At 72.0% G+C, this 113,191-nt stretch carries 103 protein-coding genes and 5 pseudogenes (1 of these 108 cut by a window edge); 68 read left to right on the top strand and 40 right to left on the bottom strand.

All coding sequences use genetic code 11. The annotated features are described in order from the left end of the window. Both aceB and ACFW6B_RS21390 read right to left on the bottom strand, forming a co-directional pair. Positions 1-1,263, bottom strand: partial view of a malate synthase A gene (aceB, locus tag ACFW6B_RS21395; protein ID WP_386598060.1) — the 5' portion only. The gene continues 372 nt to the left of window position 1, outside the view; 1,263 of the gene's 1,635 nt are visible here — the first part of the coding sequence; its start codon is at positions 1,261-1,263; the stop codon falls past the left edge of the window. 319 nt (positions 1,264-1,582) lie between these two features. Continuing rightward, on the bottom strand, positions 1,583-2,182 hold the full coding sequence (locus ACFW6B_RS21390; protein ID WP_386598058.1) for an NTP transferase domain-containing protein: 600 nt from the start codon (positions 2,180-2,182) through the stop codon (positions 1,583-1,585). A 212-nt stretch (positions 2,183-2,394) separates the two neighbouring features. Here ACFW6B_RS21390 and ACFW6B_RS21385 point away from each other — a divergent pair, with 212 nt between their 5' ends. Next, entirely contained in the window at positions 2,395-2,718 is a 324-nt protein-coding gene (locus ACFW6B_RS21385; RefSeq protein WP_386598057.1) for a DUF5955 family protein, read from the top strand. Between the two features lie 87 nt (positions 2,719-2,805). On the opposite strand, the gene ACFW6B_RS21380 is transcribed toward ACFW6B_RS21385, so the two are convergent. Next, complete coding sequence (locus ACFW6B_RS21380; protein WP_386598056.1) at positions 2,806-3,609, bottom strand: IclR family transcriptional regulator; 804 nt, start codon at positions 3,607-3,609, stop codon at positions 2,806-2,808. Between the two features lie 356 nt (positions 3,610-3,965). On the opposite strand from ACFW6B_RS21380, the gene allB reads away from it, so the two are divergent. Together allB and alc are read left to right on the top strand one after the other, a co-directional pair. After that, complete coding sequence (allB, locus tag ACFW6B_RS21375; RefSeq protein WP_386598055.1) at positions 3,966-5,306, top strand: allantoinase AllB; 1,341 nt, start codon at positions 3,966-3,968, stop codon at positions 5,304-5,306. A gap of 50 nt (positions 5,307-5,356) precedes the next feature. Beyond that, entirely contained in the window at positions 5,357-6,472 is a 1,116-nt protein-coding gene (alc, locus tag ACFW6B_RS21370) for an allantoicase (protein ID WP_386598054.1), read from the top strand. A gap of 272 nt (positions 6,473-6,744) precedes the next feature. Here alc and ACFW6B_RS21365 read toward each other — a convergent pair whose 3' ends face one another. After that, positions 6,745-7,494, bottom strand: coding sequence for a 3-oxoacyl-ACP reductase family protein (locus tag ACFW6B_RS21365; protein WP_386598052.1), 750 nt, complete (start codon positions 7,492-7,494; stop codon positions 6,745-6,747). A 66-nt stretch (positions 7,495-7,560) separates the two neighbouring features. Beyond that, the gene (locus ACFW6B_RS21360) at positions 7,561-7,980 is read right to left on the bottom strand and encodes a winged helix-turn-helix transcriptional regulator (RefSeq protein ID WP_386598051.1); all 420 of its coding nucleotides are present in this window, start codon (positions 7,978-7,980) and stop codon (positions 7,561-7,563) included. Between the two features lie 113 nt (positions 7,981-8,093). On the opposite strand from ACFW6B_RS21360, the gene ACFW6B_RS21355 reads away from it, so the two are divergent. Further along, entirely contained in the window at positions 8,094-8,924 is an 831-nt protein-coding gene (locus ACFW6B_RS21355) for an NmrA family NAD(P)-binding protein (protein WP_386598050.1), read from the top strand. Here ACFW6B_RS21355 and ACFW6B_RS21350 read toward each other — a convergent pair. Next, positions 8,906-9,358, bottom strand: coding sequence for a MerR family transcriptional regulator (locus ACFW6B_RS21350; RefSeq protein WP_386598049.1), 453 nt, complete (start codon positions 9,356-9,358; stop codon positions 8,906-8,908). The two genes, ACFW6B_RS21355 and ACFW6B_RS21350, sit on opposite strands and share 19 nt — an antisense overlap. A 94-nt stretch (positions 9,359-9,452) precedes the next feature. Here ACFW6B_RS21350 and ACFW6B_RS21345 point away from each other — a divergent pair, with 94 nt between their 5' ends. Then, positions 9,453-10,280, top strand: coding sequence for an oxidoreductase (locus ACFW6B_RS21345; protein ID WP_386598048.1), 828 nt, complete (start codon positions 9,453-9,455; stop codon positions 10,278-10,280). Between the two features lie 150 nt (positions 10,281-10,430). Here the strand turns inward: ACFW6B_RS21345 and ACFW6B_RS21340 are convergent, their stop codons facing one another. Further along, positions 10,431-10,787 carry a hypothetical protein gene (locus tag ACFW6B_RS21340; RefSeq protein WP_386598047.1) on the bottom strand — a complete coding sequence of 119 codons (357 nt, stop codon included), beginning with the start codon at positions 10,785-10,787 and terminating at the stop codon, positions 10,431-10,433. 76 nt (positions 10,788-10,863) lie between these two features. Beyond that, positions 10,864-11,517, bottom strand: a complete 654-nt coding sequence (locus tag ACFW6B_RS21335) for a TetR/AcrR family transcriptional regulator (protein WP_386598046.1) — start codon at positions 11,515-11,517, stop codon at positions 10,864-10,866. A gap of 46 nt (positions 11,518-11,563) precedes the next feature. Here ACFW6B_RS21335 and ACFW6B_RS21330 point away from each other — a divergent pair, with 46 nt between their 5' ends. The 5 genes from ACFW6B_RS21330 to ACFW6B_RS21310 all read left to right on the top strand — a co-directional run bounded on the left by ACFW6B_RS21330 (position 11,564) and on the right by ACFW6B_RS21310 (position 16,480). Further along, entirely contained in the window at positions 11,564-12,928 is a 1,365-nt protein-coding gene (locus ACFW6B_RS21330) for an alpha/beta hydrolase (protein WP_386598045.1), read from the top strand. 328 nt (positions 12,929-13,256) lie between these two features. Beyond that, positions 13,257-14,099, top strand: a complete 843-nt coding sequence (locus tag ACFW6B_RS21325; protein WP_386598044.1) for a calcium-binding protein — start codon at positions 13,257-13,259, stop codon at positions 14,097-14,099. Positions 14,100-14,297: 198 nt separating this feature from the next. Beyond that, positions 14,298-15,113, top strand: a complete 816-nt coding sequence (locus ACFW6B_RS21320; RefSeq protein WP_386598043.1) for an AIM24 family protein — start codon at positions 14,298-14,300, stop codon at positions 15,111-15,113. A 164-nt stretch (positions 15,114-15,277) separates the two neighbouring features. Continuing rightward, positions 15,278-15,886: a dihydrofolate reductase family protein gene (locus ACFW6B_RS21315; RefSeq protein ID WP_386598042.1), complete on the top strand. Its 609-nt coding sequence runs from the start codon at positions 15,278-15,280 to the stop codon at positions 15,884-15,886. 201 nt (positions 15,887-16,087) lie between these two features. Next, positions 16,088-16,480, top strand: a complete 393-nt coding sequence (locus ACFW6B_RS21310; protein ID WP_386598041.1) for a ribonuclease domain-containing protein — start codon at positions 16,088-16,090, stop codon at positions 16,478-16,480. Between the two features lie 28 nt (positions 16,481-16,508). Here the strand turns inward: ACFW6B_RS21310 and ACFW6B_RS21305 are convergent, their stop codons facing one another. Then, entirely contained in the window at positions 16,509-16,715 is a 207-nt protein-coding gene (locus ACFW6B_RS21305; protein WP_386598040.1) for a hypothetical protein, read from the bottom strand. Between the two features lie 216 nt (positions 16,716-16,931). On the opposite strand from ACFW6B_RS21305, the gene ACFW6B_RS21300 reads away from it, so the two are divergent. The 4 genes from ACFW6B_RS21300 (at position 16,932) to ACFW6B_RS21285 (ending at position 21,030) form a co-directional block, all read left to right on the top strand. Beyond that, entirely contained in the window at positions 16,932-18,167 is a 1,236-nt protein-coding gene (locus ACFW6B_RS21300) for a histidine kinase (RefSeq protein ID WP_386598090.1), read from the top strand. A gap of 447 nt (positions 18,168-18,614) precedes the next feature. Continuing rightward, positions 18,615-19,286, top strand: coding sequence for a response regulator (locus tag ACFW6B_RS21295; protein WP_386598039.1), 672 nt, complete (start codon positions 18,615-18,617; stop codon positions 19,284-19,286). Between the two features lie 42 nt (positions 19,287-19,328). Further along, positions 19,329-20,504 (top strand): cytochrome P450, encoded by a 1,176-nt coding sequence (locus tag ACFW6B_RS21290; RefSeq protein ID WP_386598038.1) that lies wholly within the window; start codon positions 19,329-19,331, stop codon positions 20,502-20,504. A gap of 31 nt (positions 20,505-20,535) precedes the next feature. Beyond that, on the top strand, positions 20,536-21,030 hold the full coding sequence (locus tag ACFW6B_RS21285; protein ID WP_386598037.1) for a hypothetical protein: 495 nt from the start codon (positions 20,536-20,538) through the stop codon (positions 21,028-21,030). 33 nt (positions 21,031-21,063) lie between these two features. On the opposite strand, the gene ACFW6B_RS21280 is transcribed toward ACFW6B_RS21285, so the two are convergent. After that, a complete protein-coding gene (locus tag ACFW6B_RS21280; RefSeq protein ID WP_386598036.1) occupies positions 21,064-22,077 on the bottom strand; it encodes a Gfo/Idh/MocA family oxidoreductase in 1,014 nt (337 codons plus the stop codon). Positions 22,078-22,205: 128 nt separating this feature from the next. On the opposite strand from ACFW6B_RS21280, the gene ACFW6B_RS21275 reads away from it, so the two are divergent. The 4 genes from ACFW6B_RS21275 (at position 22,206) to ACFW6B_RS21260 (ending at position 28,193) form a co-directional block, all read left to right on the top strand. Then, positions 22,206-22,943 carry a GntR family transcriptional regulator gene (locus ACFW6B_RS21275; RefSeq protein WP_386598089.1) on the top strand — a complete coding sequence of 246 codons (738 nt, stop codon included), beginning with the start codon at positions 22,206-22,208 and terminating at the stop codon, positions 22,941-22,943. Between the two features lie 388 nt (positions 22,944-23,331). Then, positions 23,332-24,519 (top strand): ROK family glucokinase, encoded by a 1,188-nt coding sequence (locus ACFW6B_RS21270; RefSeq protein ID WP_386598035.1) that lies wholly within the window; start codon positions 23,332-23,334, stop codon positions 24,517-24,519. Further along, entirely contained in the window at positions 24,516-25,097 is a 582-nt protein-coding gene (locus ACFW6B_RS21265; protein WP_386598034.1) for a sugar kinase, read from the top strand. The genes ACFW6B_RS21270 and ACFW6B_RS21265 overlap by 4 nt, the downstream gene beginning before the upstream one ends. Before the next feature lie 120 nt (positions 25,098-25,217). After that, a complete protein-coding gene (locus tag ACFW6B_RS21260; RefSeq protein WP_386598033.1) occupies positions 25,218-28,193 on the top strand; it encodes an SNF2-related protein in 2,976 nt (991 codons plus the stop codon). Between the two features lie 29 nt (positions 28,194-28,222). On the opposite strand, the gene ACFW6B_RS21255 is transcribed toward ACFW6B_RS21260, so the two are convergent. Beyond that, complete coding sequence (locus tag ACFW6B_RS21255) at positions 28,223-28,453, bottom strand: hypothetical protein (RefSeq protein ID WP_386598032.1); 231 nt, start codon at positions 28,451-28,453, stop codon at positions 28,223-28,225. 51 nt (positions 28,454-28,504) lie between these two features. Between ACFW6B_RS21255 and ACFW6B_RS21250 the strand changes: the two genes are divergently transcribed. The 11 genes and pseudogenes from ACFW6B_RS21250 to ACFW6B_RS21200 form a co-directional block, all read left to right on the top strand. Then, a complete protein-coding gene (locus tag ACFW6B_RS21250; RefSeq protein WP_386598031.1) occupies positions 28,505-30,532 on the top strand; it encodes an SWIM zinc finger family protein in 2,028 nt (675 codons plus the stop codon). Positions 30,533-30,996: 464 nt separating this feature from the next. Further along, positions 30,997-34,671 (top strand): S8 family serine peptidase, encoded by a 3,675-nt coding sequence (locus ACFW6B_RS21245; RefSeq protein ID WP_386598030.1) that lies wholly within the window; start codon positions 30,997-30,999, stop codon positions 34,669-34,671. Between the two features lie 29 nt (positions 34,672-34,700). Beyond that, positions 34,701-35,312 carry a hypothetical protein gene (locus ACFW6B_RS21240; RefSeq protein ID WP_386598029.1) on the top strand — a complete coding sequence of 204 codons (612 nt, stop codon included), beginning with the start codon at positions 34,701-34,703 and terminating at the stop codon, positions 35,310-35,312. A 103-nt stretch (positions 35,313-35,415) separates the two neighbouring features. Next, entirely contained in the window at positions 35,416-36,447 is a 1,032-nt protein-coding gene (locus ACFW6B_RS21235; RefSeq protein ID WP_386598028.1) for a helix-turn-helix domain-containing protein, read from the top strand. 154 nt (positions 36,448-36,601) lie between these two features. After that, a complete protein-coding gene (locus ACFW6B_RS21230) occupies positions 36,602-37,618 on the top strand; it encodes a helix-turn-helix domain-containing protein (protein WP_386598027.1) in 1,017 nt (338 codons plus the stop codon). Between the two features lie 228 nt (positions 37,619-37,846). Next, entirely contained in the window at positions 37,847-41,233 is a 3,387-nt protein-coding gene (locus tag ACFW6B_RS21225; RefSeq protein ID WP_386598026.1) for a S8 family serine peptidase, read from the top strand. Between the two features lie 257 nt (positions 41,234-41,490). Continuing rightward, on the top strand, positions 41,491-42,786 hold the full coding sequence (locus ACFW6B_RS21220; RefSeq protein ID WP_386598024.1) for an alpha/beta fold hydrolase: 1,296 nt from the start codon (positions 41,491-41,493) through the stop codon (positions 42,784-42,786). Between the two features lie 72 nt (positions 42,787-42,858). Further along, the gene (locus ACFW6B_RS21215; RefSeq protein WP_386598023.1) at positions 42,859-43,494 is read left to right on the top strand and encodes an MBL fold metallo-hydrolase; all 636 of its coding nucleotides are present in this window, start codon (positions 42,859-42,861) and stop codon (positions 43,492-43,494) included. 128 nt (positions 43,495-43,622) lie between these two features. After that, positions 43,623-44,402 carry an exodeoxyribonuclease III gene (locus tag ACFW6B_RS21210; protein WP_386598022.1) on the top strand — a complete coding sequence of 260 codons (780 nt, stop codon included), beginning with the start codon at positions 43,623-43,625 and terminating at the stop codon, positions 44,400-44,402. A 274-nt stretch (positions 44,403-44,676) separates the two neighbouring features. Next, positions 44,677-45,117 carry a DUF6278 family protein gene (locus tag ACFW6B_RS21205; RefSeq protein WP_386598021.1) on the top strand — a complete coding sequence of 147 codons (441 nt, stop codon included), beginning with the start codon at positions 44,677-44,679 and terminating at the stop codon, positions 45,115-45,117. A gap of 114 nt (positions 45,118-45,231) precedes the next feature. Continuing rightward, positions 45,232-45,429 (top strand): annotated as a pseudogene (locus tag ACFW6B_RS21200) (amino acid ABC transporter permease); the annotation flags it as partial. A gap of 75 nt (positions 45,430-45,504) precedes the next feature. On the opposite strand, the gene ACFW6B_RS21195 reads toward ACFW6B_RS21200, so the two are convergent. Both ACFW6B_RS21195 and ACFW6B_RS21190 read right to left on the bottom strand, forming a co-directional pair. After that, positions 45,505-47,079 (bottom strand): alpha/beta fold hydrolase, encoded by a 1,575-nt coding sequence (locus ACFW6B_RS21195; protein ID WP_386598019.1) that lies wholly within the window; start codon positions 47,077-47,079, stop codon positions 45,505-45,507. 180 nt (positions 47,080-47,259) lie between these two features. Then, positions 47,260-48,078 carry a hypothetical protein gene (locus ACFW6B_RS21190; protein ID WP_386598018.1) on the bottom strand — a complete coding sequence of 273 codons (819 nt, stop codon included), beginning with the start codon at positions 48,076-48,078 and terminating at the stop codon, positions 47,260-47,262. Positions 48,079-48,181: 103 nt separating this feature from the next. On the opposite strand from ACFW6B_RS21190, the gene ggt reads away from it, so the two are divergent. Next, positions 48,182-49,999 (top strand): gamma-glutamyltransferase, encoded by a 1,818-nt coding sequence (gene ggt, locus ACFW6B_RS21185; RefSeq protein WP_386598017.1) that lies wholly within the window; start codon positions 48,182-48,184, stop codon positions 49,997-49,999. A 106-nt stretch (positions 50,000-50,105) separates the two neighbouring features. Here the strand turns inward: ggt and map are convergent, their stop codons facing one another. Then, positions 50,106-50,873, bottom strand: a complete 768-nt coding sequence (gene map / locus ACFW6B_RS21180; protein ID WP_386598016.1) for a type I methionyl aminopeptidase — start codon at positions 50,871-50,873, stop codon at positions 50,106-50,108. Between the two features lie 32 nt (positions 50,874-50,905). Between map and ACFW6B_RS21175 the strand changes: the two genes are divergently transcribed. The 11 genes from ACFW6B_RS21175 to ACFW6B_RS21125 all read left to right on the top strand — a co-directional run bounded on the left by ACFW6B_RS21175 (position 50,906) and on the right by ACFW6B_RS21125 (position 65,516). Next, on the top strand, positions 50,906-51,160 hold the full coding sequence (locus ACFW6B_RS21175) for a helix-turn-helix domain-containing protein (protein ID WP_386598015.1): 255 nt from the start codon (positions 50,906-50,908) through the stop codon (positions 51,158-51,160). A gap of 125 nt (positions 51,161-51,285) precedes the next feature. Next, the gene (locus tag ACFW6B_RS21170; protein ID WP_386598014.1) at positions 51,286-52,209 is read left to right on the top strand and encodes an aminoglycoside phosphotransferase family protein; all 924 of its coding nucleotides are present in this window, start codon (positions 51,286-51,288) and stop codon (positions 52,207-52,209) included. Between the two features lie 17 nt (positions 52,210-52,226). Continuing rightward, a complete protein-coding gene (locus ACFW6B_RS21165) occupies positions 52,227-53,420 on the top strand; it encodes a barstar family protein (RefSeq protein WP_386598013.1) in 1,194 nt (397 codons plus the stop codon). Between the two features lie 248 nt (positions 53,421-53,668). Then, the gene (locus ACFW6B_RS21160) at positions 53,669-55,753 is read left to right on the top strand and encodes a hypothetical protein (protein WP_386598012.1); all 2,085 of its coding nucleotides are present in this window, start codon (positions 53,669-53,671) and stop codon (positions 55,751-55,753) included. Between the two features lie 523 nt (positions 55,754-56,276). After that, on the top strand, positions 56,277-57,119 hold the full coding sequence (locus ACFW6B_RS21155) for a nitrilase-related carbon-nitrogen hydrolase (RefSeq protein ID WP_386598011.1): 843 nt from the start codon (positions 56,277-56,279) through the stop codon (positions 57,117-57,119). Continuing rightward, a complete protein-coding gene (locus ACFW6B_RS21150; RefSeq protein WP_386598010.1) occupies positions 57,116-58,399 on the top strand; it encodes an aspartate aminotransferase family protein in 1,284 nt (427 codons plus the stop codon). Before ACFW6B_RS21155 ends, ACFW6B_RS21150 begins: the two co-directional genes overlap by 4 nt. Before the next feature lie 173 nt (positions 58,400-58,572). After that, positions 58,573-60,162, top strand: a complete 1,590-nt coding sequence (locus ACFW6B_RS21145) for a PucR family transcriptional regulator (protein ID WP_386598009.1) — start codon at positions 58,573-58,575, stop codon at positions 60,160-60,162. Positions 60,163-60,355: 193 nt separating this feature from the next. Further along, positions 60,356-61,198 carry a nitrilase-related carbon-nitrogen hydrolase gene (locus ACFW6B_RS21140; protein WP_386598007.1) on the top strand — a complete coding sequence of 281 codons (843 nt, stop codon included), beginning with the start codon at positions 60,356-60,358 and terminating at the stop codon, positions 61,196-61,198. A 223-nt stretch (positions 61,199-61,421) separates the two neighbouring features. Beyond that, positions 61,422-62,822: a dihydropyrimidinase gene (gene hydA, locus ACFW6B_RS21135; protein ID WP_386598006.1), complete on the top strand. Its 1,401-nt coding sequence runs from the start codon at positions 61,422-61,424 to the stop codon at positions 62,820-62,822. A gap of 18 nt (positions 62,823-62,840) precedes the next feature. Then, positions 62,841-63,863, top strand: a complete 1,023-nt coding sequence (locus tag ACFW6B_RS21130; RefSeq protein WP_386598005.1) for a TIGR03842 family LLM class F420-dependent oxidoreductase — start codon at positions 62,841-62,843, stop codon at positions 63,861-63,863. A gap of 126 nt (positions 63,864-63,989) precedes the next feature. Next, positions 63,990-65,516, top strand: coding sequence for an NCS1 family nucleobase:cation symporter-1 (locus ACFW6B_RS21125; protein ID WP_386598004.1), 1,527 nt, complete (start codon positions 63,990-63,992; stop codon positions 65,514-65,516). A gap of 31 nt (positions 65,517-65,547) precedes the next feature. Here ACFW6B_RS21125 and ACFW6B_RS21120 read toward each other — a convergent pair whose 3' ends face one another. After that, on the bottom strand, positions 65,548-66,216 hold the full coding sequence (locus tag ACFW6B_RS21120; RefSeq protein ID WP_386598002.1) for a hypothetical protein: 669 nt from the start codon (positions 66,214-66,216) through the stop codon (positions 65,548-65,550). 403 nt (positions 66,217-66,619) lie between these two features. Here ACFW6B_RS21120 and ACFW6B_RS21115 point away from each other — a divergent pair, with 403 nt between their 5' ends. The 5 genes from ACFW6B_RS21115 to ACFW6B_RS21095 all read left to right on the top strand — a co-directional run bounded on the left by ACFW6B_RS21115 (position 66,620) and on the right by ACFW6B_RS21095 (position 72,435). Then, on the top strand, positions 66,620-67,417 hold the full coding sequence (locus ACFW6B_RS21115) for a DUF4232 domain-containing protein (protein ID WP_386598001.1): 798 nt from the start codon (positions 66,620-66,622) through the stop codon (positions 67,415-67,417). 82 nt (positions 67,418-67,499) lie between these two features. Beyond that, positions 67,500-69,320 (top strand): gamma-glutamyltransferase family protein, encoded by a 1,821-nt coding sequence (locus tag ACFW6B_RS21110; protein WP_386598000.1) that lies wholly within the window; start codon positions 67,500-67,502, stop codon positions 69,318-69,320. Between the two features lie 184 nt (positions 69,321-69,504). Further along, entirely contained in the window at positions 69,505-70,371 is an 867-nt protein-coding gene (locus ACFW6B_RS21105; RefSeq protein WP_386597999.1) for an inositol monophosphatase family protein, read from the top strand. Between the two features lie 151 nt (positions 70,372-70,522). Then, positions 70,523-71,932, top strand: a complete 1,410-nt coding sequence (locus tag ACFW6B_RS21100; protein WP_386597997.1) for a phytoene desaturase family protein — start codon at positions 70,523-70,525, stop codon at positions 71,930-71,932. Further along, complete coding sequence (locus ACFW6B_RS21095) at positions 71,929-72,435, top strand: O-acetyl-ADP-ribose deacetylase (protein WP_386597996.1); 507 nt, start codon at positions 71,929-71,931, stop codon at positions 72,433-72,435. Before ACFW6B_RS21100 ends, ACFW6B_RS21095 begins: the two co-directional genes overlap by 4 nt. 8 nt (positions 72,436-72,443) lie before the next feature. Here the strand turns inward: ACFW6B_RS21095 and ACFW6B_RS21090 are convergent, their stop codons facing one another. Both ACFW6B_RS21090 and ACFW6B_RS21085 read right to left on the bottom strand, forming a co-directional pair. Continuing rightward, positions 72,444-73,373, bottom strand: coding sequence for an endonuclease/exonuclease/phosphatase family protein (locus ACFW6B_RS21090; protein WP_386597995.1), 930 nt, complete (start codon positions 73,371-73,373; stop codon positions 72,444-72,446). Between the two features lie 6 nt (positions 73,374-73,379). Beyond that, a complete protein-coding gene (locus ACFW6B_RS21085) occupies positions 73,380-73,763 on the bottom strand; it encodes a BlaI/MecI/CopY family transcriptional regulator (RefSeq protein ID WP_386597994.1) in 384 nt (127 codons plus the stop codon). A gap of 418 nt (positions 73,764-74,181) precedes the next feature. Between ACFW6B_RS21085 and ACFW6B_RS21080 the strand changes: the two genes are divergently transcribed. The 11 genes and pseudogenes from ACFW6B_RS21080 to ACFW6B_RS21030 all read left to right on the top strand — a co-directional run bounded on the left by ACFW6B_RS21080 (position 74,182) and on the right by ACFW6B_RS21030 (position 84,932). Further along, the gene (locus ACFW6B_RS21080) at positions 74,182-75,141 is read left to right on the top strand and encodes a YbhN family protein (RefSeq protein WP_386597993.1); all 960 of its coding nucleotides are present in this window, start codon (positions 74,182-74,184) and stop codon (positions 75,139-75,141) included. Between the two features lie 185 nt (positions 75,142-75,326). Continuing rightward, complete coding sequence (locus tag ACFW6B_RS21075) at positions 75,327-75,722, top strand: BlaI/MecI/CopY family transcriptional regulator (RefSeq protein WP_386598088.1); 396 nt, start codon at positions 75,327-75,329, stop codon at positions 75,720-75,722. After that, positions 75,719-76,648, top strand: coding sequence for a M48 family metalloprotease (locus tag ACFW6B_RS21070; RefSeq protein ID WP_386597992.1), 930 nt, complete (start codon positions 75,719-75,721; stop codon positions 76,646-76,648). The genes ACFW6B_RS21075 and ACFW6B_RS21070 overlap by 4 nt, the downstream gene beginning before the upstream one ends. Positions 76,649-76,825: 177 nt before the next feature. After that, positions 76,826-78,319: pseudogene (locus ACFW6B_RS21065) on the top strand (AlkA N-terminal domain-containing protein); the annotation flags it as partial. A gap of 149 nt (positions 78,320-78,468) precedes the next feature. Further along, on the top strand, positions 78,469-78,954 hold the full coding sequence (locus ACFW6B_RS21060) for a methylated-DNA--[protein]-cysteine S-methyltransferase (RefSeq protein ID WP_386597991.1): 486 nt from the start codon (positions 78,469-78,471) through the stop codon (positions 78,952-78,954). 104 nt (positions 78,955-79,058) lie between these two features. After that, positions 79,059-80,321, top strand: a complete 1,263-nt coding sequence (locus ACFW6B_RS21055) for a glycosyltransferase family 4 protein (RefSeq protein WP_386597990.1) — start codon at positions 79,059-79,061, stop codon at positions 80,319-80,321. An 8-nt stretch (positions 80,322-80,329) separates the two neighbouring features. Further along, positions 80,330-81,157, top strand: a complete 828-nt coding sequence (locus tag ACFW6B_RS21050) for a hypothetical protein (RefSeq protein WP_386597989.1) — start codon at positions 80,330-80,332, stop codon at positions 81,155-81,157. 102 nt (positions 81,158-81,259) lie between these two features. Then, positions 81,260-81,889, top strand: coding sequence for a hypothetical protein (locus ACFW6B_RS21045; RefSeq protein WP_386597987.1), 630 nt, complete (start codon positions 81,260-81,262; stop codon positions 81,887-81,889). Positions 81,890-81,999: 110 nt separating this feature from the next. Then, on the top strand, positions 82,000-82,281 hold the full coding sequence (locus tag ACFW6B_RS21040; protein ID WP_386597986.1) for a ferredoxin: 282 nt from the start codon (positions 82,000-82,002) through the stop codon (positions 82,279-82,281). Continuing rightward, complete coding sequence (locus ACFW6B_RS21035; protein ID WP_386597985.1) at positions 82,241-83,662, top strand: NAD(P)/FAD-dependent oxidoreductase; 1,422 nt, start codon at positions 82,241-82,243, stop codon at positions 83,660-83,662. Before ACFW6B_RS21040 ends, ACFW6B_RS21035 begins: the two co-directional genes overlap by 41 nt. A gap of 31 nt (positions 83,663-83,693) precedes the next feature. After that, positions 83,694-84,932, top strand: a complete 1,239-nt coding sequence (locus ACFW6B_RS21030; protein WP_386597984.1) for a cytochrome P450 — start codon at positions 83,694-83,696, stop codon at positions 84,930-84,932. Positions 84,933-84,964: 32 nt separating this feature from the next. Here the strand turns inward: ACFW6B_RS21030 and ACFW6B_RS21025 are convergent, their stop codons facing one another. Continuing rightward, entirely contained in the window at positions 84,965-85,714 is a 750-nt protein-coding gene (locus ACFW6B_RS21025; protein ID WP_386597983.1) for an NAD-dependent deacetylase, read from the bottom strand. A gap of 65 nt (positions 85,715-85,779) precedes the next feature. Continuing rightward, positions 85,780-86,640 (bottom strand): hypothetical protein, encoded by an 861-nt coding sequence (locus tag ACFW6B_RS21020; protein WP_386597982.1) that lies wholly within the window; start codon positions 86,638-86,640, stop codon positions 85,780-85,782. Between the two features lie 59 nt (positions 86,641-86,699). Here ACFW6B_RS21020 and ACFW6B_RS21015 point away from each other — a divergent pair, with 59 nt between their 5' ends. Beyond that, positions 86,700-87,152 carry a hypothetical protein gene (locus ACFW6B_RS21015; protein ID WP_386597981.1) on the top strand — a complete coding sequence of 151 codons (453 nt, stop codon included), beginning with the start codon at positions 86,700-86,702 and terminating at the stop codon, positions 87,150-87,152. Between the two features lie 11 nt (positions 87,153-87,163). Here ACFW6B_RS21015 and ACFW6B_RS21010 read toward each other — a convergent pair whose 3' ends face one another. The 4 genes from ACFW6B_RS21010 to ACFW6B_RS20995 form a co-directional block, all read right to left on the bottom strand. Beyond that, positions 87,164-87,847 carry a DUF4389 domain-containing protein gene (locus ACFW6B_RS21010; RefSeq protein ID WP_386597980.1) on the bottom strand — a complete coding sequence of 228 codons (684 nt, stop codon included), beginning with the start codon at positions 87,845-87,847 and terminating at the stop codon, positions 87,164-87,166. A gap of 588 nt (positions 87,848-88,435) precedes the next feature. Beyond that, positions 88,436-89,455 (bottom strand): NADPH:quinone reductase, encoded by a 1,020-nt coding sequence (locus ACFW6B_RS21005; protein WP_386597978.1) that lies wholly within the window; start codon positions 89,453-89,455, stop codon positions 88,436-88,438. Between the two features lie 98 nt (positions 89,456-89,553). Further along, a complete protein-coding gene (locus ACFW6B_RS21000) occupies positions 89,554-90,447 on the bottom strand; it encodes an aldo/keto reductase (RefSeq protein WP_386597977.1) in 894 nt (297 codons plus the stop codon). Beyond that, on the bottom strand, positions 90,444-91,001 hold the full coding sequence (locus tag ACFW6B_RS20995) for a TetR/AcrR family transcriptional regulator (RefSeq protein WP_386597976.1): 558 nt from the start codon (positions 90,999-91,001) through the stop codon (positions 90,444-90,446). Before ACFW6B_RS20995 ends, ACFW6B_RS21000 begins: the two co-directional genes overlap by 4 nt. Before the next feature lie 317 nt (positions 91,002-91,318). On the opposite strand from ACFW6B_RS20995, the gene ACFW6B_RS20990 reads away from it, so the two are divergent. The 3 genes from ACFW6B_RS20990 (at position 91,319) to ACFW6B_RS20980 (ending at position 93,480) form a co-directional block, all read left to right on the top strand. Beyond that, on the top strand, positions 91,319-91,735 hold the full coding sequence (locus ACFW6B_RS20990) for a hypothetical protein (RefSeq protein ID WP_386597975.1): 417 nt from the start codon (positions 91,319-91,321) through the stop codon (positions 91,733-91,735). Positions 91,736-92,179: 444 nt separating this feature from the next. Further along, on the top strand, positions 92,180-92,464 hold the full coding sequence (locus tag ACFW6B_RS20985; protein WP_386597974.1) for a hypothetical protein: 285 nt from the start codon (positions 92,180-92,182) through the stop codon (positions 92,462-92,464). Positions 92,465-92,679: 215 nt separating this feature from the next. Then, the gene (locus tag ACFW6B_RS20980) at positions 92,680-93,480 is read left to right on the top strand and encodes an alpha/beta fold hydrolase (RefSeq protein ID WP_386597973.1); all 801 of its coding nucleotides are present in this window, start codon (positions 92,680-92,682) and stop codon (positions 93,478-93,480) included. Positions 93,481-93,700: 220 nt separating this feature from the next. On the opposite strand, the gene ACFW6B_RS20975 is transcribed toward ACFW6B_RS20980, so the two are convergent. The 7 genes from ACFW6B_RS20975 to ACFW6B_RS20945 all read right to left on the bottom strand — a co-directional run bounded on the left by ACFW6B_RS20975 (position 93,701) and on the right by ACFW6B_RS20945 (position 98,127). Further along, entirely contained in the window at positions 93,701-94,321 is a 621-nt protein-coding gene (locus ACFW6B_RS20975; RefSeq protein ID WP_386597972.1) for a hypothetical protein, read from the bottom strand. A gap of 281 nt (positions 94,322-94,602) precedes the next feature. Further along, positions 94,603-95,196, bottom strand: coding sequence for a DUF4291 domain-containing protein (locus ACFW6B_RS20970; RefSeq protein ID WP_386597971.1), 594 nt, complete (start codon positions 95,194-95,196; stop codon positions 94,603-94,605). Positions 95,197-95,454: 258 nt separating this feature from the next. Continuing rightward, positions 95,455-96,570, bottom strand: coding sequence for a WD40 repeat domain-containing protein (locus tag ACFW6B_RS20965; RefSeq protein WP_386597970.1), 1,116 nt, complete (start codon positions 96,568-96,570; stop codon positions 95,455-95,457). Positions 96,571-96,706: 136 nt separating this feature from the next. Beyond that, the gene (locus ACFW6B_RS20960) at positions 96,707-97,042 is read right to left on the bottom strand and encodes a YnfA family protein (protein ID WP_386597969.1); all 336 of its coding nucleotides are present in this window, start codon (positions 97,040-97,042) and stop codon (positions 96,707-96,709) included. A gap of 11 nt (positions 97,043-97,053) precedes the next feature. Continuing rightward, positions 97,054-97,368, bottom strand: coding sequence for a hypothetical protein (locus tag ACFW6B_RS20955; protein ID WP_386597967.1), 315 nt, complete (start codon positions 97,366-97,368; stop codon positions 97,054-97,056). Next, positions 97,349-97,795: a MerR family transcriptional regulator gene (locus tag ACFW6B_RS20950; protein ID WP_386597966.1), complete on the bottom strand. Its 447-nt coding sequence runs from the start codon at positions 97,793-97,795 to the stop codon at positions 97,349-97,351. The genes ACFW6B_RS20955 and ACFW6B_RS20950 overlap by 20 nt, the downstream gene beginning before the upstream one ends. Further along, on the bottom strand, positions 97,792-98,127 hold the full coding sequence (locus ACFW6B_RS20945; RefSeq protein ID WP_386597965.1) for a hypothetical protein: 336 nt from the start codon (positions 98,125-98,127) through the stop codon (positions 97,792-97,794). Before ACFW6B_RS20945 ends, ACFW6B_RS20950 begins: the two co-directional genes overlap by 4 nt. A 426-nt stretch (positions 98,128-98,553) precedes the next feature. On the opposite strand from ACFW6B_RS20945, the gene ACFW6B_RS20940 reads away from it, so the two are divergent. After that, the gene (locus ACFW6B_RS20940) at positions 98,554-99,291 is read left to right on the top strand and encodes a hypothetical protein (RefSeq protein ID WP_386597964.1); all 738 of its coding nucleotides are present in this window, start codon (positions 98,554-98,556) and stop codon (positions 99,289-99,291) included. Between the two features lie 45 nt (positions 99,292-99,336). On the opposite strand, the pseudogene ACFW6B_RS20935 reads toward ACFW6B_RS20940, so the two are convergent. The 4 genes and pseudogenes from ACFW6B_RS20935 to ACFW6B_RS20920 form a co-directional block, all read right to left on the bottom strand. Beyond that, positions 99,337-99,608 (bottom strand): annotated as a pseudogene (locus ACFW6B_RS20935) (transposase); the annotation flags it as partial. Between the two features lie 17 nt (positions 99,609-99,625). After that, positions 99,626-100,714, bottom strand: a complete 1,089-nt coding sequence (locus tag ACFW6B_RS20930; RefSeq protein WP_386597963.1) for an IS110 family transposase — start codon at positions 100,712-100,714, stop codon at positions 99,626-99,628. Between the two features lie 222 nt (positions 100,715-100,936). Beyond that, a pseudogene (locus tag ACFW6B_RS20925) lies at positions 100,937-101,191 on the bottom strand (DDE endonuclease); the annotation flags it as partial. Next, positions 101,188-101,634, bottom strand: a complete 447-nt coding sequence (locus ACFW6B_RS20920; RefSeq protein ID WP_386597962.1) for a winged helix-turn-helix domain-containing protein — start codon at positions 101,632-101,634, stop codon at positions 101,188-101,190. The gene ACFW6B_RS20920 and the pseudogene ACFW6B_RS20925, both read right to left, overlap by 4 nt. Between ACFW6B_RS20920 and ACFW6B_RS20915 the strand changes: the two genes are divergently transcribed. Next, positions 101,526-101,774, top strand: a complete 249-nt coding sequence (locus ACFW6B_RS20915; protein WP_386598093.1) for a hypothetical protein — start codon at positions 101,526-101,528, stop codon at positions 101,772-101,774. The genes ACFW6B_RS20920 and ACFW6B_RS20915 overlap by 109 nt on opposite strands. Here the strand turns inward: ACFW6B_RS20915 and ACFW6B_RS20910 are convergent. The 3 genes and pseudogenes from ACFW6B_RS20910 to ACFW6B_RS20900 all read right to left on the bottom strand — a co-directional run bounded on the left by ACFW6B_RS20910 (position 101,746) and on the right by ACFW6B_RS20900 (position 103,548). Then, positions 101,746-102,312, bottom strand: a complete 567-nt coding sequence (locus ACFW6B_RS20910) for a GNAT family N-acetyltransferase (RefSeq protein WP_386597961.1) — start codon at positions 102,310-102,312, stop codon at positions 101,746-101,748. The genes ACFW6B_RS20915 and ACFW6B_RS20910 overlap by 29 nt on opposite strands. A gap of 97 nt (positions 102,313-102,409) precedes the next feature. After that, a pseudogene (locus ACFW6B_RS20905) lies at positions 102,410-103,203 on the bottom strand (transposase family protein). 87 nt (positions 103,204-103,290) lie between these two features. Beyond that, positions 103,291-103,548, bottom strand: a complete 258-nt coding sequence (locus ACFW6B_RS20900; RefSeq protein ID WP_386597960.1) for a helix-turn-helix domain-containing protein — start codon at positions 103,546-103,548, stop codon at positions 103,291-103,293. A gap of 183 nt (positions 103,549-103,731) precedes the next feature. Between ACFW6B_RS20900 and ACFW6B_RS20895 the strand changes: the two genes are divergently transcribed. After that, positions 103,732-103,884, top strand: a complete 153-nt coding sequence (locus tag ACFW6B_RS20895) for a hypothetical protein (protein ID WP_386597959.1) — start codon at positions 103,732-103,734, stop codon at positions 103,882-103,884. Between the two features lie 279 nt (positions 103,885-104,163). Beyond that, a complete protein-coding gene (locus ACFW6B_RS20890) occupies positions 104,164-104,733 on the top strand; it encodes a DUF4232 domain-containing protein (RefSeq protein ID WP_386597958.1) in 570 nt (189 codons plus the stop codon). A 996-nt stretch (positions 104,734-105,729) separates the two neighbouring features. Here ACFW6B_RS20890 and ACFW6B_RS20885 read toward each other — a convergent pair. After that, complete coding sequence (locus ACFW6B_RS20885) at positions 105,730-106,125, bottom strand: hypothetical protein (RefSeq protein WP_386597956.1); 396 nt, start codon at positions 106,123-106,125, stop codon at positions 105,730-105,732. An 805-nt stretch (positions 106,126-106,930) separates the two neighbouring features. On the opposite strand from ACFW6B_RS20885, the gene ACFW6B_RS20880 reads away from it, so the two are divergent. After that, the gene (locus tag ACFW6B_RS20880; protein WP_386597955.1) at positions 106,931-108,235 is read left to right on the top strand and encodes a chloride channel protein; all 1,305 of its coding nucleotides are present in this window, start codon (positions 106,931-106,933) and stop codon (positions 108,233-108,235) included. Here ACFW6B_RS20880 and ACFW6B_RS20875 read toward each other — a convergent pair. Together ACFW6B_RS20875 and ACFW6B_RS20870 are read right to left on the bottom strand one after the other, a co-directional pair. After that, complete coding sequence (locus tag ACFW6B_RS20875; protein WP_386597954.1) at positions 108,186-110,003, bottom strand: glycoside hydrolase family 15 protein; 1,818 nt, start codon at positions 110,001-110,003, stop codon at positions 108,186-108,188. The two genes, ACFW6B_RS20880 and ACFW6B_RS20875, sit on opposite strands and share 50 nt — an antisense overlap. Before the next feature lie 59 nt (positions 110,004-110,062). Beyond that, positions 110,063-111,481: a DUF2252 domain-containing protein gene (locus ACFW6B_RS20870; protein ID WP_386597953.1), complete on the bottom strand. Its 1,419-nt coding sequence runs from the start codon at positions 111,479-111,481 to the stop codon at positions 110,063-110,065. A gap of 388 nt (positions 111,482-111,869) precedes the next feature. Between ACFW6B_RS20870 and ACFW6B_RS20865 the strand changes: the two genes are divergently transcribed. Beyond that, a complete protein-coding gene (locus ACFW6B_RS20865) occupies positions 111,870-112,514 on the top strand; it encodes a GAP family protein (protein ID WP_386597952.1) in 645 nt (214 codons plus the stop codon). 206 nt (positions 112,515-112,720) lie between these two features. Beyond that, positions 112,721-113,140, top strand: a complete 420-nt coding sequence (locus ACFW6B_RS20860; RefSeq protein ID WP_386598087.1) for a DUF6325 family protein — start codon at positions 112,721-112,723, stop codon at positions 113,138-113,140. Positions 113,141-113,191: the final 51 nt, after the last annotated feature.

The raw sequence follows: 113,191 nt of genomic DNA, 5'->3' as shown, positions 1-113,191 counted from the left end.
CGTCGGCCGCGCGTCGAGCGAGTCGACGGCGATGAGGTCACCGGCCGCGACCGACACGTCCTCGCGCAGCCGGTCCTTCTGGTGCGGCCGGTCGCCGAGGACGGCGTCGAAGGAGGCCATCGCGATCGGGACGAGGTCGGGGTGGGCCACCCACGAGCCGTCGAAGCCGTCGGCCGCCTCACGGTCCTTGTCCGCCTTCACCTTCTCGAAGGCCACCCTGTTGACCTCCTCGTCGCGCCGCGAGGGGATGAACGCGGCCATGCCGCCGATCGCGTGAGCGCCGCGCCGGTGGCAGGTGCGGACGAGGAGTTCGGTGTACGCCCGCATGAACGGGGCCGTCATCGTCACCGCGTTGCGGTCCGGCAGGACGAACTTGGTACCGCCGTCACGGAAGTTCTTGACGATGGAGAAGAGGTAGTCCCAGCGGCCAGCGTTCAACCCGGAGGCGTGGTCACGGAGTTCGTAGAGGATCTCGTCCATCTCGTACGCGGCTGTGATCGTCTCGATCAGCACGGTCGCGCGGACCGTGCCCCGCGGGATCCCGAGGTGGTCCTGCGCGAAGACGAACACGTCGTTCCACAGGCGGGCTTCGAGGTGGGACTCGGTCTTCGGCAGGTAGAAGTAAGGGCCCTTGCCGAGGTCGAGCAGCCGTCGCGCGTTGTGGAAGAAGTAGAGGCCGAAGTCGACGAGCGCGCCCGGCACGGGCGTGCCGTCGGCGGCGACGAGGTGACGCTCGTTCAGATGCCAGCCGCGCGGCCGCATCACGACGGTCGCGAGCCCTGCTTCGGGCCCGAGGGCGTACGACTTGCCGGAGGCCGGGTCGGTGAAGTCGATGTTCCGGGTGTACGCGTCGATCAGGTTGAGCTGACCGAGGACGACGTTCTCCCAGGTCGGTGCCGAGGCGTCCTCGAAGTCCGCGAGCCAGACCCGGGCACCGGAGTTGAGGGCGTTGACCGTCATCTTGCGGTCGGTGGGGCCGGTGATCTCGACCCGGCGGTCCTCGAGCGCGGCCGGAGCGGGGGCCACCCGCCAGGAGTCGTCCTCGCGGATCGCGGCGGTCTCCGGGAGGAAGTCGAGCGTGGAGACGCGGGCGATCTCGGCACGGCGCTCCGCGCGGCGGGCGAGGAGCTCGTCACGCCGGGGCGTGAACCGCCGGTGCAGCTCGGCCACGAAGGCGAGGGCCGCCTCGGTCAGGACCTCCTCCTGCCGGGGCAGGGGCTCGGCGTCGACGACGACCGGCGGGGACGGCGCTGGTGCGGACATGGGCTGTCACTCCTTCAGCGAGCTGTGTGCGGGCGGGGCACGGCGAACCGCGTACGGGCCTGCGGGCGCGCCGCATGCCGGTCGGACGAGCGAACCACGGACGGCGTCACCGCGCCTGGCATCCGGTGCCGTGCCGCGCGCGAACCGGGCCGGGAGCCCCCGGGACGGCGAGGCGCTTCTGGGCAGTGGATACTAATTTCCTCATGGTGGAAGTTCAATGGTTTGTTGATGTCGAGGACCGCCGGACCGGCGGAAGACCGCTGGAAGAGTGGCGGAAGGCCGGTGGAGGTCCGGCGGGAGGTCGCGCTCGGTGCCGCGTTCATTCGAGGTGGACCAGGTCGGCCTCCGTGTCGATGTCGTAGGCCCGCGCCACGTCCCCGCACTCCACGAGGACGACCGCGTCGTCGTGGGCCCTCAGATAGGCGCGCGCCCCCCGGTCACCGGTGGCGGACGCCGCGATCCCGGCCCAGTGACCGGCCCCGAAGAGCACCGGATGACCGCGCTCACCGTCGTACGCCGCCGCGGCCAGCGTCAGCGGGGAGGCGTACGCGGCCAGCACCCGGGCCACCGCCTCCCGGCCGATCCCCGGCTGGTCGACCAGCGACACCAGTGCGGCCCGCGCCCCCGAATCCGCCAGGGAGCCGAGCCCTGCCCGCAGCGAGGAGCCCATGCCCTCCTCCCAGAGCGGGTTGTCCACGAGGGCGCATCCGGTCAGCGACGCGCGGTCCCGCACGGCATCGGCTCCGGCGCCGAGGACGACATGGACGCGGGCACAGCCGCCCGCCCGGAGCTCCGCCACCGCGTGTTCGACGAGGGGCCGCCCCCGGTGGGGCAGCAGCGCCTTGGGGCGGCCCCCGAGACGCCGTCCGCCTCCGGCCGCCAGCAACAGCCCCGCCACCTCGCCCTTGTTCTCCGCCATGCCCCCTGCATACCCGACCGGGCGCGAGCGTGCCCCGGAACCCGGGCCGTCACCGCGGGGGCCCCGGACCGAATTTCGGTCCGCGCGGTGGCGCCCGGCGCACCAGGTGGCGTTTACTGACCCGCGTCCCTCGGCGCCTGACCACCGCCACGGGGCACTGGAGCCGATACGAGCAGGGCGGACGCGCGGCGGCGTGCGCGAGGGGGAGAGCTGTGTTGCGGAGCTTGGGGCAGAGACCGGTGACGGGCAGCGACGAGGATCCGAGGGTGGCGGAGTTGCGTACCGCCGTCGCCCGGCTGCGCCGTGAACTCGCCGTGCATCCGGTCGAGTTCCCCGACCGGGGGATCGCCGAGGACGAACTCGCGTCCCTCGCCGCGATGGCCGCCGGGGGCGCCCCGGAGGTTCCCCGGCTGCGCCGCTCGCTCCTTCTGGTCGCGGGCGCGATCGGCTCGGTGAGCGCCCTCGCGACCCGCCTCGCGGACGTCCGCAGCGCGGTCGAACTCTTCGGGGAGCCCCCGCACCGAACCCGGCGGTGACCGCCGCCGGGGCCGCGCCCGCGGCGGGACGGCTCCTCCGTCCGGGGCCGCGCCCGCGGCGGGGCGGCCTTTCCGCCCGGAGCCGCGTCAGCCGGTGCCCTGGCCCGAGTCGGCCAGGACCTCCGACAGTTCCGCCGCGACCTGGTGGAGCACCGGCACGATCTTCTCGGTGGCGGCCTCGGTGACCCGGCCGGCCGGGCCGGAGATCGAGATCGCGGCGGCGGTCGGGGAGTCGGGCACGAGGACGGCCAGGCAGCGGACGCCGATCTCCTGCTCGTTGTCGTCGACCGCGTAACCGGTCCTGCGCACCTCGTCGAGGGCGGCGAGGAAGCCGTCCGGCGTGGTGATCGTCTTCTCCGTCGCGGCGGGCATGCCCGTACGGGCGAGCAGCGCGCGCACCTCGTCGTCCGGGGCGCCGGACAGCAGCGCCTTGCCGACGCCCGTGGAGTGCGGCAGCACCCGGCGCCCCACCTCGGTGAACATGCGCATCGAGTGCTTCGACGGCACCTGGGCGACGTAGACGACCTCGTCCCCGTCGAGCAGGGCCATGTTCGCGGTCTCGCCGGTCTCCTCCACCAGACGCGCCAGGGAGGGGCGGGCCCAGGTGCCGAGCAGCCGGGAGGCGGATTCGCCGAGACGGATCAGACGGGGACCGAGCGCGTACCGACGGTTGGCCTGCTGCCGTACGTACCCGCAGGCCACGAGGGTGCGCATCAGCCGGTGGATGGTGGGCAGCGGCAGCCCGCTGCTCGCGGAGAGCTCGCTCAGGCCGACCTCGCCCCCGGCGTCCGCCATGCGCTCCAGCAGATCGAAGGCGCGCTCGAGGGACTGGACGCCGCCACTGGGAGCGGACGATCTGGCGTCGGTGGTGCTGGCGCTGGACGGCGGCACGGCGGCGGTCCTTTCGGGGCGCGGTTCGAGCGGGGGAGACCGAGGACTCTCGAAGGGGTGGTGACGGGTGGCGGGCGGGCAGAGACGCAGCCTACCCGGCGGTCGATCGGCCTCCGGGCAGGATGACACCGCATTCCGTTCAGCGGAATCAAGGCTCCGCAATACGGAAGGCGTGCCGGTCGGGTGCGCCGGAGACGGGCGCCGGAGACGGACGTCGGCCGGGGTGGCGGAGGGTGGGGAACGTGCCCTTGACGGGGTGGGGACCGGAGTGAAGACTTCTTCAACAGAAAGTTGAATTCCGTTACGCGGAAGCGACCCGGCGGCAACGGGAATCGACGGCGGAGAGAGGGGTCCGGGTGTCCGATGCCGAACTGGTGCTGCGCTCGACGCGCGTCATCACTCCCGAGGGGACGCGCGCCGCGTCGGTCGCGGTCGCGGCGGGGAAGATCACGGCCGTGCTGCCGTACGACGCGGCGGTACCGCCCGGAGCCCGGTTCGAGGACTTCGGCGACGACGCCCTGCTGCCCGGCCTCGTCGACACCCACGTCCACGTGAACGACCCCGGCCGCACCGAGTGGGAGGGGTTCTGGACCGCGACCCGTGCCGCGGCCGCCGGCGGCATCACCACCCTGATCGACATGCCGCTCAACTCCCTCCCGCCGACGACGACGGTGGACAACCTCCGTACGAAGCGGGACGTCGCACGTTCCAAGGCGCACGTCGACGTCGGCTTCTGGGGCGGCGCGCTGCCCGGCAACGTCGAGGACCTGCGACCCCTGCACGACGCCGGAGTCTTCGGGTTCAAGGCCTTCCTGTCGCCGTCCGGGGTCGAGGAGTTCCCCGAGCTGGACCAGGACCAACTGGCCAGGTCCCTAAGGGAGATCGCCGGTTTCGGCGGCCTGCTGATCGTGCACGCCGAGGACCCGGGCCGCTTGGCCGCCGCCCCGCAGAAGGGCGGCCGCAAGTACGCCGACTTCCTCGCCTCGCGCCCCCGGGGCGCCGAGGACACCGCCATCGGGAGCGTCATCGCGCAGGCCGAGCGCCTCGACGCGCGGGTGCACGTGCTGCACCTGTCGTCGAGCGACGCGCTCCCGCTGATCGCCGCCGCCAAGGCGGACGGCGTCCGGCTCACGGTCGAGACGTGCCCGCACTACCTCACCCTGACGGCGGAGGAAGTCCCGGACGGCGCCAGCGAGTTCAAGTGCTGCCCGCCCATCCGCGAGGCCGCCAACCAGGACCTCCTGTGGCAGGCGCTGGCCGACGGCACCATCGACTGCGTGGTCACCGACCACTCGCCGTCGACCGCCGACCTCAAGACGGACGACTTCGCGACCGCGTGGGGCGGCATCTCCGGCCTCCAGCTGAGCCTGTCCGCCGTGTGGACCGAGGCCCGCGGTCGCGGTCACGGTCTGGAGGACGTGGTGCGCTGGATGTCCTCCGGCACGGCCCGGCTGGTCGGCCTGGACCACCGCAAGGGGGCCGTCGCGGCGGGCCACGACGCCGACTTCGCGGTGTTCGACCCCGACGCCACCTTCACCGTCGACCCCACCGCGCTCCAGCACCGCAACCGGGTGACGGCCTACGCGGGCAGGACCCTGAGCGGTGTCGTGAAGTCGACGTGGCTGCGCGGCGAACGCATCGCCGCGGACGGCGGGTTCACCGAACCGACGGGTCGCCTGCTGACCCGGACGACCTGATCCGCCCCCTCACCGCGTCGGCCGACTCCCGAAAGGAACCCCTGATCACCGTGACGGCGACCCAGAGCTTCACCGGAGACGCGAACCCCTACCGGGGCGGCGACCCTTACGCGGACTACCGCACCGCGGACTTCCCCTTCACCCGGTACGCCGACCTGGCGGACCGGCGGCTGGGGGCGGGTGTCGTCGCCGCCAACGACGAGTTCTTCGCCCAGCGCGAGAACCTCCTCGTGCCCGGGGCCGCCGAGTTCGACCCCGAGCGCTTCGGCCACAAGGGCAAGATCATGGACGGCTGGGAGACCCGGAGGCGCCGCGGCGCCTCCGCCGAGCACCCGTGGCCGGCCGCCGAGGACCACGACTGGGCCCTGGTGCGCCTCGGCGCCCCCGGTGTGATCCGCGGGATCGTCGTCGACACGGCCCACTTCCGCGGCAACTACCCGCAGGCGGTGTCGGTCGAGGGCGCCTCGGTGCCCGGTTCGCCCTCGCCCGAGGAACTGCTCGCGGACGGGGTGAAGTGGACCACCCTCGTACCGCGCACCCCGGTCGGCGGCCACGCGGCCAACGGCTTCGCCGTCTCCGTGGAACAGCGCTTCACGCACCTGCGCGTCAACCAGCACCCCGACGGGGGCATCGCACGGCTGCGGGTGCACGGCGAGGTCGTGCCCGACCCCCGCTGGCTGTCCGCCCTCGGCACCTTCGACGTGGTCGCCCTGGAGAACGGCGGACAGGTCGAGGACGCCTCCGACCTCTTCTACTCTCCCGCCACCAACACCATCCGGCCGGGCCGCTCGCGCAAGATGGACGACGGCTGGGAGACCCGCCGGCGACGCGACACCGGCCACGACTGGATCCGCTACCGGCTTCTCGCCCGGTCCGAGGTCCGCGCCGTAGAGATCGACACGGCGTACCTGAAGGGCAACAGCGCCGGATGGGCCTCGGTGTCGGTGAGGGACGGCGACGCGGGGGAGTGGACGGAGATCCTGCCCCGCACCCGCCTCCAGCCCGACACCTGCCACCGCTTCGTCCTTTCCGCACCCGCCGTCGGTACGCACGCGCGCGTGGACGTCTTCCCGGACGGAGGCATCTCCCGACTGCGCCTCTTCGGCTCCCTGACGGAGGAGGGGGCGTCACGGCTGACGGCGCGGCACCAGGAACTGGGCGGCTGAACCGTTCCTCGGTCCGTCCGGTCCGTTCCTCGGCCCGTCCGTTCCTCGCCCGGCCCGTCCGTTCCTCGCCCGGCCTGTCCGGTTCGTGCCCGGCCTGTCTGGTTCCGTGGTCGGTCCGTCCGGTTCCGTGGCCGGTCCGGTGCGTTCCTGGCGCGACCCGGGCGGGGGCCGCCCCGTAGCGGCCCCCGCGATGCCGTCACCGCCCGCCCTGCGCGGTCGGTCCCCCCGCGTGTGTCACCGTCCGTCCCACGCGGTCGGCTCCCCGCCTGTCGTCACGCCGCGTGGCCGCCGTCCACCGCGAACTCCGCCCCCGTCACGTACCCCGCCTCGCTCCCCGCCAGGTACGCGACGATCGACGCGACCTCCTCGGCGGCGCCGAAGCGGCCCACGGCGGTCAACGCGCTCTGGCCCGGAGCGTACGGGCCGTCGGCCGGGTTCATGTCCGTGTCGACGGGGCCGGGATGGACGAGGTTGGCGGTGATCCCGCGGTCGCCCAGTTCCCGCGCCAGCGCCTTGGTCAGACCGATCAGCGCCGACTTGCTCATCGCGTAGAGCGTTCCTCCGGGACCGGCGACCCGCTGCGCCATGCAACTGCCGATCGTGACGATCCGTCCGCCGTCGCCGAGGTGCGGCGCGGCCGACTGCGAGGCCAGGAAGACCCCCCGTACGTTCACGTCGAGCACCCGGTCCACGTCCGCCAGGGTCAGGGACTCCAGCGGACCGAGGACACCTACCCCGGCGTTGTTGACGAGGACGTCGAGCCGCCCGAGCTCCGCGACGACCCGGCCGGCCACCGCGCCCGCCTCCGCCGCGTCGGCGGAGTCCGCGCACAGGGCGAGCCCCCTGCGCCCCAGTGCCTCGACGCCTCGTACCACCTCCTCCGCGGCCTCCTTGCCGCTCACATAGGTGACGGCCACGTCCGCGCCCTCGCGGGCCAGACGCAGCGCCGTGGCGGCCCCGATGCCCCGGCTGCCGCCGGTCACGAGAGCCACCTTGCCGTTCATGTTCTTCCGAGAAGTCATGCCTCCATCCCACCCGCCGCGGGACACCGGCGCTGGCGGCGAACGGACGTCGAACTCGCCCGCTCGTCAGCGGATTCCGTGGCCGGGGTGGGTCCGGTCGTACGCGTTTCGCGCCTCGGCGATGACGTCACGATGGGCGAGCGACCAGTCGGCAAGTGCCTTGATCATGTGGGTCAGTTCGGCTCCGGTCCGGGTCAGGCGGTAGTCGACCTGGGCCGGGACGGTCGGGTAGACGGTGCGCAGCACGAGGCCGTCGCGTTCGAGCCTGCGGACGGTGAGGGTGAGCATGCGCTGGGAGATGCCTTCGACGGCGCGCTGCAGTTCGCGGAACCGCCGCGTCCCGCCCGCGAGTTCGACGACCACGAGCACCGACCACGTGTCGCCGATGCGGTCCAGGACATCGCGGATGCCGCAGTCGGGGTGGTCCTCACGGCCACAGGGGTCGAGGTCTGCGGGGGCGGTTACCCCGGTGTGCGTGAGTGACATCGAACTGCCTTCTTGTGGCCGGCGGACGCGCGATCAAGGATCAAGCGTAGTTACCGACGAGAACCACGACCGAGAACCACTACTGAGAACCACGACGGAAGGCTTCGACCGGCATGATCCTGGTGACGGGAGCGAGCGGGAACCTCGGCTCGGCCGTACTCGCGGCGCTGCGCGCAGGCGGCGCCGCCGCGACGGGCGGCAGCCGCACGCCCGGTGAGGGGATGCGGCACCTCGACTTCGACGACCGCGCGGGCCTCGACCTCACCGGGGTGTCGACCCTGGTGCTGGTCTCCGCCGGTTACGCCGAGGACGACCGCGTCCTCGCCCGGCACACGGCGGTCCTGGACGCCGCCGTCCGCGACGGCGTCGGCCACGTCGTCTACACGAGCCTGACCACGGCCGGCGACCATCTCGGTTTCGCCCTGGCGCACCGCGCCACCGAGCGCCTGGTGCGGGCGAGCGGACTGCCGTGGACGATCCTGCGCAACGGTCTGTACGCCGAACTCTTCGGCGGGCTGCTGACATGGTCGGGCGACGGTGTGGAGTCCGCGTTCGCGGACGGCGCCCTGGCCGCGGTCGCGCGGGAGGACCTCGCCGACGCCGCGGCGTCGGTCGCGGCGAATCCGGCCCGGCACGACGGGCGGGTCCACGACCTCGTCGGTACGCCGGTCACGGCGGACCAGGTCGCCGGCCGGCTCGGCGTCCCGCACCGCACCATCGGGCTGGGCGAGTACCGGCGCAGGCTCCTCGACGAGACGCCGGGACTCCTGCCGTTCCAGCCGCCCATGCTCGCCTCGATCGCCACGGGCGTCCGGCACGGCTTCCTGGACGGCACCGCTCCCGACCTCACGGACATCCTCGGCCGCCCGGCCCGCGACCCCCTGGCCGTGGCCGTCGCGGCGGCGTCCGCCGCACGGCCGGACGATCACGTGCCCTCGGGCTGAGGACACTCCTGGTGGTCGCCGGTCCGGGGGGTGTCCGGGCGGGACGGGTTCCAGAGCCGGTCGGCCTCACCGCGGCCGACATGCTCCTCGTAGATCCGCACCTTGTACCGCATCACCTCCAGGGCTTCCCGCAACTCCCTTATCCGGGAATCCACATGGGCTTCGTGTCGGCGCAACAGCTCCAGCCGGTCGTGTTCGTTGCCCGGCCCCTGGCGGACCAGCTCGATGTACTGTCGGATCGTCGCCAGCGACATGCCGGACGAGCGCAGCTTGGTGCAGATCGCCAGCCACTCCAGGTCTTCCTCGTGGTAGACGCGACGGCCGTTGGACAAACGGCGCACCGGGTTGGCGAACAGGCCCTCCCGCTCGTAGAACCGCAGCGCGTGAACGCTCAGCCCGCTGCGCTGCGCCACCTCACCGATGCTCAGGTCCACAAGTGACTCCCGTCACACGGCTGTTGATCTAGACATGACTCTAGCTTCTAACGTCGAGCCGTTGGCCAGTCGGGCGATCGGAATGTGGGAGAACATGAGCGTTTGGTTTGTCACCGGTGCGTCGCGCGGGCTCGGCGCGGAGGTCACCCGTGAGGCGCTGCGCCGGGGGCACGGTGTCATCGCCACGGCGAGGGACGCGTCGGCGGTGATCGAGGCGTACCCGGAGAAGCCGGACGGGTTGCTGGCGGTGGACGCGGACGTGACCGAACCGGAGCAGCTGACGGCCGCGGTGGAAGCCGGACTGGCGGAGTTCGGCCGGATCGACGTCGTGGTCAACAACGCCGGTTACGGCCTCGTCGGCGCGATCGAGGAGACCTCCGACAAGGCCGCCCGGGACCTGTTCGACGTCAACGTGTTCGGCGTGCTCAACACGTTGCGGGCGACCCTGCCGACGCTGCGTGCCCAGCGGTCCGGGCACGTCCTGAACATCGGCTCCGTGGGGGGCTTCGCCACCGCTCCGGCGGTGGGCCTGTACGGCGCGTCGAAGTTCGCCCTCGAGGGCATCTCCGAGGCGCTGCACGGTGAACTCGCCCCGCTCGGCGTCCGCGTCACCGTCGTCGAACCGGGCGGCTTCCGCACCGACTTCCTCGGCGGCTCCAGCCTCCGGGTCGAACCGGCCTCCATCGCCGACTACACCGTCGGCGCGGGCCCGGTGCGCGAGGCACTGGCCGCCAACGACGGCCGCCAGCCGGGCGACCCGGCGAAGGGGGCCAAAGCCATAGTCGACGTCACGGAGGTCGAAGAACCGCCGCTGCGCCTGCAGTTGGGCGCGGACGCGGTCGAGCGCGTCGAGGCGAAACTGGACCTGGTACGACGCGAACTCGACCGGTGGCGCCAGGTGTCCCTCTCCACCGCCGTCTGAGCGATCGCCCGCTTCCCGGCCGCCGTTCGAACGCGGCTCCCCGACCGGGTGATCTCCCGGTGGCCGGGACCGCGGCCCAGGGCCTCTCGGCGTTCCCGGGCCGCGGTCCCGGCCGTGCCGGCCCGGTGGGCGGCGCCCGCGCGTCGGACGTCAGCCGGTGAACGCCTCGCCGACCACCGGGTACGCGTACCGGAGGGCACCGCAGAGGACGGCGAGCCCCATGGGCGTCAGGACGGCCGCCATGACGCGCATGCCCAGGGACGCGGGGGCCACGGCCCGGGAGGGGCCCTCCGGGTCGTAAACGATCTCGATCGGCCTTCCGTGGCCGGTGGTCGTGCGGAAGCGGCTGCCCCTGTGGGTGTCCGTGTAGCGGTGCGTCCTCACCCGGCCGGTGTCGTGCGGGAACCGCCCGTCCACCGTGACCCGTTCGATCGCCGTGAGCGGTGTGGCCGGTTCCTCTCCCGCCCGTTCCGGCAATGCCTTGTTGTGAACCAGTCGCACCGCCACGCCACCGCCTCGCGGGACGAGATGAGGTGTCGTCATACCGGCCCCCGGCGGCCGTTCCCCGCGGTGTCCTGACCCGTCATCCTGCCCCCGTCTCCTGGATCGGGGCGGATCCTGGATCCGCCGACCTGGAATCGCGAAGCCTGCGGAACACGGCGGGAGTTGTCCATCCGCGCAGTGTGGCGTGGACGGACGACCTGAAGGCGGCCTGTGCCGTGGGGGCGTCCAGCGCACCGGCCAGTTCAAGGGTCACGAGCCCGTGCAGGGTCACCCAGAGCGAAAGGGCGATCGACGTCACCGGGCCGTCGAGGACCGACTCCGCCACGGCCCGGTCGATCGCCGCGACGAGTGGCCGTACGGGGTCGCTCGTACCGACCGCTCCTGACGGCTCGAAGGACTGCACTCCGCCGAACAGCACCGAGTACAGGTGGCTGTGGTCGCGCCCCCACCGCCGGTACGCCACGGCCAGCGCGTAGATGTCGGCAAGGGGGTCGTCGGAGGCGGGCACCGCCGCCACGACCCGGAAAAGGCTGGTGACGGCCGTGCCGCGGACCGCTTCGATCAGCCCGTCCTTGCCGCCGAACAGCGAGTACACCGCCGCTGTCGATGCCCCGGCGGACGCCGCCACGGCCCGGACGGTGACCGACTCCCGCGGCCGGGTGGCGAGCAACTCGGTCGCGCACTCCACGAGCCGCTCTTTGACGGTCTCGTCGTTCGTTCTGGGCCTGCCCATGACGAGAAGCCTACCTTCTTTGGTAACGTCGTTTCAAAACAGTGTTATGAAACTTCGGAGGCCCGCCTTGCCCGCCTTGTCAAAGTTCGTCATACGTCTCGTCGGCCTCGCCGGCCGCTTACTCCTGGCCCTGGTGGCCGTCACGGCGCTGGTCGTCGCCTTCCTCGTCCTGCTCGTCCTCACGGACGGGGCGGGATCAGGGCTCGGAGCATGGCTCACGGCCTCCGGGGCCGGGGTCGCGGCCGCACTGTGGCGGAGCCGGCGGCGCACCCGGGCGGCCCGGATCGTTCCGTTCCTGCCGGTGATCGTCGCGGCGGCCCTGACCGCGTCGGTCTGTGTCCCGACCGCACCCACGGCCCGGCGGTACCCGCCGACCCTGCCGTTCGTGACCACGCAGCACTGGAACCTGACCACGGGCAGCCGTGTCGCGGTGTACCACTACCCGCCCGCGAAGGCCGTCCCCCGCCGTCCCGTCCCGCTCGTCTACCTCAACGGTGGACCGGTGCGCGGCATCTCGCTGCTCGACCACCGGTTCCTGCGGCTCCTGGCGCACCAGGGCTACGACGTCTACGCCTACGAGCAGGCCGGCGGCGGACGGAGCGGCCTGCTCCCCATGGACCAGTACACGATCTCCAGGTCGGTCCGCGACCTCGCCGCCTTCCTCGACCGTCTGGGCGGACGCGGGGCCGACGTCCTCGGGTTCTCGTCGGGCGCCGTCGTGCTCACCCGGGCCCTGGCCGACCCCGGCACCGCCGCGCGCCTGCGCCGGGCGATCATCGCCGAACCCGGTCCGATGGACGGTCCCACGGCGCGGAGCGCCGGGCACAAGGGCCGGAAAACCGCCCGCGGCCTCGCGCCGGTGCCGACAGGGCCGCGATCGACGCACGTCCCCCGGTACGCCGTGGCGTTCGGCCTCATGCGACTCGGACTCCTCACCCCCGGCACCGGGCTGATCGGACAGGCGGAAGGCGACAACGCCTTCACGGCCGCGGACCTCGGCGGTGACACCGCGTCCGCCTACTGCGCGCGCGACGCGCACCGCATCCCCTCCGAGGACACGGCGCGGAACTTCTCCTTCAGCCCCGCCGCCAGCCTCCGCGTCCAGCAGTCGGTCAGGGACTCGCCCTCCGTCGCGGCGCAGCTGAGGCGGTCCCGGGTCCCCGCGATGCTGATGATCGCCGAATGCTCCTCCCAGGTCCGCCGATGGGCGACCGACATCCTCGCCAATGACCCCGCCGTCCGGCGCACGCAGTACATGCCCGGTGTCGGGCACCACATGTGGAACGGCCTGGACGACAACGACGACCGGGCCGCCGCCGTCATCACCGCGTTCCTCCAGGACGAGCCGGCGCCCTTGCCCGACTTCCCGGCCCGCGAGGACGTACCCGCCTTCCTGCGCGACCGCAGGTGACATTCGCCGGAGACGGCGCCGAGTTCGCGGGAGAACGAAGAAAAGGCTCCCTCTCGGTTTCTACCGGGTTAATAGCAGGGAAATCGAGATGCCTGTGAGAACTGAGGGGAATTCCGCTACAACCCCTGCCCGGTGTGTGGTGTCCAAGCGTGTGGAAAAGAAACCGAACCCCGTACGCGGGTGCGGGCCCACGGCTCGATCACCAACCGCCGTGACGACGGCGGAAGCGGTGAAGACGCATGCGCCCGCGCCTTTTCTCCACCGGATCCGATCGCCTCTCCTTCGACCGGTCCCGGTCGTCACCGATTTCCCGAAAGGCTGTTTCCACATGCGCACGTTAAGGACCACCGCCTCCACCGCCTCTCTTGCTCTCGCCCTCGGCGCGGGCGTGCTCGCGGCGTCCACCGCCCAGGCGGTCACGGCGAACCCGGCCTCTCTCAGCCGCACCACGTGGGGCCAATTCCGGTACGACGCCGCCGCCGGGCAGATCAACGACCTGAGGGTGACCGCGAAGACGGTCGACGTCGGCTCCGAGGACTACTACGTCGTCCTCATCACCTTCCGCGACAAGTACGACATCGCCCTCTCCACGGACCAGTGCCGCTATCCGTCGGCGGCCGACCACAAAATCGTCGAGTGCACGAAGACGGTCGGCGTGGGCGGCACCAACGACACGGATTACTTCGACGCCCACCTCGGTGACGGCAACGACACCGCGACGCTCACCGGCCCCACGCTGAACTCGGTCTACGGCGGCAAGGGCAACGACGTCCTCAAGGGCAATTCCGGCTCCAAGCCGTACGGGGAGGACGGCAACGACCGCATCGACGGGGGCGGCGGCGTCTACGGCGAGGGCTCGTCCGGCGGCGCGGGCAACGACACGCTCACCAACTGCGCCGTCGCGTGCCACGGAGGTTCCGGCAACGACACTCTCGTCGGCACCGCCTCGGGACAGCTCTCCGGCGGCCTGTTCGGGGACGACGGCAACGACGTCATCCACGCCGGGGCCGGCGCCGACCTCGTCCACGGCGGCAAGGGTGACGACAAGCTGTACGGCGACAGCGGCAACGACAAGATCTACGGCAACAGCGGCAACGACCTGCTGCACGGCGGCACGGGCACGGACACGCTGTCCGGCGGCCCGGGCACCGACAGGGTCTACCAGAACTAGAACTAGAACTAGAACGGGAGCGAGAGCGGGAACGGGAACGCAGAACTTGTAACGCGGGCCCGCCGGGGGGCGGGCGTGGGGGCTCACCGTCGTCCTCGCGCCCGCTCCCAGGGTCTTCCTCGGGCTGCCCCCGGTGTTCCGGACGCCCGTCACCCGGCCGGCCGGAACTCTTCGCTCCGTCTCCCGCGTTCTCACGACGTGACCCTTCAGCAAGAAATCGTCGGCAACGCCATGCAGATGGCGGTCGTCAACCTGCGCCTCGGCCAGACCGTGTACTGCGAGGCGGGGAAGTTCCTCTTCAAGACCACCAACGTGACCATGGAGACGCGGCTCTCCGGGCCGTCGGGCGGCGGTGGCGGGGGACAGCAGGGCGGCGGGGGTGGCATGGGCGGCATGCTGCGCCAGGCCGTGGGGACCGCCATGCAGGCGGGCCAGCGCGCCCTCGCGGGCGAGTCGCTGGCGTTCCAGTACTTCACGTCGACGGGCGGCGAGGGCACCGTCGGTTTCGCGGGCGTGCTGCCCGGCGAGATGCGCGCCCTGGAACTCGACGGCTCGCGGGCGTGGTTCGCCGAGAAGGACGCCTTCGTGGCCGCGGAGTCGACCGTGCAGTTCGGCATCGCCTTCCAGGGCGGCCGGACCGGGCGCAGCGGCGGCGAGGGTTTCGTCCTGGAGAAGTTCACCGGCCACGGCACGGTGATCATCGCGGGCGCGGGCAACTTCATCGACCTGAACCCGGCCGACTTCGGCGGCCGCATCGAGGTCGACACGGGCTGTGTGGTCGCCTTCGAGGAGGGCATCCAGTACGGCGTCCAGCGCATCGGCGGTCTCAACCGGCAGGGCCTGATGAACGCGGTCTTCGGCGGCGAGGGCCTGTCGCTGGCCACCCTGGAGGGCAACGGACGGGTGATCCTCCAGTCCCTCACCATCGAGAGTCTGGCCAACGCCCTGAGAAAGGCCCAGGGCGGCGACAAGCAGGGGCCGACGGGCGGGCTGTTCTCGACCGGCGCGGGGTGAGCGCCAGGCCCGCGCGGGGCGCGCCCTCGGCCGGTCCGGACCGGGCGGGGCGCGGGAGCGGTGGAAGGACGCGGGGAGTTTTCGCCCGGAACCGATGAGTTGCGGGTGCGGGTGGGGTCTGCCCTGATGGCAGCAGACCCCACCGCAAGGAAGCAGGCACCGCCATGGGCAAGCTCACCCTCACCGCGTTCGTCAGCATCGACGGAGTCCACCAGGCGCCGGGCGGCCCCGGGGAGGACCCCAGCGGAGGCTTCGACCAGGGCGGCTGGAGCGTTCCCTTCGGCGACGACGACTTCGGGAACTTCGTCGTCGACAACTTCTCCCGCGTGGACGCGTTCCTGCTGGGCAGGCGCACGTACGACATCTTCGCGGGGTACTGGCCGAAGATGACCGACCCGGCGGACCCGATCGCCTCCAAGCTGAACGCGCTGCCCAAGTACGTCGTCTCCTCGACCCTCACGGAGCCCGCCTGGGAGGGCACGACCGTGATCACCGGAGACCTCGGCGAAGAGGTCGCCGCCCTCAAGGAGCGCACCGAGGGCGAGCTCCAGATCCACGGCAGCGCCGTCCTCGCCCAGTCCCTGTTCGCCCTCGGTCTGATCGACACCCTGCACCTGATGACCTTCCCCGTCGTGCTCGGCGCCGGCCGCCGCCTGTTCGCCGACGGCGCCGCCCCCACCGCGTTCCGGCGCACCGGCGGCACGATCACCGGCACGGGCGTCGCGATCAACACGTACGAGCGCGAGGGCCGGCCCACGTACGGCAGCTACTAGGGCGGCGGCGGCAGGCGACGGCGTCCGGCGACTGCCGGTACCGCGGCAGATGGCAGGAACGCGAGCGGTCGGCCGCCGGTCTTCGAGGGCCGGCGGCCGACCGCGCGCGGCGGGTCAACCGCCGGAGAATTCCTCGGAGCCGGTCGAAGAAATCGGCGCACTTGACATTGACATGTCATCTACGCGCGTCATTCTGGATGCATGAGATTCCCCCCACGAACCACCCGTATCGGGGCCCTCGTGGCCCTCGTGTCCGCTCTGCTCGTCGGCGGCACCACCGCGGCTCCGGCCAACGCGGCGGCGACCGCCGTCGGCAGCATCTGTTACAGCGCGCTGCCTTCCCAGGCGTACGACACGCTGGACCTGATCGACTCGGGAGGCCCCTTCCCGTACTCGCAGGACGGGGCGGTCTTCCAGAACCGGGAGGGTGTCCTGCCCGCCCAGTCGACGGGGTACTACCACGAGTACACGGTCAAGACGCCCGGCTCCTCCACGCGGGGTGCCCGTCGCATCGTGACCGGCAAGAAGACCCTCGAGGACTACTACACCGCCGACCACTACGTCACGTTCAGGCTGATCAACTTCGGCTGCTGATCCGGGCCGCCGGGCGTCCGGCCCGCGATCAGCCGGACTTCCCGCTCTGCGCGGCCGCGAACAGCGCGAGCGCCAGTACGACGAGCGCGGCGCTCGCGTAGAGCTCGTGACCGTCGAGGAAACCGAGCCGCCGCACGAGCCCCCACCCGTGCAGTCGGCCGGTGACCTCCTGGACCAGACCGATGACGCCCTGAACGAGGGCGACGAAACCGAGTACCTCCAGCACCTGCTTCATGCGACGACCCTCGCCCCGCGGACCCCCCGGGCACATCGGCCGCGGGGCGAGGCGTGTCCGACCGAAGTCGCGGAGCGCCGGCCCCTGCCGGACGAAAGTCTGAAGCGCGCCGACTTCGGTCGCCGACAGGGCCCGCGGAGAGGCGGCGGCGGGTTCGGGTGCGTAGATTCGGCCACCGTGAGTGGTGACAATCCGGCGCCCGAGCGGCGTGACGTCATGGCACCGGTCCCGGCCGCCCGGCGCTGGCTGCTGCCGTCCGCCGTGGCCGCGGACCTCGACCCCGACGCCGAGCGCACCGGGCCCTTCGGGCGGCCCCGGCGCACCGTGCGCGACTGGATCGTCGACTTCGGCTGCTTCCTGCTGGCCGTCGCCATCGGACTCGCGGCCGCGAGCAGCGTCGACGACGATCCGAACATCCCGCACGGTCTCGCCGTCGCCGACCAGCTGATCGGCGTGCTCGCCTGCGCCGCGGTCTGGCTCCGCAGACGCTGGCCGCTGGGACTGGCCGTCGCCATGATCCCCGTCGGCCTGGTCTCCAACACGGCCGCCGGCGCCGGGCTCGTCGCCCTCTTCACCCTCGCCGTGCACCGGCCCTTCCGGTACGTGGCCTGGGTCGCCGGCGTCCAGCTCGCGCTGCTTCCGGCGTTCTTCTGGCTGCGGCCCGACCCCGAGCTGCCGTACCTCGCCGCCCTCGCCGTCACCGCGCTGCTCACCTCCGCGGTGGTCGGCTGGGGGATGCTCGTACGGGCCAAACGCCAGCTCATGCTGAGTCTGCGGGACCGTGCGCGGCGGGCCGAGAACGAGGCGGCGCTGCGGGCCGAGCATGCGCAGCGGCTCGCCCGGGAGGCGATCGCCCGCGAGATGCACGACGTGCTCGCGCACCGGCTCACGCTGCTGAGCGTGCACGCGGGAGCGCTGGAGTTCCGGCCCGACGCGCCGCGGGACGAGGTCGCCCGGGCCGCGGGGGTGATCCGCGAGAGCGCGCACGAGGCACTGCAGGACCTGCGCGAGATCATCGGGGTGCTGCGGGCCGGGGACTCCGACGAGGCGGGGCGGCCGCAGCCGACGCTGGCGGCGCTCGACGGGCTGGTCGCCGAGTCGCGCTCCGCCGGCGCGAAGATCGTCCTCGACAACCGGGTCGCCGACCCGGGCGCCGTGCCCGCGTCCGTGGGCCGCACCGCGTACCGCATCGCCCAGGAGGGGCTGACGAACGCGCGCAAGCACGCGCCGGGGGCGGAGGTCACGGTGACGGTGCGGGGTGCCGCCGGTTCCGGGCTGACCGTGACCGTCGCCAATCCCGCGCCGTCGGGGCCGGTGCCGAAGGTGCCGGGGTCCGGGCAGGGGTTGATCGGGCTGACGGAGCGGGCGTCGTTGGCGGGTGGGCGGTTTGAGCACGGGGTGGTGGGGGGTGGGGGGTTTCGGATTCGGGCCTGGTTGCCGTGGGGGGCGTAGCCGCTCGTGCCGACGGTCGCGGGTCTCGGCCGGTGGGTGGATCGATACCGGTCCGGTGGGTGGATTGGCACCGGTCCGGTGGGTGGATCAGCACCGGCCCGGGGGTGGATCAGCACCGGCCCGGGGGTAGGTCGGCACCGGTCCGGGGGTGGGTCGGGGCCGTGCCGGTACATCCGCCCGCATCCGAACGGATCCCCCCGGCGCCGCACAGCACAGGCGGGTTCCGATCCGTCCGGCCTGCGGGCATCTGATGTACCGGCACGTCCCCTCCCGCGCGCGGCCGGCTGCGGGTGTGTCGTGGTGGCCGTCCCGTTCAGCCCCGGCCGGGGAAAATTTCAGCCCCTCCGGCGTTTGAGGAGCGGGGGTCCGGGGGCGGCGCCCCCGGGTTCGGGTCGGGTAGGGGCGGAGGGGGCGAAACAACGCTTGGGGAGCTGATTGGGTGGGGGCATGACTGGGATTCGGCTGGTGCTCGTGGACGACGATCCGTTGGTGAGGGCGGGACTGGCCCTCATGATGGGGGGCGCCGAGGACGTCGAGATCGTCGGCGAGGCCGCCGACGGCAGCGAGGTGGAGGAACTCGTCGACCGCACCCGGCCCGACGTCGTCCTGATGGACATCAGGATGCCCGGTGTCGACGGACTGACCGCCACCGAGCGGTTGCGCGGGCGGGAGGAGGCGCCCCAGGTCGTCGTCCTGACGACCTTCCACGCCGACGAGCAGGTGTTGCGGGCGCTGCGCGCGGGCGCCGCCGGGTTCGTCCTCAAGGACACACCGCCCGCGGAGATCCTGTCGGCGGTACGCCGGGTCGCGGCCGGGGACCCGGTGCTGTCGCCCACCGTCACCCGCCAGTTGATGGAGCACGCCGCGGGCTCCACCCTCGACACCCGCAGGGCCGGGGCCCGCTCCCGGATGGCCGTCCTGAACGAGCGTGAGCGCGAGGTCGCCGTCGAGGTCGGCCGGGGCAGGCCGAACGCGGAGATCGCCGCCGGACTGTTCATGAGCGTCGCCACGGTCAAGACCCACGTCTCCCGCATCCTGGCCAAGCTGGACCTCAACAACCGCGTGCAGATCGCGCTGCTGGCGTACGACGCGGGGCTGCTGGAGGAGGACGGGCACTGACCGGGACTCCCGCGCGTTGGAGGGGTGACGGGAGGGAGAGTCGTGATCGATCTGGGGGAGTACGGAGCGCGGTTCACCGAGGACCCGCACCCGGTCTACGCCGAGTTACGCGCGCTCGGCCCCGTGCACCGGGTGCGGCTGCCGGCGCCGGACTCGGCGCACGAGACCTGGCTCGTCGTGGGGTACGAGGAGGCGCGGGCCGCGCTCGCCGACCCGCGGCTGGCCAAGGACGCGGGCGCCCTGGGGTTGGTTTTCTACGACCAGGACCTGATAGGCCAGCACATGCTGCTCGCCGATCCGCCGCAGCACACCCGGCTGCGGACGCTGATAGCGGGCGAGTTCACCGGACGGCGGGTCGCGGCGCTGCGCCCGCGGATCCAGGAGATCACCGACGAGCTGCTCGACGCGATGCTTCCGCGCGGGCACGCGGACCTCGTCGAGTCCTTCGCCTATCCCCTCCCGCTGACCGTCATCTGCGAGCTGCTCGGGGTGCCCGAGCCGGACCGGACCGCCTTCCGCGCACTGTCCACGGAGGTGGTCGCTCCCACCGACGCCGAGAGCGCGCAGAAGGCGTTCGCCCAACTCGCCGAGTACCTGGACGAACTCATCGAGGACAAGCGGTGCGCGGGTCCCACCGGCGACCTGCTCAGCGGTCTCATCCGCACCACGGCCGAGGACGGCGACCGGCTCTCGGCGCGGGAGCTTCGCGGCATGGCGTTCCTGCTCCTCGTCGCCGGACACGAGACGACGGTCAACCTCATATCCGGCGCGGTCCGGGCCCTGCTCGGTCATCCCGACCAACTCGCCGCCGTCCGCGCCGACATGACGCTCCTCGACGCCACCGTCGAGGAGACGCTGCGCCACGACGGCCCGGTGGAGAACGCGACCTTCCGCTACGCCGCCGAGCCGCTGGACATCGGTGGCACGGCGATCGCGGCGGGGGAGGAGGTGATGATCGGTCTCACCGCGGCCGACCGTGACGCGGTGCGCTATCCGGAGCCCGACCGCTTCGACCTCCGGCGCGAGACCCGCGGCCATCTCGCCTTCGGGCACGGCATCCATTACTGTCTGGGCGCGCCGCTGGCCCGGCTCGAAGCCCGGGTGGCCCTCCGTTCCCTGCTGGAGCGGTGCCCGGACCTGGCGCTCGACGGACCGCCGAGCGGCTGGCTGCCCGGCATGCTGATGAGAGGCGTGCGCCGCATGCCGGTGCGCTGGTGAGCGGCCCGGTGCCGTGTGAGGAGCGTTGCCCGTGCTGCGTACGGCGGAGATCACCGCGGAGCTGTCCGGTCTCGAGGACCCGCACCATCGGTTCTACTGGCGCCCCCGACTGGAGTTCAGCGTCGACTGCTTCATCTGCGAGCGGACGGGACGGACCACGCTGTTCGAGCACGAGGCCGAGCGGGCGCTGTGCTCCGGCAGCCGCAGCGGATTCCAGCGCCACCACACCGCGGGCAGGATCGCGGCGTTCGACACCACGAGCGGCCGGGAACGCGAGGCGGTCCGGGCGCTGGTCGACTTCTGGTGGGCGCCCTTCACCGACACCCGGGACGGCCGGGAGGCCGCCGCGCCCACCAGCCGGCCCTGGGTGCGGCTGCACTTCGGCTACATGTGCCCCGAGGCCGACGAGTCCGGGGCCGGCAGCATCCAGACCAACCTGGTGCGGCCGTACCACCCGACGTGCAAGCACTGCGACCGGCGGCTCGGCGTCGACGGCGAGACGCCCTCCGTGCGGCTCCTGACATGAGGCACTGACCCACGGCCGCGTTCCCGCGCACGGTCAGAGCCTGCCGCCCGGGATCTCCGCCGGTGAGACCGGGCGGCGCTCGCGGCGGGACAGCTCGCAGGCCTCGGCGATCCGCAGCGCCTCCAGCGCCTCGCGGCCGTCGCAGGGGTTGGGGCGCTCGCCGCGGACCACCTCGACGAACGCGGCGAGCTCCGCCTCGTACGCGGGGCCGAAGCGTTCCAGGAAGCCCGTCCACGGCTTGTCCGCGGGCGGCGGCCCGGCCGGTTCGGTCGAGGCGATCGGCGTACGGTCGTCGAGGCCGACGGCGATCTGGTCCAGCTCGCCGGAGAGTTCCATGCGGACGTCGTACCCCGCGCCGTTCACGCGGGTGGCCGTGGCCGTCGCGAGCATGCCGTCGTCGAAGGTGAGGACGGCGGCGCCGGTGTCGATGTCGTTCGCCTCGCGGAACATCGCGGGCCCGGCGTCGGAACCGGTCGCGTACACCTGGACGACCTCGCGGCCGCTGACCCAGCGCAGCATGTCGAAGTCGTGGATCAGGCAGTCGCGGTAGAGGCCGCCGGACAGCGGGAGATAGCCGGCCGGGGGCGGCGACTGGTCCGACGTCATCGCGCGCACGGTGTGCAGCCGGCCGAGCCGGCCCGAGCGCACCGCCTCGCGGGCGGTCGTGTAGCCCACGTCGAAGCGGCGCTGGAAGCCCATCTGGAGAACCGTTCCGGCGGCGTCGACCTCGGCGAGCGCGGCCAGCGTTCCCGCCAGGTCGAGGGCGATGGGCTTCTCGCAGAAGACGGGGAGCCCGGAGCGGGCCGCCCGGCCGATCAGCTCGGCGTGGGCCGAGGTGGCGGCCGTGATGACCATCGCGTCCACGCCCCAGGTGAAGATCTCGTTCACGGTGGGCGCCGCCGTCGCGCCCAGCCGGTCCGCCAGCCGCTGGGCCCGTACGGGATCCGCGTCCGTGACGATCAGGGAGCCACCGACCTCCCGGTGACGGCTGAGAGTGGTCGCGTGAAATGTACCTATACGACCTGCTCCGATGAGTCCGATGCGCATGGGAACAACCTGGTGGGCGACCCGTGACGCTGTCAATGGTTTGTCCGGACAATCGAACTTCACAACTTCCCGTCAACATCTCCCGGAGCTACGCTCGATCCGTGGCCAAACCAGATGTGGATCCGACCGTGTCGCTCCAGCTCGGCGTCGACCGCACCAGTCCGGTCCCGTTGTACTTCCAGCTGTCGCAGCAGCTGGAGGCCGCCATCGAACACGGAGCGCTGACCCCGGGCAGCCTGCTCGGCAACGAGATCGAGCTCGCCGCGCGCCTCGGTCTGTCCCGCCCCACGGTCCGCCAGGCCATCCAGTCCCTCGTGGACAAGGGACTGCTCGTACGGCGCCGGGGTGTCGGCACCCAGGTCGTGCACAGCCAGGTCAAACGCCCCATGGAACTCAGCAGCCTCTACGACGACCTGGAGGCGGCCGGCCAGCGCCCCGCGACCCAGGTGCTCGTCAACACCGTCGAACCGGCGTCCACCGAGGTCGCGGCCGCCCTCGGGGTGGCCGAGGGCGGCGAGGTCCACCGTGTCGAACGGCTGCGGCTCGCGCACGGTGAGCCGATGGCGTACCTCTGCAACTTCCTGCCCCCCGAGCTGCTGGAGCTCGACAGCGACAGGATGGAGGCCACCGGCCTGTACCGGCTGATGCGCGGGGCCGGCATCACCCTCCACAGTGCCCGGCAGTCCGTCGGCGCCCGCGCGGCCAGCGCGGACGAGGGGGAGCGGCTGGGCGAGCCGGCCGGGGCCCCCGTGCTCACCATGCGGCGCACCACCTTCGACGACACTGGCCGCGCCGTCGAGTTCGGCTCCCACATCTACCGCGCCTCGCGCTACTCCTTCGAGTTCCAGCTCCTCGTACGGTCCTGACGCAAGACGGCCCCGGCGCGCGACGGCCCTGGCGTACGACGGCCGGGAGAAGGCGTGGACGCGGCGCGGGGCGGGCGCGGTCCCCGAGGCATCGCTTGTGCGGCCGTCGTGTGGCCGCGACATGGGACGCGGACCGGGTGTTGCGTTTGTCACCCATTGATCCGCATCGCGCCTCCTTTGTGGGTGATCGTTTCCTCCAGCCGAAGTGCGCCACCATGCCGGACGGCCTGTGGCACGAGCCGGGGAGCCGTGCCCTGCGAGGGGTGCGGCGGCGCGTCCGGACGGCCGCGCGGGCCGTCCGGGACAGGTCACAGAAGGCCCACAGGTCACATGTGTCACCGCGCCTCCACGGTGCGGCCCCGGTGCGGCGTAGGGCAGAATCGGCGCGATGAGCACCTACCGCGACCTCGCGCTGCCCCGAGCTCTCGGCTCCGCTCGTGCGGGGGGCACCCCCATCGGCTCCGCGCGGGCCACCGTCCTGCGGACCGTGGGCACACGCGAGCGCCGTTCCCACCTGACGGCTCCCCGCGTCCCCACCGTCGGCATCGACATCGGCGGCACGAAGGTGATGGCGGGCGTGGTGGACGCCGACGGCAACATCCTGGAGAAGGTCCGTGCGGAGACGCCGGACAAGTCCAAGAGCCCCAAGGTCGTCGAGGACACCATCGTCGAACTGGTGCTGGACCTCTCCGACCGGCACGACGTGCACGCCGTCGGCATCGGGGCGGCCGGCTGGGTCGACGCCGAACGCAACCGCATCCTGTTCGCCCCCCACCTGTCCTGGCGCAACGAGCCGCTGCGCGACCGGCTCGCCGGACGGCTCGCGGTGCCCGTCCTGGTCGACAACGACGCCAACGCCGCCGCATGGGCCGAGTGGCGCTTCGGCGCCGGGCGCGGCGAGGACCACCTCGTGATGATCACGCTCGGCACCGGCATCGGGGGCGCGATCCTGGAGGACGGCCAGGTTAAGCGGGGCAAGTTCGGGGTCGCCGGGGAGTTCGGCCACATGCAGGTCGTGCCCGGGGGCCACCGCTGCCCGTGCGGGAACCGCGGCTGCTGGGAGCAGTACAGCTCGGGCAACGCACTCGTCCGCGAGGCCCGCGAACTCGCCGCGGCCGACTCCCCGGTGGCGTTCGGGATCATCGAGCACGTCAAGGGCAACGTCGGCGACATCACCGGCCCGATGATCACCGAGCTGGCCCGCGAGGGCGACGCCATGTGCGTCGAACTCCTCCAGGACATCGGCCAGTGGCTCGGCGTCGGCATCGCCAACCTGGCCGCCGCCCTGGACCCCTCCTGCTTCGTCATCGGCGGCGGGGTGAGCGCGGCCGACGACCTGCTGATCGGTCCCGCCCGCGACGCCTTCCGCCGGCACCTCACGGGCCGCGGCTACCGCCCCGAGGCACGCATCGCGCGCGCCCAGCTCGGCCCCGAGGCAGGCATGGTCGGGGCCGCCGACCTCGCGCGGCTCGTCGCCCGCCGTTTCCGGCGCGCCAAGCGGCGCCGCGTGGAACGCTACGAGCGGTACGAGCGTTATGCCGGGACCCGCCGTACGACCGGGCAGGAGTCACGGTGACCGCTTCACTCCCTCGTCAGGCGACGTCCCCGGACGAGCCGCAGCGGCCGCCCGAGGACCCGCGCCACAAGTTCCGCCGCCGCGCGCTGACCCTGTTGATCATCGTGCTGCTCATCGGCGTGCCGGCCGGCTACCTGGTGATCTCCGCCGACCAGAGCCGCAGCAGCGGCAAGGACAAGGAGGAGAAGTACTCGGCGACCGGTCTGACGGCGGGCTGGCCCGCGCGCGTTCAGCGCCGCCTCTACCAGGTGCCCATCCCCGGCAAGTCGACCGACGTCGCGTACTACGAGACGAACAACTGGAAGACCAGCCGGCTGTACGTCCAGTTCGGCACCACCCAGGCGGGTCTCGACGCGTTCCTCAAGAGCGTCGGCACCAGCCGCGCCGCGCTGAAGAAGGACCACATCACCATCAGCGACCGCAACCAGAAGGTCGTCGGGTGGGAGTTCACGGGCCCCGGCCCCTGGTGGGGACTCGTCCACAAGCAGAAGGACCCCGCGCCCACCCAGGACATCGTCGTGAACGGCTCCGAGACGGACCATCCCATGGTGTACGTCGTCTCGCGCACGATCCCCTAGCCCGCCGCCGTCCGCCGTCCGCCGCCGCGTCCCGCCATGGCCGTGGGAGCCGGTTGTCAGACCCCGCCCGTAGAGTCGAGGACAACTGATTCGACCGACGGGCGGGAGGTGACCGGGCGTATGCGGGACGGGGCGGAAGCGGTGACGGCGCGGGTGCCTTCCGCGGGCGCGCCTTCGGCACGGGCGCGTTCCGGGTCCGCGGCGGATCCCGGGACGCGGGAGCTCACGCGGCCCCCGGCGCCCTCCGCGCGGCTCGCCGCCGTCTTCCTGCCCGCGCCGCTGCCCCGCGAAGGCCGCGTCGCGTTCTGGGACCCGCAGGGTGAATCCCCGCCCACCGAGGACGACAGCCCGAGGAGGGGAGAGCACCCCGACGGGGTGACGCCGCCCGCACCCGGCACGCGAGCGTCCGCGCGCGAGCACACCGAACTGACGGTCGTACGGCCGCACGGCCCGGGCGTCCGCAGGAGCACCGTCCCCGCGGTGACCCTCTCCGTCGGCGAAGCCCTCCCCCTGCTGGCCGGGGCGCGGCGCGACCCCTCGGCCCATCCCGCCACCGTCTGCTGGGGCGCCGCGGCCCTGCACGCGCTGCGCCTCGTCGCCCGCGGACGCCTGCTGCCGGGGCTCACCGCCGACGGCGTCGACGCTTGGCGCGCGGGCCCCCTCGACCCGGAGGACATCGCCCATCTGAGGTCGGTCGCCGAGGCCCTCCCGTACGAGGGACACGCCGTCCCCCTGCCCGGCGGGGGACCGGTCCGGCTGCCCGAGCCGGAAGCACTGATGCGGTCCTTCCTGGACGCGGTCGCCGACACCCTGCCCCGCACCCCCGCCGCGCCCCACACCTGCGGCAGGCCCTTCGCGGCCCGCGAGCCGCAGCGGCTGACCGGCGCGCACGACTGGGCCGCCGAGGTCGCCGCCGGCATGGACGCGGGCGTACGGATCTCGCTGCGCCTGGACCTGTCCGCCCACCAGCTCTTCGACGACGGCGAGGGAGCGCGGCGCGCGGGCGCCGCCGTCGTCCAGGTGCACAGCCTCGCCGACCCCACGCTCGTCGTCGACGCGGCCGCCCTGTGGGCGGGGGAGGCCGGCACGGCGTTCGGACCCCGCGCCCGTGTCGACGCCGCCCTCGCCGTCCGTCGCGCCGCCCGGGTCTGGCCGCCCCTGGACCGCCTGTCCGAACAGGACGTGCCCGACGTGCTCGCCCTCTCCGAGGAAGAGCTGTCGGACCTGCTCGGCGTCGTCGCCACCCGGCTCGGCGCCGCCGGTGTCGCCGTGCACTGGCCCCGGGACCTGGCGCACGACCTGAGCGCCGCCGCGGTGGTGCGGCCGGCCCCCGGATCGGCGACCGACGGGACCGGGTTCTTCGAGAGCGGGGAACTCCTCCAGTTCCGTTGGCAGCTGGCCCTCGGCGGAGATCCGCTCAGCGAGGCCGAGATGGACGCGCTGGCCGAGGCCCACCGGCCGGTCGTCCGGCTGCGCGACCAGTGGGTCCTGGTCGACCCCGCCCTCGTCCGCAAGGCCCGCAAGCGCGAACTGGGCCTGCTCGACCCGGTGGACGCCCTCTCCGTCGCGCTCACCGGAACCGCCGAGGTCGACGGCGAGACCGTCGAGGCGGTGCCGGTCGGGGCCCTCGCCACGCTGCGCGACCGCCTCACCGCGGGCGTGCCCCCCGTCGAGCCCCCGCCCGGCCTTGACGCCCGTCTGCGGGACTACCAGCTCCGCGGCCTCGCCTGGCTGGACCTGATGACCTCCCTCGGCCTCGGCGGCTGCCTCGCCGACGACATGGGTCTCGGCAAGACCGTCACCCTCATCGCGCTGCACCTGAGGCGGGCCCGCAGCGAGCCGACGCTGGTGGTCTGCCCCGCCTCGCTCCTCGGCAACTGGCAGCGGGAGATCACCCGTTTCGCGCCCGGCGTCCCCGTGCGCCGGTTCCACGGCCCCGACCGCACCCTCGACGGTCTCGACGGCGGCTTCGTCCTCACCACGTACGGCACGATGCGGTCGGCCGCCGCCCACCTCGCCGACCAGCGCTGGGGCATGGTCGTCGCGGACGAGGCACAGCATGTCAAGAACCCCTACTCGGCGACGGCGAAGGCCCTGCGGACGATCCCGGCGCCCGCGCGCGTCGCGCTCACCGGCACACCCGTGGAGAACAACCTCTCCGAGCTGTGGGCCCTGCTGGACTGGACGACCCCGGGCCTGCTCGGCCCCCTGAAGTCCTTCCGCGCCCGGCACGCGCGCGCCGTGGAGAACGGGGAGGACGAGGAGGCCGTGGCCCGGCTCGCGCGGCTGATCCGCCCGTTCCTGCTCCGCCGCAAGAAGTCCGACCCCGGCATCGTCCCCGAACTTCCGCCGAAGACGGAGACGGACCACCCCGTCCCGCTGACCCGCGAACAGGCGTCCCTCTACGAGGCGGTGGTCCGTGAGTCCATGCTGGCGATCGAGACCGCCGACGGCATCGCCCGCCGCGGACTGGTCCTCAAACTGCTGACCTCCCTCAAGCAGATCTGCGACCACCCGGCCCTGTTCCTCAAGGAGGACACACGGGCGGCCGTGCGGGGCACCTCCGCCCGTTCGGGCAAACTGGCCCTGCTCGACGAGCTGTTGGACACCCTGCTCGCCGAGGACGGCTCGGCGCTCGTCTTCACGCAGTACGTCGGCATGGCCCGCCTCATCACGGCCCATCTGACCGCCCGCGCGGTCCCGGTGGAACTGCTGCACGGCGGTACGCCGGTCGCCGACCGCGAACACATGGTGGACCGCTTCCAGAGCGGGGCGACCCCCGTCCTGGTGCTGTCGCTCAAGGCGGCCGGCACCGGTCTGAACCTCACCCGCGCGGGCCATGTCGTCCACTTCGACCGCTGGTGGAACCCCGCGGTCGAGGAGCAGGCCACCGACCGCGCCTACCGCATAGGCCAGACCCAGCCCGTCCAGGTGCACCGGCTCATCACCGAGGGCACGGTCGAGGACCGGATCGCCGAGATGCTCGAAGCGAAGCGGGCCCTCGCCGACGCGATCCTCGGCTCCGGCGAGGCGTCCCTGACGGAACTGACCGACCGCGAGCTGTCGGACCTCGTCTCGCTTCGGAGGCCGACATGAACGGGACCGGGGGAGAGGAACCCCGCGTGTCAGAGGAGGAGCTTCCCGTGTCCGAGGCCGGAGCCGGTGAGCCGGCCGACGGTGCCGGTTCGCACCGGCCCGCCATGGGAGACCGCCCCGCCGACGCGGCCCGTCGGGCCCTGCGCGCCGCGCGGAGGGCCATGGCGGCCGACGATCACTCGGGTGCGGGTGCGGGTGCGGGTGCGGGTGCGGGTGCGGGTTCCGGTGAGGGCACGGGTGCAGGTGCTGGTGCCGCTCATGCGGGTGTCGGTGTCGGTGTCGGGCGTGAGGTGGCGGTCGGTACGGAGTCCGTGTCGTCCACGCCTTCCGACGAGGCCGCGCGCTCCGTGGTCTCCGCCTCGTCCTCGGCTTCCGCGACGGCCTCCTCGCAGCAGGAGTCCGGGGTGCTCCCGATGGGGGCCGCGTCGCGGGCGCGGCCGGGTGACGCGGCCCGGGAGGCCCTGCGGAGGACGACGACGGGCGACGCGGCGCTTCCGGTGCCGGGGAAGTCAGCCGCCTCCGGCCGTTCCGGTGCGCGGACCCCGGGAGGGGCCCGCCCCGGTGACATCGCCCGCGAGGCGTTGCGTGCCGCGCGGGACGAGGCGAGACGGCACCGGTCCGAGGCGGTGGACGGCACCGGGGAGCGGACGGCGGAAGCCGAGGGCGAGGGAGCCGGACCGAGGCGCCGGCCCGCCAGGACGTCCCCCGCCGGTGCACGGGGACGACGGGGTCCCGCGCACGCCCGGTCCACGGAACGGGCCTCCCAGGAGCGGGAGTTCCGGGACCTGCTCACGAACGGCTTCCGGTTGCCCCCGGACGTCGTCGTCGGCGCTCCCGCCCCGGAGACCTGCACCCCCGAAGCCTCCACTCCTGAGGTTCCCGCCTCCGGAGCCCCCACCTCTGAGAGTTCCGCTTCCGAAGTCTCCGTCCCCGCGGCCCCCGCCTCCGAGACCCCTGCCTTCGAGGCTCACGCCCCCGAGTTCTTCGCCGAACCCTTCACCGAGTCCTTCGCCTCGGCGGGTGCCGGAGCCCGGCACCCGGAGCCGTCCGTCCCCGCCGAGCGGCGCCCGCGCTCCATGGGAGCCCCGGGCCGTGACGGCGAGTTGCGCCGTACCTTCCCCGCCTTTCCCGCGCGGGTCCGCAAGGAGGGCGGGTTCGCGGAGACGTGGTGGGGCAACGCGTGGGTCACGGCGCTGGAGGAAGGGGCGCTGGACACGGCACGGCTGGCACGCGGACGGACGTACGCCGGGCACGGCAACGTCGACGCCGTCACCGTCACACCGGGTCTGGTGCTCGCCTATGTGCACGGGAGCCGGCCGCGGCCGTACCGCGTCCAGATCAGGGTGCGGACGCTGACCGAGGACGACTGGGACCGTTTCCTCGACGCCGCCGCCGAGCGGCCGGGGCACATCGCGGCACTGCTGGACAAGGAGATGCCCAGGTCGCTCGCGGACTGTGGTGCCGGACTGCTTCCCGGCCCCGGCGAACTCGAACCGCACTGCAGTTGCCCCGACTTCGGGCACCCCTGCAAGCACGCGGCGGCCCTCTGCTACCAGACGGCGCGGCTGCTGGACCAGGACCCGTTCGTCCTGTTCCTGCTGCGCGGACGGGGCGAGCGCGAGCTGCTCGACGCGCTGTCCCGGCGCAACGCCACCCGCGCGGCCCGAGCCGCCCAGGAACGGGAACCGGCACAGCCGGCCGGCGTGCGCGCCCGTGACGCCCTCGCGCGACGCGCGCTGCCGCCCCTTCCCGCTCCGCTGCCCCCGCCCGCGCACCCGGGGCAGCCGCCGGCCTACCCGGGCGTGCCGGGCGGTCCGGACGCCTTCGCGCTGGACCAGTTGGCCACGGACGCCGCGGCCCGCGCGTACGCGCTGCTCACCTCGGGCCGCGACCCCGTCGCGGAACTGACGCTCTGGCAGGACGCGGTACGTGTCGCCGCGGCCCGCCCCGGGTCCGGGCTCACGGCCGCCACCCGCGCCCTCTACTCCTCGCTCGCGTCCGCGGTCGGCCGTACCCCGGTCGATCTGGCACGGGCGGTCGCCGCCTGGCGGCAGGGCGGACTCGACGCGCTGGACGTGCTCGAAGAACCCTGGGACCCCCCGGCGGGCCGGTTCGACCGGGCCCGGCCGCTGCTGCTGGCCGCCGACTTCCCGGCCTTCCGCCCCTGGCGCAACCACCTCACCCACCCCCGCGGCCACGCCCAGCTCCGCCTCGGCCGCAACGGTCTGTGGTACGCCTACGAGTCCGAGCAGGGCCGTGACGACTGGTGGCCCCGCGGCACCCCGGACCTCGACCCGGTCGGCGCCCTGACGGGCCTGGGCGCACCGGGCGAGCTCTAGGGGACCCATTTCCGTGCCGCGCTTTTGGGGACAAGGCGCGCTCGTGTCGACGGCCATTGTTTCGGGACCGTGTCGCTTTGTGCCGGCAATCAGAAATCACTGAGATCGACAGCATCCTCGGAAAGGGTGTAAATGTCTTGGATTTCTGATGTTTGTGGCGGTCTGCTTGGCGGGTCGCATCATCGGTGCAGATCCCTTCGACGGGTGTGGGCTCCAGCCGTTTTCCCTGTCCGTGAAAGGTTCTGACGCGCCTTGCCGACTCTCCGGCCGGTCGTCGTGGCGGGTTTATGACATGAGGCGTATCCGCCACACTCCATGCGTTGCATCGGATCCGTGCGGAGCATGAAAGTGAATGCCGAATGCGGCAAGTACTTCTTTCTCGCGATGAGTAGGAGACGCTCGTGCATCCAGCGCGTCATTTTTTATGGCGACCTCGAAAGGGCGGCATCTCGAGAGGTCTCTCGATGAGACGTTTCGGGCGGGGCCTGGCCGGCGCGGTCGTCGGCATCACCGTCCTCGGGACGGTTCTGCCGAGTACCCCGGCGGCCGCCTCCGGACCGGCCACGGATCCGACCTCGGCCGCTTCCAGCGACCTGGCCCTGCCCGCGTCGGTCCGTGACAACGTTCTCCAGGCGGTCGCCGCGGCCGGGGCGGACGTGCCGCTGACGCTGGTGACCGGCGACAAGGTGCGGATCGGTGTCACCGGGGACCGGCGTCCGGTCGTCCGTGAGATCGAACCCGCGACACGGCCCGGGCACGCATCGGTCCTCTTCCACACGGTCACCAGGAACGACCAGGTCTACGTCGTACCGGACGACGCGTTGTCGCTGCTCGGCGCCGACCTGCTGGACTGGGAGCTCTTCAACGTCGCCAAGCTGGCCGACTGGGCGGCCGCGGGCCGGACCGGCGAGGTCCCGGCGATCGCCGAGTACACCGCGACGGCCCGTGCCCGGACGGCGACGACCGCCGTCGGCACGACCGACGGGACCGTCCTGCCGAGCATCAACGCCCGCTCGATGACCATCGAGGGCGGCGGCCGGTGGTGGCGCGAGGTGCGCGGGGAAGGCACCGACAAGCCCGCCGCGTTACGGGCGGCAGGCCCGCTCGCCGGTGTGGACAAGGTGTGGCTGAACGAGCTGATGACGGTCCGGCTCGACAAGTCCGTACCGCAGATCGGCGCGCCCGCCGCCTGGGAACGCGGCTACGACGGCTCGGGCGTGAAGGTCACGGTGCTGGACAGCGGCGTCGACGCCACCCACCCCGATCTCGCCGACCGGATCACCGAGGCGGTCGACTTCACCGGCAGCCCCGACGGTCCGGTGGACGGCCACGGACACGGCACGCACGTGGCGTCCACGATCGCCGGTACCGGCAAGGCGTCCGACGGGCTGCGCCGAGGCGTGGCGCCCGGGGCGAAGCTTTCCATCGGCCGGGTGTGCGACAAGGACGGCAGGTGTGCCGGCGACGCGGTCGTCGCGGGCATGGAGTGGGCCGCCAAGTCCGGTGCCGACGTGGTGAACATGAGCCTCGGCGGCCAGGCCAGCGACGGAACGGACCTGCTGAGCACCACGGTCAACAAGCTCAGCCGCTCCTACGGCACCCTGTTCGTCATCGCCGCGGGCAACAGCGGCCCGGACGCCGGAACGGTCGGGTCGCCGGGTGCCGCCGACGAGGCACTGACCGTCGCCGCCGTGGACAAGAGCGACAAGATGGCCTCCTTCTCCAGCCGCGGACCCCGCCTCGGCGACGGCGCGGCCAAGCCGGACATCGCGGCTCCGGGTGTCGCCATCGCCGCGGCCCGCGCCGAGGGCACCACGATGGGCACGCCCGTCGACGAGCACTACACGTCCGCCAGCGGCACCTCCATGGCCACTCCCCACATGGCCGGGGCCGCGGCGATCATCGCCCAGCAGCACCCGGACTTCACCGGGCGGCAGATCAAGGCGCTGCTGATGGCGACCAGCAAGGATCTCGGGCACGACCTGTACGCCCAGGGTGCCGGCCGGGTGGACCTGGCCCGCGCGGTCGATCCGAGGATCGTCCCGGACGGGAACCTGAACTTCGGCCGTTCCGAGTACCCGAACCCGCCGGTGTCCAGGAAGGTCACCTACAGCAACTGGACCGACGAGCCGATCACCCTCACGCTCTCCCTCTCGGCGTCCTCCTCGGGCAAGCCCGCACCGGCCGGGCTCTTCGCACTCAGCGCGGACAAGGTCACCGTGCCCGCCGACGGCTCGGCCGACGTGACGGTGACCATGGACGGCACGGCGCTGGACGCTTCCGGACAGTACGGCCGGTACGCCGGCACCCTGACCGCCGAGGACAGTGCCGGGGCACTGCTGGGATCGACGCGGATCGCGGCGTTCCCGGAGCCGGTCCGCCACGACGTGACCATCAAGGTCACTCCTCCGGCCGGGGCCACCGACGTGTCATACGGGAGCGTGCTGATCGTCCCGGTCGACGAGGACGAACTGCACCTGTACGAGGACCCGCTGACGGTGCCGGGCGGTGAGACGGTCAAGGCGCGGGTCTTCTCCGGCAGCGTCGCGGTGGCCATGGCGGTCACGTGGCGGGACGCGGCCGGTGATCTGCACAAGGCGGCACCGATGGCACCGCAGGTGGCCGTCGACGGGGCGACCACGGTGGAGCTGGACCTGAGGAAGGCCAAGCCGGTCAGGGTGGCCACCCCGGAGCCGACCGAGACGTACCGCGCGGTCTTCAAGGTCGAGCGGACCTCCGTGGACGACGCCTGGGGGCTCACCGCGCAACTGGCCCTCGAATACGGTCCCGGTGAGCCGAACTGGTGGGCGCTTCCGACCGGGAAGGTCGGCCTCGGCACGCTCGACTTCGGAAGCCGGCACGTCCTGGTGCCGCCGTCGGTGACGATGAAGGTGACGGGCAACGGCGGCTCCTTCGGCCTGGACGCCCGCTACGCCACACCGGACACCTCCATCCATGGCGGGGTCCAGACGTGGAAGGAGAACGGGACGTCCGTGACGCGCCTCGTGCGGTCGACGATCCCCCGACTGCCCTCCAAGGGGCACAAGTCCGTCGTCTACGCGGGCACCGGCTCGGACGGGGAACTCGCCGAGGTCGATGCCAAGGGCGCGCTGGTCCTGCTGAAGCCGACCGACATCTGCACGAAGACCTGCGACTTCACCGTACTGCGCAAACGAGTGGCGGCGGCCGCCGCCGCGGGCGCGGCCGGGGTGCTGGTGACCGGCACCACCGACCGGGTCACCCTGCTGAACTACGAGCCCCGGACCTACAAATGCGCGGACGGTCCCGACAGCTGCCCGCCGGTCGATCCCTACGCGGCACTGCCGGTCGTGACCGTGCCCCCGGCCCGGGCCGCCACGCTGATCCGGCGGATCGAGGGCGGAGCGAAGCCCGGCATCCGGGTCGAACTCGGCGGCAGCAAAGAAGTGTCAGAGGCCTACGCTCTGTCCTTCCACTCCTCCGGCCGGATTCCCGGCAGCCTGCCGTACCGGGTCCAGCCCCGGGACCTGGACCGGGTCGACCACCGCATCCACGCCGACCGGCCCGGTGTGACCCCCCACCTCAGCTGGAGCCGGTCGACGAAGTCGGTGCCGGCGGGAGAGGAGATGGAGCTGCCCAAGCCGGCCAGCCAGCGGCAGGTCACCACGCTGGTCGGGCCGCGGGACGACGACGCCATCGACCGCTTCGAGGCGTCCGTCAGGGATTACCTCGCACCGTCCGCGGCGCGTTCGTCGGGCTCGGCGGAAAACCAGGACATGGTGCTCGGAAGAAGCAACGTGATCGACTGGAACGCGGGTCCGTCCATTCCCGGCGCGGTGCCCCAGGTCCGAACGAAGTCGGGCTTCACCGTCAGTGCCGGCCTGCCGTGCGCCGGCTGCCGGGAGACCGACCGTTTCTGGCCCACTCTGTACCTGACCGGCAGCGGGGGCGGCCGCCAGTCCGTGATGGGCGTCCTCAACGACTCGGGCGGCACCTCGCTGATCTACGGGATCCCCGCGTGCGCGCCCTCCGACTGCGACGTCAGCCTCTTCGACGGCGGCGGCCGTGAACTCCCGCAACGGCTCGTCCCGGCCGAGTTCGTCTTCCAGCTCGGTGAGCCCGGCAACGTGCCGGACCTGGTGTCGAGGGGTGAGCGGTGATGACCGAACCGGCGAAGGAGACTGCTCCGATGAACACGGCCGCACCGTCGAGGTGGCGCCGGAAGGTGAATCTGGCGGCGTCGGCCGCCGTGGCGGTGCTCGCGCTGACGGGGTGCTCGGTCAGCGCCGACGTCGTCGCGTACGACCTGCCCGCCGAATCGGCCCGCTACTCGCTCCGGACGGAGACCAACGGGGTCGAGACCGTCTGGAAGTACACGTCCGGCCGTCCGGCCGAGGCCGACACGCCGACATCCCAGCCGTGCGTCGCGGACGTCCTCGTCAAGGACCCCGGTCCGTGCCGTCCGGAGCCGTTGATCTTCCTGCGGTACGACCTGGACCTGGCGCTGGACAACACCGCGGAGGCCGACACGATCCACTCCGTCACCGTCACCGGCTACTACCAGGAGCGGATCAGCACGCCGCCGACCGTGACCCGTCTGCGGGCGGAGGCCAGCTTCGACGGCGGCAAGACCTGGCAGTCGGCGAGCACCCGGCCCGACAGGAAGAACACCTTCACCGCACGCATCAGGCATCCACGGCGTGACAAGGCTCCCGAAGGAGTCGCACTGCGGATCACCGCGACCGACAGCGAGGGGAACACCGTCGAACAGACCATGCCCAAGGCGTACCGACTGCGCTGAGGCGAACCGATGAAGCGGTGAACAGACCCGAGGGGGTACGGCCGGGGCGCGGTGTGAGACCCGCCCTGGCCGTCCCTCGCGCTCCCGAAGGCGGAGAGGCATCTTGCTGTCAGACGTGCTGGGACTCACCCCCGAAGAGGCGGACACCTATCGCACCCTGGTCTCGGTGGTCTCCGCCACTCCCGCCGGACTCGCCGAACTCGTCGGCTGCGACGTCCGCCGGACGGTAGGCATCCTCAGCAGGCTCGAAGGCCGGGGACTCGCCGCGCGCAGCCTCGGTGACGCCACCCGGTTCGTCGCCTCCCCGCCGGCGTCGGCGCTGCGGGCGCTGCTGGTCCAGCGGCAGAACGAGCTCAATCTGGCGGAACTCGAACTCGACTCCCTCGACGAGATCTACCGCGCGGCCACCCGCGGGCGCGGCACGGTGGAGGTCGTCGAGGTGATCCACGGCAGCGAGGCCATCCGCGAGCGCGTCGGGCGCATCCAGCTCGGCGCGCGCGAAGAGATCATGAACCTCGTCAAGCCGCCGTTCTTCTCGTCCGGCAACATGACCGACGGCGCGACCATCGAGCGCGGTGTCCGCTACCGCGTGGTGGTGGAGCGCGGGACGCTCGACGGGCAGGCCCCGTCGTTCGACGAGATCATCGAGGCGCGCGCCGCGGGAGAAGAGGTCCGGATCGCCGATGCCGTGCCGCTCAAACTCTTCATCGTGGACAGCGAGTTGGCCATCGTTCCGCTGCTCGGCTCGGCCAGCACCGCGAAGGCGGGAGCCCTGCTGGTGCACGAGAGCAGTCTGCTCGACGCGTTGATCGCGTTGTTCGAGTCCGAATGGGAGAAGGCGACGCAGTTCGTCACCTCCGTGGGTGCCCTGCGGAACGCGCCGGTCGTCGACGATCTGGGCGCGCAGATCCTCAGCCTGTTGCTGACCGGCCTCACCGACCAGGCGATCGCCACCCAACTGCGTACCTCCCTACGGACGGTGCAGCGCCGGATCAGGCATCTGATGGACAGCGCGAACGTGCAGAACCGCATGCAACTGGGCTTCCACGCGGCACGGTTGGGCTGGCTCGACGACGGACGGGACGACGCGGGAGGGGCGTCCCGCTTCAACGCGGTATCCCCGGCCGCCCGGTGATCCGCCGGCCGGTCGCCGGGGTGCGGCGCGCAACAGGCTGCGGTCCACGGCGACTTGCCGACCGTGGGATAGGGTGCCGCCGAGACGAGGGTCCGCCCGGTCCACCCGAGCCGCGCCGAGGACAGGCGAGGCGGCCGCCCGAGAGGGGAGCTGGATGCTGCAGGCGCTGGGACTGAGTCTGGCCGAGGAGACCGTCTACACCGCTCTGCTCGCCCGCCCGACGGCCTCCGCGCACGACCTCGCCGGGCAGACCGGACTCGACGAGCCCGAGACCACCCGCATCCTGCTCGGCCTGTCCTCACGCGGTCTGGTGGCGATCGCCGCCGAGGCCGAGAGCGGCGTACCCGACTCGCAGGGCCTTTCGACCCCCCGTTACCGGCTCACCCCGCCCTCGGTGGCCCTGGCCCCGCTCCTCGTCGAGCAGCGCAACGCACTCCACCGGGCCGAGACCGCGTTCTCGATGCTGACCGAGCAGTACCGCAGCACCGCCGCGCACCCCGCGGGCAGTGTCATGGAGGTGGTCGTCGGCGTGGAGCAGGTCGCGCACCGGTTCCACCAGCTCCAGCGCGGCGCCCAGCGGGAGTTGCTCGTCTTCCTCGTCGGGGATCCCATCGCGGTGCCACGTGCGGACGCCGACGTGTCGGAGAGCTCCGCGCTGGACCGGGGGGTCGACTTCCGGGTCGTGGCGGCCAAGGACTACCTCGACGGTCCCGACGTGGGCAGGGACGTGAAAGAGGCCATCGGGGCGGGTCTCGAACTCCGCCTGGCCGACTCGTTGCCGCTGAAGATGGTCGTGTCGGACCGGGAACGAGCCATGGTGCCGCTGGACATGACGGACTCCGGCGACGAGCCGAGCGCCATCGTGGTGCACCGCAGCGGTCTGCTGACGGCCCTGGTCCATCTCTTCGAGAGGGAGTGGGACCAGGCCCGTCCGCTGTACGCCACCACCACGGGCGTGCGCGCGGACCCGGCGGGCGACCAGCGGCCGACCGAGGGGGAACTGGAGGTCCTCGCCCTGTTGTTGGCGGGGGTGTCCGACCGGCGGGTGGCCTCCCAGCTCGGTCTGTCGATCCGCACCGTGGAGCGGCGGACGCGCCGTCTGATGGACCTCGCCGGAGCGGATTCGCGACTTCAGCTCGGCTGGCACGCCGCACGCGCGGGCTGGTTCTGACCCGCCCGGCCGGCGCTCGCCCGGACGGATCGCGGCGAAGAGGGGCACGGGTCCACCTCCGTCCGCGGGGCCGGGGCCCCAACGGTCCCACGAATCACCGGACATGCCCGTGTGGCGGGATACCGACATGCGGGAAACCCGTCACGCGCGGCATCCCCGGCCGATCCGCGGGTCTGCCAGGCTGCACCCCACAACCTGGCATGTTCACGGTATTCATTGGGGAGATTCATGCGCTCCATAACGCGTACGGCTCTGGGCGCGGCGACCGCCGTCGTCCTGAGCGTCACCGCGGTCTCGCCTTCCGGGGCAGCGGACACATCGCCTGACGAAGCGTCAGGGAAACGACCCGTCGTCGGCAGCGGGACCGCGGCCGGCGGCAAGCAGGTGTCGGTCACGCTCGTCACCGGTGACAAGGTGCTGGTGACCACGGACGCGTCGGGTCGCAGCTCCGCCGCCGTCCTGCCCCGCGAGGACGGCACCCAGCCGGTGGTCCAGACGTACCAGAGGGGCGAGGACCTCTACGTCTACCCGGAGGACGCCTCCCGGGCGATCGCCGAGGACAAGGTCGACGAGCAGCTCTTCAACGTCACCGGGCTCATCCGCCAGGGATACGACGACGCCCACACCGACGCGCTCCCGCTCATCGCCACCTACCGGAAGGGCGTGAACCTCGCCGACAGCGCGCCCGCCGCGCCTCGCGGGGCGGAACGGGTCCTGAGCCTCCCGGCGGTGGACGGCGCCGCGCTCGAGGCGGACAAGGACACGGCCGCCACCTTCTGGCAGGACGTCACCAACACCCGTTCGCGTTCCGCCTCCACGCTGAAGAAGCTGTGGTTGGACGGCAAGGTCGAGGCCACGCTGGACCGCTCCACCAAGCAGGTGCACGCGCCGGAGGCGTGGAAGGCCGGATACGACGGCAAGGGCACCAAGGTCGCCGTGCTGGACACGGGCGCGGACGCCGAGCACCCGGACCTGGCCGACCGGATCACCGAGGCCGAGAACTTCACGGACTCCAAGGACACCGCCGACCGCGTGGGCCACGGCACCCACACCGCCTCCACCGTCGGCGGGACCGGAGCGGCGAGCGACGGCCGCAACAAGGGCGTCGCCCCCGGCACCTCCCTGCTCATCGGCAAGGTCCTCGACGACTACGGCTACGGCCAGGACTCCTGGGTCATCGCGGGCATGCAGTGGGCCGTCGACCAGAAGGCCGACGTCGTCTCCATGAGCCTGGGCAACGCCTCGGACCGTGACTGCACCGGCCCGGTGTCCCAGGCCACGAAGCAGCTCGCGCAGAGCACCGGGTCACTGTTCGTCGTCGCCGCGGGCAACTCCGGTCCGGGCACCGAGACCGTCTCCTCGCCCGGCTGCGTGCCCGAGGTACTGACCGTGGGCGCCGTCGACCGCGACGACACCACCGCGCCGTTCTCCAGCCGCGGTCCGGTGGCCGTCACCCACACCCTCAAGCCCGAGATCGCCGCCCCCGGCGTCGGCATATCGGCGGCCAACGCGGGCGGCCGGGGCGTCTACGCCTACCAGTCGATGTCCGGCACCTCCATGGCCACCCCGCACGTCGCGGGTGCCGCGGCCGTCGTCCGCCAGGCCCACCCGGACTGGACCGCGCAGCAGGTCAAGGCCGCCCTGGTCTCCTCCGCCCGCACCGGCGGCGAGGTCGCCGGAGCGGACGAGACCGGCGCCGGCGTGCTCGACGTGTCCGACGCGGTGAAGCAGAAGGTGCTCGCCGCACCCGCCGTGCAGGCCGGCAGCTACGACTGGCCGCAGGACGCCTCGGACCGCACCACCGTGCAGGTGCCCCTCACCAACACCGGCGGCAGGGACCTCACCCTGAACCTGCGGGTCAGCGGGGTGCACGGCAACGACGGCAGCGATGTCCGCTCCGACATCGTCGAACTGACGCAGGACAGGGTGCGGATCCCCGCGGGGGCCACCGTCCGGGTGCCGCTGCGGATCGACCCCACCGCCCGTCTGAGGGACTCCCAGTACGGCGCGGTCACCGGCCGGATCCTGGCCACCGGCGGCGACGCGCACGTCTCCGTGCCCGTCACCCTCTACGTCCAGCCGGAGACGGTCACGCTCCGGGTCAAGCTCATCGACCGCAACGGCAACCCCGCCGCCGGCTCCTCCTCCCTGGACATCGCCAAGCTCGACATCGACAAGGGGGAGCGCCGCACCAACGCCGGTGCGGCAGAGCAGACGTTCAGCGTGCGCCCGGGCGACTACGCCCTGAGCAGCTTCGTGACGTCGTACGACGCGAACAAGGTGCTGGAATCGGTCAGTTACCTCGCGCGGCCGCAGCTGCGGATCACCCGTGACACCACCGTCGTCCTCGACGCCCGCGAGGCCCACCGGCTGAGCCTGGAGACCGAGCGCCCCTCGGCGGTGGACAACACCACGTTCAGCTACGCCCGTTCGTGGGACGACACCTGGCAGGCCTCCGGATCGCTCTCGATCGCCAAGACCGTCCAGAACCTCTACGCGGACGTCGACGGACGCGCCACGAAGGGCACCTTCGAGTTCCGGCCCACCTGGCGCGCGTCCGGCACCGAGGACGGCAAGCCCTACGTCTACAACCTGTCGTTCCCGACCGGGGGTCCGCTGTACTCCGACCGGGTCTACCGGCCCAGGGACTCCAGGCTGGCCCAGGTCGAGGAGACGTGGAAGGCCATGGGCAAGGAGGCCGACTACCTGGACGCGCTGTTCATCCGCCCCAACGGGACCGACAGCGGCTACGTCCCCGTCAGCCCGTACGGCAAGATCCACGTGCCCGTCACCCGCACCGCCTACTACACGACCGGTGACGACGCCTGGTACCACGGCGCGATGACCAGCTTCCCGTTCGCCGCCTTCATGGGCGACCAGGAGCGCACCTACCGGACCGGACAGCGCGGCTCCGAGGAGTGGTACGGCGGCCCCCTGAAGCCCGCCGCGCCGCGCGACGCCGACGGCGAGCTGATGCTGGCCGCCGAGCGACAGGGCGACCTGATCGGCTTCCAGAACGCGCTCTGGGTCGACGGCTCCGGCGACCACTGGACCTACGGCGGATCGTTCGGCGACCTCGGCAACCTGGTACTGAAGCGCAACGGTGAGCAGATCGGCAGGAGGATCGATCCCTACGGCGTGTTCCAGGTGCCGGACGAGGACTCCGCGTACGAGCTCACCCAGAACCTGGAGAAGATCCTCTCCGGCGACCGGAACTGGCTGCGCTCCACCGCCGCCACCACCACGTGGAGCTTCCGTTCCCACCGGGAGCCGGACGTCTACTCGCGCGGCCTTCCGATCCTCACCCCGGTGTACGACCTGCCGACGGACGGGATGAACACCCTGCCCGCCGAGAGCGGCATCAGGGTCGGTCTGTCGGTCGAGGGCCACGCCGGGTACACCCCGGGCGCGATCACGAAGGCCGCGCTGTCGTACTCCTACGACGGCGGCACCACCTGGACCGAGGCGCCGACCGAGCGGCGGGGCGGCCGGTGGACGGCCGTGCTCGACCACACCGGCGCCACCGGCAAGCAGGTCATGACGAAGGTCGCCTTCACCGACTCCAAGGGCAACGCGGTGACCCAGACCATCACCCGCGCCTACGACGTCCGCTGAGGATCCGGTCCGACCGGTGGATGATGCCTGCGGTGGACGAGCTCCCGGTCAAGGGAACCGCGTCCACCGCAGGCTTCGCACATGCGTCCATCAGCCCGGGCCCTTCTGTCGGAACGGTCGCGAATGCTCGCCGAAAAGCGCAGATCCGGACCCGTGATGGTTCATATGGGTCGGGACCTGTCGCGAGATGATCGACAAGTGCCTCGGGGCTCGCCCCAGCGGTATGAGATTTCGTGCTGTATGAGAGGCTCGGGCGGGTGAGCGAGACACCACCGAACACCCTGCAGTACCGCTTGGACGGGCCGGAAGACGCGCCCGTGCTGATCCTGGGGCCCTCCCTGGGCACCACCTGGCACATGTGGGACAGGCAGATCCCGGAACTCTCGAAGAGCTGGCGGATCTTCCGTTTCGACCTCCCGGGACACGGCGGAGCGCCCGCCCACCCCGCCGGATCGGTGGCCGAGTTCGCCGAGCGGCTGCTGGCGACCCTCGACCGGCTGGGCATCCAGCACTTCGGGTACGCGGGCTGCGCGTTCGGCGGGGCCATCGGGCTCGAACTGGCACTGCGCCGCCCCGAGCGGGTGGCCTCCCTCGCGCTGATCGCCGCCTCGGCCCGCTTCGGCACGGCCGACGAGTTCCGCCAGCGCGGGGTGATCGTGAGGTCGAACGGCCTGGACCCGATCGCCCGGACCTCGCCCGAACGCTGGTTCACGAGCGGTTTCGCGGCGGCCCAGCCCGCGATCACCGAGTGGGCCGTGCAGATGGTGCGCACCACCGACCCCGGCTGTTACATCGCGGCCTGCGAGGCCCTCGCGACCTTCGACGTGCGGGACGAACTGGGACTGGTCGGCGTGCCGACCCTGGTCCTGGCCGGTTCCGACGACGAGGTCACCGGACCCGCGGAGGCGCGCACCCTGGTCGCGGGCGTCCCGGACGCCCGGCTCGCGGTCGTCCCCGGTGCCTCGCACCTGGTGCCCGTGGAGCAGCCCGCCGCCGTGACGGACCTGCTGGTGCGGCACTTCTCCAGCGCCTGGCTGCCCCCGTTCGACTCGTCCACCGGCCAGATGGCCGTCCAGACGGCGCAGGCCTACCCGGTGCAGGCCGCGCCGCCGCTGGTCACCCCCTTCGCCGAGATCGCCCCGGCCCCCGTCGCGCCCGAGCCCGCCGGGCGGCAGGACCCCTACGACATCGGGATCAAGGTGCGCCGCGAGGTGCTGGGGGACGCGCACGTCGACGGGACGCTGGCCTCGGCGGACGAGTTCTCCGGGGACTTCCAGGAGTTCGTCACCCGGTACGCGTGGGGCGAGATCTGGGACCGGCCCGGACTCGACCGGCGTTCGCGCAGCTGCGTGGCGCTGACCGCGCTGGTCGCGGGCGGCCACCTCGACGAGCTCGCCGTCCACACCCGCGCCGCCCTGCGCAACGGTCTCACCCCGGTGGAGATCAAGGAGGTGCTGCTCCAGACGGCCGTCTACTGCGGCATGCCGGCGGCGAACAGCGCTTTCCGGGTGGCCCAGAAGATCATCCGTGAGGAGACGACCCCCCAGGAGTGAGCGGAGGGAGCCGTCCGGCGGACTTGTCCGCAGGAGTGACCTCCGGGACGGGCACGGGGGCAGGATGGACCCATGAGGCTCACGAAGAAGTCGCACGCCTGCGTCCGTCTCGAGAAGGACGGGCGGACGCTCGTCATCGATCCCGGGGGTTTCAGCGAGGAGGACGCGGCCGTGGGCGCGGACGTCCTCCTCGTCACGCACGAGCACCCCGACCACTTCGACGAGGGGCGGCTCCGCGCGGCCATGGAGGCCAACGCGGCGGCCGAGATCTGGACCCTGCGGTCGGTGGCGGAGAAGGTCTCCGCCGCCTTCCCCGGCCGGGTGCACACGGTCGGCCACGGGGACGCCTTCACCGCCGCCGGTTTCGACGTCCAGGTGCACGGCGAACTGCACGCGGTGATCCATCCGGACATCCCGCGCATCACCAACGTCGGCTATCTCGTCGACGACGGCCGGGTCTTCCACCCCGGGGACGCCCTGACCGTCCCCGGCCGGCCGGTCGAGACGCTGATGCTCCCCGTGATGGCGCCGTGGAACAAGATCTCCGAGGTCATCGAGTACGTCCGCGAGGTCAAGCCGCAACGCGCGTACGACATCCACGACGCCCTGCTCACGGACCTCGCCCGGCCGATCTACGACCGCCAGATCGGCGCCCTCGGCGGCTCCGAGCACCTGCGGCTCGCACCGGGAGCGTCGGTGGAGGTCTGAGCCCGGCCGCGCGCCCGTCCGTGCCGCGCCTCCCGTCCGTGCCGCACCGCGTCGCCCGGGAGAGGAAGGGACGGCACGCAGTGTCTCCGGCCGACCCGTTGTCGTACCCGCCCGGTAGGTTGTGGAGCATGCGTATCGCCACCTGGAACGTGAACTCGGTCACCGCCCGTCTCCCGAGGCTGCTGGCCTGGCTGGAGAGCAGCGGCACGGACGTGCTGTGCCTCCAGGAGGCCAAGGTCGCCGCCGAGCAGTTCCCGGTCGAACCACTGCGCGAGCTGGGTTACGAGGCGGCCGTGAACGCCACGGGACGGTGGAACGGCGTGGCGGTGATCTCCCGGGTCGGCCTGGAGGACGTGGTCAAGGGCCTGCCCGGCGGCCCCGAGTACGAGGGACTGGAGGAGCCCCGGGCCGTCTCCGCGACCTGCGGTCCGGTCCGCGTCTGGTCGGTGTACGTGCCGAACGGCCGTGAGGTGGACCACGCCCACTACGCGTACAAGCTCCAGTGGTTCGAGGCCCTGAGAGCGGCGGTGGCGGGCGACGCCGGGGGCGGCCGCCCGTTCGCGGTGCTCGGCGACTACAACGTGGCGCCCACGGACGACGACGTCTACGACGTGGCCGCGTTCGAGGGCCTGACCCATGTCACCCCGGCCGAGCGCGCCGCGCTGGCGGCCCTGCGCGAGACGGGCCTGACGGACGTGGTCCCGCGCCCCCTCAAGTACGACCACCCGTACACCTACTGGGACTACCGCCAGCTCTGCTTCCCGAAGAACCGCGGCATCCGCATCGACCTCGTCTACGGCAACGAAGCGTTCTCGACGGCCGTCAAGGACGCGTACGTGGACCGCGAGGAGCGCAAGGGCAAGGGCGCCTCGGACCACGCGCCGGTCGTGGTGGACCTGGACGTCTAGGACCTGTCGTCCGGATCGGCCCCCGGACGCGGGGGCCGGCACGTCCAGGGCGTGCCCCGGCGTGTCCGCGACGGGCGACGGGTGACGGGCATTCGGACCCGCGATCGCGGGCACGCTTCGTCATGGGCCGGTTCGGGAAACCGGTGAGGGTTCAGGGGTGTTTCTCCGAGTGTCACGATTTGCCTGATTCCGTAATGAAATGCCGCGAGCTACATTTTGTTCACCTGCCGGGAGCACGGAGCTTCGACGATCGCACCCCACGGAGAGGCTGGTCATGAACATCTCCTTCTTGGACAAGCTGCTCAAGCGGCGTCCGGTGCGGCGGGACCGTCCTCTCGCCAAGGCGTTCGAGGACGACCCGGCAGGGGTGGCCGAGCTGCTCTCGGAGTGCGAACTGCTCCGCTCCCAGGCCGCGGCCGTCGGCCTCGAACTGGACGACTCCCCGGACTCGTTGGTGGCGCTCGACCAGCTCCTGCCGCTGTGGCGCGACGATCCCGAGGCGCTGCCCTGGCTCGGCAACGACGCCGGCCTCTATCTCGGCACCGTCGTGGTGCGCACCGTGCCGGGTGCCTCCTGGCACGTCTGGCCCGGCGGCAGCCCGGCCGTCCGGCTCCCCTCGGGGCGTGAGATCCCGGTCGTCGAGGCCGGCCTCGACTGGGCCGTCCAGGGCGTTCCCGAGCTGTCCCAGATGTACGCCGAGGCCGCGGAAGCCTGACCGCGGGGCCCGGCCCCCAACTGCCGGACGCGGCGCGGCGATCCGTGCCCGGACCCTTCGGCCCCCGGGCCGGGGCACGGGCCCCGGCGTCTCGCCGGGTGCTTCCCCGGGCCCGGAAGGCCGACCGCGGCGATCCTCGACTACGATTTGCCGTTCATCCCCGTGGTGACGGTGATCTTCGCCGATCCGCATCGGGATGTGCGTGCCGTTCTCCCGGTCCGCCCACGGGCGGACGGGCGGGAGCGGTGCGGTCCCGAGACCGAGGCCGTGTGCGTGGCTCCGGCCGGACCAGGGACGCTGCTGCCGGGTGGGGTACCCCCCACCGCCCCGCGACCGCAGGGGGAGTGGCGGCTCACAGGGCCAGGCCCGGCCGGCGCCAGCCGGAGATCACTGCTCGCGCAGGGGTACCGACACGTAGGACGGGTCGTGCTCCGGCGAGGAGAAGGTCAGCTGCGCGCCGGACGGGTTGTGCTCGATGTACAGCGGGTCGACCGTGTCGACGACCAGGGCGAGCCGATGCCCGGCCGGGACGTCGTACGCCGTGGAGAACAGGTCCAGGTCGACGCCGAACGGCTTGCCGGGCGTCTGTCCGTGGAAGGTGTACGGCGCGTTGCTGACCAGCTTGCCGATGCCGAGCGGGCCCACGTCGTAGAGGTAGGCGACGAAGGTGCCGCTCTCCTTGGTGCCGGTGACCGTCGTGTGCAGCCTGGCGGTGCCCCGTACGCGCTGGGCGTCCTCGTACTTCTCCGACTGCCACACCGCGCTCCAGTAGCGCGGCAGCAGCGGGATCGAGGCCATCGGCGGGATCCGCGTGAGCTGGTCGAGGATGCTGGACAGGAAGATGACCCCGCCGTCCGCGCCCGAGTCGACGTTCGTGTGGATCCTGGTGGTGCCTTCGAGGGCGATCTTCCTCGTGGTCGCGCCCACCGACTTCCAGTCCGGGTAGCCCTCGTAGCCGCCCGTGGAGCGGGACTTGAGCCGCACCGGCTGTTCGCGGTCGATGCCGTTGTCCTTGCCCGCCAGGTAGTGGTCGAACCAGCGGGCCGTGTCCGTCCATACGTCGTTGGGGAGCCCGAGCAGACCGGTGATCTCGGCGGTGGCATGGTCGCCGGGACGGAGCTCCAGCCGCTTGGGCCCGCTCAGTCCCTCGTAGAACTCGGCGTACTGGTTGGCCGAGAAGATCGTGTCGCCCCAGGTGTTGGCCATGAAGACGGCGGGGCCGTTCTTGTCGAGCCGGTCGGCGTAGGTCTTGGGAGAACGTTTCTTCCCCCAGTCGAGCAGGGCCTGCTCCTTCGACAGGTCCCCGGCGAAGAAGTCCTTGAACACCTGCTGGGTCTCGGCGCTGGGGTGGCCCGTGATGTGCCCGACGCCGTTCAGCAGGGCGGCCGCCTGGACGTGTTCGGTGCGGCCGGAGTAGATCGACGCGGTCAGGTCCGCCCAGCCGCTCAGCGCCGCGACCGCCTTGATGCGCTTGTCGTGCGCGGCGGCCAGCAGACTGATCCCGGCGCCGTACGAGACGCCCGCCACGCCCACCTTCCGCGCGTCGGCGGGCGTGTTGGCGAGCGCCCAGTCGATCACCCTGGACACGTCGGCGGTGTCGCGGGGGCCGGCGACGTCTATCTCGCCGCCCGACTGCCAGAAGCCGCGGACGTTGTAACCGACGACCACGTAACCGGAGTTCGCGAGCTTCTGGGCCTGGGCGAGGTATTCGACCTGCGGCAGGCCCCAGCTCGTGGGCAGCACGACGAGCGGGTAGGCGCGGGTTCCGTCCGCTCCCGCGGGAGTGACGACGTTGGCCTTGAGGGTGGTGCCGCCGTCACCGGCGATGTCGACGAAGCGGACACCGCCCGAGCTGTCGGCGGCCTGGGCGACGGGTGCCAGGCCCAGGCCCGCGGCGGCGACGAGCGTCGCCGAGACGGCGCCGAGGGCGGAAGTGCGCAGGGGGTTGCGACCGTTTCCCAACGGGTCACTCCTCACTTGGTCAGTGCAAGGTGACCCGACGGTAACCGCGGCGCCTTACTCGAAGTAACCCGTCGGTAAGTTACGTGCGAGTAACGATTGTTGAAGTGTTCATTTCCATCCGTTCGAACCTCGTGGGCGCCGCGAACGGCCGGAAGGCGCCGCGCCCTCCTGGGCCGGCCGTCACGTACGCCGGCGCGCCCGGGGCGTGGCCGGCCTCGCCGGGGTCTCCCCGTCGGTGTCGGGCTCCGCGTCCGGCGCCGGGTCCGGGGCCGGCGGCTCCGGCAGCGGGGCCTGGGCGGCGCGGGTGACGTCCGCGACGACCTCGACGACGTCGGGGCCGTACGCCTGGGAGTTCACGACCTTCAGGAGCAGGACGAAGCTGTTGCCGCCGTGCTTGCGGGCGAGGCGCGCGTGGTTGCGGGCGAGGTAGCGGGTCGCCGCCTGGTTGGTTATCGCGCGCTGGCCGCAGAAGAGGAAGACCGGCCGCACGGCACGGCTCTGGCCGGCGGTGAGCCGGGCGAGGATCACGTACTCGGCCTGGCCCGGCTCCAGCCGGTAGCGTTCGCCGCCGATCTGGAACGCGCCCCGGTCGGGCCCCCGTCCGGACTCGACGTTGACCTGCACGCCGGGCAGCAGGGACTGCAGGTGCGCCGCCATGCGCCGGTTCGAGGCCGGTCCGCCCACGCAGAACTCCGTGCGCTCGCCGAAACCCTGCTGGGTCGCGTCGTGCGCGATGACCTGGGCGTGCGCGCCGCAGTCCTTGATGAGCGCGGACAGTTCGAGGAGCGCGAAAACGTCGTGGCGCATCACCGTGAGCTCGGTACCGCCCGCCTCGCGGTTCACCACGAGGAGCGACTCGGCGTTGTCGGGCAGCCCGAAGAACGCCTGCTTGCGGCGGAGCTTGCGCTTCCACAGGTAGGTCCGGGCGATCCAGCCGAGCGCGGCACTGATGCCGACTGCCAGGACGCCGAGGACGATGTTGCGCACGTCGTCATTCATGTGCGCGCATGCTAGCGGGCCCGCGGAACCGTGTTCGAGGGGGCCTGACGTGGTCACCGCGGTGAAGTTACGCTGCGCAGACGACTGTTGACTGGAGGTATTGATGCGACGTCCTCTTGCGCGGAATCTGACGGTCCTGGCGGTTTCGGCCGCGACGGTGCTGGTGGGTGCGGCGGCGCCGCCCGGGACGCCGGCGGCGGGCACGGCCGAAAGGACGGCCGCCGTGAAGGTGCCCGTCGCGGTCGGGTACGGGGGTGCCGTGGCGAGCGTCGACGCGGACGCGTCCGCCGCGGGCGTCGAGGTGCTGAGGAAGGGCGGCAACGCCGTCGACGCGGCCGTCGCCACGGCGGCCGCCCTCGGCGTCACCGAGCCCTACTCGTCCGGCATCGGCGGAGGCGGCTACTTCGTCTACTACGACGCCAAGTCCCGTACGGTGCACACGCTCGACGGACGCGAGACGGCACCCCTGACCGCCGACTCCGGGCTGTTCCTGGAGAACGGCAAGCCGCTCGCCTTCGCCGACGCCGTCACCAGCGGGCTGGGCGTGGGCACCCCGGGCACGCCCGCCACCTGGCAGACGGCGCTGGACTCCTGGGGCAGCAGGCGCCTCGGCAGCGTCCTGGAGCCGGCCGAGCGCATCGCCCGCACCGGGTTCACGGTCGACCCGACCTTCCGCGCGCAGACCGAGTCCAACCGGGCGCGCTTCGCGAACTTCCCCGACACCGCGAAGCTCTTCCTGCCCGGAGGCTCGCTGCCGGTCGTCGGAACGACCTTCAAGAACCCCGATCTGGCCCGTACGTACGAGGAGTTGGGCAGGAAGGGCACGCGCGCCCTCTACACCGGCGAACTCGGCCGGGAGATCGTCGACACCGTCAACAGGCCGCCCGTGGACCCGGCGTCCGGTTACAACGCCCGTCCCGGCAAGCTGTCCCCGAGGGATCTCGCGGCCTACCGGGTGAAGCGCCAGGCGCCCACCAGGACTTCGTACCGAGGTCTGGGCGTCTACTCGATCGCCCCCTCCTCCTCCGGCGGCACCACCGTCGGCGAAGCGCTCAACATCCTGGAGGGGAAGGACCTTTCGAAGGTGAGCGAGACGCAGTACCTGCACCACTTCATCGAGGCGAGCCGGATCGCGTTCGCGGACCGGGGCCGCTGGGTGGGCGACCCGGCCTTCGAGGACGTACCGGCCAAGGGCCTGCTCTCGCAGAGGTACGCGGACAGCAGGGCCTGCCTGGTCAAGGACGACGCCGTGCTGACGAGCCCGCTCGCGCCGGGCGACCCGAGGAACCCCGCCGCCTGCGCCGGCACGGGGACGGCCGCCCCGACGACGTACGAGGGGGAGAACACGACCCATCTGACGGTGGCCGACAAGTGGGGCAACGTCGTCGCCTACACCTTGACCATCGAACAGACCGGTGGCAGCGGGATCACCGTCCCGGGACGCGGCTTCCTCCTCAACAACGAGCTGACGGACTTCTCCTTCGCCCCGGCCAACCCGGCCGTGCACGACCCCAATCTGCCGGGTCCCGGCAAGCGTCCGCGCTCGTCGATCTCGCCGACCATCGTCCTCGACCGCCACGACAGGCCTGTCGTGGCGCTCGGTTCGCCCGGCGGCGCGAGCATCATCACGACCGTCCTGCAGACCCTGACCGAGTTCGTCGACCGCGGGCTCCCGCTGGTCGACGCGATCGCCACACCGCGCGCCAGCCAGCGCAACGCGGCCCAGACCGAACTCGAACCGGGCCTGTACGACAGCCCGTCGAGGGCCGCGCTCGAAGCGATCGGGCACTCCTTCAAGACGAACCCGGAGATCGGCGCGGCCACGGGCGTCCAGCGCCTCCCGAACGGCAAGTGGCTGGCCGCGGCGGAGAAGGTCCGGCGGGGCGGCGGCTCGGCCATGGTCGTGCGACCCGAGTCCTGAGGATCGTGCGCCCGGCGTCCTGACGGCGGGCCACCCGCGTCCTGGTCGCCGTCGGGCCGTGCGGCGGGGCCCGTCCCCGCCGCACGGCCGTCGGTGTCCGGAGTGGTCAGCGCGCCGTCAGGATGCGCGGACCCGCGTCCGTGATGGCCACCGTGTGTTCCGCGTGTGCCGCCCGGGAGCCGTCGTTCGTGCGCAGGGTCCAGCCGTCGGGGGCCGCGTGGTAGTCGTCCGTGCCGCCGCCGATGAGCATCGGCTCGATGGCGAGGACCATTCCGTGCCGCAGCGGCAGCCCGCGTCCCGGACGGCCCTCGTTCGGGACGCCCGGGTCCTCGTGCATCCGGCGTCCGATGCCGTGGCCGCCGAACCCGTCCGGGATCCCGTATCCCGCCGCCCGGCACACCGTGCCGATGGCGTGCGCGATGTCCCCGATGCGGTTGCCGACGACGGCCGCCCCGATCCCCGCGGCCAGGGCCCGTTCCGCGGTCTCCACGAGCCGCACGTCGGCGGCACGCGGCTCGCCCACGATGAAGCTGATCGCCGAGTCGCCCACCCAGCCGCCCAGTTCGGCGCCGAAGTCGATGGAGAGGAGGTCGCCGTCGCGCAGCCGGTACCCCGTCGGGACGCCGTGCACGATCGCCTCGTTCACGGAGGCGCAGACGACCGCGGGGAAGGGCGTGGGCGCGAAGGAGGGGTGATAGCCGAGGAAGGGCGACGTCGCGCCCGCGTCGCGCAGGACCTGGTGCGCCACCTCGTCCAGTTCCAGCAGCGAGACGCCCACGTCGGCGGCCTCGCGCACCGCTGTGAGCGCCCTGCCCACGACCTGGCCGGCCGCGTACATCTCGTCGATCGACGTGTCGGTCTTCAGTTCCACCATGCCAATTACTATACCGGTATTAGAATGGTGCCATGGTGCGAACCCCTCTGACCCCCGAAGAGCGCGAACGCGGCGAGCGGCTCGGGCGGCTGCTGCGCGAAGCCCGTGGCGACCGCAGCATGGCGGACATCGCCGGGGTCGCGGGGATCTCCGCGGAGACCCTGCGCAAGATCGAGACCGGGCGCGCGCCCACGCCGGCCTTCTTCACGGTCGCCGCGCTGGCGCGGGCCCTCGGGCTCTCGATGGACGAGCTCGTCGTGCGGTGCGCTCTGGTGCCCGCGGCGTGACGTCCTTCCGCTCCGGAGGGGCCCGCTGACTTCCTCCGGGGAGGCCCGTCGGCGGAACGGGTCCGGCGGTGGGCGTCTTGGAAAGCGGGAGTCCGCTCCGCCTGTCTCACGTACTGTGGCTTCGCATGACCGACTCCGGGACCGAGATCACCGCAGAGCTGGTGCGTGATCTTCTCAAGGACCAGCATCCGGACCTCGCGGGGCTGCCCGTACGCGAGGTGGAGGGCGGCTGGGGCAACCAGATGTGGCGCCTCGGGGACGAGTTGGCCGTGCGCATGCCGCGCACGGAAGACGCCCCGGACCTCCTGCGCAAGGAGTGCCGGTGGCTGCCCGTCCTGGCCCCGCGCCTTCCGCTCCCGGTTCCGACGCCCGTGCGGACCGGTGAACCGTCCGCGCGCTTCCCGAAGCCGTGGAGCGTCATGACGTGGGTCCACGGCGAGCCGCTGGACCGCGCCTCGATCAGTCGCGGCGACCACGCGGCCGACACTCTGGCGGGCTTCCTCGGGGCGCTCCATGCGGTGGCGCCCGCCGGGGCACCGGCCGGTTCGGACCGTGGCGCTCACCCCAAGGAGTGCACGGACGGCTTCGAGAATTTCCTGCGGGCCATCGCCCCGGGCAACCTCGCCGCCGACGCCCGGGCGGTCCGGGACGTCTGGGACGACGCTGTCGCGGCCCCCGGGTGGGAGGGCCCGCCGGTATGGGTGCACGGTGACCTCCATCCCGCGAACGTCGTCGTCTCGGACGGGACGCTCTCGGGTGTGATCGACTTCGATTCCCTGTTCGCCGGTGATCCGGCGTGGGACCTGGCGGCCGCGTGGGTGCTGCTTCCCGCGGGCGCGGGCCCGCGGTTCTTCGAGGCGTACGCGCGCGCGGACGAGGCGACGGTCCGGCGCGCCCGAGGGCTGGCCGCCATGAAGAGCCTCTTCCTCGTCCTCATGGGCCAGAACGGGGAGCGGGGCCTTCCCGGCGGCAAGCCGGCCTGGGGGCCCGCGGGCCGGGCGGCGCTCGATCGTGTCCTGACATCCGGCCCGGGAGGGCCCGTATCGTAGGCGCGAAGATCGCTCGCATGTTCGGGGGTTGGGTGCGCGTCGAAGACCACACCGGGTGGGACCGGGACTTCCCGGTGAAGTACCTCCTTGTCCAGGAGGACGAGGACGGCGTGGAACAGCTCTGGGGGAGGTGCGCGGGCGTCGAAGGGCTGTTCGTCGACCCGGTCCCGCCGCCGAGGGAGGTCCTCACCCTCCGAGGGTGCAGCCCGGAAGGTCTGCTGAGCGAGGTCGTGGCCGAGTCCGACGTCTCGTTGCGGGGTCTGGGCGATGTGTGCGTCGAGGTCTGGGACGACGAGCGGCCCGTGCAGTGGTGGACTCTGGTCGATGCGGTCGTGGTGGCCCATCAGCCCCACCCCGGCGACCCCGCGCGGTACGACATCGTGCTCGGCGCCGGTGTCAGGAACGAGGAGAGCTCCTTCGAACCGCCTGCGACACCACGCTTCGAGCTTTTCGCGGGGATGACGGACACTGCTGCGAGTGCAGGCCGGTGCTCCGCCGTGGACGGTCTGTTCAAGCGGCGAGCGGACCCGGCCCCCGTCCCGATGGAGCTGATCGGCTGCGAGGCCGCGGAGCCGCTGCTCGTGGGGACTCAACGACCACGCCGGTGGGTATCGGGTTGGGCCGATCTCCTGGTGCTGGATCGACATGGCGCCGTGATGGCCTCGCGCACCGTGGGCCTGGGCATCACCGGAGCGCGCCCGTCCGTGCTCGGCGACGGGCTGGAGGACATCACCCTCACCGACGGCGGAGCCGACCGGCCGTCGACGACGGCCCGCCCGATCTGGGCGGAGTGGTATCAGGGTCCGCCGGCAGCCCCCAACCTGTGGGCGCCGTACGACTCGCAGGGCAGGGACGCCTGGCTCGACCTCACCACCCGTGCCTGGCGGGTGCCCGTGCCCAGGCCGGACCGCTCCGGCGGCGAGTACCACCTCGACGGCCGGTTCGTCACGGACGTCCCCGGGCTGCACTGCGCGATCGCCGAGGCCCTGCTCGGACCCGGCCGCTACTTCGGCCGGGAGTGGAACGCCTTCAAGGACTGCCTGTGCGGTGGATTCGGAGTGGCCCCGCCCTTCACCTTGACCTGGCACGACTCCGAGGTCGCGCGCCGCGCACTGGCGGACGCCGTGGAGGATCCGGAGGGGCGGCCCTCCTACTTCGAGGGGATCGTGCAACTCCTCGAACGGTGCGGCGTCACGGTCGTGCTCCGGTAGCCCGCAGGCCCCGGGCGAATACGACCCGGGGGCGGGGCCGAGCCGGGATCCGGCGCCTGCTGCCGCCGGGCGCGTGCCCGGGTGTTCGCGCGGGCGCGTGATCCGGCGCTCAAAGGCCGGGAGAGCGCGCTTCGGTGCGCCCCGCCGGGATCTCCGCGCCCGCGCCGAAAACTCCCCGTAGTCGATCCGTAACACGAATGGTGTTCTCTGTCGGGTCGAAGTGCTCACGTCGGGCGGGGAGTTGAGTGATGACTGTAGGACAACTCCCGGAACAGGTACTGGAGTTCGCGCGGTACCTGAACGGGCTTGTGGGGCGGCTCGACCGGGGCGGCGGCTGGTGCGAGGTCTTCTGGCAGCGCGACCCCGACGGTATGCGGGCGTGCCTCGAAGGCCGGGAGGTGCCGCCCTGGGACGTCGTGGAAGCACTCCTCCAGGACGTCTTCGCGCGGTACGGGGAGCGCGCCGCGGCGCAGGAGACGACGCGGGCCCGCACGCTGTACGAGGGCTCGCTGGCCGCGTACGACGCCCGTCCGGGCGGCCGGGACGCCCTCGGCGACCGTCTGGACGTCATGCTCCGCGAGCAGCGCTATGCCGCCGAACGCCAGGTCGGACTGAGCGGCCGGCTCGCCTCGGCCGTTTCCCGGGAGGAGGCCGAGGCGATCCGGGTGGACCTCGCCTGGGCCCAGGACGACCACGAACGCGCCACCGCCCGCTGCGCCGAACTGCGCCACCGCATCGACCACGTCGACCGCCACGCCCTGCGCGCCCGCGCGCGGAGCGTGCCGGGTCTCCCGGCTCCGGCCGCGCCGGACGGCACGTGGGGGTGGCGTCCGGAGAACCGGACGGAGACGGATCCGCCGGGCGGGCGCCTGCCCGAACGGCACCCCTCGGAAGGGGGCGGGCGGGACGGGTATCCGTCCCCGGGGCACCCGCTCGCAGGGAATGCGTCCGCGGGTGATTCCTCCGAAGGCGACTCCTCCGGAGCGGGGGGCGTCCACCACGGCCACGATACGAGTGCGCCGGGCGTACGCTCCGACGCGCGCCCGCGCACACGAGCGGGCGCCCCCGACACCGCCCCGCCCCCGGCCGACCACGCAGCCGACCCTGGCCACGCCCCTGCCCCCGCCCCCGGCTCCGTCCCTGTTCCCGGCCAGGCTGCCGTCCCCGGCCATGTCTTCGGCCATGCCCCTGGCTCTGGCTCCGTCCCCGGCCAGGCTGCCGGTCCTGGCCCCGCTTCCGGTTCCGCTGTCGGTCCTGGCTCCGATCCCGGTCTCGGCCGCGCTGCTGGCCCGGGCTCCGGCCATGCCCTCGGTCAGGCTCCTGTCCCTGGCCATGCCTCCGGCCCCGGCCCTGCCGCTGGTTACCCTGTCGGCCCTGATCTCGCTCCCGGGCCCGGTCCTGGCCCCGCCCTCGGCCACATCGCCGGTCCCGGTGCGGGAGCAGGTCCCGACTCTCGGCAGGCCGATGAGCCCTGGCCTCCTCCCGCGAGCCGTGCTCCGGGCGACGCGTGGGCTCACGACCCGGCCGCCGGACCGGCCCCGGCGCACGACAGGACCCCGCCCGGCGCCGGTCCGTCCCCGGAGAAGCGCGCCAAGCGCCGTCGCCGGGGAAGCGCACGCTTCGCCGGGATGGCGGAGCCGGACACGGCACCCGCAGCCGTGCCGCAGACGGGTCCCGCACTGCCCGCCCCGCCCGCGCAGGGCAGGCGCACGCCCCGCGGCGCACGTTTCGCCGGAGCCGCCGAGGAACCCGCGCGCCCGCCCGCGGAGGCCGCGACGGTGGCCGAGCCCGGGCCGCCGGACGCGGACGCGCGACGGCTCGCCGCGGAGGCCGTCGCGACGCTCACGCGGCTGCGGAGCGAAGGCCGCAGCGGCGAGGCGCACGCCCTGCTCGTCGAGGTGGCGTACTGGCCCCCCGCCCGCTTCCCCCTGCTCGCGGCCGAACTGCACGACGCCGGTCTCGACGCGGACTGGGCCACCCTGCTCTGGGAGGCGGCCTCGCTGCCCGCCGGCCGGCTGGTGGCCGCGGCCGACGCGCTGACCACCGCCGGCCGTACCGCCGACGGCCGGCAGATGCTGCGCCAGGGCGTCACCCGGCCCGCGCCCGAGATCGGGGCCGCCGTCCTCGGCCTCGCCGACGAGGGCCGCGGCCGCGAGATCGGCGCCCTCCTCGACGCGTACGTCCGCGTGTGCGCCCCGGAGGAGGCCGCCCGCAGCGTCGAGGCGGACCCGGAGCGCCTCGTGCCGCTCCTCCTGCGGGCGGCCCGGGGCGTGTCCGACGAATGCCAGTGGGACCTGGTCCACGCCCTGCGTGTCGCCGGGTTCACGGCGTGACTCCCCGCCGGACGGCGGTCACGGCGTGTCCTTCCGTCCGGCGGCGGTCACAGCACGTCCTTCCGCCGGGTGGCGACTACGGCCCGTCGTTCCAACCGGCGACGGCCCCGGCACCATTCCACCCGCCCGCGTTCACGGCGTGTCCCCCACCCGCCCGCGTTCACGGCGTGTCCCCCACCCGCCCGCGTTCACGGCGTGCCGCTCCACCCGGCCACGGCCTGGTGGAGCGGCACGCCCTTCCACGGGCGACGACCCCGGCGCGCCCCCGCCGGGCGAAGCGCCCGCCGGCGCCCGTGCGCCCACGCGTGCCGACGGCCGTCCGGGCTTCCGGCCGGTCCCCCGATCGGCCGTACCTCCGGCTCCACCGGCCACGTCATTCACCCGTGAGGGTCGGAAACGTGATCGACTCGGCGGGTTAACGACGATGGTCTTGGCAAGGCTGTCCGGGGGGCTTACTTTCAAGCCTCTACAGCTTTGTCTACGGGCGTAGAGGCTCTCTTGCGTCCCGTCGAAGGAGCAGCTCATGGGCAACGTCGTACGTGCCGCCCTGGTCCAGGCCACCTGGACCGGCGACACCGCATCCATGGTCGCCAAACACGAGGAACACGCCCGGGAGGCGGCCCGGCAGGGCGCGAAGGTCATCGGGTTCCAGGAAGTCTTCAACGCCCCCTACTTCTGCCAGGTCCAGGAACCGGAGCACTACGCCTGGGCGGAGCCGGTCCCCGACGGTCCCACCGTCACCCGTATGCGTGAGCTCGCGCGCGAGACCGGCATGGTGATCGTCGTGCCCGTGTTCGAGGTCGAGCAGTCCGGGTTCTACTACAACACCGCGGCCGTGATCGACGCCGACGGCACCTACCTCGGCAAGTACCGCAAGCACCACATCCCGCAGGTGAAGGGGTTCTGGGAGAAGTACTACTTCAAGCCCGGCAACCTCGGCTGGCCCGTCTTCGACACGGCCGTCGGCCGGGTCGGCGTCTACATCTGCTACGACCGGCACTTCCCCGAGGGCTGGCGCCAGCTCGGTCTGAACGGCGCCCAGCTCGTGTACAACCCCTCCGCCACCTCCCGCGGCCTGTCCGCCTACCTCTGGCAGCTCGAACAGCCCGCGGCGGCCGTCGCCAACGAGTACTTCATCGCCGCGATCAACCGGGTGGGCGTCGAGGAGTACGGCGACAACGACTTCTACGGAACCTCGTACTTCGTCGACCCGCGCGGACAGTTCGTCGGGGGGACGGCGAACGACAGGACCGAGGAACTCGTCGTCCGGGACCTGGACTTCGGCCTCATCGAGGAAGTACGGCAGCAGTGGGCGTTCTACCGCGACCGGCGCCCCGACGCCTACGAAGGGCTGGTGCAGCCATGACCGACCTGTACACCCGCCACCAGGCGGTCCTGCCGGACTGGCTCGCCCTCTACTACGAGGACCCGATCGAGATCACCCACGGCGAGGGCCGGCACGTCTGGGACGCCAAGGGGAACAAGTACCTCGACTTCTTCGGCGGCATCCTCACCACGATGACCGCGCACGCCCTGCCCGAGGTGACGAAGGCCGTCAGCGAGCAGGCCGGCCGGATCATCCACTCCTCGACGCTCTACCTCAACCGGCCGATGGTCGAACTCGCCGAACGCATCGCCCAGTTGTCCGGCATCCCCGACGCCCGCGTCTTCTTCACCACCTCCGGCACCGAGGCCAACGACACGGCCCTGCTGCTCGCCACCGCCTACCGCCGCAGCAACCAGATCCTCGCCATGCGCAACAGCTACCACGGCCGCTCCTTCAGCGCGGTCGGGGTCACCGGCAACAGGGGCTGGTCACCCACCTCCCTGTCGCCGCTCCAGACGCTGTACGTGCACGGCGGTGTCCGTTCCCGCGGCCCCTACGCCGACCTGGACGACGCCGCCTTCACCGACGCCTGCGTCGAGGACCTGAAGGACCTGCTCGGCCACGTCCGCCCGCCCGCCGCGCTGATCGCCGAACCGATCCAGGGCGTGGGCGGCTTCACCGCGCCCCCCGACGGCCTGTACGCGGCCTTCCGCGAGGTCCTCCAGCGGCACGGCGTCCTCTGGATCGCCGACGAGGTGCAGACCGGCTGGGGCCGCACCGGCGAGCACTTCTGGGGCTGGCAGGCCCACGCCGCCTCCGGCCCGCCCGACATGCTCACCTTCGCCAAGGGCATCGGCAACGGCACGTCCATCGGCGGGGTCGTCGCCCGCGCCGAGATCATGAACTGCCTCGACTCCAACTCCATCTCCACCTTCGGCGGTTCACCGGTCACGATGGCGGCGGGGCTCGCGAACCTCACCTACCTCCTCGAACACGACCTCCAGGGCAACGCCCGGCGCGTCGGCGGCCTGCTCATCGAACGGCTCCGCGCGGTCGCCGCGCAGTTCGGCGGAGTACGCGAGGTGCGCGGGCGCGGACTGATGATCGGCATCGAACTGGTCCACCCCGGCACCGACCGCGCGCACCCCGAAGCTGCCGCGGCCGTGCTCGAAGCGGCCCGCGAGGAAGGCCTGTTGATCGGCAGGGGCGGCGGCCACGACACCAGCGTGCTGCGCATCGCCCCACCGCTGTCCCTCACCGTCGCGGAGGCGGAGGAGGGCGCGTCGATCCTGGAAAGCGCTCTGAGGCGGGCCGGGTAACAGATGGGCGAGGGCGGGTGAGCCGAAGGGGCGGCGGTCCCGGGGACCCGGCGCGCGAGGACTCCGGGGGTCCGGTGCGCGAGGACCCCGGGGGTTCGGTGCGCGAGGGGTCCCCGGGGCCGCCCGCAGCGCTCCGCCGGCGGACCGAGCCACGGACGAAGGGGAACGCCGCCATGACCACCGCCCTGGAACCCGCCCTCTCGGTACGCCAGGTCCTCGCCCTGGACCGGGTGCTCGCCGGAGAGCCCGAGGTGGTGGCCGGCGCCGGCCACCTCGACCGGTCCGTCCGCTGGGTGCACGTCGCCGAGGCCGCCGACGTGGGTGTCATGCTCAGCGGCGGCGAAATGGTCCTCACCACAGGGGTGCTGCTCGCCGGCGACCCCGACGCCCAGGCCGAGTACATCCGTTCGCTGCACCGAGCCGAGGCCGCGGCCGTCGTCCTCGGTCTCGGCCGGGCCTTCCCGGCGCCCCCGGAAGTGATGCGCCGGGCCGCCGAACACTGCGGACTGCCGATGGTGGTGCTCCACCGCCCCTTCCCCTTCGCCGAGTTGACGGAGGAGGTCCAGTCCAGGCTGGTGCGGCACAAGTTCGCGGCCGTGAGCCTCTCCGAAGCCGTACGCACCGCGCTCACCGGGCTGATCACCACCGGCGCCCCGCTCCAGCGCATGCTCGACGAGATCGCCGTGCACGCCGCCTGCCCCGTCGTCGTCACCAACCTCGCCCACCGGGTCCTCGCCACCGCGGGCGAACGCTCCGCCGTCGACGACGTGCTGCGCGACTGGGACCGCATCGCCCGGCAGGCATGGGGGTACCACCCAGGCCCTTCAGGCGCTGGGGGAGGCAGCGAGGGTGACGGATGGATCCGCGCCGAACTGGGCGTACGGGGGGAGAGATGGGGCCGCATCGTGCTGTGCGGCCACCGGGGCGACGCGGCGACCGGACGGCTGCTCGCCGACCGCGCCGCCGAGGCCCTGGTCCTGCACCGCATGCTCGGCGGCCCCGCCCGCTCCTGGGAGGAGGAGTCCGCGCAGGGCCTGCTGACCGACCTGGTGAGCGGAGCCGTACCGGCCCGCCAGCTCCTGCCCCGGGCGCGGGCCGCCGGTCTGCCCGTGAACCGCCGCACCTTCGTGCCCCTGGTGGTGCGCGACGGCGACGTGGGCCGGCTCGACCGGGTGCTGCGCCTGCTGGGGCTGCCGGGGCTCGTGGCCGAACTGTCCGACGGGGCCACCGCCGTGCTGCTCAGCCTTCCGCGCGACCAGGACGCGGAGGCGCTGGCCGAACACTTCGCCGTACGGCTGCGGCACGAGACCGGGGTGCCCGCCACCGTGGCCGCCGCCGGACCCCGTACCGCCTGGGACGACGTGCCCTTCGGGCTGCGTGAGGCGCTGCACGTCGCCGAGGCCGCCGCGGACCCTCCCGCCGACGAGGACCGGCCCGCACTGGTCCGGCTCCGTGACGTCCATCTGCGCGGTCTGGTCCGGCTGCTCCGGGACGACCCGCACGTCCAGTCCTTCGCGGAACGCGAACTCGACGGGCTGCTGTGCGGCCCGCAGGCGGATCCGCGGCTGCTGCCCGTCCTGCGGACCTATCTCGCCACCGGCCGCAACAAGTCGCGCACGGCGCAGCTCCACCACGTCAGCCGGCCCGCGCTCTACCGCCGTCTGGAGGTCATACAGGCCCGCCTCGGCGTCGACCTCGACGACTTCGAACAGGCCGCCTCCGTCCACATCGCCCTGCTCGCGCACGACGCGCAGCAACGGTGACACGAGGGTCCGCGGAAGCGGTGCCGGACCGGCGGGCAACAGCGGTGAAACGTACGACCACTCAGGCGCAACACGGCGGAGCACGGAGGTGACACCGTGGAACGGCACAGCACTTCGGACGTGACACGGTGCAACTCAAAGTACCGCCCGGGTCTTTCTAGTCTCCTTGCACACCGAGCGACCGGAGGTCCCGATGAGCAGAGTGATCCGCGCCGCCGTCTTCCAGACCGCGTGGACCGGCGACAAGGAATCGATGATCCAGGTCCACGAGCAGGCGGCCCGCGACGCGGCCGCGCAGGGCGCCCAGGTCCTGTGCTTCCAGGAGCTGTTCTACGGACCGTACTTCTGCCAGGTCCAGGACAAGGAGTTCTACGCGTACGCCGAGCAGATCCCCGAGGGCCCGATCGTCCGGCGCTTCCAGGCGCTGGCGAAGGAACTGGGCCTGGTCCTCGTGCTGCCGATGTACGAGGAGGAGCAGCCCGGCGTCCTGTACAACACGGCGGCCGTGATCGACGCCGACGGTTCCTACCTGGGCAAGTACCGCAAGACCCACATCCCCCAAGTGCCCGGCTTCTGGGAGAAGTTCTACTTCCGGCCCGGGAACTCCGGCTGGCCCGTCTTCGACACGGCCGTCGGCCGGATCGGCGTCTACATCTGCTACGACCGGCACTTCCCGGAGGGCTGGCGGGCCCTCGGTCTCGCGGGTGCGGAGATCGTCTTCAACCCGTCGGCCACCTCGCGCGGGCTGTCCGGCTACCTCTGGCAGCTGGAACAGCCGGCCGCGGCGGTCGCCAACGAGTACTTCGTGGGCGCGATCAACCGGGTCGGGCAGGAGGAGTACGGCGACAACGACTTCTACGGGACCTCGTACTTCGTGGACCCCGAGGCCCAGTTCGTCGGCGAGGTGGCGAGCGACAAGGAGAGCGAACTCGTCGTCCGCGACATGGACATGGCCAAGCTCCGCGAGGTGCGCGACCGGTGGCAGTTCTACCGCGACCGCGCCCCGGGCGCGTACGGGCCGCTGACCGCGCCCTGATGTCGCGGCAGGCGCCGTCCGCCCCGTCGCGAACGGCGCCTGCCACGGCACCGGCCGTCCGCGCCGCGGGTCCCCGGCTCCGATCGCCGGACCCGTGGCGCGGCGGCGGACGCGGGTTCTCCCGCGATCCGCCCCACGAGCCGCCTCGCGAAACAGTGCCGGCCCCAGCCCCCGACAGCCCCACAACCCCCTCAGCGCACCCACGACCGGAAGGAGAGGGAGCATGAGCCGTACCGTCATCCGGGGTGGTCTCGTCATCACCGCGTCCGACGAGATCCACGCCGACGTCCTGATCGAGGACGGCAGGATCGCCGCCCTCGCCGCGACGGGAACGCCCGCGGCCGAGTCGTGGACGGCCGAGCGCGCCATCGACGCCACCGGCAAGTACGTCATCCCGGGCGGTGTCGACGCCCACACCCACATGGAACTGCCCTTCGGCGGCACCTTCGCCTCCGACACCTTCGAGACCGGCACCCGGGCCGCGGCCTGGGGCGGCACCACCACCATCGTCGACTTCGCCGTCCAGAGCGTCGGCCGCTCGCTGCGCGAGGGCCTGGACGCCTGGAACGCCAAGGCGGACGGCAACTGCGCCATCGACTACGGCTTCCACATGATCGTCTCCGACGTGAACCAGGAGACGCTCAAGGAGATGGACCTGCTGATCGAGGAGGGCGTCACCTCCTTCAAGCAGTTCATGGCCTACCCGGGCGTCTTCTACAGCGACGACGGCCAGATCCTGCGCGCCATGCAGCGCTCCGCCGAGAACGGCGGGCTCATCATGATGCACGCCGAGAACGGCATCGCCATCGACGTCCTCGTCGAACAGGCGCTGGCCCGCGGCGAGACCGACCCGCGCTTCCACGGCGAGGTGCGCAAGGCGCTTCTGGAGGCCGAGGCCACCCACCGCGCGATCAAGCTCGCCCAGGTCGCGGGAGCCCCGCTCTACGTCGTGCACGTCTCGGCGGCCGAGGCCGTCGCCGAACTCACCCGAGCGCGCGACGAGGGCCTGAACGTCTTCGGCGAGACCTGCCCCCAGTACCTGTTCCTGTCGACCGACAACCTCGCCGAACCGGACTTCGAGGGCGCGAAGTACGTGTGCAGCACGCCCCTCCGTCCCAAGGAGCACCAGGCGGCCCTGTGGCGCGGCCTGCGCACCAACGACCTCCAGGTCGTCTCGACGGACCACTGCCCGTTCTGCTTCACAGGGCAGAAGGAACTCGGCCGCGGCGACTTCTCGAAGATCCCCAACGGGCTTCCCGGCGTCGAGAACCGCATGGACCTGCTCCACCAGGCGGTCGTCGACGGGCACATCTCGCGGCGCCGCTGGATCGAGATCGCCTGTGCCACCCCGGCCCGGATGTTCGGCCTGTACCCGAAGAAGGGGACCATCGCGCCCGGCGCCGACGCCGACGTCGTCATCTACGACCCGCACGCCGAGCAGACCCTGTCGGCCGAGACCCACCACATGAACGTCGACTACTCGGCGTACGAGGGCAAGCGCGTCACCGGGCGGGTCGAGACCGTGCTCTCGCGCGGCGAAATGGTCATCACCGACCGGGAGTTCACCGGGCGCGCGGGCCACGGCGTCTACACCCCCCGTTCCACCTGTCAGTACCTTCTCTGAGCGACCAGGAGTGGCGCCATGGACTTCGGACTCGTCCTGCAGACAGACCCCCCGGCCTCCCGTGTCATCGACCTGATGAAGCGGGCCGAGGCCAACGGCTTCACGTACGGCTGGACCTTCGACTCGGCCGTGCTGTGGCAGGAACCCTTCGTGATCTACAGTCAGATCCTCGCCAACACCGAGAGGTTGACGGTCGGCCCGATGGTCACCAACCCGGGCACCCGCACCTGGGAGGTCACCGCCTCCACCTTCGCGACGCTCAACGACATGTACGGCAACCGTACGGTGTGCGGGATCGGGCGCGGCGACTCGGCGATGCGCGTCGCCGGACGCAAGCCCAACACCCTGGCCCGGATCAGCGGCGCGATGAAGGTCATCCGCGCCCTCGCCCGGGGTGACGAGGCCGACCTCGGCGGCACGGTCGTCAAGTTTCCCTGGGTCCGGCCGGGTGCCGAACTGCCCGTCTGGATGGCCGCGTACGGTCCCAAGGCCCTGAAGATGACCGGCGAGGAGGCCGACGGCTTCATCCTCCAGCTCGCCGACCTCTACCTCACCGAATACATGGTCAAGGCGGTCAAGGACGCGGCGGCCGGGGCGGGGCGCGACCCGTCCGAGGTGAAGATCTGCGTGGCCGCGCCCGCGTACATCACCGAGGACGACTCGCCCGAGGCGCTCGCCCACGCGCGCGAGCAGTGCCGCTGGTTCGGCGGCATGGTGGGCAACCACGTGGCCGACCTGGTCTCCAAGTACGGCGAGCACTCGGCGGCCGTTCCCGACGAACTCACCGAGTACATCAAGGCCCGTGAGGGCTACGACTACTCCCACCACGGACGCGCCGACAACCCCGACACCGCGTTCGTGCCCGACGAGATCGTCGACCGGTTCTGCCTGATCGGCTCGGCCGAGCGGCACATCGAGAAGCTGAACGCCCTGCGCGCCCTGGGCGTCGACCAGTTCGCGGTCTACGACATGCACGACGCCCAGGAGGCCACGATCGACGCGTACGGAGCGCGGGTCATTCCCGCCGTCAACGGGCAGTAACCGAAGGCCAACCCCTCAGTCTCCCCTTCCCGCCGTCCCGGGAAGGGGATCAGGGCGCACTGCGCGCACCCCCCGAGTCGTCCCCCGCACGGCCTTTCCCGTCACTCCTCATTGATTGGCCTGCTCATGACAGAAATAACCTCCCCGGGCGGCCCGCCCGCCGGACAGGTCACGCTCCCCGACGGCCGGGTGGAGATCGCGCCCGACGCCCCCGCGCCCACCGGTCCCTACGCCAACGACGACCTGCTCCCGGTTCCGGTCGAAAGACGCACCTGGACCACGTACAACTTCTCGGCCCTGTGGGTCGGCATGGCCCACAACACCGCTTCCTGGACGCTGGCTTCTGGTCTGATAGCCGTCGGCATGGACTGGAAGCAGGCCGTCCTCACCATCGCGCTCGCCAACCTGATCGTGCTGGTCCCGATGCTGCTCACCGGGCACGCGGGGCCGAAGTACGGCATCCCCTTCCCCGTTTTCGCCCGTGCCTCCTTCGGGATCCGCGGGGCCAACCTCCCCGCCGTCGTACGGGCGTTGGTGGCGTGCGGCTGGTTCGGCATCCAGACCTGGATCGGCGGCGAGGCGATCTACTTCCTCGCGGGCAAGCTCTTCGGCGACGGCTGGCGGAACGCCTCCGAGGTCGGCGGCCACGCCTGGACCATGTGGCTGTCGTTCGCGCTCTTCTGGGCGCTCCAGGTCGCCATCATCTACCGCGGGATGGAGACGATCCGCCGGTTCGAGAACTGGGCCGCCCCGTTCGTGCTCGTCGGCGCCGGCGTGATGCTGTGGTGGATGGGCGACAAGGCGGGCGGCTTCGGACCGCTGCTCGACCAGCCGTCGAAGCTCGGCTGGGGCGGTGACTTCTGGAAGCTGTTCTGGCCCTCGCTGATGGGCATGATCGGCTTCTGGTCCACCCTGTCGCTGAACATCCCGGACTTCACCCGGTACGGAAAGAGCCAGAAGGCGCAGACGGTCGGACAGGCCCTCGGACTGCCCACCACCATGACGCTCTTCGCGTTCCTGTCGGTCATGGTCACCTCGGGTTCGCAGGCCGTGTACGGCAAGGCGATCTGGGACCCGGTCCAGCTCGCCGCCAAGGCGGACAACGTCGTCGGGATCCTCTTCGCGCTGGTCACCGTGCTGGTCGCGACCCTGTCCGTGAACATCGCGGCGAACCTGGTCTCCCCGGCCTTCGACTTCTCCAACATCGCACCGCGGAAGATCAACTTCCGGGCCGGCGCGCTCGCCACCTGCGTCCTGGGCGTGCTGATCTTCCCGTGGAAGCTGTACGCCGACCCGCAGGGCTACATCTTCACCTGGCTCGGGCTGGTCGGCGGTCTGCTGGGGACGGTCGCCGGCATCCTCATCGCCGACTACTGGATCCTGCGCCGCACCAGGCTCGACCTCGCCGACCTGTACCGCACGGGCGGCCGGTACTGGTACGACGGCGGCTGGAACTGGCGGGCCGTGGCCGCCTTCGTCACCGGCGGCGTCCTGGCCGTCGGCGGCGCGGACTTCCACCCCCTGGTCGACGGACGGCCCGTCCCGGCGCTGGAGCCGCTCGCCGACTACGGATGGGCGGTCGGCCTCGGCACGTCGATGGCGCTGTACCTGGTCCTGATGGCGGCACGCGGAAAGGACGCGACCGTGCGCTGAGCGGGGACCGGCCGCGGTGGGCGGAGGGCGGTCAGCTCTTCTGACCGCCCTTCAGCGTGGCCGTCGCCTCCTTGGCCGCCTTGATGGCGCCCTTGTTGATCTCGTCGGTGCCGGGCGCCTTCTTGGACTCGAAGTCGCTGCCGTTGTAGGTGACGACCACCAGGGCGTTGGACGCCCGGACGATCACCACGCCCTCACGGGTGTCCTGCTTGTCCTCGGTGCTGAGGTTGACCACCGAGTAGGCGGAGTCGCCGACGCCCGGCACCGCCCCGCCGCCGCTCTTGTCGGCGACGCGCTCCTTGTAGGCCTTCTCCGCCGCGGCGTCCGACTCCTTGATCTCGTACGAGACGTCGAGCCAGCGGTAGTCGAAGCCCTTCAGGGCGTTCCATGAGCAGGTGCGGCGCACCGCCTTGTCGGTCGAGGCGATCTCCTGGCCGGCCGTCTTGGCGCCGGGGACCAGGGACTTGATCGTCGCCACCTGGACGCTGCCGCAGGGGGCGGGCGACGCGGCGAACGTCTTGACGGCGGCCGACGCCGAAGGGGCCGACGACGAGTCCGGTGTCTGTGTTTGCGGTGATCTTTCCTTGGCGTTGGGGGTCGCCTCGGACGGGCCGGCCGCCAGGGCCCAGCCGGCGGAGGCGAGCAGAGCGACCGGCAGCAGGCGCGCGGCGAGCGCGAGTGGCAGGGGAAGAGAACCCAAAGCGCACTTCTCGTGGGGGATGGTGCGGAGGAGTCCACACTGCGGACGGGACGCCAGTGTCACATGGGACGCGGTGGGGCGGAAGGGCGGACCGCCTTCATGCCCGTGTGATGGCGGTGACTCACCTTGGCGCCGAATGACCGATGCCGCCGCGAGATGTCTGTTTTGTTCGATCCGATGGTCGTCGTTTTCTCCGCATCGCATCACATCGTGTTCGGTCCGTACCGGGATCCGGGGGTGTCGGGCGCCGTGCCCCGGTCGTGCCCCGATCGTGCGCCGGCCCGGCCGTCCGGTCGCGGCCGTTCCCAACTGGCCCCGCTTTCCCGGTAGTCGGAGACCTGCGGGGAGCGCGGGAGGGGTCGGAACGATGCCCTCTGCGGGGCTTTCGTGCCATGATCGGCCCATGATCGCGACGAACCGGCACCCCGCCGGCGCGCCGGCCCCCGCCGGGGTCCCGGCCCGGTCCGAGGTTCCCACCGTCTCCTCACCCGCGCGCGGCGCTCCTTCCCGCACCGCCGTTCCCCGGGGGAGGTGGGCGCGCCCGGTCCTGCTCGTGTGCCTGCTCGCGGCGGCCGCCACCGGGTGCGGCCTGTCCGCCGAGATCGACCGTGAGCTCGACCCCGGGCGGACCTCCGTCCCGGACCCCGGCCCGAGCGTCATCGGGACCGACGCCGCCCACCTCCCGGACCCGTCCGGCACGTACGGGGGAGGCCCTCTCGTCATCGAGGTGCCCGAGCGGCCGGGTGCCGAGCCGTCGAGGACCGCCCCGGCCCTCCAGGGCCGCGGCTGCCCGTCGTCGGGGCTGCGCCTCGACGTCGGACCCGGCGACGCGGCCATGGGCCTGCGCGGTACGACCCTGACCCTCACCGTCTGCGGCGAGCGCCCGTACGAGGTGAACGGCCACCCGTCCGTGCTCCGGGTGCTCGACCGGGACGGCGCCCCGATCACGGGCGTACGCGCCGTGGAGGGAACGGACGAGGTGTTCATGGCCCCCGCCGACCCGGGCCCCGAGCCCTTCACGCTCCAGCCGGGCGAGAGCGCGCGGGCGTGCCTGTACTGGCGCATGGCGGCCCAGGAGGGCGTGTACCTGCGCATCGCACCCCAGCGGGGGCAGCGGACCGTCACCCTCCGGCTGCCGGAACCCCTCGACATCGGCCCCGAGAACGTCCTGGGGACCACCGCCTGGGTGCCCGTGTCCTGATCTTCCGCCCGCCCCGCCGCCGGCCCGGGGGATGCCGTGGTCGGGGTCGGGTCCGATCGCTCCCTACCGTGAGGTGGCAGGCATGTTCACGACCCGACCCACCCTTCAGGGCACCTTCGGCATGGTGTCCTCCACGCACTGGCTCGCCTCGCAGTCCGCGATGGCCGTCCTGGAGGACGGCGGCAACGCCTACGACGCGGCCGTCGCGGCCGGATTCGTCCTGCACGTCGTGGAACCCCACCTCAACGGACCCGCGGGCGAGGTCCCGATCGTCCTGGCCCCCGCGGACGGCCCCGTGCGGGTGCTGTGCGGACAGGGCGTCGCGCCCGCCGGAGCGACGATCGCCCACTACAGGAGCCTCGGTCTGGAACTCGTACCCGGTACGGGCCCGCTCGCCGCCGCCGTGCCGGGCGCGTTCGACGCCTGGATGCTGCTGCTGCGCGACCACGGCACCAAACCGCTCGCCGACGTCCTGAAGTACGCCGTCGGATACGCCGAGGACGGGCACGCGCCCGTGGAACGCGTCGGCGAGACGGTGGAATCGGTACGGGCGCTCTTCGAGACGGAGTGGACCTCCTCGGCCGAGGTGTACCTGCCCGGCGGCCGGTTACCGCGCCCCGGTGAACTGCTGCGCAACCCGGCCCTCGCCGCGACCTGGCGACGGCTGCTCGACGAGGTCTCCGGCGCGGGGGACCGGGTGGCCGAGATCGACGCGGCCCGTGAGGTGTGGCGCTCCGGATTCATCGCCGAGGCCCTGGTCGGGCAGGCCGGGCGGCCCACCATGGACACCAGCGGCGAGCGCCGTGCCGGCACCCTGACGGCCGCCGACCTGGCCGGCTGGTCCGCGACCTACGAGGCCCCGGCGACGTACGACTGGCGCGGCTGGACCCTGTGCAAGGCCGGCCCCTGGAGCCAGGGCCCGGTCCTCCTCCAGCAACTGGCGCTGCTCCCGCCCGAACTGCCGCCCCAAGGCTCCGCCGAGTACGTCCACCTGCTCGTCGAGGGCTGCAAGCTCGCCATGGCCGACCGGGAGGCCTGGTACGGCGACGCGGCCGAGGTGCCCCTCAACGACCTGCTGTCGGAGCCCTACAACGCCGCCCGGCGGGCACTCGTCGGGGAGAAGGCGTCGTACGAACTGCGCCCCGGCAGCCCGGGCGGCCGGGAGCCGCGGCTGAGCGGGCACGCGCGCGTGGTCGCCTCGGGGGAGCCCGGCTTCGACGCACTCGCGGTGCCGGGCGCGGGGGAGCCCACCACGGCCCGCGCGGCCGCGGAACCCGAGGTGGCACCGGCCGGAGGCACCCGGGGCGACACCTGCCACCTGGACGTCGTCGACCGCTGGGGCAACATGGTCGCCGCCACTCCCAGCGGAGGCTGGCTCCAGTCCAACCCGGTGGTCCCCGAACTGGGGTTCCCGCTCGGCACCCGGCTCCAGATGGCCTGGCTGGAGGAGGGGCTGCCCAACTCCCTGACCCCGGGCCGCCGTCCGCGCACCACCCTGACGCCCTCCGTCGCGCTGCGCGACGGCGTGCCCGTCATGGCGTTCGGCACCCCCGGCGGCGACCAGCAGGACCAGTGGCAGACACACTTCTTCCTGTCCGTGGCACTGCGTCCCGAGGTGCGCGGCGGACTCGATCTCCAGGGCGCGATCGACGCCCCGAACTGGCACAACGACAGCTTCCCGGGCTCGTTCTATCCGCGCGGCATGCGTCCGGGCAGCCTCACCGTCGAGTCCCGCACGGACGAGGGCGTCGTGGAGGAACTGCGCCGCCGGGGCCATGACGTCACGGTCGCCGACGCCTGGTCCGAGGGGCGGCTGTGCGCGGTGGCCCGCGATCCCCGGACCGGCATCCTGTCGGCCGCGGCCGATCCGCGCGGGATGCAGGGGTACGCGGTCGGCCGCTGAGGCCCGCCCCGCCAGGAGGCGCGCCCGCGCCGGACGTCCCTCTCCCGCGACGAGGATCCCGGTTCCCGCGACGAGGGTTCCGGGCCGGTTCCGGTGATCGCGCGGCCCCGGGAGTTCATGGCGATTCCACCCCGTGTATCCCGGAGGAGTGAGGATTGTCAGTGGCGCGTGTTGTCATGGAGCCATGATCGAAGACATCGAAACCATCGACGAGTTTCTCGCACACCGCGCGTCCGACGTGGAACACGCCGTCCGTCAGGCCGCCGCCGCCGAGATCATGCCCCGGTTCCGGCAGCTCTCCGCCGACGAGATAGACCAGAAGTCCGGTCCGCACGACCTGGTGACGGACGCCGACCGCCTGGCCGAGAAGCACCTCACCGAGGCCCTCACCGCGCTGCTGCCCGGCTCGGTCGTCGTCGGCGAGGAGGCGGTGCACGCCGACCCGGCGACCTACGGGGCGATCCAGGGCACGGCGCCCGTCTGGATCGTCGACCCCGTCGACGGCACCCGGCAGTTCGTGCACGGCGACCCCGGGTTCTGCACCCTGGTCGCGCTCGTGCTGGACGGCGTGGTGCTGGCCTCGTGGACGTACGCCCCCGCGCGCGGCGAGTTCGCCACCGCGATCCGGGGCCGGGGAGCGGTGCTCGACGGCGTGCCGCTGCGCTCCGGTTCCCCCGAGCCCGGCCGTGACCTCGCCGTCGCGACCTCCCACCCGGACTACACCACGGACGAGCAGAAGCGCGCGCTCCTCGGGCTGCGCGTCGAGGGCGTCGCCCCGCGCCCGTGCGGTTCGGCCGGCCTGGAGTATCTGGCCATCGCCCGCGGCGAGTCGGACGCGGTCGCGTTCAGCTGGGAAGCGGCCTGGGACCACGCCGCGGGACTCCTCCTGGTCGAGGAGGCGGGCGGCGCCCACCGGACGCTCGGCGGCGAGCCGTTCCGCGTCACCGGGGGCAACGCGCTGCCGTTCACGGCGGCCCGGGACGAGGCCACGGCCCGCAGGGTGACCGCCCTGCTGGCGGCGGGGTCGGAGCAGGCCGCGGCCGGCGCCTGAGCTCTTCGGTTCCGCGCGGGCCCGGTTCCCGCCCGGTGACCGGCGCGGGGCGTCCCGGCCCAACGCCCCGCGCCGTCAAGGCCGTCGGTCCTCCGGCATATCCTGATGTCCAGTGGCCGTCGGCTGACGAAGGAGTCCGAAGGTGCCGTCGATGCTCGATGCGGTCGTGGTGGGTGCGGGGCCGAACGGACTGACGGCTGCCGTGGAACTGGCCCGCCGGGGCTTCTCCGTGGCCGTGTTCGAGGCCCGCGACACGGTGGGCGGGGGATCGCGCACCGAAGAGCTGACCCTGCCCGGTTTCCGGCACGATCCGTGCGCGGCGGCGCATCCGCTCGGCATCAACTCGCCCGCCTTCCGGGCGATGCCCCTGGAGCGGTACGGACTGGAGTGGCTGCACGCCGGTCTCCCCATGGCGCACCCCTTCCCGGACGGCTCGGCGGCGGTGCTCTCGCGGTCCGTGGCCGAGACGGCGGCCTCGTTCGGACCGCGGGACGCGGGCGCGTACCGCAGGCTCGTCGCGCCGTTCCTGAGCAAGTGGGACACCCTGGCGCACGACTTCATGTCGCTGCCGCTGACCGCGCTGCCCCGGGACCCCCTCACCCTCGCCCGTTTCGGTCTGGCCGGGCTGCCGCCGTCGACCTGGCTGATGCGCCGCTTCCGCGACGAGCGGGCCAGAGCCCTGTTCGCCGGTCTGGTGGCGCACGTCATCGCACCGCTGGAGGGAATCGCCACGGGCGCCGTCGGCCTGGTCTTCGCGCTGGCCGCGCACGCCCGGGGATGGCCCGTCGCACGCGGCGGCTCCCAGTCCATCGCGGACGCGCTCACCGCGTACCTCGAGGACCTCGGCGGCACCGTCCACACCGGCTACGAGGTCAAGCGCCTGGACGACCTGCCCCCCGCGCGGGCGTACGTCTTCGACACCTCGCCCACGGCCCTGGCCCGCATCGCAGGTTTCGGCCGCCACTACGAGGGCTACCGCTACGGCGCGGGCGTCTTCAAGATCGACTACGCGCTGGACGGGCCCGTGCCCTGGACCGCCGAGCAGGCCCGCGCCGCCGGGACGGTCCAGGTCGGGGCGAGCCGGGCGGAGATCGGCGCCGCGCTGCGGGCGGCCTCGCGCGAGGGCCGGGCACCCGACGCGCCGTTCCTGATCACGGTGCAGCCGAGCGTGGTGGACCCCACCCGTGCCCCCGAGGGCAAGCAGGTCTTCTGGGCCTACGGCCACGTCCCGAACGGCTGGACCGGAGACCTCACCGACGCGATCGAGCGCCAGCTGGAGCGGTTCGCGCCGGGCTTCCGCGACCGGGTGCTGGCCCGCGCGACCGCCGGACCGCCCCTCCTCGCGGCCCGCAACGCCAACTACGTGGGCGGCGACATCGCCTGCGGGGCCGCCTCCGGACTCCAGCTCATGCTCCGCCCCAAGCTGTCCCTGTCCCCGTACGGCACCCCGCACCCCGCCGTCTTCCTGTGCTCCTCGGCCACTCCGCCCGGCCCCGGGGTACACGGGATGTCGGGGCACAACGCGGCGAAGGCCGTGTGGAGGAGGCTGAGAGAGTCATGACCACGATCACGCTGGTGCGGGGCGACATCACCCGGCAGAGCGCCGACGCCGTCGTCAACGCGGCGAACTCCTCGCTGCTCGGCGGCGGGGGCGTCGACGGGGCCATCCACCGCCGCGGCGGCCCCGCGATCCTCGCCGAGTGCCGGAAGCTGCGCGCCGGCCACTACGGCAAGGGTCTGCCGACCGGCCGGGCGGTCGCCACGACCGCGGGCGACCTCGACGCCCGCTGGGTGATCCACACCGTGGGTCCCCGCTATTCCCGTGAGGAGGACCGGTCGGAGCTGCTGGCTTCCTGCTACCGGGAGTCGCTGAAGGTCGCCGACGGGCTCGGAGCCCGTACGGTCGCCTTCCCCGCCGTCTCGGCGGGCATCTACGGCTGGCCGATGGACGACGCGGCGCGCATCGCGGTGGAGACCGTCCGGGCCACCGCGACCGACGTCGAGGAGGTCCGCTTCGTGCTCTTCGACGAACGGGCGTACGACGCTTTCGCCGGGCGGCTGTAGGCCCGGCCTCACAGGGGCAGTTCGACCACCAGTGGCCGGTGGTCCGAGACGGGGGTGCTCGGCGCGTGCGCGCCCGTGGCCGCGCCCGGCTCGATCCCGGCGGCCAGGACGTGGTCGAGCTGGACGAGGGGCCGGTGCGCGGGATAGGTGGGGGTGCGGGCCAGATCCCGCCAGCCGCGCGGCAGCGGCGGGGCGCCACCGGGCCGGCTCCGGCCGCCGTCGACCGGTCCGGCCGGGCCGAGGACCGTCCGGGGAAGCGCGCCGGGCAGGTTGAAGTCGCCGAGGAGCACCCGGGGCCCGGGCAGGTCGGCGATCCAGGCGCGGACGGCGAGCAGCTGACGCACGTTCCAGCCGGGCACGAACGACAGGTGCAGCGCCACCACGGTGAACGGACCGCGGCTTCCCTCCAGTACGGCGGCCAGCGCGGCCCGGGGCTGGTCCCTGGACAGGGTGAGCCCACGGCGTCCGGGCGTCCGCAGCGGCACGGGAACCGGCGCCGGGGCCAGCCGCCGAGCCCTCCAGTGCCGTACGGGCAGCCTGGACAGCAGGGCGACGCCGTGCGAGGGAACCCCGTCGCCCGCCTCTGCCTCGCGCGGCCCGTACACCCGCAGGCCGGGCTCGGAGGGTTCCGGCACCCAGCCGCCGCCCGCCTTCGCCGTGCCGTGGAACGCGGACGCGTAACGCCAGTGCGGCGCACCGGCCCCCGCGGCCGCGGCGGACGCCTGGTCCACCCCGCCCGAGCGTTCCTGGAGCCGGTCCACCTCCTGCAGCGCCACCACATCGGCGTCCAGCGACGCGACCGCCCGCACGAGCGGCAGCTCGTCGCCCGCGGCCGGGACGGGAACGGGCCTGCCGTCCACCAGTGTCCGTCCGTGCAGCACGTTGAACGTCGCGAACCGCACCCGTCCGGAGCGCGCGGCGCCGGGATCAGCGGACATCGGCCCTCACGATCCGGTCCCGCCGAGGAGGTCGCGCAGGGCCTCCTCCTCCCGGCGGCTGAGTCCGGTGACGAACTGCCGGAGGGCCGCGATCGGGTCCGGCCCGCGGTCGAGCGCCTCGCGCATGGCCTCGGCGGTGAGCTGGGCCGCGTTCTTGGCGGGGCGGTACGCGCCGCGCCGGCCGTCGACGTCCCGGAGCACGAGGCCCTTGTCGTGCAGGCGTTTGAGGATGGTGTGCACGGTGTTGTAGGCGAGTCCGCCGCCGATCCCGGCCTGGATCTCGGCGGGCGTCAGGGTGTCGTCGGTGGCCCACAGGGCGGCGAGGACTTCGCCCTCCAGCTCGCCGGCGCCGCGCCGTTCCGCCCCTCCTCGGGGACCTGTGCCAGCCATGCCCGTCACCTTACAGCGCGTAGTCAAGCCCGGAGCGGTGCCGGTCCCGGGTGTGCGCCCGGGGTCGTGGGGCCGTGTGCCGCCCCGGTCTCCCCGAATGCCTGTCGCGTTCGGCACCTTCTTCCGGTGAACGGTAGTTTGTCCATGATTCCCCGGCTCCCGGCCTCGCCCTACGTCTTGTAGGGTGAAGGAACCCTACAGCGTGTAGGGGTGAAGGGTGGACGATGGCCAAGACCCCGAACGTCCCGTTCGTCGGCACGCGGCGTCCGGATCGCCGACCGTGACGATCCGGGGGTTCCGGAGGTCCGGCGGCCCGGACGTGTTACCGCCCGGGCCGGAGTCCGGGCAGGACGGGCCGGACGGGCAGGGCGGGTCGTCGTCAGGGCCGGACGGGCAGGGTGGACCGTCCTCCTCCTCGGTGGCCGACGGCGGGGGAGCGGCCGTCGGACGGCGGCCGTCCTCGTGGGGCGGACGGGCGGGCCGGCGCGCCGGACTGTCGGTGCTCGTGCTGGTGTGCGCCGGGTTCCTCGCGAACCGGCACTGGCCGGTGATCGCGGCCGGAGCCGCCCGGCTCGCCCACGCCGACCGGGGCTGGCTGCTGGTGGGGGCCGCCGCCACCCTGGCGACCTGGGGGTGCTCCGCCCTCGCGCAGCAGGGCGCGGTGCCGGAGACGCTGCCCGCCGGACGGCTGGTGGCGGTGCAGTTCGCGGCAGCCGCCGCCAACCACGTGCTCCCCGCCGGCCTCGGCGCGGGCGCCGTCAACCTGCGCTTCCTGACCCGGTGCGGACTGTCCCTGACCCGTTCCGCGACCGCGCTCGCGGTCAAGGCCTGCGCCGGAACCGCCGTCCGCGGCTGTCTGATCGGCGGACTCGCCCTGGCCTGTCCCGGCGCGCTCCGCCTCCCCGGGCCGACGGCGAGCGCCTGGACCGTGGCCGCCTGGGCGGCCGGCGCCGTGGCCGCCGTCGCCGCGGTCCTCTTCGCCGGACCGCTGCGGCGGGCGCTGCGCCGCGTGCTCCTGGACGTCCGCGCCGTGCACGAACTCCCCGCGCGGGCCGCGGCGCTGTGGGGCGGCTCGCTCGTCTTCGCCGCGCTGCACACCACCGTGGTCGTCGCCGTCGCCCAGGCCGTGGGCCTGTCGCTGTCCCCGGCCAGGGTGGCCCTCGTCTACCTCGCCGCGAGCAGCGCCGCCGTCCTGCTGCCCACCCCGGGCGGCCTCGGCTCCCTGGACGCCGTCCTCGCGGTGGCCCTCACGCTCGCGGGGGCGCCGGGCGACGCGGCGGCGTCCACGGTGCTCGGCTACCGGCTGCTCACCGTCTGGCTCCCCCTGCTTCCCGGGCTGGTGGTACTGGGCGTGCTGATCCGGCGCCGGGTGCTGTGAACGGGCGGCGGGTCCGGGGCGTACGGAGGCCGGGGCGCGCACGGACGGCGACGACGGTGCGGCCGGTGCCGCGGACCCTCTCATACTGGAAGGGGCGGGCGCGTTCGGAAACCCGCGCCCCGATGACTACGATTCTGTAGACGGTCTACCGGGACGTGGACGATGGTGGGGTGAGGACCGTTCCCATGGGCAGCGGCAAGGACGAACGCCGACCGGCGGGCGAGCTGGAGGCCAGCGTGATGGCGGCCCTCTGGGCCGCGGGCGTACCGCTCACGCCGGGACGCGTGCAGACCGAGCTGGACTCCGGTCTGGCCCGTACGACGGTGACGACGATCCTGTCCCGGCTGTACGAGAAGGGCATCGTCGGCCGCGAGCGGCTGGGCCGGGGCTACGCGTACTTCCCCGTCCAGGACCCGCACGGCCTCACCGCGCGCCGCATGCACACCGAGCTCGACCGCGACGACGACAGGGAGATCGCGCTGGCCCGCTTCGTCGCCCAGCTCAGCCCCGACGACGAGCGGCTCCTGCGGGACCTGCTGGAGCCGGATCTCGGCACGCGCCCGGAACCGGGCGAAGGATGACCCTTCTCCTGGTGGTCCCCCTGCTCGTCCCCTTCGCGCTGGGACCCCTGGCCCGTCGCTGCCCGGACCGGCTCACCCCGGTGGCCGCCCTGTGGGCGGTGACCCTCGCGCTCGTCGTGCTGGCCGGAGCCTCCGTGGCCTCGCTGGGCGCGCTCGTGCTGACGGGCCTGCTCAAGGTGCCCCTGTTCGCCGGCCTCGGCGACCTCGTCCATCCTCTGCGCACGGCCTCGGACCTGGTCGTCCTGCCCGCGGCCGCCGCCGCGACGGGGGTGCTCACGGTAGGCGCCTGGACCGTCGTCCGCTCCGCCCTGCGCCAGTTCCGTGCCTTTCGCGCCGCGCGCAGCCGGGCCGACCGCAGCCCCACCGCGGGCGACCTCTGCGTCGTCGAGTCGCCGCACCCCGACGCGTACGCGCTCCCTGGCCGGCCGCACCGCATCGTCGTCACCACCGCGATGCTGCGCAGCCTCCGCGCCGACGAGCGCGAGGCGCTCTTCGCCCACGAGCGGGCCCACAACGCAGGCGGCCACCACCGCTTCCTCGTCGTGGCCGAGCTCGCGGCCCACTGCCACCCGGGTCTGCGCACGGTCCGCGCGGCCGTCGCGCTCGCCGCCGAACGCGCGGCGGACGAGGCCGCGGCGGCCGCCGTGGGGGACCGGAAGCTGATCGCGCGGGCCATCGCCCGCGCCGCCCTGGCCACCGGCGGGGCCCGCTTCGAGCGCCCCGGCTTCGCCCCCGCGGCCACGACGGGTCCCGTCCCCCAGCGGGTCGCCGCGCTGCTCCGCACCCCCCGCCGCCGCCCCCGTGCCGCCGCCGGGATCGCCCTCCTCCTCGCAGCCTGTGCCGCCGTCTCGGCCGGTGCGTCGGGCGCGGGGGTCGTCGTCTTCCACCACGAGGTGGAGGTCGCGCAGGGCGAGGAGGCCCGCTGACGGCACGGCGGAGGCGCTGCGGGAGGCTTCTCCCGGGCGGGACGGCGGGACGGCGGGGCGGGCCCGCCGGTGGCGTCCGGTACGCGCGTACGGTGGTGCCGGACCGGGCCCCGGGCGGGCGATGTTGATGTCGGATTCTCGCCAGCCCCGCCCTTCGGGGTGCCCGATGCTTGAGGGATGCAGAACGGGATGCACACGGACACGGAGCGCTGCGTGCGTGCCGTCCAGTCCAAGGACGCACGGTTCGACGGATGGTTCTTCACCGCGGTGACGACGACCGGGATCTACTGCAGGCCGAGTTGCCCGGGCGTGCCGCCGAAGCCCCGCAACATGACCTTCTACCCGAGCGCCGCGGCCTGCCAGCAGGCCGGATTCCGGGCCTGCAAGCGCTGCCGCCCGGACACCAGCCCCGGCTCACCCGAGTGGAACCGGCGCGCCGACCTGGTGGCCCGCGCGATGCGGCTCATCGGCGACGGAGTCGTCGACCGCGACGGGGTACCGGGCCTGGCCGCCCGGCTCGGCTACAGCACCCGCCAGATCGAGCGGCAGCTCCTGGCCGAACTGGGCGCGGGACCCCTGGCGCTCGCCCGCGCCCAGCGCGCCCAGACGGCCCGGCTGCTCATCGAGACGACACCGCTCCCGATGGCCGAGATCGCCTTCGCCGCGGGCTTCTCCTCCATCCGCACCTTCAACGACACGGTCCGTGAGGTCTTCGCGCTGTCCCCGAGCGAACTGCGCGCCCGTGTGCCCGGGAGACGGGCCGGGACCGCGGCCGGCGCCCCCGGCACGCCGGGCGTGCTGAACCTCCGGCTCCCCTTCCGCGCCCCGCTCAACCCCGACAACCTCTTCGGACACCTCGCGGCGACCGCCGTACCCGGGGTGGAGGAGTGGCGCGACGGCGCGTACCGGCGGACCCTGCGGCTGCCGTACGGGCACGGCGTCGCCGGTCTGACCCCGATGCCGGACCACATCGCGTGCCGGCTGACCCTCAGCGACCTGCGCGACCTGTCCGTCGCGATCAGCCGCTGCCGCCGCATGCTGGACCTGGACGCCGATCCGGTGGCCGTCGACGACCAGCTCCGTACGGATCCGCTGCTGGCTCCGCTGGTCGACAAGGCCCCCGGCCGACGGGTGCCGCGTACGGTCGACGAGGCCGAGTTCGCCGTACGGGCGGTGCTGGGGCAGCAGGTCTCCACGGCCGCCGCGCGCACCCACGCCGCCCGCCTGGTCACCGCGTACGGAGATCCGGTCGACGACCCCGAGGGCGGCCTCACCCACCTCTTCCCCCAGCCGGAGGCACTCGCCGCGCTCGACCCCGAGTCGCTCGCGATGCCCCGCACCCGGCGCACCACCTTCACCACGCTGGTGGGACAGCTCGCCGACGGAACACTCCACCTGGGGGTGGAGAGCGACTGGGAGCAGGCGAGGGCCAGGCTTCTCGCGCTCCCCGGCTTCGGCCCCTGGACCGCCGACGTGATCGCGATGCGCGGCCTCGGGGACCCGGACGCCTTCCTCCCCACCGACCTCGGGATCCGGCGCGCCGCGCGGGAGCTCGGGCTCCCCTCCACGCCCGCCGCCCTGACGGCCCGTGCCGCGGCCTGGCGCCCCTGGAGGGCCTACGCGGTCCAGTACCTGTGGGCCACGGACAGCCACCCGATCAACTTCCTGCCGGCCGGGTCGGACACCCCGCACCGCCCGGAGGCCACGGAGCCCGCCTCCCGTACGACGGCACCCCGCACGCGTACTCCACGTACTCCACACCCCCCGAGCGCGACACGCACCGCGCGCACCGCACGTACCTCACGCACCAAGGACGCCCAGTGAAACGGCACACGGTCATCGACAGCCCCTACGACCCCCTCACGCTCGTCGCCGACGACGACGGAGTCCTGTGCGGCCTCCACATGGTCGGTCAGCGGCACCGCCCGCCCGAGGAGAGCTTCGGCGAGCGCGACGACACCCTTTTCGACGAGGTGACGGAGCAGCTGGACGCCTACTTCGCGGGGGAGTTGAAGGAGTTCACCGTCGAACTGCGCATGGACGGAACGCCGTTCCAGCGCGGCGTGTGGGACCAGCTGCGGCGGATCCCCTACGGCGAGACCCGGTCGTACGGCGAACTCGCCGAGGCCCTGGGCAACACGGGCGCCTTCCGCGCGGTCGGCCTCGCCAACGGCAGGAACCCGATCGGGATCATCGTGCCCTGCCACCGCGTGATCGGCGCGAGCGGAAGCCTCACCGGCTACGGCGGCGGCCTGGACCGCAAGAGGCAACTCCTGGACTTCGAGAGCGGTTCGGCACTCTTCTGACGGCCCGGCGGAGAGGTCCGGTCCGACGGTGTCCGGCGGCCGGTGATCGAAACGGGTTGGTAAAGGACGGCAACCCATAGGGAGTTGACATTGTCTGAACAGCTATGAAGATCTCGTTTCTGCTCCACAACGCCTACGGCATCGGGGGCACGATCAGCACCACCTTCAATCTGGCCCGTGCGCTCGCCGCGAGGAACGAGGTGGAGATCGTCTCGGTGCTGCGGCACCGAGAGCGGCCTACCCTGTCCCTGGATCCCAAAGTCTCGTTACGGTCGCTGGTGGACCTGCGGCACGAGAAGGAACATCCGTCGCACCTGAGACCGGCGAGGGTGTTCCCCCGCGCCGAGTCCCGGTACCGGCAGTACAGCGAGCTGACCGACGAGCGGATCGGCGCGTGCCTCGCGGAGACCGACGCCGACGTGGTGGTCGGGACCAGGCCGGGGCTCAACGTGCACCTGGCGCTCCAGACCCCACGGCACGTCGCGCGCGTCGGCCAGGAGCACCTCACCCTGGACGGCCATTCGGCCCGGCTGCGTTCCGCCCTGCGCCGGGCCTATCGCCGGCTCGACACGCTCACCACGGTGACCGAGGCCGACGCCACCGCCTACCGGCGCAAGATGCCGATGCCCGGGGTCCGGGTGGAGGCGCTTCCGAACAGCGTGCCGGAACCCGTGCTGCCGCCCGCCGACGGCTCCGCCAAAGTGATCGTCGCGGCCGGCCGTCTGGTCCCCGTCAAACGGTACGACCTGCTCATCGAGGCCTTCGCCAGGGTCGCCGCCGAACGCCCCGACTGGCGGCTGCGCATCTACGGCAAGGGCCAGGAACACGAGAGGCTGCGGCGGCTCGTCGTGGACCTCGGCCTGTACGAGAACGTCCTTCTGATGGGCATGGCCGCCCCCATGGAAGCGGAGTGGGTCAAGGGCTCGATCGCGGTGGCGGCGTCCGACTACGAGGCGTTCGGCATGACCATCATCGAGGCGATGAGCTGCGGTCTGCCGGTGGTGAGCACCGACTGCCCCCACGGACCGGGCGAAATCATCGAGGACGGCGTCGACGGCCGACTCGTGCCGGTCGGGGACCGCGACGCGCTGGGCGAAGCGCTGCTGGAACTGGTCCGTGACGACGAGCGGCGCCTGCGCGCGGGCCGCGCGGCCAGGAAGAACGCGCGGCGATTCGCTCCGGGCCCCGTCGTCACCCAGGCGGAACGCCTGTTCACCGAGGCCGTCTCGGCGAGAAGGGAGGGCCGCCCGGTGCTGCGGGAGCGCTCCGGCGCGCACCGCGCCCTGGTCGGCCGGGGCTTCGCGGTGCGCGACGCCGCGCTCGGCGCGGCCGACAGTGCACTGCGGTCACTGTGGAGGCGAGGGTGAGCGGGGACATGGAGACGCAACCACACATCGGCTGCGCGATCGACGCGGACGGCCGGATCACCTTCGACCTGCCGGCCGGGTCGCCCGAAGGACAGCAGCTGCTGCTGCGCCTGCGCCCGAAGAAGGGGCAGCCCGAGAAGACCGTCCACATCCTCGACTTCGAGGCCGACGGCGAACGCCGGTGCGCAGTCCTCGACGCGCGGCCCGTTCTCGCGGAGGGTCGCTGGGACGTGTACCTGCTCCGGGAACCGGGAGCCGAACGGCAGCGTCCGCGCCCCGGTCCGCGCGATCTGCGGGCACTCGTCGACGGACACCGCCGACGCCGGACCTCCCCGCTCGCGGTCCGGATCCCCTACGTCACCAAGGGCGGCCACCTCGCGGTGCGCGCCTGGCTGCGCACCGCCCACGCGGAGGCCGAGGGCGTCGACGTCACCGGCCGTTCGATGACGGTCAGGGCACGCCTGCACGGTGCCACGCTCCAGGAGGGGGCCGTCGTGACCCTGCGTCTGCGGGGTGCCGGCACCACCGCCCGCACCGTGGAGCCGCGTGCCGAGGACGACGGAGGGAGCGACGGAGGGAACGACGAAGGGAGCTTCTCCTTCACCGTCGACTACGGAGAGCTGGCCGCCGGGACACCGTCGAAGGCGGGCGTCTGGGACGTCTTCGTCCGTCCCGCGGCCGAGGCGCCCCCGGTGCGCGTCGGCCGTCTCCTCGACGACCTGGCGGACCGCAAGGAGATAGCCGTCTACCCGACGGCCGACGTCGACGGTGCCGTCCTGCGCCCCTACTACACCGTCGACAACGACCTCTCCGTCGAGGTGACGAGGAGGTCATGACCTGGACGGCGCAGTGTTCCGTTCCTCCCGGGTGACCCCGGTGGCGTGGTCCCGTGATCGCTGGTGTCTGTACGAAGGAGGAGCAGGCGGAAGGCGGAGACCATGGAGCGGAAGCACAGACGTCTCGCGACACCCCGGGCCGCCGGGGTGGCCGGGGTGGCGTTCGCGGTCCTGATGGCCGCGGCGATCGTGCTGGTGCGCGTCGCTCTGCCCGACGGGGGCGACGTGACCCTCGACGCCGGACAGCGCAGCGCCGTCCGGGCGGCGCTGGAGCTGCTGCCGTTCGCCGGGATCGCGTTCCTGTGGTTCATGGGCGCCCTCCGCGAGCAGGCCGGCCGGGCCGAGGACCGGTTCGTCGCCACCGTGTTCCTGGGCAGCGGCGTGGTCTTCGTCGCCACGCTGTTCGCCGCCGCCGCGGCGGCCGGGAGCGTGCTCCACGACAGTCAGCAGGGCTCCCCCTTCGGCCGTGACTTCGCCTACGCCCTGCTGACCACGTACGCCATGCGGATGGCGGCGGTGTTCGTCATCGCGACCTCGACCATCGGCCGCCGGCTCGGCGTCCTCCCCCGCCCGCTCGTCGTCATCGGCTATCTGGCGGGTCTGACGCTGCTCGTGGCCGGATCCGGTGTGCCCTGGTCCGAGCTGGTCTTCCCGGCCTGGGCCCTGCTCCTCTCCCTGAACATCCTGTGGGGCGGGCCTCCCGCCACGGCACGGCCCGCCGGCCCCGCCTGACCCGGCCGTACCGATCACCCGAACGGTCTTCTCCTCGTGGCGGCGCCCCGTCCGGCCGCCGACAGTGGTCGCAGGGAGGGTTGAACGGGCCGTTGGAGAGGACCGATCCCGTGGTAAGGATTGCCGTCGATCTGAACCGCTGTCAGGGGTACGCGCAGTGCGCGTTCCTCGCCCCCGAGATCTTCGCCATGCACGGCCGGGAGGCGCTGCTGTACGACCCGGAGGCCGACGAGGCACAGCGCGAGAAGCTCGCCCAGGCCGCCGCGGCCTGCCCGGTCCAGGCCGTCATCGTCGACTCCGTGGAGCCCGACGTGGAGCCCGACGACCGGGGAGCCGGTGCCACGGACCCCGATGCCGGGGACACGCCGGAGGAGGTGTCCGGTGCCCGGTGACGGATCTCTGGAACGGCTCAAGCGCGACGGCCGCATCGTCGTGGTCGGCGCCTCGCTGGCCGGCCTGCGGGCCGCCGAAACCCTGCGGGACAAGGGCTTCACCGGATCACTGACCATGATCGGCGACGAGCCCTGCGAACCGTACGACCGCCCCCCGCTGTCCAAGCAGGTGCTGCTGGGCACGGCGAGCGCCGACCGTACCGCCCTGCCCAGGCTCCGGGCCGTCGACGCGACCTGGCGGCTCGGCACCCCGGCCGCCGGCCTGGACATGGCCGCCGGGCGGGTGCGCCTGGCCGACGGCGACGAGGTGCCGTACGACAGGCTGCTGATCGCCACCGGCACACGGGCCCGGCCGTGGCCGCACGAGGAGGAGGCGGCCCTCGACGGCGTCTTCGTGCTGCGGAGCCGGGACGACAGCGCCGCGCTCGCGCGCCGCCTCGACGCGGGTCCCGAACGGGTCCTGGTCATCGGGGGCGGATTCACCGGCTCGGAGATCGCCTCCGCCTGCCGCGAACGCGGTCTCGCCGTCACCGTCACCGAACGCGGCGCCTCGCCCCTGGTCGGCGCGCTCGGCGGGGTGGTCGGCGCGGTCGCCACCGAGATGCAGCGCGAGCACGGCGTGGACCTGCGGTGCGGGGTCATGGTGACCCGCCTGGAGGGCGACGCCTCGGGAAGGGTGCGCGCCGCCCACCTGTCCGACGGCTCCACCGTGGAGGCCGACGTGGTGATCGTCTCGCTCGGCGCCCTCCGCAACACGGAATGGCTCGCCGGGTCGGGACTCGGCGCCGGTCCCCGCGGCATCGCCTGCGACGCCGGCTGCCGCGCCTTCGACATCCGCGGGATCGTCACCGACGACATCTACGCGGCCGGGGACGTGGCCCGCAGCCCGCACGCCCTGTTCGGCTACCAGTTCCTCTCCCTGGAGCACTGGGGCAACGCCGTCTCCCAGGCCCGGATCGCGGCGCACAACATGCTCAGCGAGAGCAGCGACCGGCTGCCCCACATGGAGGTGCCGGCCTTCTGGTCCTCGCAGTTCGGCATCAACATCAAGTCCGTCGGGATCCCCTCGATGGGGACGGAGATCCTCATCTCCCAGGGCTCGCTCGCGGATCACCGGTTCCTCGGCGTCTACGGGTACCAGGGGCGCGTCATCGGCGCCGTCGCCTTCGACCACGGCCGCTGGCTGCCGTTCTACCAGGAGCTGATCGAGACCACCGCGCCGTTCCCGCCGTCGTTCGCCACGGTCGACCGGCGCCCGGAGGGACGGCGGCCGCTCGACGCCGACTTCCCCGACCCCTCGGTCCCCACCCACGGCCCCACCGTGACCCTCAGCGGATACTCGCCGGCCGACCGCCGGATGACGTTCACCCCGGCGCACTGACCGCGCGGCCACGAGGACCCTAGGACTCGCCATGACGCAATCCCTGCTGCACCAGATCCTGGACTACGCCAACCGGGCCGACCCGTACCCGATCTACAAGGAACTGCGGAAGACCCCGGTCCACCACGAGGGCGACGGGCCGTACGTGGTCAGCACGTACTACGAGATCCGGAGCCTGCTGCACGACCCCCGGATCAGCTCCGACGCCCGCAACCTGGCCTCGAACGCGGCCGATCCGCTGACCTCGGAGGCGCCCGCGGAGGAGAGCACCCTCCCGCCGGGCTTCCTGAAGCTCGACCCGCCGGAGCACGACCGGCTGCGGCGCATGACGAACCGCCCCTTCGGCCCGCCGCACTCCCCGCACCGGGTCGACGGGATGCGCGGAGAACTCCGTGACATCGTCACCGGCCTCATCGACGGCATCGGCGACACGGACCGGATCGACCTGGTGGAGCAGTTCTCGTACCCCTTCCCCGTGACGGTGATCTGCCGGCTGCTCGGGGTGCCGCGCGAGGACGAGCCCCGCTTCCACGTCTGGGCGGACACGCTCGCCGCGAGCCTGGACCCCGACCCGGACGCCGATCCCGCGAAGCGGGGCGAGGGACCCCAGGACGCCCGGATGCAGCTGGGCATGTACCTGGCCGCCCTGATCGAGGAGCGCCGCAAGAACCCCGGGGAGGACATGCTCTCCCAACTGGCCACCGCCGAGGGGGAGGACGGCCCCATGACCACGATGGAACTCCTCAGCACCGCCGCGCTGCTGCTGATCGCGGGCCACGAGACCACGGTCAACCTGATCACCAACGGCATGCTGACCCTGCTGCGCAATCCCGGCGTGCTCCAGCGGCTGCGCGCCGATCCGCGGCTGGCCGTGCCCGTCGTCGAGGAACTGCTGCGCTTCGAGCCGCCCGTACAACTGGTGCCGCAGCGCACCGCCCTCGCCGACATCGAGGTCCGCGGGGTCACCATCCCCAAGGGCGCCCCCATCTGGCTGGTCCTGGCGTCGGGCAACCGCGACCCCCGGCGTTTCGAGGACCCGGACCGCTTCGACCCGGACCGCAAGGACATCCAGCACCTCGGCCTCGGCAGCGGCATCCACAGTTGCTTCGGCGCGCCGCTGGCCCGGCTGGAGACCCAGTTCGCCCTGGCGGAACTGGCCCGGCGGCTGGAGAACCCCCGCCTGCTGGAGGACGTGCCCCCCTACCGGCAGAACGCCGTGCTGCGCGGCCCGCGCCACCTGCCCATCGCGTGCGACGGCATCCGGCCCTAGGACGTTTCCGCACCGGCCGCGCGAACGGCGGTTCAGCCCACGGCACTTGTCCCGTCGTCCGCGCCGATCCGGTGCAGCAGTTCGGGCAGGGCGGTGCCGATGGGTTCGCGGATGACTTCGTCGGCGAGTTCGTCGTACGGGGTGGGTTCGGCGTTGACGACGAGGAGGCGGGCGCCGTGGTCGGCGGCTACCCCTGCGAGGCCGGCGGCGGGCTGGACCTGGAGGGTGCTGCCGACGGCGATGAAGACCTGGCAGGCCTTGGCGATGGCGGCGGCCTGGCCGAGGACGACGGGGTCGAGGCGTTCGCCGAACATGACGGTGGCCGGTTTGAGGATGCCGTCGCACTTCAGGCAGGCGGGGTCGTCCTCACCGGCGTCGACGCGGGCGAGGGCGTCGTCCATGGGCGTCCTCGCATGGCACCGGGTGCACACCACCGCCCTTGCGGTGCCGTGGAGTTCGAGGACCTTGCGGGCGGGCATGCCGGCGAGCTGGTGGAGTCCGTCGACGTTCTGGGTGAGGACCCGCACCGGCACCCCGGACCGCTCCAGCTCGGCCACGGCCCGGTGCGCGGCGTTGGGCTCGGCCCCCAGCGCACCGGCATCCCGCCGCATCAGCCACGCCCGGCGCCTGATCTCCGGATCAGCCATGTAGTACTCGTACGTCACGAGCTTCTCGGCCTCGGGATCCGTCCGCCACAGACCGTTGGGACCGCGATAGTCGGGGATCCCGGAGTCGGTGGAGATGCCCGCTCCGCTGAGGATGGCGACGAGTGGCCTGTTCATGGGGGGAGAGTAGGACGCCTGCCTGCCCGAGGCGAACGGATATCCGGTGGTCGTCCCCGGGCGCCTCAGCGGAAGGCGGGGAGGGCGAGGGCGACGGTGCCCCAGCCGACGAGGACGGTGACGGCGGTCAGGACGACCGGTACAGGCAGCCACTTGAGGACGGCACCCAGGCCCTGGCAGGCGGCCACGCGGGAGTGGTGCCTGGGGTGGTAGGCGACGTTGTACGTCTCGCCACGTACGCCGCGTACGTGGCCGGGGACGGGGCGGAGCCTGCCGTCGGTGGCGGTGTAGCCGTGGGCGACCACGCCGTGGACGAGGACGGGCTGTGCCTCGACCGTGATGCCGTGGCGGGGCAGGTACCACTCGTTCCACAGGACGGCCACCGCGCGGACCGTCAGCCGGCCGATCGCCAGACCGGTGCCGCCGAGCAGCAGCACCGCGAGCGCGCGGCTCACGTGGTCCCCCGCGACCACGATGCCCACGGCGAGGGCGACGAGTCCGAGGCCGACCGCGGCCATCGTGCAGCGGATGACGATTTCGGCCGGCTGCAACGGCTCCGCGTCCTCCTCGTCGTCCCCCTCCCGGCCCGCGCCCGTGTCGCCCCGGGGTGTGACGGTCACGAGCGTCGAGCCGTCCACCGGGTCCTCGTCGGCGGGGCGTTCGGGCAGTGAACCGTTCACCGCCTCCGCGAAGACCGTGCCCGAGGCGCGGCTCACGCCCTCGATCCGGTACAGGACCGGCTCGGTCCCGGCCGGGGCCGTCAGCTCCGCGGTCACCACCCGCCCGTCCGCGTGCACGTGCGCGAGGGCGGCGAGGGGGATGCGGACCTCGTCGTGGGGGCGGCGCAGGAGCAGTCCGCCGTTGTCGGCGCGGAGTTCGGCGCTCCGGTTGCCCAGGAGGACGGGTATGGACGAGGTGATCGACATGCGCGTGATCGTAAGCGGCGGGGGTTCCGAAGGATATGCCGCTGACGTACGGTCCCGCTGTGGACATGGTCATCCTGGTACTCGGCACGTTCGTCCTGGCGGGCGGAGGCCTGCTCTTCTTCGGCCTGATGAGCTTCAGCGGTGAGAGGAGCGCGCTCAGGAAGGCGAGGGAACTGGAGGAGACGGGCGCCGAGGTCCCCGCGGTCCTGGTCGCCCTGGAGCCGCTGGTCCGCACCGACACCCTGCGCGCCCACTACGAATACCCGACGGCGGGCGGCTCGCAGGCCCGGCACATCACGGGTGTCGGCCCCAACCCCCTGCACGTCGTGGGCGAGACGTACCCGCTGGTGCGGCTGCCGCGCGTGTCGAGGAGCGTCCACATGGGCACGATGGCCGCGGTGCGCAAGGAGCGCCGGGACCGTGAGAGGTACGTCCGTCAGGCCGTGTGGATGATGGCCCTGGGCGCCACGGCGTGCGCGACGGCCGTGACGGGCCTCGTCCTCGTCCCCTGACCTCGCTCGTCCTACCGGGCGGGACCGGTCGCCGGGATCTTCGTGAGAGGGGAGTCCTGCCCGCCCAGGTCGAGACGGAACGGCGGGTACTGGTCGGTCATCAACGCGGCGTAGGCGGCGACCCGTGCGGCCCAGCGGGCCAGGCCGAGCAGCAGGTGGAAAAGGTGGACCGGGTACCGGGCCGTGAACGCCAGGATGATCACGGCGACCAGGGAGAGGAAGGGGATCAGGCCGACGCCACGCCAGCTGTCCTCTTCGCCCCAGCCCCAGCCACCGACGAAGATCCCGACGACGACGTACTGCGGGATCGCCAGCAGCCACCACTTCACCAGGACCAGACCGCGGGAGAGGCGCTCGGGATAGGCGACGTCGAGACGCGCCGGGTAGGCGGGCGCGTCGGCGAGGGTGAACGGCGGGTACTGGTCGGTGCCGAGCGCGGTGTGGGCGTAATAGCCGACACGCCAGTTCCAGCGCAGTACCCCGACGTTGAAGTCGAAGAGGGACCGGGGGTAGCGGCCGGTGAACAGGATGGCGAAGAACGCGACGAAGGTCACGAAGACGAACGCGATCCACAGGAAGAACAGCACGATGTAGTGCGGGATGGCGAGGAACCACTTCACCAGCCACATCCATCTGGACAGCCGGGGATCGACGAACGCCTCGATACGCACGGGTGACGCGGTGACAGGAACCATGTGGCCGAACTCCTTTCGAGCGTCCCCGCCCGACGGCCACCCGTAGCCGCCCCCGCCCGGACGGGCAGGCGGCGAGGCCATCGCCTGATCATGAATTCAGGCTCGCACGCGAGGTGGAGGGCCGCGACTCGGATGGGTCCACCGTCGTGATGCGGAGCAGGAGGCAGGACCGAGCCGCCCCGGAGCTCCTGGTACTCCGTCACGCGGTCGATCTCCGACGGGGGACCCCGAGCGCGAGCCATCGCTGCCGGAGCCCCTCCACCGACGGCACGCCGATCCTGATGCCTCGCGGGACGGCGAACCATCGCGAGGTCCTGGCGCTGCCCGCTTTGTCCAGGGTCGTCAGATGCCACCAGGCACGTTGGACACATGGTCTTCAGCGGACATGCCTCACTGATGTCCACGGGTTCTTCCGGCATGTCGGGGACGTGAGCCAGGCAGGCTGTCCGGGAGGCGACGGCGGGGTTTCGGTCGGAACCCGCCGACGCCGGTCCGGGGTCGGATCTTCGCGGCGAGCCTGCGGCTGGGGGAGCTGCGGCGTGCCGATCGCGGCTACGCGCAGATGTCGGCACGGCGGCCGGCCATGAGTCAGCACGTGATGTCCACCAGGACCTTGCCGACCGCTCCGCTTTCCACCGCCCGGTGTGCGTCGGCGGTGCGGTCGAGCGGGAGGCGCAGGAGTGGCAGGCCGTGTTCTTCGCCGACCGGCAGGGCGCCGTCGCGGACCGCGGCGGCGACGTCCTCGACGGCCGCGGTGCGCGCCTCCGGACCGGCCGTGTAGAGCACCAGGAACTGAAGGCGTGCGTTGAGCACCATGTTCTGCAGCACGTTCAGTTCGACCGGCTTGCCGCCGTCGTTGGCGTAGGTCGCGATCGTGCCGCGCGTCCGCAGCACGGCCAGGTCCAGTGCGAGGTTCGCGCCGAGCGCCACCTCGGCGATGATGTCGACGCCGTCCGGGGCGATCTTGCGGATCTCGGCGGCCGGGTCGCCTTCGCGGTAGTTGATCACGTGATGGGCGCCGGCGGCTGTGGCCAGCCGGGCCTTCTCCGGGCCGCTGACCGTGCTGATCACGGTGGCGCCGGCCCAGCGGGCGAGCTGGATCACGGCGTGCCCGACCGCCCCGGCCCCGCCCGCGGCGAGCACGACCTGGTCGTCGAGCGCCCCGGGACGGAGACGGCCGGGTCCGTCCTCGGCGACGGTGAGCGCGCGATGAGCGGTCAGCGCGGGGACGCCGAGTGAGGCACCGAGGTCGAAGCCGGCATCGTCGGGCAGCGGCACGGCCCGCTCGGCGGGTACGACGGTGTACTCGGCGGCGGTGCCGGTGGGCCGCCCGGCGGCGGCCATGTACAGCCAGACCCGCTGACCGGCCCGGCTCTGCTCGACCCCCTCGCCCACGGCGTCGATCACGCCGGCACCGTCCAGGTGCGGGGTGAACTCGGCGAACGGCTTGGCATGGGCGACGCCTGAGCGTGCTTGCCAGTCGGTCGGGTTGACTCCGGACACGGCGACCCGGACACGGACCTCGCCGGGGCCGGGCACGGGCAGGTCACGGTCGACCAACTGGAGAACCTCGGGGCCGCCGTTGTCGCGGTAGATGATGGCTTTCATGATCTGTCCTTGGGTCCTTGGGTCCTTGGCGGATATGGGCTGTGCGCCGTGGCCGGGCGCCCGGGCCGTGGCCGCGAGCCGGGCCCGGTCGGTTCCGGTCAGCCGATGGGGACTTCGTTGGAGCGGGACTCGATGGCGTCGAGGGCGGCGAGGGTCGCGGCGTCGAGGGCGATCTCGCCGGCCGCGATGTTGGCCTCCAGATGGGAGGCGTCGGCGGTGCCGGGGATGAGCAGCACGTTCGGGGCGTGGTGCAGCAGCCAGGCGAGGCCGACCTGGGAGGGTGTGACGCCCAGGGACTCGGCCACGGTGTGCACCGCCGGTTCGTCGGTTGCTTTGGGCAGGCCTGGGAAGGCCCCGCCCAGCGGGAAGAACGGCACCCAGGCGATGCCCTCGGCCACGCACAGCCGCAGCATGTCCTCGTCGTCGCGGGAGACGACGCTGTAGGCGTTCTGGACGCAGACGACGCCGGCGGGCAGGGCGCGGCGCAGGCCGTCGAGGGTGACGCTGCTCAGGCCGATCGCGCCGATCTTCCCCTCGTCGCGCAGGGCGGTCATCACCGCGAGCTGGTCGTCGAGGTCGACGACTTGATCACCGTCAGGGCGCAGGCCGGGGCCGGAGTCGAGACGACGCAGGTTGACCACCGGGAGCTGGTCGGTGCCGAGGCTGCGCAGGTTGTCCTCGACGCTGGCGCGCAACTGTTCGGGACGCTGCGCCAGACGCAGCGGCAGCGGCCCGCCCGGGTCGGGATCGGCACCGACCTTCGTGACGACCAGGACGCCGTCCTCGGGGCGCAGCGCCTCGCGGATCACGTCGTTGGCGAAACCGAAGCCGTAGAACTCGGCGGTGTCCACGTGGTCGACGCCCAGCTCGACCGCGCGGCGCAGCAGCGCGACGGCGTCGCCGCGGCGGTCGTGCAGGCGCTCGAGCTGCAAGGTGCCGTAGCCGATCCGGAAAACGGCGCGGGCGGCTAACGAAGCGGTCGAGGTGGTCATGACGCTGTCTCCTCGGTCGGTGATCGCAAGGCGGTGCGCAGCAGTTCGGCCAGGTAGAGCGCCATCACCCGGTCGGTGATCGGGGTGACCTGCTCCTGAACCTCGGCCGGGTCGAGGTGCTCGACCTTGACCAGGTGGGCCGTGACGCAGTCGTGCACCATGGCGCGCATCCGGTCGATCGTGCCGACGACGATGCCGCGGATGGCCGGGTTGGTGGTCGCCTCGGCCCAGGTCTGCACGCCGACGCGGGCCTCGGCGGGGTCGATCGCGGCGATCAGGTGGGCGAGCAGTTCGTCGGGGCCGGGCGGGGTGTCGCTCGCGGCGTAGTCGCCGAGGGCTTCGGCGCGCTTGGCGAGCACCGCGTGGGCGGAGGCCTGGACCAGGTCGGCCTTGCTGCGGTAGTGGGCGTAGATCGAGCCGTTCGAGAGGCCGGACTCGGCCGTGATGTCGGCGATCGAGGTCCGCTCCAGGCCGTTGCGGCTGAAGCAGCGTACGGCGGCCTCGGTGATCTGGGCGCGTCGAAGTTCCTTGCGCGCGTCGGTGAGTCGCGGCATTGCACCCTCCGGCAAAAGGAATCACTGCTCTGTTTGTAGATCCCACCATACAGAGTCGCTGCTCTGTTTGGCTTGGAGTGGGGCACGGGTGGACAAGCCCGGCCGTGGACTACGCCCAGCGCCGGGACCTCTCCGAAGTCCTGCGGCTGCTTCGCCCGGGAGGTCACCGGCCACGACGCGGCAACCAAGGGCTGTCCCGCCGTTCGCTCATCCACACCCCTCGTCCGCCACAGCGACTGACCGGCGGCTGACCGGCCGGATCGGGTATCAGGAATCCGCTTGGGCCCGCCCGCGGACGATGCGTACCCTGCCGGATCATGTGCTACCACGCGTTCAACGGCGCCTTTCGGCACTACGTGTGCGTCGCGTGCCGGCTCGCCTTCAAGGGCGGCGCGTGGCCGATCCGGAAGCGCATCTGTCCTGGCTGCCGTGAACAACTCGTCTTCGCCGGCTACGACTTCGCCGCGCCCCGGCGACGCGACACCAAGGCATGGTCCGTCGTCGCGACCGTGCTCGCGGAGGGGCTGACCTACGATCACCGCCCTGGCTGCGGCTGCTCGCGGCTCCCCTCCTTCCGGCCCCGGACCCGAGCACAGGTGCGTGTCCGGCGACGCGCGGCCGGGCGGCTGGGTCTGCCCCTGTCGGTGACCCTCGCTCGCCGCGACGCCTTCACCTCGGAGAGCCGCGACGAGCGACCACCCTCTCCGTCGGCCGCGAAGCGCGACACGCCCTGAGCGTCGACGCGGCATGACGGCCCGCATGACCAACGACGTGGATCTGCGTCCAGCACGGTCTGCTCTCCCGCGGTCGGCGACAGCGAAGAGGCGTCATGACAACCGCTGACACCGACGCCCCGGTCGTGGTCGAGGGACCGGGGTCGGCACATGCGGTCCTGGAGGCTTTCCCCGTCTGTGAACGCGGCTTGACTCGGATCGTCATGCCGCGTTCACAGCCTCTTCCGTGCTGAGGGCAGTCACCGCCCGAGGCTGCTCCACTCCACGTCGATGCCGTCTCGTGGCAGACGCGCGCAGGGCCGTGGGTCCGGGCCGGCGGCCGCCGTTCGGATCACCCGAGGCAGCTCTTCAGGTGACTGCCGGACGCCTCATGAGGCAGGCAGGCGTCGCAGGGGTACGACGTCTCAGCAGAGAACGAACCAGAACGCCGTGAGGAGCTTGGCGATGTACGCAGCAGTCCGGCGGTACGAAGGGGTGACCGATTCGGCCGAGGCGGCACGTCTCGTGAACGAGGGGTTCGTGGCGCTCATGCGCCAGGTCCCCGGCTTCGTGGCCTACTACTGGATCGATGCCGGGGACGGAGTGATGGTCTCGACCAGCGTCTTCCAGGACCAGGCCGGTGCCGAGGAATCGATCTCGAGGGCTGCGGACTTCGTGCGGGACAACCTTGCGTCACTGCTCCCCAACCCTCCCCAGGTCATGGCCGGCGAGGTGGTGGCTTCCGCATGACAGCGTTCGGACCGGCCACATGAAGCCTCCAGGCCGTACCGGCCTGCGGTGCCCACGTGGTCGCCCTTCACGGCGTTGACCCCGCGAGGCGTGTCGGCCGCAAAGGTCTGTGAACGCGGCTTGACTCGGATCGTCATGCCGCGCTCACGGACCCCTCCCGTCCTGCGGCTGCGGTTGCGACATGATCAAGGTCGGCCGATTCCCTGGAGGGCGACGTGGCATGGTCTGAACGCGTGGTGGTGCGAGACGGCGTCCGGCTTGCCTGCCGGGACTGGGGCGGTCCTGGACAGCCCATCGTGCTGCTGCACGGCCTGGCCGGTCATTCGGGTGAATGGGACGTGCTGGCACGGAGGTTGAGCTCCAGATATCGAATCGTCGCGGTCGACCAACGCGGGCACGGCGCCAGCGAGCGCCACCCTCGGGATGTCTCCCGCGCCGCCTACGTCGCGGATGTCATCGCCGTTGCCGATCATCTGGCGCTGCAGCGGCCCGTCCTGGTCGGCCAGTCGCTGGGCGGGCACACGGCCATGCTCACCGCCGCCGCGCATCCCGGACTCGTCCGCGCGCTCGTACTCATCGAGGCCGGCTCCGGTGGTCCGAACCCGAACGGCCCCGGGGACCTCGGCGAATGGCTCGGCTCGTGGCCGACACCGTTTCCCTCACGCGAAGCGGCAGCCGCGTTCCTCGGCGGCGGACCGGTCGGTGCGGGCTGGGCGGCCGGACTGGAAGAACGCGACGGTGGATGGTGGCCCCGCTTCGACCGGGACGTGATGGTCCGCTCGCTGGCGGAGAACGCCCGGCGTTCCTTCTGGCACGAGTGGAGGCAGGTCGCGTGCCCCACCCTGGTAGTCCTGGCCCAATCCACCTTCATCCCCGCCCAGGAAGCCGACGAAATGCTCCGGCAGCGACCCGCCACCGTAGCCATGAGCATCCCCGGCACCGGCCACGACCTGCATCTGGAACAACCTGGGATTCTGCACACCGCGCTCTCGGGATTCCTCGACGGCTTCGCCTGAAACTCCTACGCGGTCACGACGACGCCGAAGTCGGACCCTCCGGCGTCGACGACGCAAAGGTCCGTGAACACGGCTCGACATGAGTCACCGTGCCGCGTCGACAGACCTGGATCCGCTGATCCCGGCGCGGCGGTGGGCGGGCAGGCGGTCGCGTCGCCCTGGTGTTCCAGCCGCAGGTCGTGATCCTGGTGGCAGGGGCTGCCGCGCCCGTGAGTTCCTGTCAGTACCAAAGGGTGAGCCCGACCGCGCCAGCTCCCGCGTGCGCCGCGTGGCGCAACACCCGAAGCGGGCCGTCGATCAGCTCGTCGACGTCGCGGTTCGGGTCGTCCGCCATCTCGTCCAGCCACAGCCGTATCCGGGCGGCCACATGTGCCCGACGGGGCGGGGAGAGGACGAGTGCCTGCTCGGCCGCGGGGAGCACGGCCCGTACCTGGGCGGTATCGAGCAAGAACTGCCCACAGCAGCCCGGGAGCCGGAGCGCCGTGTCGAGGCCGAGCCCCCACATGAGTGCCGCCGCGCCGTCGCCCCTGGGCACGCCGGCGCAGAACAAGCCTTCGCCCTCTTGCTGCGGGACTGTGTGAAGCAGGTAGTCCTGGAACTCGTCCACCTCGGCCTTGTCGTTCCGGGCCCTGTCCACCGCGTCGGCGAAGCGGACGATTTCGTCGGTGCGCGACGGCCGTTCGAGCGCCCCGTCGAAGAACCCCGCGGGCTCGAAGCCCAAGCCGGCGGATGACTCCGGCCACGTACCGTGAGCGTCCGCGGCCTCGGGGAATCGGCGACGCGCTTCCCCGACGACATCACCTGCCACGACGCCGACCACCCAGACCCCCATCACGCCCATCCGCACTCCTTCACGTCCATGTCGCTCACGACCGACGACGGGGACACCTGGTGCCGTGACCGGGAAGGTCGCTTTCGGAGGGCCTGGCGCTGGTGCCGGCTTCGGCGGCCACGGGCCTGGTGTCGCCGTCTGGGCCAGTGATCCGAGCCAGTCCCGGGGACACCCGCACGAGGCGGTCCCCTTCCGGACCGATCCGTCGGCGGGTTCAGGCTACGGCGCTCACGGACCTTTGCCGCCATGTGGCCCGTGGGTGGTGCCGGCGGTTGTGCTCCTGTTGCCGGTCAGGAACTCAGGTGGGCCAAGAGCTCGTCGCCGGCGGGGTATGCCTGTTCCTGGGGGAGCAGTCGGGTGGCCGCGTCCAGTTCGCCGTCCCTGACGAGTGCGTGGATCTCGTGGGCGAGCGGGGTCACGTCGCGGATGGACACGATCCACTCGTTCGCGTAACGCGCCGACGCCTCGCCCGCGAGCCCCAGTTGCAGCGAGCGGTGCGGCAGGGGGCGCAGGTGCAGATCCCGTTCGGGGTCCCACTGGACGCGGGCCGGTGCGCGCTTGAGGTCACGCTGCCAGGTGTCGCGGTCGGGGTGCAGTCCGCGGACGTAGTGCGACAGACAGGAGTGGCGCAGTGCCCAGTCGAAGCCGTCCCGGGTGATCTCGACGGCCAGGACGGTCTCCTGCCCCTCCTTCGCGCCCCAGCCGCAGCGGTACATCATCCACAGGAAACTGGGCTTGATCCACGTCATGCGGTCGGGCTTCCACGCGGCGGGGAAACGGCCCTTGCGGGCGGCGGGGCCGCCGATCTCCGGGCGGTACGCCTGGTAGACGGTAATGGTGGAGTCCGTGTGGAGTGCGCGGATCCTGCGGTGCGGTTCTTCCATGGCGTACAGCGTGGTCTCGGCCAGGTCCTGTGGCCACCGATTTTCGACCGTCGCCCCGCACGACGGAGCACGCAGGCGGCAGGCAGTCGCCCGTGCGGGCCGAGTGGCGTCCGGCACGTGGAGCGACGTCTCGGCGATGCCGTACCTGATGGACCGACGCGTCGGGCGCGGTCGTTCGTCACCGCGCACGGCACCAGGACCGACGTGCCGCCGGCCGGCTTGCGGGGCGGCGGCTCGTAGGGGAGACGGCGGGCACCCTCAGCCCGTTTCCCACAGCAGCACCGTTTTGTCGGCGCCGCAGCCGGCGAGCAGCCGTCCGTCCGGGCTGAACGCCAGACCCTGTACGGCCTTGCGATGACCGGTGAGATGAGTGGCCGGGGTCAGATGCGCGGGGTCGGTGACGTCCCACAGGGTCACGGCCGCGTTCTCGCACCCGGAGGCCAGCAGCCGTCCGTCCGGACTGAACGCCACCGCGTACATCTGCCCCGTGTCCCCGAGACCGGCCAGAGGGAGGGTGCCTGTGCCCCTCTTCACGGGATGCGCCGGGTCGATGATGTCCCACACCGTGACGGCTCCTTGCCGCCACGACCCGTAGGTGCCGGAGACGACGCCCAGATCCCCGCTGCCGGTTGCCAGCAGCCGTCCGCCATGACCGAATCCCACCGAATGGACGGCCGGCGCCCCGCCCGAGGACAACGACTGGGACCAATCGCGGACCTGTGGACGGACGACAGCGGTCAGGACCGGACGCGTCGGATCGCTGACGTCCCACAGGACCCCGATGTTCTTGTCGCCGTCGGAACCCGAGGCCAGTAACCGCCCGTCAGGACTGAACATCACCGATATGACGGGACCTGACCGCCAGACATACCGATGGTGGGTGACACGGGCGCACCGGTTCGGCCGTGCCGGGTCGGAGATGTCCCAGACGATCACGGCGCGGTCGGCGGCGCAGGCGATGAACCGTCCGTCCGGGCCGAACGCCACCGCGTGGACACCGCCTTGCCGCCAGCCGTCGCGAAACAGCCAGCCGGGGCGCTCATGGACGAGGACCGCCGCCCTGGTCGGGTTCGCCAGGTCCGTGACGTCCCAGAGGACCACGCTCCAGTCGGTGCTCCCGGACGCCAGCAGCCGTCCGTCCGGGCTGAAGGCCACCGCGTTCACCGCTCTGCGATGGCCGTTGAGAGCGGCGGCCCGGGTCGGGTTCGCCAGGTCCGTGACGTTCCAGAGGACCACGGTCCTGTCGGTGCTTCCGGAGGCCAGCAGCCGTCCGTCCGAGCTGAAGGCCACCGAGTTCACCGCTCTGCCGTGCCCGCTGAGGGTAGCGGCCGGTCCCCGTGACAATGACGGCGACGGCTGTCCCGAGAATGCCATGGTGCAGTCTCGCGCGATCCGGCATTCCACGGAAGGCGTAGTGCCACCCGCTCCTGTGGTCCGCTTGTGTGTGCCGAACGGGCGGGGCCGTTCCCGCGGCGGGGACGGTGTTCCTCTTCGGCTGGGGCCGGCGCGGTCAGTGGCTGCGCGGGGCGTACATGATCACAGCCATTCCGGCGAGGCAGATCAGCGCGCCGATGACGTCGTAGCGGTCGGGGCGGTATCCGTCGGCGACCATGCCCCAGGCGATCGACCCGGCGACGAAGATTCCGCCGTACGCGGCGAGGATGCGGCCGAAGTTGTCGTCGGACTGCAAGGTCGCCACCACCCCGTAGAGACCGAGGGCGATGACGCCGGCGCCGATCCAGGCCCAGCCCTTGTGCTCGCGGATGCCCTGCCACACCAGCCAGGCACCGCCGATCTCGAAGAGGGCGGCGACGGCGAACAGGGCGATGGAACGAGCGACGGTCATACCGGCGGACCCTACCGGCGGCCCGCTCCTGTGATCTTCAGCGGGTCGTCGGAGCCCTTGCAGCCGCATGCGCCCTCACCTGAACTCTTCGCCGAGCAGGAGCAGGAGCGGCGGCGCTGTCCGAGCCACCACGTTCCGGCGGCGAGGACGGCCAGGACGACGGCGATGGCGGGCAGCCGGCCCACGATTGCTCCGGCACCCGCACCGACGACCCCGGCCGTGATCAGGACGGGCAGCGCACAGCAGGCCACACAGGCCAGAGCGGCCAGGCCCCCGAGCGCCGTGGATGCCTTGTGAGGGCGGGAGTCAGCAGCAGGGTCCGGCATGGCGGTTCTCCTCGGCGAGGTCGGTGAAGGGAATGGGGCAGCATGAGCTGGAGGCGCAGAGGGTCAGGTCGTCGCAGCCCGCCTCGACCGCGGCGACCAGGGCGGTGCGGATGGTGGTCAGGTCGGCGATCTTCGCGTCGACCTCGGCGAGTTTGGCCGCGGCGCGCTCCTGCAGTCCCGCCACCGGGCGACCGTGGCGGTGGCGGCCGGCCTCCAGCAGCTCGGCGACCTCATCCAGGGTGAACCCGAGCCGTTGGGCCGCCTTGATCACCCGCAGCGCGGTGACCGCGTCCTCGCCGTAGAGGCGGTGACCGCCGTTGCTGCGTTGCGGCTCGGCGAGCAGGCCCCGCCGCTCGTAGTAGCGCAGGGTCTGGACGTTCACACCTGCCGCCTGGGCGACCTGACCGCTGCGCAGTCCCGTGCTCATCCCTGCTCCCCAGCGGCAGCGGTACGGGCGGCGATGGCGTCCAGCATCCCAGCGTGCGGCTGGTCGACTGCGATCACCAGTTGGACCAGGTCCTCGCCGGGGGTGATCGTGAAAGCGAAGAACGAGCAGCAGCCGCTCTCGCGTTCCACCAGGTCCCGGACCCGCTCCTCGACGCCGGGCCCGCCCGCCAGATCGAGACGCAGACGAAGAGGCTCGGGGCGGGACAGGGACCTCAGGCGCTCGGAGAACAGCGCATCCCACTCCGCGACCCGCAAGGGCCGCTCCTCGGTGGGCAGCGTGCAGGACTGCGGAACCCATGCCAGATCGTTCATCGCGTCACTCCCGTCTTCCACACCCCGCAGGTGGGGACACCTCCGACGGTAAACCTGTACCTGGGTACCGGTTGCAACCTCACGAAGACGTGAGACCGGACGACGTTCGCCTGCGGCGGGTGCGGGACCTGAACCCACGGTGACTCGCGCCACGACGGTTCTCGGGACCGTGGACCGCCCCTGCGCCGGAGTCCGACGCTCGTACCCGGCAGGGAGCCAAGAGGCCAACCCACTCAAGCGACCAGCCGCCCTTGAACGCGCAGGTGAACGCCCCTTCACGAGAGCCGTGACCCCACCACCACAGTTACTGACCTTCAAAGCGTGGTGTCGTGAGGGGTCTGCGGGGCGTGATCTCGGCGGTCTGTTCCAACCCAGGCAGTAGGAACTCGATCGCTCTGGCTGTGGTCGGTGCGCTAGAAAGGGCCGATGACCTTGACTGTTGAGCGAACAGACGCACGCACATGGCCTGATGAGCAGATGCAGGAGCTCTTCAGTGAGGGCTTCCCGGCGTTCATCTCAGCCGATCGGCTGGCCAAGCAGTACATCGGCAGGATCAGGGAGTGGTTCGCCGACCTTGATCTCATGTTGGTGGACGACCACGGTGTGCCTGTCGCGGCCGGCTGGGGTATCCCGATCCGATGGGACGGGCGAACGGAGACACTCCCCACTGGCTACACCCAGGCCACGATTCGCGCCGTGGAGGGCCGAGAACAAGGCATCGAACCCGACACCCTGGTGATCTGCGGGGCAATCGTCACCCCGTCGCGCAAGGGACGTGGCCTGGCCGGGGAGACACTCAAGGCGCTGCGCCAGCTCGCCGAGGATGCAGGATGGCCGCGCGTTATAGCGCCGGTGCGCCCGACGTTGAAAGCCCGCTATCCGCTGACGTCCATCGATGCCTTCATGAGGTGGACCCGTGAGGACGGTATGGCCCTGGATCCATGGATTCGGACGCATCAGCGTCTGGGCGCCCACATTCTCGCAGCGGCTCCCGAGTCGCAGACCATGACCGGCACGATTGCTGAGTGGGAGCGTTGGACCGGCATGGTGTTTCCCGAAACGGGTGGCTACGTCATCCCTGAAGGGCTGAGCTTGCTACAGCTCGACCGTTCCGCTGACCTAGGCACCTACGTAGAGCCCAACATCTGGATGCAACACGTCTGAGTCCCAAAAGCGCTCGCCGACCACGGTATTGAGGGCGTGATGTCGTCATGGTGGCTGGCGCCGGAGGCCGGTGCCGGTGAGGCAGCCGTCGAGGACGTCGGGGCGGTACTGGAGCTGGCGTAGGCCGCGTCGGACGGCGGTGATCAAATCATCGGGTCGGCGAAGGCGCGGTTGGCCGTGGTGGTGCGTCGCAGGACGGACCAGATGCCCTCGACCGGGTTGAGGTCGGGTGCGTAAGGCGGCAGTTGGAAAACGGTGAGCCAGTCCCGTGCGGCGATGTAGCGGCGCATGCCGGCTGTCAGGTGGGTGTTCAGGTTGATGCCCCTATGGTCTGTCAACCTGCGCGTATCACTGTTCCGGGGAGGGGCGATGCGCTGATGCACCGGAAGAGTTCGCGGGCCACGTAGCGTTTGAGGCAGCGGATGACTTCTCTTTTGGTCTTGCCTTCGGCTGTGCGTCGTTCCAGGTAGACCCGTGTTCGTTCGTCCCAGCGGAGGCGTGTGAGCACGATGCGATAGAGAGCGGCGTTGGCTTGCCGATTGCCGCCTCGGTTTAGGCGTCGGTGTTTGCTCTTTCCCGAGGAGTGCTCGACGGGGTTGACGCCGCAGAGGGCCGCGAAGGAGGCCTCGTTGCCCAGGCGGTCGTGGTTTTCACCGGCCGCGACCAAGAGTGCGGCCGCGCTGTCGGGTCCCACGCCCTGAATCTGTAGGAGCGCGGGATTGTGATCTTTGATGGCGGCGGTGATGCGTCGGGTGAGGGCGTTGACCTGGTCGGACAGTTGCTGGATCCGCACGGCGAGCAGGTTCAGAGCTTGATGGACGGCGGTGGTCTCTGGATCAAGGCGGGCGCACGCATCGAAGAGTGCGACGTTACTCAATTGCGCCAGGGACTCTCGCAGTTCCGGGTCGGCGCTCACCAGAATCGCCTTGAGCTGGTTGATCGCCTGGGTGCGGGCCCTGACGGCGGAGTCTTTGACGGTCTTGGACACGCGTAGGTCCTCCACCGTCCCACCAGTGTGCTTGGGGCTGGCCGTGGCCCGGCCTCCCAGAACAGCACGGGCGGCTGCCTCCGCGTCAACCGCGTCGCTCTTGCCCGACCGGCGGCGCGCGGCACGGTCTGGCCGGTTGACCTCGATCACCCGCAGGTTCTCGGCGTCAAGGTAACGACACAAGGCCGCGCCGTAGGAACCAGTGCCTTCCACGCCGGCTCGGCAAACTGCGCCGAAGGAACGAGCCCAGTCCAGCAGTTCACGGTAACCGGCTGCGGTGGCCTGGAAGGGGCACGTTCCCAGCAATGCTCCCAACTGGGTGACCACCGCCGCGACGTGCACGTCTTTGTGGGTATCGACACCCAGGACAACCTCCGGTCTCCCGGCTGACAGGTTCTCTGCGCTCTCATCCTGCAACTTGCTCAGGGTCGTCATGTCTCTCCTCGTCCGAGCCGATGGCGGAGGACTGGCACCGGGCCGGACGAGTGGTCAAGACTGTGAAGGCGCTGGCCGCGAAGCCCCTATCGGGACACATCCGCCGACCCGGTGCCGGCAAACCCGTTCAGGACCACGGCCGACAAATCAATACTCCAGACACAGTGGTCAGTCCCAGACCGGGTCAAGCCGCGGTCCCGAACGGGACACCTCATCCTCACAGTCCCAGACCAGCACGATGGGGCCGCCGAGCTGCTGGTGGGCGGTCTGGATCAGGTAGCGGTAGTCCTTCCAGGAGAAGCTCTTGCGCCCGTCGGGCCGGGTGTCCGGGCAGGGCCGGTAGATCAGCCGCGAGGGTTGACCGGCCTTGTAGCAGGCCAGGGCGGCCACCGACAAGCGGCGGCGGGAGCGGCCCCGGACGCGGATCACGGGGGTGTGTCCGCGGCGGGACCAGGTGCGGGCGTGTGGCGGCGTCATCGAGAATCCGGCCTCGTCCTCGAAGACGAGCCAGGCGTCGAGCGCCGCCACGGTCCTTCCACGTGGAGCCAGGTCTCCTTCACCCAGCCGGCCACTGCGGTTTCGTCCCGCTCGATAGCCCGCCGGGCGGGGACCTGGCAGCTCCAGCCGTGCCGCTTGAGCAGGGCGGCCACCCCTTGCACGGTGTAGCTCTTGTGGAACCGGCGTCCGATCAGCGTCTTGATCCGCGACAGGGTCCAGGTCTGGTCCGGCCAGCAGTGCACCACCGGCCCCTTGGCCAGCTCCCGCTCGAGCGCTGCGAACAGTTCGTCACTGAGGGTTTTCCAACCTGCCTGTGGACAGCTTCGGGCCGGTAGGGATCCTGCCGTCGGTCCGTAGCATCGGGCACTTCCGCTCCAGGGCGATCGGCCCCGACAGCAGCCCCGAGCCGTACCGCTCCGCACTCGCGACGGCGTGGTTCCAGCACACCACCGACGTGCCGTCCGGGGACCGCGCGGAGCCCGGACCGCTGCGCATCCCCCGGGACGAACCGGCAAGGGACTTCGAGCTCCAGGTCAGCGCTGCTGCCACTGCTCCCGGGTGATCCCGTAGCGCACTCCCCCCTGGTCCGCACCATCGATCACCCGCATGTCCTCCGGAACCGGGATCTCGCCCGTGAGCGTCAGGCCGGCCTTCTCCATGACGCGGCGGGAGCGGCTGTTCACGGCCAGCGTCTCGGCCCAGACCGAGCGCATGCCGAGCTCGGTGAACCCCTTGTGCAGCAGCGCCAGCGAGCCCTCGGTGGCGTAGCCCCTGCCCCAGGCCGCCTTGCGCAGACGGTAGCCCAGCTCGGCATCCTCGCGCGGCCCTTCGCTCTCGGGCCACAGCGAGAACCAGCCGATGAACGCGCCGCCGTCCTTCTCGTGCACGGCGAACAGACCGAGCTCACCCTGCCACCGCCGGCACTCCGCGACGATGGCCGGCATGACGAGCTCGCGCATCTCCGCGGCAGGCCTCTCCGCCTCGCCGGGGGGAAGGTAGCGCATCACCTCGGGGTCGCTGTTCAGCTCGATCAGCAAGTCCGCGTCCTCGACGGTGACATGACGCAGCGTCAGCCGCTCGGTCTCCAGGTAGGTATCCACGGGCGCGGATCCTGCCCGAGACGGGCAGCCCGGCTCAACAGGTTTTCGCCGCGCCCCGCCGGTCAAGAACGGACCCGGCACCCAGGGTTTTCCGGTCTCAGACCGATGTGGTCAGGTGGAGCGCGAGGACTGCCCGGACGATGGCGGTGATGCGGGTGGTGCTGCATCGGAGTTTGCGCAGGAGTCGCCAGGTCTTGAGGGTGGCCATGGCCTGTTCGCCGAGCGCGCGGATCTTGGCGTGAGAGCTGTTGACGGCCTGCTGACCTGCGGACAGCTTCTCCCAGCGGCCACGGTAGGGAACCCGCACCGTACCGCCGACTCCCTGATACGCCTTGTCGGCCCAGCAGAGGATGTCCGCCTGGGCCAGGGCGTCGATGATGCCGTGGGCGCGGGCGGCGCGGATGTCGTGCACCGCGCCGGGCAGGGCGGCCGAGGCCCACAGCAGACGCCCGAACGGATCGGCGATGACCTGCACGTTCATCCCGTGCTTCTTGTGTTTTCCGGAGTAGTACGGGCGGTCGGCGGCGATGTCCCCCAGCCTTCGGCCGGGAGGTGCCCCCAGTCGATCGGCAGCAGCGTCCCGTCGAGGATCACGAACGCCTTGCGCGCTGCTGTCCGGACGGCCGTGGCGAGGTCAGGCGCGAGAGCGGCCAGGACCTCGACTGCCTCGGCCACATACCGGTGGACCGTGCTGGTCCCGACGCCGAAACCGGCCGCGAGCTGCGCGTAGGTGTGTCCGCACCGCAGGTGGGCCAGGACCAGCAGGGCTTGGCGGTCCGCCGGAAGCCGACGCCACCGCGTACCGAGTTCACGGCGCCGGGCAGCCAGCAGGCGGGACAGGAACCGAAGGGCCGAGCTGGACAGATCGATCCCCGATGGGTAGACAAGCACATGAAGCTCCGGGCGGACAGGTTGATCTTGGTCGACAACCCATCTACCAGGAGCTTCACCTCTTCCCGCACGCGGCCCCACACCAACTCACGCCGCTGTCAGCCAGGTTGGCAAAGGCTCACTGAGCAGTGGCAGCGATGCCGGGCCCTTGGAGGCCAGGGCCCGGGGCCCGTTCTGCGACCAGGCTCTGCGCCACCGCTGAACCGACCGGACGCTGACCCGCAGGTCGTGCGCGATGACCGGGTTTTCGTCGCCCCGGGCGAACCGCTCGGCCGCCTCGATCCTCAACTTCTCGCGGAAGGCCCGCCGTTCGTCGGTCAGTCCGCCCCCTTGCGCATACCTCATGCGGTCGGCATATCGCAGGAATCATGAGGCGTCAGCCCTTACGACACCACGCTTTGAAAGTCAGTAGAAGGCGTGCGCTTCATCCCGAGGTACCTTCTGAGCATGTCAGTGAAGCGCGTCTGTCCACGTTGTGAGCAGGACTGGGTCCATCGATACCGCTTCAAAGCCGATGGGGCCTCCTTCTTGTTGTGCACTGAGTGCGACTCGCTGTGGTGGCCCAACGAGACGGTCGAGACCGCTCAGGCGCACTTCCTCGACGACGTCGTCGCAGCACGCCTGGGCGTGGAGGACAACCCTTGGACCGACCGCGTCACATTCGCCCAGCTCGGCGCCTGAACCTCCCGCAAAGGAGCGCAGCTTCCCAAGCTGAGAGCGTGACGGGTGCACATCGAGTGGCCGCATCGCCCTTTTGTCCAAGGCGTGTTGCCTTCGGTGTGTCAGCAACGGCCATCTGCACGGGTGCAGCCTGTCGTCACCGTTCCGTCACAAGTAGTCGCCGCACGGAACCCTGCCGCTCTCCCGCCTATCTGCACTCACGCACCACGACCACGCGTACCGCGGGGCAACAACCGACGACCGAAACCCGCGGACGAGACGACTCAGGGGGACGACAACATGCGTCACAGCAACGGCATTCGCAGGGCGGCTCTGGCGACGACGGCGGTCACGGCCGTCGCGGCGGCGGTGACCGGCATCCTGCCCGGCACCGCCATGGCGGCGAGCACCACCACCTCTACCCCGCCGCCCGCCTGCCCGGCCTCCGCCCTCCAGGTCAGCGCCCGGCAGGCCGCCCACCCGCCCGTCGGGACCGGGACCGGGGCGGCGGTCGTGCAGTTCACCAACGTCTCCCGGAAGACGTGCGTCCTGAAGGGCCATCCGACGGTCGCGGGCGCCGGCAACGGCTCCCCCACCCACAACACCCCGCTCAAGGTCACCCCCACCGGCAGGGCGGCCACCGTGACGGTCCGGCCGCACGGCAAGGCGTGGGTGAAGCTGACCTTCGTCCAGGTCCAGGGGGAGGGCGACGGCTACTGCGTGTCGGGCAAGACCCCGGCGGCGTATCCGACGATGGTCATCGGGCTGCCGCACTCCGGGAAGCACCAGGTCGCCCTGAACGACGGGTGGTGGGCCGAGTGCGACAACAAGGTGACCGTCACCCCGGTCTCGGCGGTCAAGCCTTCCTGACCCCCCGTCCCCACAAATCGAGCAGCCTGCATGACGATCGCAAGGCTCTGACCTAAACGTTTACGAGGAACCGCACATAAGTGCAGGTCAGCGACTCAATGTACCTTCGGTGCGCTGAGTCGCTGACCTGCGGTGATCAAACTCCGATGACACAAACTCGCGTCCGTCAAAGTCCGATGGCAAACGGTCAAGATCCAGTGGCACAGGACAACCCGGACGCACCTTCGGCGGCACGCCTCGCCCCCAACCCGTGCCGAAGCCGAGACCGCGTTGGCGAGCCATCTCTGAGCGCTCACCTGGGCAGGAGCACGCGACCGGCCAATCGCCACGGTCTCAGTTTCCGTCTCATTCACCACCGTTCACGGACGTTCAGACGAGACCACAAGCCCACTCCCTCAAGCCGACCAGCCGCGCATGAACGCAGGTGAACGTCCCCGAACGCGGCCCAAGACCCCATCAACACAGTTGGAAAGAGTGCACGTGAGACGGTGCTGCCTGTCCCAACACGTGTGCGCATGACGCGCTTGTTGCGCCGGCCGTGCGCCCTACCCGATGGCTGCACGGCGACGCACGCTGTATGCCGACCTTGAAGCCGAACCACCGGGGGTGGACGGTGGGCGAGTGGAGGCAAGGTAAGTGCGGTTGGCCGACGGCGGCCGGGAGACGTTGTCAGAACAAGACCATGAAGGGCACGTCGCGCTGCTACCGCCACCAAGGGGACTGGACGAAGCGTGGCCAAGCCGAACAGAAGAAGAAGGCGAGCAGGCGACATAAGAGGTGATGCAGAGGCGCGGGGTGAGTGTCTAACTGCGTGACAACGCCGACGAACAGCGGCGAACAAGCACGGACGTCTACGGACCGTCGGAACAGGTGGAGGGCACTTCAGCCCAAGGCAGCGCCCCCACCCAAGTTGCTTCGGGACGAAGAGGTCCGGAGTTCAAGGCTCGCAAAGCCAGCATGCGTAACACTCGCTTTGCGAGTCCGTCGCTCTTACGGTCAGGCCAGCGCAGGCATGAAGCCGCCGCGGGCAGTTCCCGAGGACAGCAGGGCAGACCAGTCGAATGTCTCAGGCAGGCGGTCCAAAGACAGAACGACTGCTCCGCCGGCGTGCTCGGCATCCGCGCACCAGTCGCCCATGCCGCTCGATGCCGTGCTGTCATCGGCTCCGCCGACCACCGGCGCAGCGAGAGCGGGGACGATGAGCCCGTGGTCCCCAGGTCCGTCTACGACACACAGGGTGAGTCGGGGAACGATGTTCCAGCCCTCGCACAAGGGAATCGCTCCGTCCGGCGCGGTCAGGAGCGGCAGGGCATCGTGGACAGGCGCGTCAGCCAGCAGAAGCACGGGCGTGGCGCCACGGACGAACAGAGTGTTTTCAGGATCCAGTAGCACAAGGCCACTCTCGCAGGCCGGGGCATCAGGGCAGCAAGGGGGTGCCGAAGCGGCCGACGAGCGTGCATCGGCCACGGTCATCGAACCACTACCTGACATCCATCGATGACATCAACAACCTCAGACATCGGCGTACCTCCTGGACCGTGGCCATACGACGCACGGCAGCAAGACGCTGGGGTCGCAGAAGCAGGATCGAACTCCTGAAGCGGTGATCGGCCGCAGCCCGTGTTCTTCACGCGGTCCATTCCCCGATCGGGACGGCAGCGAAGAAGAGCGGGACGGCAGCGAAGAAGAGTACTGACAGACGGTGCCGGCAGTTGGACGTCGTCTCCCGCCCCGTGACAGGGGGAGGAGGCGCGGGCGCGGGCGGACTGCTTCGGGCCGGACGACTGCTACGGAGTGGTGTGGACCCTGCTCCGCCTCATCGAGACCGGCCCCCTCCGGCCCCCTCCGGCCGCCGGGGGAGCCCGTGTGGGCCATGAGGGTGCGGGCCGGGCGTCCACCCGGAGGGTTTTCGGGGCCGGGACCGCGAGCCGCGCGGGAACGGCGGATCCCGTGGGTACGCTCGCGCCCCGGCGGCACGGTCCCCCGGCCGTCGCACGGTCATCACCCTGCCGTCCCGCGGCGGTCGCGTACGGCCGTCCCGTGGTGGCCGTACGGCAGCATTCCTCCGAGCGGACGTAGGAGAAGACCCATCACCGAGCCGAAGTCCGAGGAGCCCGGACCCGCTCCGGGTGACCGGTCCGCCGAGGTCGGCCCCCCGCCGGACAACCAGCCCACGGAGGCCGAGCAGCTCAGGAACATGCTGCTCCAGCCCTCCTACCGGCGAGCGCTGGTGTTCTGCGCCGTGATCGGTGTCCCGGTCTCGTTCGCCGCGTTCTGGTTCCTGGTGCTCCTCCACGAGCTGGAACACCTGATGTGGGAGCAGTGGCCGCACGACCTCGGGTGGTCGGACCCGCCCTGGTGGTGGCCGCTTCCCCCGATGCTGCTGGCAGGGGTGCTGGTCGGTCTGATCGTGCTGTGGCTGCCGGGCCGGGGCGGGCACATCCCGGCCTCGGGACTGCACGCCGGCGGGGTGCCGACATCCGCACTGCCGGGCGTCGCGTTCGCCGCCCTGGCCAGCCTCCCGCTGGGAGCCGTCCTCGGCCCCGAGTCGCCGCTGATCGCGCTCGGCGGCGGTCTGGCGTTGCTCTTCAGGGATCTCGTACGGGCCCCCGCGACCCGGGCGAGCACGGCACTGATCGGTGCGGCGGGCGCCGCCTCCGCCATCTCGGCGATCTTCGGCAGTCCCCTGATCGCCGCCGTGCTGCTGATGGAGGTCGCCGGGGTGGGCGGCCCCCAGCTGTTCGCCGTGATGCTGCCCGCGCTGCTGGCCAGCGGGGTCGGCGCCATCGTGTTCACCGGCTTCGACGACTGGACCGGACTGCAGACCGGCAGCCTCAGGATCGGGATCCCCGCGCCCTCGACCCTGGACACCGGGGACGTGGTCTGGTCGGTGCTCATGGCGCTCGTCATCGGGGTCGGCGTCCACTGGGTGATCGTGGGCGGCCGGTACGCGGCCCGCTCCGTGACCACGCACACGCTGCGGACCACGGTGCTGTGCGCGTTCGGCGCCGGCGGCTGCGCGGCGCTCTACGCGGTCCTCACCGGGCGTTCGCCGTCCGAGGTGGCCCTGTCCGGCCAGACCACCCTGTCCCAGCTCGCCGCCCACCCGCACGCGTGGTCGGTGGGCAGCCTCGTGGCCCTGGTGCTGCTCAAGTCCGTCGCGTACTCGTTGTGCCTGGGCACCTTGAGGGGCGGCCCGGTGTTTCCCGCGCTGTTCCTCGGCGCCGCGACGGGCGTCCTGCTGGCACCGCTCCCGGGGTTCGGCGTCGCGTCGGCCATGGCGGCGGGCATGGCCGCCGCGTCCGCCGCCGCGCTCAGGCTGCCGGTGAGCTGTGTCGTGCTGGTCGTGCTCCTGGTGGGCAACTCGGGAACGGTGCCGGTGATCGTGCTCGCCGCCGTGGTGTCCTTCGTGACCGTGGAACTGCTTCCGCAGGGCCCCGACATCCCGCCGTTCAGGGACGCTGCCGGTCGAGCGCCTCGTCGAGCGTCTTCGCGGCCATGATGAGGGAGAGATGGGTGAAGGCCTGCGGGAAGTTGCCCAGTTGCTCCCCGCTGGGGCCGATCTCCTCGGCGAACAGGCCGACGTGGTTGGCGTACGTCAGCATCTTCTCGAACGTGTAGCGGGCCTGGGGGAGCCGCCCGGCCCGGGCGAGCGCGTCGACGTACAGGAACGTGCAGAGGCTGAACGTGCCCTCGGCGCCGCGCAGTCCGTCCGGGGACGCCTCGGGGTCGTAGCGGTAGACGAGACTGTCGGAGACGAGTACGCGCTCCATGGCGTCCAGCGTGCTCAGCCAGCCGGGGCTCCGCGCGAAGACGAAGCCGACCCGGGGCGCCAGCAGCAGGGAGGCGTCCAGGACGTCGCTGCCGTAGTGCTGGACGATCGCGCGGTGCGTCTCGTTCCAGCCGCGCTCCATGACCTGTTCGAGGATCTCGTCCCGCGCCTTCGTCCAGCGGACGGTGTCGGCGGGCCGGCTGAACTCCGCGGCGAGCTTCAGGCCCCGGTCGAAGGCGGCCCAGCACATGATCCGGCTGTAGGTGAAGTCCTTGCGCCCGCCCCGGGTCTCCCAGATGCCCTCGTCCGGGCGGTCCCAGGAGTCCGCGAGCCAGTCGAGGATGCCGGCCAGCGCCTTCCAGCCGTGGTAGCCGCCCTGTTCGCCCACCGTGCGCCCCTCCGCCAGCGCGTAGAGGGCCTCGCCGTAGATGTCGAGCTGCAGCTGGCCGGAAGCCCCGTTGCCGGCGCGCACCGGGTACGACCCCCGGTAGCCCTCGAAGTGCGCCAGGACCTCCTCGGTCAGGTGCGGGTCGCCGTCGACCCGGTACATGATCTGGAGGGGTTCGTCGTCCGGCCCGTCGCGTTCCCGGAGGCGGTCGCCCAGCCAGTGCGTGAAGTGGGTGGCCTCCTCCACGAAGCCGAGGTCGAGCAGCGCCCGCACCGACAGCGATCCGTCCCGCACCCACGTGTAGCGGTAGTCCCAGTTGCGCTCACCGCCGATCTGCTCGGGCAGCCCCATGGTGGCGGCGGCGACCGGCGCTCCGGTCGGGGCGTAGGTCAGCAGCTTGAGGGTGATCGCGGAGCGGTGCACCATCTCCGTCCAGTGGCCCCGGTAGTTCGAGGTGCGCACCCACTTCTGCCAGAAGTCGACGTTGTTCCACAGCTCCTCGGTGAGCCCGTCGGGCGTGGGAGGCGGCGGGGCCTCGCCGTCCGGCCCGCACACCGTGAACACGACGGCGGCCGACTCCCCGTTCTCCAGGGTGATGCCACCCCGGACGTCCTCGCCGTCGCGTTCGAGCGGGATGTTGCCCTGGAGGTGGGCGCTCGCGACCGGGGACCTGAACACCGCCGTACGGGACGTGAGTTCGAGCTCGTGGATCGCCCGCGCGTAGTCGAACCGCGGCCGGCACTCCAGGACGAAGCGCACGGTGCCGCGCACCGAGCGGACGACGCGCACCAGACTGTGCCGGTCGGACGGCGTGTGGCCTGTGAGGACCGGCATGTGGTCGATGACCTCGCCCACGCCGTCCGGGGACATGAACCGGGTCACCACGACGGCCGTGTCCGGGTAGTAGAGCTGCCGCCAGGTCCCCTCGGGGTGATCGGGCGCGAGACGGAAGTATCCGCCGCCGTCGTGGTCCAGCAGCGAGGCGAAGACGCTGGGGGAGTCGAAGCGCGGTGCCGCGAACCAGTCGACCACGCCCTGGGACGACACCAGGGCCGCGGTCTGCAGGTCGCCGACCAGACCGTGGTCGGCGATGGGCGGATAGCGGTCCATGCGGGCCTCCTCGTCGGGCCTGGCGGAGCGTGCGGGCTCGCCCTGGGCCGTCCGGCGCGTCAGGCCGTCTCGGCCTTGACGCGTCCCGAGCGGACGGCGTCGACGAGCGCCCGGTGGTCCCTCTCGTTCTGGTCCGCGTACGCCTCGGCGAACGGGACGAGCGCCCGGTCGAAGACGTCACCCCCGCCCAGATAGGAGGCGATGGCGATCCGGTCGCCCGACCTCGCGTGCGCGCGGGCCAGCGTGGCGCCGCACAGCTCCCCGAAGGCGCGCATGCCGGAGGGCACCATGAGCTCGGGTTCCGCGATGCCCTTCCAGTCCCGCAACTGCCGTACGTAGAAGTCCCGTCGGCGGCCGTCGATGCCCTCGGCCCGCTCCCAGCCCAGGAAGATGTCGCTGGTGGCCTGCATCAGCCGCTGGCCGGCGACCACGCGTTCGCCCTGCGTCCGGTACTCGCTCGCGCCGGCGTAGGGCGCCAGCACCGACTCGTCCGCCTCCTTCGCCTGCAGCAGCAGCGGATCGGAGCCGTTCCGGCCGAGCATGAGGACGATCCAGCAACGGGTGCCCACGCTGCCGACCCCGACCACCTTGCGGGCCACGTCGGCGAACCGGTACTGGTCCAGCAGGAACCGCCGGTCCGTGTTCAGACTCCGGCGGTAGCTCCCGATCAGCTTGCGGAGCTGCTTCTCCAGGGCGCCGCGTTCCATGTCGGGCATCAGGTCCTGCAGTGGGACGACGAGCGGGGGGTCCGCGGCGATCCGCGCCTCGCCGTCGACCAGGTGCGTGAGCTTGTTGAACGCCTGGAGGCTGTCGCGGCCGCGCGCCTTGGCGGTCGTCCTCTTCCAGCGCTCGCGGCCCCGCGAGCCCAGCTCCTCGGTGATGTGCGTCCGTATCCAGTCCTCGTCGAAGTGCGTGTACCAGACGGGGAGATTGCCCATCCCGGCGAAGCGTCTCATCCACTCGCGGTACGACCGGACCGTCGTACGGACGATGTCGGCACGTTCCTTGCCGCTGTAGCCGTTCGCCCGGCCCGCGATGACGAGGCTGGCGGACAGCCGCTTGACGTCCCACTCCCAGGGGCCGGGCAGCGTCTCGTCGAAGTCGTTGATGTCGAACATCATGCGGCGCTCCGGGGAGGCCAGCAGCCGGAAGTTCAACATGTGCGCGTCACCGCACAGCTGCGCCCTGATCCCGGACCGGGGAGTGCCGGCGAGGTCCGCGGCCATGACGGCGGCGGCCCCGCGGTAGAAGCGGAACGGCGACTCGGTCATCCTGCCGTAGCGGATCGGCACGAGTTCCGGCACCCGGGTCGCGGACTGCGCCTCCACGATGTCCACCGGGTCGGGCCGCTTCGGCGCGGGGGCGAAGTCGGCGTGGCTGGAGCGCGGCACGGCGGACCGGGCGGCCTTGCCGAGCGCGGCGCGCTCCGCCGGGGTGTGGTGCGGGGGATGACTGCCGGCCGAGTGCTTGGGGGTCATTGCAGACGCTCCGCGATGTGGTCGCCGGCGCGCGGGGCACCGGTGATGGCGCCCGGCGGTCGATTCCGCCGGCCACCGTCTTGGGATCGTGGTCCGGGCCCGCCCGTGGAGGGGCGTCCGGCCCGGATCACCAACGTAGCTCCGGGCGGTATGTCCGGCGAGTTGAGCCGATCGGGGGTCCCGGGCGGCGGGCGGCCCGGCGGGGCCCGGGCCACGACGGCGCCGGTCGCGACGACCGCCGCACGGGGGATGCCCGCCGTACGGGAGGCCGCCCGGTGTCGACGTGCCCGGCGGGACACCGGATTTGTGGACGTGCCCGGGGGAGGTGACGATGAGGGCATGCGCGAAACCGCGGTGCCCGGCCGCGCGAGACCACGCGGGGGCGGCGATGGTCCTTGACCTGCTCCTCATCGGTCTGGCGATCGCCCTGGACCCGCTGCCGATCACGGGATTCGTGCTGGTGCTCTCCTCGGACAGGGGGATCTGGAAGGGCCTCGCCTTCATCCTGACCTGGCTGGCCTCCTTCCTCGCCATCATCGCCGCCGTACTGCTCATGACCGGCGGCGAGCCGCCGGCCCCGAAGTCCGCGCCGTCCACGGCCGCGCTGGCCGTCAAACTGGCCGTCGGCGTCGGACTCGTCCTCTACGCGGAACGCAGACGGCGCAACCTCGGCAAGCGGCCGAAGTCCTCGGGCTTCATGTCCCGGATCGAACGGATCTCCCCCTGGACGGCGGCCGGCCTGGCGCTGCTGCTCCAGCCCTGGGGGATGATCGCGGCCGGGGCCTCCACCGTCGTGGACGCCCAGCTCGGGCACGCCGCCTCGTACGCGGCCCTGATGGGCTACGTCCTGCTGGCCAGTTCCAGCCTGCTGACGATGGAGCTCTACGCGACCTTCGCCCCACGGACGGCCCATGTCCGGCTCGGGAGGCTGCGGGCGTGGATCGAGGGGCACCAGGACCAGGCGCTGGTGTCGCTGTGCCTGTTCCTGGGGCTGTGGCTGGTCGGCAAGAGCATCTACCAGCTCACCGCCTGAACCGGCCGAACCGTCCGAGCCGATCGAAATGTCCGAGCCGGCCGAACCGCCCGGACCACCCGAACGGCCCCGCCGTCGGGGGCCGGAGCGGGCGTCGTACCGAAATGCGGCGGCTTCCGTCCGGTGCTGCAATGGCACTGACCAGGGGCAGGGTAAAACCATGACCACGCAGGGGTGAAGCCGTGAGCGAAGATGAATTCGTCGAGATGGGACCGATCGACTACATCGTCGTGGAGTTTCCCGGTAACCGAATGACCGGAGAGGGACTTCCGATCCTGGTCGATCTGGTGGACCGCGGCCTCATTCGGATTCTCGACCTCTTGTTCGTGAGAAAGGACGAGAACGGATCCGTGGTCGGCATGGAGATCGCCGACTTCGACGGCGACGGAGCGCTCGACCTCGCCGTGTTCGAGGGCGTGTCCTCCGGTCTGCTCGGCGAGGACGACATCGAGGAGGCCGGGAAGGCGCTGGAACCCGGGAACTCCGCCGGAATCCTGGTCTACGAGAACGTCTGGGCGGCGCCCTTCGCCGCCGCGCTGCGACGCGGCGGCGCCCAGATGGTCGCCTCCGGGCGCATCCCGGTGCCCGCGGTGCTGGCCGCGCTGGAGGAGACGGACGCCGGATAGGCGGCACGCGCCCCGGACGGCCGTCGGCGGCCCCGCACCTCGGTGCGGGGC

This window comes from Streptomyces sp. NPDC058751, from assembly GCF_042746485.1.
Lineage (GTDB): Bacteria > Actinomycetota > Actinomycetes > Streptomycetales > Streptomycetaceae > Streptomyces.
This window is presented reverse-complemented; position numbering and strand designations above follow the sequence as displayed.

Bases quoted from the DNA above. Each gene is read 5' to 3' on its own strand.
- ACFW6B_RS21365 (WP_386598052.1), bottom strand. From the start codon at position 7,494: ATGACTTCTCGGAAGAACATGAACGGCAAGGTGGCTCTCGTGACCGGC.
- ACFW6B_RS21205 (WP_386598021.1), top strand. From the start codon at position 44,677: ATGAACATCTCCTTCTTGGACAAGCTGCTCAAGCGGCGTCCGGTGCGG.
- ACFW6B_RS21190 (WP_386598018.1), bottom strand. From the start codon at position 48,078: ATGAATGACGACGTGCGCAACATCGTCCTCGGCGTCCTGGCAGTCGGC.
- ACFW6B_RS21140 (WP_386598007.1), top strand. From the start codon at position 60,356: ATGAGCAGAGTGATCCGCGCCGCCGTCTTCCAGACCGCGTGGACCGGC.
- ACFW6B_RS20975 (WP_386597972.1), bottom strand. From the start codon at position 94,321: ATGGGCGTGATGGGGGTCTGGGTGGTCGGCGTCGTGGCAGGTGATGTC.
- ACFW6B_RS21170 (WP_386598014.1), top strand. From the start codon at position 51,286: ATGACCGACTCCGGGACCGAGATCACCGCAGAGCTGGTGCGTGATCTT.
- ACFW6B_RS20890 (WP_386597958.1), top strand. From the start codon at position 104,164: ATGCGTCACAGCAACGGCATTCGCAGGGCGGCTCTGGCGACGACGGCG.
- ACFW6B_RS20970 (WP_386597971.1), bottom strand. From the start codon at position 95,196: ATGGAAGAACCGCACCGCAGGATCCGCGCACTCCACACGGACTCCACC.
- ACFW6B_RS20900 (WP_386597960.1), bottom strand. From the start codon at position 103,548: ATGAGGTATGCGCAAGGGGGCGGACTGACCGACGAACGGCGGGCCTTC.
- ACFW6B_RS20965 (WP_386597970.1), bottom strand. From the start codon at position 96,570: ATGGCATTCTCGGGACAGCCGTCGCCGTCATTGTCACGGGGACCGGCC.
- ACFW6B_RS20955 (WP_386597967.1), bottom strand. From the start codon at position 97,368: ATGCCGGACCCTGCTGCTGACTCCCGCCCTCACAAGGCATCCACGGCG.
- ACFW6B_RS21155 (WP_386598011.1), top strand. From the start codon at position 56,277: ATGGGCAACGTCGTACGTGCCGCCCTGGTCCAGGCCACCTGGACCGGC.
- ACFW6B_RS21050 (WP_386597989.1), top strand. From the start codon at position 80,330: ATGGAGACGCAACCACACATCGGCTGCGCGATCGACGCGGACGGCCGG.
- ACFW6B_RS21105 (WP_386597999.1), top strand. From the start codon at position 69,505: ATGATCGAAGACATCGAAACCATCGACGAGTTTCTCGCACACCGCGCG.
- ACFW6B_RS21005 (WP_386597978.1), bottom strand. From the start codon at position 89,455: ATGAAAGCCATCATCTACCGCGACAACGGCGGCCCCGAGGTTCTCCAG.
- ACFW6B_RS21075 (WP_386598088.1), top strand. From the start codon at position 75,327: ATGGGCAGCGGCAAGGACGAACGCCGACCGGCGGGCGAGCTGGAGGCC.
- ACFW6B_RS21000 (WP_386597977.1), bottom strand. From the start codon at position 90,447: ATGACCACCTCGACCGCTTCGTTAGCCGCCCGCGCCGTTTTCCGGATC.
- ACFW6B_RS21360 (WP_386598051.1), bottom strand. From the start codon at position 7,980: ATGTCACTCACGCACACCGGGGTAACCGCCCCCGCAGACCTCGACCCC.
- ACFW6B_RS21030 (WP_386597984.1), top strand. From the start codon at position 83,694: ATGACGCAATCCCTGCTGCACCAGATCCTGGACTACGCCAACCGGGCC.
- ACFW6B_RS21045 (WP_386597987.1), top strand. From the start codon at position 81,260: ATGGAGCGGAAGCACAGACGTCTCGCGACACCCCGGGCCGCCGGGGTG.
- ACFW6B_RS21295 (WP_386598039.1), top strand. From the start codon at position 18,615: ATGACTGGGATTCGGCTGGTGCTCGTGGACGACGATCCGTTGGTGAGG.
- ACFW6B_RS20985 (WP_386597974.1), top strand. From the start codon at position 92,180: ATGTACGCAGCAGTCCGGCGGTACGAAGGGGTGACCGATTCGGCCGAG.
- ACFW6B_RS21315 (WP_386598042.1), top strand. From the start codon at position 15,278: ATGGGCAAGCTCACCCTCACCGCGTTCGTCAGCATCGACGGAGTCCAC.
- ACFW6B_RS21020 (WP_386597982.1), bottom strand. From the start codon at position 86,640: ATGTCGATCACCTCGTCCATACCCGTCCTCCTGGGCAACCGGAGCGCC.
- ACFW6B_RS21100 (WP_386597997.1), top strand. From the start codon at position 70,523: ATGCTCGATGCGGTCGTGGTGGGTGCGGGGCCGAACGGACTGACGGCT.
- ACFW6B_RS21225 (WP_386598026.1), top strand. From the start codon at position 37,847: ATGCGCTCCATAACGCGTACGGCTCTGGGCGCGGCGACCGCCGTCGTC.
- ACFW6B_RS21150 (WP_386598010.1), top strand. From the start codon at position 57,116: ATGACCGACCTGTACACCCGCCACCAGGCGGTCCTGCCGGACTGGCTC.
- ACFW6B_RS20860 (WP_386598087.1), top strand. From the start codon at position 112,721: ATGGGACCGATCGACTACATCGTCGTGGAGTTTCCCGGTAACCGAATG.
- ACFW6B_RS21085 (WP_386597994.1), bottom strand. From the start codon at position 73,763: ATGGCTGGCACAGGTCCCCGAGGAGGGGCGGAACGGCGCGGCGCCGGC.
- ACFW6B_RS20945 (WP_386597965.1), bottom strand. From the start codon at position 98,127: ATGAACGATCTGGCATGGGTTCCGCAGTCCTGCACGCTGCCCACCGAG.
- ACFW6B_RS20875 (WP_386597954.1), bottom strand. From the start codon at position 110,003: ATGGACCGCTATCCGCCCATCGCCGACCACGGTCTGGTCGGCGACCTG.
- ACFW6B_RS21090 (WP_386597995.1), bottom strand. From the start codon at position 73,373: ATGTCCGCTGATCCCGGCGCCGCGCGCTCCGGACGGGTGCGGTTCGCG.
- ACFW6B_RS21345 (WP_386598048.1), top strand. From the start codon at position 9,453: ATGAGCGTTTGGTTTGTCACCGGTGCGTCGCGCGGGCTCGGCGCGGAG.
- ggt (WP_386598017.1), top strand. From the start codon at position 48,182: ATGCGACGTCCTCTTGCGCGGAATCTGACGGTCCTGGCGGTTTCGGCC.
- hydA (WP_386598006.1), top strand. From the start codon at position 61,422: ATGAGCCGTACCGTCATCCGGGGTGGTCTCGTCATCACCGCGTCCGAC.
- ACFW6B_RS21245 (WP_386598030.1), top strand. From the start codon at position 30,997: ATGAGACGTTTCGGGCGGGGCCTGGCCGGCGCGGTCGTCGGCATCACC.
- ACFW6B_RS20950 (WP_386597966.1), bottom strand. From the start codon at position 97,795: ATGAGCACGGGACTGCGCAGCGGTCAGGTCGCCCAGGCGGCAGGTGTG.
- ACFW6B_RS21145 (WP_386598009.1), top strand. From the start codon at position 58,573: ATGACCACCGCCCTGGAACCCGCCCTCTCGGTACGCCAGGTCCTCGCC.
- ACFW6B_RS21215 (WP_386598023.1), top strand. From the start codon at position 42,859: ATGAGGCTCACGAAGAAGTCGCACGCCTGCGTCCGTCTCGAGAAGGAC.
- ACFW6B_RS21110 (WP_386598000.1), top strand. From the start codon at position 67,500: ATGTTCACGACCCGACCCACCCTTCAGGGCACCTTCGGCATGGTGTCC.
- ACFW6B_RS20990 (WP_386597975.1), top strand. From the start codon at position 91,319: ATGTGCTACCACGCGTTCAACGGCGCCTTTCGGCACTACGTGTGCGTC.
- ACFW6B_RS20995 (WP_386597976.1), bottom strand. From the start codon at position 91,001: ATGCCGCGACTCACCGACGCGCGCAAGGAACTTCGACGCGCCCAGATC.
- ACFW6B_RS21310 (WP_386598041.1), top strand. From the start codon at position 16,088: ATGAGATTCCCCCCACGAACCACCCGTATCGGGGCCCTCGTGGCCCTC.
- ACFW6B_RS20930 (WP_386597963.1), bottom strand. From the start codon at position 100,714: ATGACGACCCTGAGCAAGTTGCAGGATGAGAGCGCAGAGAACCTGTCA.
- ACFW6B_RS21055 (WP_386597990.1), top strand. From the start codon at position 79,059: ATGAAGATCTCGTTTCTGCTCCACAACGCCTACGGCATCGGGGGCACG.
- ACFW6B_RS21010 (WP_386597980.1), bottom strand. From the start codon at position 87,847: ATGGTTCCTGTCACCGCGTCACCCGTGCGTATCGAGGCGTTCGTCGAT.
- ACFW6B_RS21240 (WP_386598029.1), top strand. From the start codon at position 34,701: ATGAACACGGCCGCACCGTCGAGGTGGCGCCGGAAGGTGAATCTGGCG.
- ACFW6B_RS21125 (WP_386598004.1), top strand. From the start codon at position 63,990: ATGACAGAAATAACCTCCCCGGGCGGCCCGCCCGCCGGACAGGTCACG.
- ACFW6B_RS21300 (WP_386598090.1), top strand. From the start codon at position 16,932: ATGGCACCGGTCCCGGCCGCCCGGCGCTGGCTGCTGCCGTCCGCCGTG.
- ACFW6B_RS21115 (WP_386598001.1), top strand. From the start codon at position 66,620: ATGATCGCGACGAACCGGCACCCCGCCGGCGCGCCGGCCCCCGCCGGG.
- ACFW6B_RS21165 (WP_386598013.1), top strand. From the start codon at position 52,227: ATGTTCGGGGGTTGGGTGCGCGTCGAAGACCACACCGGGTGGGACCGG.
- ACFW6B_RS21270 (WP_386598035.1), top strand. From the start codon at position 23,332: ATGAGCACCTACCGCGACCTCGCGCTGCCCCGAGCTCTCGGCTCCGCT.
- ACFW6B_RS21025 (WP_386597983.1), bottom strand. From the start codon at position 85,714: ATGAACAGGCCACTCGTCGCCATCCTCAGCGGAGCGGGCATCTCCACC.
- ACFW6B_RS21130 (WP_386598005.1), top strand. From the start codon at position 62,841: ATGGACTTCGGACTCGTCCTGCAGACAGACCCCCCGGCCTCCCGTGTC.
- ACFW6B_RS21355 (WP_386598050.1), top strand. From the start codon at position 8,094: ATGATCCTGGTGACGGGAGCGAGCGGGAACCTCGGCTCGGCCGTACTC.
- ACFW6B_RS21175 (WP_386598015.1), top strand. From the start codon at position 50,906: ATGGTGCGAACCCCTCTGACCCCCGAAGAGCGCGAACGCGGCGAGCGG.
- ACFW6B_RS21280 (WP_386598036.1), bottom strand. From the start codon at position 22,077: ATGCGCATCGGACTCATCGGAGCAGGTCGTATAGGTACATTTCACGCG.
- ACFW6B_RS20865 (WP_386597952.1), top strand. From the start codon at position 111,870: ATGGTCCTTGACCTGCTCCTCATCGGTCTGGCGATCGCCCTGGACCCG.
- ACFW6B_RS21330 (WP_386598045.1), top strand. From the start codon at position 11,564: ATGAAACTTCGGAGGCCCGCCTTGCCCGCCTTGTCAAAGTTCGTCATA.
- ACFW6B_RS21305 (WP_386598040.1), bottom strand. From the start codon at position 16,715: ATGAAGCAGGTGCTGGAGGTACTCGGTTTCGTCGCCCTCGTTCAGGGC.
- ACFW6B_RS21260 (WP_386598033.1), top strand. From the start codon at position 25,218: ATGCGGGACGGGGCGGAAGCGGTGACGGCGCGGGTGCCTTCCGCGGGC.
- ACFW6B_RS20940 (WP_386597964.1), top strand. From the start codon at position 98,554: ATGACCTTGACTGTTGAGCGAACAGACGCACGCACATGGCCTGATGAG.
- ACFW6B_RS21335 (WP_386598046.1), bottom strand. From the start codon at position 11,517: ATGGGCAGGCCCAGAACGAACGACGAGACCGTCAAAGAGCGGCTCGTG.
- ACFW6B_RS20870 (WP_386597953.1), bottom strand. From the start codon at position 111,481: ATGACCCCCAAGCACTCGGCCGGCAGTCATCCCCCGCACCACACCCCG.
- ACFW6B_RS21390 (WP_386598058.1), bottom strand. From the start codon at position 2,182: ATGGCGGAGAACAAGGGCGAGGTGGCGGGGCTGTTGCTGGCGGCCGGA.
- map (WP_386598016.1), bottom strand. From the start codon at position 50,873: ATGGTGGAACTGAAGACCGACACGTCGATCGACGAGATGTACGCGGCC.
- ACFW6B_RS20960 (WP_386597969.1), bottom strand. From the start codon at position 97,042: ATGACCGTCGCTCGTTCCATCGCCCTGTTCGCCGTCGCCGCCCTCTTC.
- ACFW6B_RS20880 (WP_386597955.1), top strand. From the start codon at position 106,931: ATGCTGCTCCAGCCCTCCTACCGGCGAGCGCTGGTGTTCTGCGCCGTG.
- ACFW6B_RS21210 (WP_386598022.1), top strand. From the start codon at position 43,623: ATGCGTATCGCCACCTGGAACGTGAACTCGGTCACCGCCCGTCTCCCG.
- ACFW6B_RS21325 (WP_386598044.1), top strand. From the start codon at position 13,257: ATGCGCACGTTAAGGACCACCGCCTCCACCGCCTCTCTTGCTCTCGCC.
- ACFW6B_RS21035 (WP_386597985.1), top strand. From the start codon at position 82,241: ATGCCGGGGACACGCCGGAGGAGGTGTCCGGTGCCCGGTGACGGATCT.
- ACFW6B_RS21095 (WP_386597996.1), top strand. From the start codon at position 71,929: ATGACCACGATCACGCTGGTGCGGGGCGACATCACCCGGCAGAGCGCC.
- ACFW6B_RS21255 (WP_386598032.1), bottom strand. From the start codon at position 28,453: ATGAGCGGCACCAGCACCTGCACCCGTGCCCTCACCGGAACCCGCACC.
- ACFW6B_RS21070 (WP_386597992.1), top strand. From the start codon at position 75,719: ATGACCCTTCTCCTGGTGGTCCCCCTGCTCGTCCCCTTCGCGCTGGGA.
- ACFW6B_RS21160 (WP_386598012.1), top strand. From the start codon at position 53,669: ATGACTGTAGGACAACTCCCGGAACAGGTACTGGAGTTCGCGCGGTAC.
- ACFW6B_RS21230 (WP_386598027.1), top strand. From the start codon at position 36,602: ATGCTGCAGGCGCTGGGACTGAGTCTGGCCGAGGAGACCGTCTACACC.